At 54.2% G+C, this 115343-nt stretch carries 110 protein-coding genes, 3 tRNA genes and 4 pseudogenes (2 of these 117 running past the window's edge); 54 read left to right on the top strand and 63 right to left on the bottom strand.

Annotation, left to right across the window (positions count from 1 at the left end):
• A protein-coding gene (gene dadX, locus PYR66_09305) for a catabolic alanine racemase DadX (protein WEF29872.1) crosses the window boundary here: on the bottom strand, window positions 1-808 show its 5' portion. It extends 263 nt beyond the left edge of the window; 808 of the gene's 1071 nt are visible here — the first part of the coding sequence; the start codon lies at window positions 806-808; its stop codon lies beyond the left edge, outside the window.
• 9 nt (window positions 809-817) lie between these two features.
• Entirely contained in the window at window positions 818-2116 is a 1299-nt protein-coding gene (locus PYR66_09300; GenBank protein WEF29871.1) for a D-amino acid dehydrogenase, read from the bottom strand.
• A 321-nt stretch (window positions 2117-2437) separates the two neighbouring features.
• On the opposite strand from PYR66_09300, the gene PYR66_09295 reads away from it, so the two are divergent.
• Window positions 2438-3970, top strand: a complete 1533-nt coding sequence (locus PYR66_09295; GenBank protein WEF29870.1) for a SpoVR family protein — start codon at window positions 2438-2440, stop codon at window positions 3968-3970.
• A 66-nt stretch (window positions 3971-4036) separates the two neighbouring features.
• Here the strand turns inward: PYR66_09295 and fadR are convergent, their stop codons facing one another.
• Complete coding sequence (gene fadR, locus PYR66_09290) at window positions 4037-4756, bottom strand: fatty acid metabolism transcriptional regulator FadR (GenBank protein WEF29869.1); 720 nt, start codon at window positions 4754-4756, stop codon at window positions 4037-4039.
• Window positions 4757-4991: 235 nt separating this feature from the next.
• On the opposite strand from fadR, the gene nhaB reads away from it, so the two are divergent.
• From nhaB to PYR66_09250, 8 genes and pseudogenes are all read left to right on the top strand, one after another.
• Window positions 4992-6542, top strand: a complete 1551-nt coding sequence (nhaB, locus tag PYR66_09285) for a sodium/proton antiporter NhaB (GenBank protein WEF29868.1) — start codon at window positions 4992-4994, stop codon at window positions 6540-6542.
• A 132-nt stretch (window positions 6543-6674) separates the two neighbouring features.
• Window positions 6675-7205, top strand: coding sequence for a disulfide bond formation protein DsbB (gene dsbB / locus PYR66_09280; protein ID WEF29867.1), 531 nt, complete (start codon window positions 6675-6677; stop codon window positions 7203-7205).
• Window positions 7206-7325: 120 nt separating this feature from the next.
• Window positions 7326-7670 carry a DUF1971 domain-containing protein gene (locus tag PYR66_09275; protein ID WEF29866.1) on the top strand — a complete coding sequence of 115 codons (345 nt, stop codon included), beginning with the start codon at window positions 7326-7328 and terminating at the stop codon, window positions 7668-7670.
• 539 nt (window positions 7671-8209) lie between these two features.
• Window positions 8210-8314, top strand: a pseudogene (locus PYR66_09270) (disulfide bond formation protein B).
• Window positions 8315-8785: 471 nt separating this feature from the next.
• Window positions 8786-9361: a fimbrial-like protein gene (locus tag PYR66_09265; protein WEF29865.1), complete on the top strand. Its 576-nt coding sequence runs from the start codon at window positions 8786-8788 to the stop codon at window positions 9359-9361.
• Window positions 9362-9571: 210 nt separating this feature from the next.
• Window positions 9572-11971 carry a fimbrial biogenesis outer membrane usher protein gene (locus PYR66_09260; protein WEF30396.1) on the top strand — a complete coding sequence of 800 codons (2400 nt, stop codon included), beginning with the start codon at window positions 9572-9574 and terminating at the stop codon, window positions 11969-11971.
• Between the two features lie 6 nt (window positions 11972-11977).
• Window positions 11978-12721 (top strand): molecular chaperone, encoded by a 744-nt coding sequence (locus tag PYR66_09255; GenBank protein WEF29864.1) that lies wholly within the window; start codon window positions 11978-11980, stop codon window positions 12719-12721.
• Between the two features lie 3 nt (window positions 12722-12724).
• Complete coding sequence (locus PYR66_09250; GenBank protein WEF29863.1) at window positions 12725-13771, top strand: pilus assembly protein; 1047 nt, start codon at window positions 12725-12727, stop codon at window positions 13769-13771.
• A gap of 95 nt (window positions 13772-13866) precedes the next feature.
• Here PYR66_09250 and PYR66_09245 read toward each other — a convergent pair whose 3' ends face one another.
• The 3 genes from PYR66_09245 to PYR66_09235 all read right to left on the bottom strand — a co-directional run bounded on the left by PYR66_09245 (window position 13867) and on the right by PYR66_09235 (window position 15364).
• Window positions 13867-14313 carry a YcgN family cysteine cluster protein gene (locus PYR66_09245; protein WEF29862.1) on the bottom strand — a complete coding sequence of 149 codons (447 nt, stop codon included), beginning with the start codon at window positions 14311-14313 and terminating at the stop codon, window positions 13867-13869.
• 92 nt (window positions 14314-14405) lie between these two features.
• The gene (locus tag PYR66_09240; protein ID WEF29861.1) at window positions 14406-15065 is read right to left on the bottom strand and encodes a fumarylacetoacetate hydrolase family protein; all 660 of its coding nucleotides are present in this window, start codon (window positions 15063-15065) and stop codon (window positions 14406-14408) included.
• A gap of 17 nt (window positions 15066-15082) precedes the next feature.
• Entirely contained in the window at window positions 15083-15364 is a 282-nt protein-coding gene (locus PYR66_09235) for a YcgL domain-containing protein (GenBank protein WEF30395.1), read from the bottom strand.
• 126 nt (window positions 15365-15490) lie between these two features.
• Here PYR66_09235 and minC point away from each other — a divergent pair, with 126 nt between their 5' ends.
• Genes minC through minE form a run of 3 tightly spaced genes read left to right on the top strand, consistent with a single transcriptional unit; the run spans window position 15491 to window position 17301 of the window.
• Window positions 15491-16192, top strand: a complete 702-nt coding sequence (gene minC / locus PYR66_09230; protein WEF30394.1) for a septum site-determining protein MinC — start codon at window positions 15491-15493, stop codon at window positions 16190-16192.
• 23 nt (window positions 16193-16215) lie between these two features.
• Window positions 16216-17028, top strand: a complete 813-nt coding sequence (gene minD / locus PYR66_09225; protein ID WEF29860.1) for a septum site-determining protein MinD — start codon at window positions 16216-16218, stop codon at window positions 17026-17028.
• 3 nt (window positions 17029-17031) lie between these two features.
• On the top strand, window positions 17032-17301 hold the full coding sequence (gene minE / locus PYR66_09220) for a cell division topological specificity factor MinE (GenBank protein WEF29859.1): 270 nt from the start codon (window positions 17032-17034) through the stop codon (window positions 17299-17301).
• A 94-nt stretch (window positions 17302-17395) separates the two neighbouring features.
• Here minE and rnd read toward each other — a convergent pair whose 3' ends face one another.
• The 5 genes from rnd to PYR66_09195 form a co-directional block, all read right to left on the bottom strand.
• Window positions 17396-18511 (bottom strand): ribonuclease D, encoded by a 1116-nt coding sequence (gene rnd, locus PYR66_09215; GenBank protein ID WEF30393.1) that lies wholly within the window; start codon window positions 18509-18511, stop codon window positions 17396-17398.
• Window positions 18512-18592: 81 nt separating this feature from the next.
• On the bottom strand, window positions 18593-20278 hold the full coding sequence (gene fadD, locus PYR66_09210; GenBank protein WEF30392.1) for a long-chain-fatty-acid--CoA ligase FadD: 1686 nt from the start codon (window positions 20276-20278) through the stop codon (window positions 18593-18595).
• Between the two features lie 208 nt (window positions 20279-20486).
• Window positions 20487-21068 (bottom strand): Slp family lipoprotein, encoded by a 582-nt coding sequence (locus PYR66_09205; GenBank protein ID WEF29858.1) that lies wholly within the window; start codon window positions 21066-21068, stop codon window positions 20487-20489.
• Between the two features lie 38 nt (window positions 21069-21106).
• Window positions 21107-21802 (bottom strand): tRNA (adenosine(37)-N6)-threonylcarbamoyltransferase complex dimerization subunit type 1 TsaB, encoded by a 696-nt coding sequence (gene tsaB, locus PYR66_09200; GenBank protein WEF29857.1) that lies wholly within the window; start codon window positions 21800-21802, stop codon window positions 21107-21109.
• A 146-nt stretch (window positions 21803-21948) separates the two neighbouring features.
• On the bottom strand, window positions 21949-23859 hold the full coding sequence (locus tag PYR66_09195; protein ID WEF29856.1) for an ATP-dependent DNA helicase: 1911 nt from the start codon (window positions 23857-23859) through the stop codon (window positions 21949-21951).
• A 131-nt stretch (window positions 23860-23990) separates the two neighbouring features.
• On the opposite strand from PYR66_09195, the gene PYR66_09190 reads away from it, so the two are divergent.
• Complete coding sequence (locus tag PYR66_09190) at window positions 23991-24335, top strand: RidA family protein (GenBank protein WEF29855.1); 345 nt, start codon at window positions 23991-23993, stop codon at window positions 24333-24335.
• Here the strand turns inward: PYR66_09190 and PYR66_09185 are convergent, their stop codons facing one another.
• Window positions 24336-24521 carry a YoaH family protein gene (locus tag PYR66_09185; protein WEF29854.1) on the bottom strand — a complete coding sequence of 62 codons (186 nt, stop codon included), beginning with the start codon at window positions 24519-24521 and terminating at the stop codon, window positions 24336-24338.
• A gap of 85 nt (window positions 24522-24606) precedes the next feature.
• Here PYR66_09185 and pabB point away from each other — a divergent pair, with 85 nt between their 5' ends.
• The 4 genes from pabB to PYR66_09165 all read left to right on the top strand — a co-directional run bounded on the left by pabB (window position 24607) and on the right by PYR66_09165 (window position 29780).
• Window positions 24607-25962 carry an aminodeoxychorismate synthase component 1 gene (pabB, locus tag PYR66_09180; GenBank protein ID WEF29853.1) on the top strand — a complete coding sequence of 452 codons (1356 nt, stop codon included), beginning with the start codon at window positions 24607-24609 and terminating at the stop codon, window positions 25960-25962.
• A 3-nt stretch (window positions 25963-25965) separates the two neighbouring features.
• Window positions 25966-26544 (top strand): CoA pyrophosphatase, encoded by a 579-nt coding sequence (locus tag PYR66_09175; protein ID WEF29852.1) that lies wholly within the window; start codon window positions 25966-25968, stop codon window positions 26542-26544.
• 163 nt (window positions 26545-26707) lie between these two features.
• Entirely contained in the window at window positions 26708-28072 is a 1365-nt protein-coding gene (sdaA, locus tag PYR66_09170) for an L-serine ammonia-lyase (protein ID WEF29851.1), read from the top strand.
• A 130-nt stretch (window positions 28073-28202) separates the two neighbouring features.
• A complete protein-coding gene (locus PYR66_09165; GenBank protein WEF29850.1) occupies window positions 28203-29780 on the top strand; it encodes an EAL domain-containing protein in 1578 nt (525 codons plus the stop codon).
• Window positions 29781-29805: 25 nt separating this feature from the next.
• Here PYR66_09165 and yoaE read toward each other — a convergent pair whose 3' ends face one another.
• On the bottom strand, window positions 29806-31365 hold the full coding sequence (gene yoaE, locus PYR66_09160; protein ID WEF29849.1) for a CNNM family cation transport protein YoaE: 1560 nt from the start codon (window positions 31363-31365) through the stop codon (window positions 29806-29808).
• Between the two features lie 446 nt (window positions 31366-31811).
• Here yoaE and manX point away from each other — a divergent pair, with 446 nt between their 5' ends.
• The 5 genes from manX (at window position 31812) to mntP (ending at window position 36044) form a co-directional block, all read left to right on the top strand.
• Window positions 31812-32783 (top strand): PTS mannose transporter subunit IIAB, encoded by a 972-nt coding sequence (gene manX / locus PYR66_09155; GenBank protein ID WEF29848.1) that lies wholly within the window; start codon window positions 31812-31814, stop codon window positions 32781-32783.
• A gap of 55 nt (window positions 32784-32838) precedes the next feature.
• A complete protein-coding gene (manY, locus tag PYR66_09150) occupies window positions 32839-33639 on the top strand; it encodes a PTS mannose transporter subunit IIC (GenBank protein ID WEF29847.1) in 801 nt (266 codons plus the stop codon).
• Window positions 33640-33651: 12 nt separating this feature from the next.
• Window positions 33652-34503 carry a PTS mannose transporter subunit IID gene (locus tag PYR66_09145; protein WEF29846.1) on the top strand — a complete coding sequence of 284 codons (852 nt, stop codon included), beginning with the start codon at window positions 33652-33654 and terminating at the stop codon, window positions 34501-34503.
• A gap of 103 nt (window positions 34504-34606) precedes the next feature.
• The gene (locus PYR66_09140) at window positions 34607-35065 is read left to right on the top strand and encodes a DUF986 family protein (GenBank protein WEF29845.1); all 459 of its coding nucleotides are present in this window, start codon (window positions 34607-34609) and stop codon (window positions 35063-35065) included.
• A gap of 412 nt (window positions 35066-35477) precedes the next feature.
• A complete protein-coding gene (gene mntP, locus PYR66_09135; protein ID WEF29844.1) occupies window positions 35478-36044 on the top strand; it encodes a manganese efflux pump MntP in 567 nt (188 codons plus the stop codon).
• Between the two features lie 3 nt (window positions 36045-36047).
• Here mntP and rlmA read toward each other — a convergent pair whose 3' ends face one another.
• From rlmA to mgrB, 6 genes are all read right to left on the bottom strand, one after another.
• A complete protein-coding gene (gene rlmA, locus PYR66_09130; protein ID WEF29843.1) occupies window positions 36048-36842 on the bottom strand; it encodes a 23S rRNA (guanine(745)-N(1))-methyltransferase in 795 nt (264 codons plus the stop codon).
• Window positions 36843-36932: 90 nt separating this feature from the next.
• Window positions 36933-38651 carry a peptidoglycan glycosyltransferase FtsI gene (ftsI, locus tag PYR66_09125; GenBank protein WEF29842.1) on the bottom strand — a complete coding sequence of 573 codons (1719 nt, stop codon included), beginning with the start codon at window positions 38649-38651 and terminating at the stop codon, window positions 36933-36935.
• A gap of 190 nt (window positions 38652-38841) precedes the next feature.
• The gene (cspE, locus tag PYR66_09120) at window positions 38842-39051 is read right to left on the bottom strand and encodes a transcription antiterminator/RNA stability regulator CspE (GenBank protein ID WEF29841.1); all 210 of its coding nucleotides are present in this window, start codon (window positions 39049-39051) and stop codon (window positions 38842-38844) included.
• Window positions 39052-39091: 40 nt separating this feature from the next.
• Window positions 39092-39208, bottom strand: coding sequence for a DUF2627 domain-containing protein (locus PYR66_09115; protein ID WEF29840.1), 117 nt, complete (start codon window positions 39206-39208; stop codon window positions 39092-39094).
• 643 nt (window positions 39209-39851) lie between these two features.
• Window positions 39852-40142 carry a YebO family protein gene (locus PYR66_09110; GenBank protein ID WEF29839.1) on the bottom strand — a complete coding sequence of 97 codons (291 nt, stop codon included), beginning with the start codon at window positions 40140-40142 and terminating at the stop codon, window positions 39852-39854.
• Window positions 40143-40216: 74 nt separating this feature from the next.
• A complete protein-coding gene (mgrB, locus tag PYR66_09105) occupies window positions 40217-40360 on the bottom strand; it encodes a PhoP/PhoQ regulator MgrB (GenBank protein WEF29838.1) in 144 nt (47 codons plus the stop codon).
• Window positions 40361-40519: 159 nt separating this feature from the next.
• Between mgrB and PYR66_09100 the strand changes: the two genes are divergently transcribed.
• On the top strand, window positions 40520-40759 hold the full coding sequence (locus tag PYR66_09100; protein ID WEF29837.1) for a YobH family protein: 240 nt from the start codon (window positions 40520-40522) through the stop codon (window positions 40757-40759).
• A 58-nt stretch (window positions 40760-40817) separates the two neighbouring features.
• Here PYR66_09100 and kdgR read toward each other — a convergent pair whose 3' ends face one another.
• Window positions 40818-41609, bottom strand: a complete 792-nt coding sequence (gene kdgR / locus PYR66_09095) for a DNA-binding transcriptional regulator KdgR (protein WEF29836.1) — start codon at window positions 41607-41609, stop codon at window positions 40818-40820.
• A 178-nt stretch (window positions 41610-41787) separates the two neighbouring features.
• Between kdgR and PYR66_09090 the strand changes: the two genes are divergently transcribed.
• Entirely contained in the window at window positions 41788-43158 is a 1371-nt protein-coding gene (locus tag PYR66_09090; protein ID WEF29835.1) for an MFS transporter, read from the top strand.
• Window positions 43159-43223: 65 nt separating this feature from the next.
• On the opposite strand, the gene htpX is transcribed toward PYR66_09090, so the two are convergent.
• From htpX to PYR66_09070, 4 genes and pseudogenes are all read right to left on the bottom strand, one after another.
• Entirely contained in the window at window positions 43224-44108 is an 885-nt protein-coding gene (gene htpX, locus PYR66_09085) for a protease HtpX (GenBank protein ID WEF29834.1), read from the bottom strand.
• Window positions 44109-44344: 236 nt separating this feature from the next.
• Window positions 44345-46392: pseudogene (gene prc, locus PYR66_09080) on the bottom strand (carboxy terminal-processing peptidase).
• A 19-nt stretch (window positions 46393-46411) separates the two neighbouring features.
• Window positions 46412-47095: an RNA chaperone ProQ gene (gene proQ / locus PYR66_09075; protein ID WEF29833.1), complete on the bottom strand. Its 684-nt coding sequence runs from the start codon at window positions 47093-47095 to the stop codon at window positions 46412-46414.
• Window positions 47096-47176: 81 nt separating this feature from the next.
• Window positions 47177-47690: pseudogene (locus PYR66_09070) on the bottom strand (GAF domain-containing protein).
• A gap of 132 nt (window positions 47691-47822) precedes the next feature.
• On the opposite strand from PYR66_09070, the gene yebS reads away from it, so the two are divergent.
• The 5 genes from yebS (at window position 47823) to PYR66_09045 (ending at window position 53874) form a co-directional block, all read left to right on the top strand.
• The gene (gene yebS, locus PYR66_09065) at window positions 47823-49106 is read left to right on the top strand and encodes a membrane integrity lipid transport subunit YebS (GenBank protein WEF29832.1); all 1284 of its coding nucleotides are present in this window, start codon (window positions 47823-47825) and stop codon (window positions 49104-49106) included.
• Window positions 49075-51708, top strand: coding sequence for an MlaD family protein (locus tag PYR66_09060; GenBank protein ID WEF29831.1), 2634 nt, complete (start codon window positions 49075-49077; stop codon window positions 51706-51708). The genes yebS and PYR66_09060 overlap by 32 nt, the downstream gene beginning before the upstream one ends.
• Before the next feature lie 85 nt (window positions 51709-51793).
• Window positions 51794-53227, top strand: a complete 1434-nt coding sequence (rsmF, locus tag PYR66_09055; protein ID WEF29830.1) for a 16S rRNA (cytosine(1407)-C(5))-methyltransferase RsmF — start codon at window positions 51794-51796, stop codon at window positions 53225-53227.
• A 113-nt stretch (window positions 53228-53340) separates the two neighbouring features.
• A complete protein-coding gene (locus tag PYR66_09050) occupies window positions 53341-53580 on the top strand; it encodes a YebV family protein (GenBank protein ID WEF30391.1) in 240 nt (79 codons plus the stop codon).
• Between the two features lie 102 nt (window positions 53581-53682).
• On the top strand, window positions 53683-53874 hold the full coding sequence (locus PYR66_09045; GenBank protein WEF29829.1) for a YebW family protein: 192 nt from the start codon (window positions 53683-53685) through the stop codon (window positions 53872-53874).
• Here PYR66_09045 and pphA read toward each other — a convergent pair.
• Window positions 53871-54524, bottom strand: coding sequence for a protein-serine/threonine phosphatase (gene pphA, locus PYR66_09040; protein ID WEF29828.1), 654 nt, complete (start codon window positions 54522-54524; stop codon window positions 53871-53873). The two genes, PYR66_09045 and pphA, sit on opposite strands and share 4 nt — an antisense overlap.
• A 144-nt stretch (window positions 54525-54668) precedes the next feature.
• Between pphA and PYR66_09035 the strand changes: the two genes are divergently transcribed.
• The 7 genes from PYR66_09035 to PYR66_09005 all read left to right on the top strand — a co-directional run bounded on the left by PYR66_09035 (window position 54669) and on the right by PYR66_09005 (window position 61605).
• Window positions 54669-55640 carry a VirK/YbjX family protein gene (locus PYR66_09035; protein ID WEF30390.1) on the top strand — a complete coding sequence of 324 codons (972 nt, stop codon included), beginning with the start codon at window positions 54669-54671 and terminating at the stop codon, window positions 55638-55640.
• Between the two features lie 117 nt (window positions 55641-55757).
• Window positions 55758-55901 carry an Ecr family regulatory small membrane protein gene (locus PYR66_09030; GenBank protein WEF29827.1) on the top strand — a complete coding sequence of 48 codons (144 nt, stop codon included), beginning with the start codon at window positions 55758-55760 and terminating at the stop codon, window positions 55899-55901.
• Between the two features lie 529 nt (window positions 55902-56430).
• Window positions 56431-57003, top strand: coding sequence for a spore coat protein U domain-containing protein (locus tag PYR66_09025; GenBank protein WEF29826.1), 573 nt, complete (start codon window positions 56431-56433; stop codon window positions 57001-57003).
• A 21-nt stretch (window positions 57004-57024) separates the two neighbouring features.
• Window positions 57025-57543 carry a spore coat U domain-containing protein gene (locus tag PYR66_09020; protein ID WEF29825.1) on the top strand — a complete coding sequence of 173 codons (519 nt, stop codon included), beginning with the start codon at window positions 57025-57027 and terminating at the stop codon, window positions 57541-57543.
• Between the two features lie 17 nt (window positions 57544-57560).
• Complete coding sequence (locus PYR66_09015; GenBank protein WEF29824.1) at window positions 57561-58313, top strand: molecular chaperone; 753 nt, start codon at window positions 57561-57563, stop codon at window positions 58311-58313.
• Between the two features lie 2 nt (window positions 58314-58315).
• Window positions 58316-60640 (top strand): fimbria/pilus outer membrane usher protein, encoded by a 2325-nt coding sequence (locus tag PYR66_09010; protein ID WEF29823.1) that lies wholly within the window; start codon window positions 58316-58318, stop codon window positions 60638-60640.
• A 77-nt stretch (window positions 60641-60717) separates the two neighbouring features.
• On the top strand, window positions 60718-61605 hold the full coding sequence (locus PYR66_09005) for a spore coat protein U domain-containing protein (protein ID WEF29822.1): 888 nt from the start codon (window positions 60718-60720) through the stop codon (window positions 61603-61605).
• Between the two features lie 387 nt (window positions 61606-61992).
• Here the strand turns inward: PYR66_09005 and PYR66_09000 are convergent, their stop codons facing one another.
• Genes PYR66_09000 through yobA form a run of 3 tightly spaced genes read right to left on the bottom strand, consistent with a single transcriptional unit; the run spans window position 61993 to window position 63592 of the window.
• On the bottom strand, window positions 61993-62331 hold the full coding sequence (locus PYR66_09000) for a YebY family protein (GenBank protein ID WEF29821.1): 339 nt from the start codon (window positions 62329-62331) through the stop codon (window positions 61993-61995).
• 13 nt (window positions 62332-62344) lie between these two features.
• The gene (gene copD / locus PYR66_08995; GenBank protein WEF29820.1) at window positions 62345-63214 is read right to left on the bottom strand and encodes a copper homeostasis membrane protein CopD; all 870 of its coding nucleotides are present in this window, start codon (window positions 63212-63214) and stop codon (window positions 62345-62347) included.
• Window positions 63215-63217: 3 nt separating this feature from the next.
• A complete protein-coding gene (gene yobA, locus PYR66_08990) occupies window positions 63218-63592 on the bottom strand; it encodes a CopC domain-containing protein YobA (protein WEF29819.1) in 375 nt (124 codons plus the stop codon).
• Between the two features lie 134 nt (window positions 63593-63726).
• Here yobA and PYR66_08985 point away from each other — a divergent pair, with 134 nt between their 5' ends.
• Together PYR66_08985 and exoX are read left to right on the top strand one after the other, a co-directional pair.
• Window positions 63727-63957, top strand: coding sequence for a DNA polymerase III subunit theta (locus tag PYR66_08985; GenBank protein WEF29818.1), 231 nt, complete (start codon window positions 63727-63729; stop codon window positions 63955-63957).
• A 79-nt stretch (window positions 63958-64036) separates the two neighbouring features.
• A complete protein-coding gene (exoX, locus tag PYR66_08980) occupies window positions 64037-64696 on the top strand; it encodes an exodeoxyribonuclease X (protein WEF29817.1) in 660 nt (219 codons plus the stop codon).
• A 2-nt stretch (window positions 64697-64698) separates the two neighbouring features.
• Here the strand turns inward: exoX and ptrB are convergent, their stop codons facing one another.
• From ptrB to PYR66_08965, 3 genes are all read right to left on the bottom strand, one after another.
• A complete protein-coding gene (ptrB, locus tag PYR66_08975; protein WEF29816.1) occupies window positions 64699-66759 on the bottom strand; it encodes an oligopeptidase B in 2061 nt (686 codons plus the stop codon).
• A gap of 120 nt (window positions 66760-66879) precedes the next feature.
• Entirely contained in the window at window positions 66880-67548 is a 669-nt protein-coding gene (locus PYR66_08970) for a DUF533 domain-containing protein (protein WEF29815.1), read from the bottom strand.
• 105 nt (window positions 67549-67653) lie between these two features.
• Window positions 67654-68007, bottom strand: a complete 354-nt coding sequence (locus PYR66_08965; GenBank protein ID WEF29814.1) for a YebG family protein — start codon at window positions 68005-68007, stop codon at window positions 67654-67656.
• 134 nt (window positions 68008-68141) lie between these two features.
• Here PYR66_08965 and purT point away from each other — a divergent pair, with 134 nt between their 5' ends.
• Complete coding sequence (gene purT / locus PYR66_08960; protein WEF29813.1) at window positions 68142-69320, top strand: formate-dependent phosphoribosylglycinamide formyltransferase; 1179 nt, start codon at window positions 68142-68144, stop codon at window positions 69318-69320.
• A gap of 53 nt (window positions 69321-69373) precedes the next feature.
• Here the strand turns inward: purT and PYR66_08955 are convergent, their stop codons facing one another.
• The 3 genes from PYR66_08955 to zwf all read right to left on the bottom strand — a co-directional run bounded on the left by PYR66_08955 (window position 69374) and on the right by zwf (window position 73564).
• A complete protein-coding gene (locus PYR66_08955; GenBank protein WEF29812.1) occupies window positions 69374-70015 on the bottom strand; it encodes a bifunctional 4-hydroxy-2-oxoglutarate aldolase/2-dehydro-3-deoxy-phosphogluconate aldolase in 642 nt (213 codons plus the stop codon).
• 39 nt (window positions 70016-70054) lie between these two features.
• Window positions 70055-71866 carry a phosphogluconate dehydratase gene (edd, locus tag PYR66_08950; GenBank protein WEF29811.1) on the bottom strand — a complete coding sequence of 604 codons (1812 nt, stop codon included), beginning with the start codon at window positions 71864-71866 and terminating at the stop codon, window positions 70055-70057.
• A 222-nt stretch (window positions 71867-72088) separates the two neighbouring features.
• Complete coding sequence (gene zwf / locus PYR66_08945; protein WEF29810.1) at window positions 72089-73564, bottom strand: glucose-6-phosphate dehydrogenase; 1476 nt, start codon at window positions 73562-73564, stop codon at window positions 72089-72091.
• A gap of 319 nt (window positions 73565-73883) precedes the next feature.
• Between zwf and PYR66_08940 the strand changes: the two are divergent.
• Both PYR66_08940 and pyk read left to right on the top strand, forming a co-directional pair.
• Window positions 73884-74788, top strand: a pseudogene (locus PYR66_08940) (MurR/RpiR family transcriptional regulator).
• A gap of 125 nt (window positions 74789-74913) precedes the next feature.
• On the top strand, window positions 74914-76356 hold the full coding sequence (gene pyk, locus PYR66_08935; GenBank protein ID WEF29809.1) for a pyruvate kinase: 1443 nt from the start codon (window positions 74914-74916) through the stop codon (window positions 76354-76356).
• 560 nt (window positions 76357-76916) lie between these two features.
• Here pyk and lpxM read toward each other — a convergent pair.
• The 3 genes from lpxM to znuA form a co-directional block, all read right to left on the bottom strand.
• Window positions 76917-77888 carry a lauroyl-Kdo(2)-lipid IV(A) myristoyltransferase gene (lpxM, locus tag PYR66_08930; protein ID WEF29808.1) on the bottom strand — a complete coding sequence of 324 codons (972 nt, stop codon included), beginning with the start codon at window positions 77886-77888 and terminating at the stop codon, window positions 76917-76919.
• A 123-nt stretch (window positions 77889-78011) separates the two neighbouring features.
• Window positions 78012-79331 (bottom strand): murein DD-endopeptidase MepM, encoded by a 1320-nt coding sequence (mepM, locus tag PYR66_08925; protein WEF29807.1) that lies wholly within the window; start codon window positions 79329-79331, stop codon window positions 78012-78014.
• A 15-nt stretch (window positions 79332-79346) separates the two neighbouring features.
• A complete protein-coding gene (gene znuA, locus PYR66_08920) occupies window positions 79347-80291 on the bottom strand; it encodes a zinc ABC transporter substrate-binding protein ZnuA (protein ID WEF29806.1) in 945 nt (314 codons plus the stop codon).
• Between the two features lie 78 nt (window positions 80292-80369).
• Between znuA and znuC the strand changes: the two genes are divergently transcribed.
• Both znuC and znuB read left to right on the top strand, forming a co-directional pair.
• Window positions 80370-81122 carry a zinc ABC transporter ATP-binding protein ZnuC gene (znuC, locus tag PYR66_08915; GenBank protein WEF29805.1) on the top strand — a complete coding sequence of 251 codons (753 nt, stop codon included), beginning with the start codon at window positions 80370-80372 and terminating at the stop codon, window positions 81120-81122.
• Window positions 81122-81907, top strand: a complete 786-nt coding sequence (gene znuB / locus PYR66_08910) for a zinc ABC transporter permease subunit ZnuB (GenBank protein WEF29804.1) — start codon at window positions 81122-81124, stop codon at window positions 81905-81907. Before znuC ends, znuB begins: the two co-directional genes overlap by 1 nt.
• Window positions 81908-81953: 46 nt before the next feature.
• Here the strand turns inward: znuB and ruvB are convergent, their stop codons facing one another.
• From ruvB to aspS, 6 genes are all read right to left on the bottom strand, one after another.
• Window positions 81954-82964: a Holliday junction branch migration DNA helicase RuvB gene (gene ruvB, locus PYR66_08905; protein ID WEF29803.1), complete on the bottom strand. Its 1011-nt coding sequence runs from the start codon at window positions 82962-82964 to the stop codon at window positions 81954-81956.
• Window positions 82965-82972: 8 nt separating this feature from the next.
• On the bottom strand, window positions 82973-83584 hold the full coding sequence (gene ruvA, locus PYR66_08900; GenBank protein WEF29802.1) for a Holliday junction branch migration protein RuvA: 612 nt from the start codon (window positions 83582-83584) through the stop codon (window positions 82973-82975).
• Between the two features lie 81 nt (window positions 83585-83665).
• Window positions 83666-84187 (bottom strand): crossover junction endodeoxyribonuclease RuvC, encoded by a 522-nt coding sequence (ruvC, locus tag PYR66_08895; protein WEF29801.1) that lies wholly within the window; start codon window positions 84185-84187, stop codon window positions 83666-83668.
• 45 nt (window positions 84188-84232) lie between these two features.
• Window positions 84233-84973, bottom strand: a complete 741-nt coding sequence (locus tag PYR66_08890; GenBank protein WEF29800.1) for a YebC/PmpR family DNA-binding transcriptional regulator — start codon at window positions 84971-84973, stop codon at window positions 84233-84235.
• A 49-nt stretch (window positions 84974-85022) separates the two neighbouring features.
• Window positions 85023-85466 carry a dihydroneopterin triphosphate diphosphatase gene (gene nudB, locus PYR66_08885; GenBank protein ID WEF29799.1) on the bottom strand — a complete coding sequence of 148 codons (444 nt, stop codon included), beginning with the start codon at window positions 85464-85466 and terminating at the stop codon, window positions 85023-85025.
• Window position 85467: 1 nt separating this feature from the next.
• Window positions 85468-87255 carry an aspartate--tRNA ligase gene (gene aspS / locus PYR66_08880; GenBank protein WEF29798.1) on the bottom strand — a complete coding sequence of 596 codons (1788 nt, stop codon included), beginning with the start codon at window positions 87253-87255 and terminating at the stop codon, window positions 85468-85470.
• 266 nt (window positions 87256-87521) lie between these two features.
• Between aspS and PYR66_08875 the strand changes: the two genes are divergently transcribed.
• The 5 genes from PYR66_08875 to cmoB are packed head-to-tail and all read left to right on the top strand — an operon-like array spanning window position 87522 to window position 91148.
• Window positions 87522-88088 carry a hydrolase gene (locus PYR66_08875; protein ID WEF29797.1) on the top strand — a complete coding sequence of 189 codons (567 nt, stop codon included), beginning with the start codon at window positions 87522-87524 and terminating at the stop codon, window positions 88086-88088.
• Window positions 88085-88903: a DUF72 domain-containing protein gene (locus PYR66_08870; GenBank protein ID WEF29796.1), complete on the top strand. Its 819-nt coding sequence runs from the start codon at window positions 88085-88087 to the stop codon at window positions 88901-88903. The genes PYR66_08875 and PYR66_08870 overlap by 4 nt, the downstream gene beginning before the upstream one ends.
• Before the next feature lie 53 nt (window positions 88904-88956).
• The gene (locus PYR66_08865; protein WEF29795.1) at window positions 88957-89352 is read left to right on the top strand and encodes an MAPEG family protein; all 396 of its coding nucleotides are present in this window, start codon (window positions 88957-88959) and stop codon (window positions 89350-89352) included.
• 39 nt (window positions 89353-89391) lie between these two features.
• Window positions 89392-90135 (top strand): carboxy-S-adenosyl-L-methionine synthase CmoA, encoded by a 744-nt coding sequence (gene cmoA, locus PYR66_08860; GenBank protein WEF29794.1) that lies wholly within the window; start codon window positions 89392-89394, stop codon window positions 90133-90135.
• Window positions 90132-91148, top strand: coding sequence for a tRNA 5-methoxyuridine(34)/uridine 5-oxyacetic acid(34) synthase CmoB (gene cmoB / locus PYR66_08855; GenBank protein WEF29793.1), 1017 nt, complete (start codon window positions 90132-90134; stop codon window positions 91146-91148). The genes cmoA and cmoB overlap by 4 nt, the downstream gene beginning before the upstream one ends.
• A 128-nt stretch (window positions 91149-91276) precedes the next feature.
• On the opposite strand, the gene cutC is transcribed toward cmoB, so the two are convergent.
• A complete protein-coding gene (gene cutC, locus PYR66_08850; GenBank protein ID WEF29792.1) occupies window positions 91277-92020 on the bottom strand; it encodes a copper homeostasis protein CutC in 744 nt (247 codons plus the stop codon).
• A gap of 76 nt (window positions 92021-92096) precedes the next feature.
• Window positions 92097-92666, bottom strand: a complete 570-nt coding sequence (locus PYR66_08845) for a VOC family protein (GenBank protein ID WEF29791.1) — start codon at window positions 92664-92666, stop codon at window positions 92097-92099.
• Between the two features lie 229 nt (window positions 92667-92895).
• Between PYR66_08845 and argS the strand changes: the two genes are divergently transcribed.
• Complete coding sequence (gene argS / locus PYR66_08840; protein ID WEF29790.1) at window positions 92896-94629, top strand: arginine--tRNA ligase; 1734 nt, start codon at window positions 92896-92898, stop codon at window positions 94627-94629.
• Between the two features lie 79 nt (window positions 94630-94708).
• Here argS and PYR66_08835 read toward each other — a convergent pair whose 3' ends face one another.
• Entirely contained in the window at window positions 94709-95848 is a 1140-nt protein-coding gene (locus PYR66_08835; protein WEF29789.1) for a glycoside hydrolase family 105 protein, read from the bottom strand.
• Window positions 95849-95852: 4 nt separating this feature from the next.
• Window positions 95853-97436: an MFS transporter gene (locus tag PYR66_08830; GenBank protein WEF29788.1), complete on the bottom strand. Its 1584-nt coding sequence runs from the start codon at window positions 97434-97436 to the stop codon at window positions 95853-95855.
• A 358-nt stretch (window positions 97437-97794) separates the two neighbouring features.
• Between PYR66_08830 and uspC the strand changes: the two genes are divergently transcribed.
• On the top strand, window positions 97795-98217 hold the full coding sequence (gene uspC / locus PYR66_08825; protein WEF29787.1) for a universal stress protein UspC: 423 nt from the start codon (window positions 97795-97797) through the stop codon (window positions 98215-98217).
• Window positions 98218-98245: 28 nt separating this feature from the next.
• Here the strand turns inward: uspC and otsA are convergent, their stop codons facing one another.
• From otsA to PYR66_08800, 5 genes are all read right to left on the bottom strand, one after another.
• Window positions 98246-99661: an alpha,alpha-trehalose-phosphate synthase gene (gene otsA, locus PYR66_08820; protein ID WEF29786.1), complete on the bottom strand. Its 1416-nt coding sequence runs from the start codon at window positions 99659-99661 to the stop codon at window positions 98246-98248.
• The gene (otsB, locus tag PYR66_08815; GenBank protein WEF29785.1) at window positions 99636-100439 is read right to left on the bottom strand and encodes a trehalose-phosphatase; all 804 of its coding nucleotides are present in this window, start codon (window positions 100437-100439) and stop codon (window positions 99636-99638) included. Before otsB ends, otsA begins: the two co-directional genes overlap by 26 nt.
• 162 nt (window positions 100440-100601) lie before the next feature.
• Window positions 100602-101582: an L-arabinose ABC transporter permease AraH gene (araH, locus tag PYR66_08810; GenBank protein ID WEF29784.1), complete on the bottom strand. Its 981-nt coding sequence runs from the start codon at window positions 101580-101582 to the stop codon at window positions 100602-100604.
• A 14-nt stretch (window positions 101583-101596) separates the two neighbouring features.
• Complete coding sequence (araG, locus tag PYR66_08805) at window positions 101597-103111, bottom strand: L-arabinose ABC transporter ATP-binding protein AraG (GenBank protein ID WEF29783.1); 1515 nt, start codon at window positions 103109-103111, stop codon at window positions 101597-101599.
• A gap of 61 nt (window positions 103112-103172) precedes the next feature.
• Window positions 103173-104153: an arabinose ABC transporter substrate-binding protein gene (locus PYR66_08800; protein ID WEF29782.1), complete on the bottom strand. Its 981-nt coding sequence runs from the start codon at window positions 104151-104153 to the stop codon at window positions 103173-103175.
• A gap of 861 nt (window positions 104154-105014) precedes the next feature.
• Between PYR66_08800 and PYR66_08795 the strand changes: the two genes are divergently transcribed.
• On the top strand, window positions 105015-105518 hold the full coding sequence (locus PYR66_08795) for a non-heme ferritin-like protein (protein WEF29781.1): 504 nt from the start codon (window positions 105015-105017) through the stop codon (window positions 105516-105518).
• 73 nt (window positions 105519-105591) lie between these two features.
• On the opposite strand, the gene PYR66_08790 is transcribed toward PYR66_08795, so the two are convergent.
• Entirely contained in the window at window positions 105592-105843 is a 252-nt protein-coding gene (locus tag PYR66_08790; GenBank protein WEF29780.1) for a DUF2766 family protein, read from the bottom strand.
• Window positions 105844-105970: 127 nt separating this feature from the next.
• On the opposite strand from PYR66_08790, the gene PYR66_08785 reads away from it, so the two are divergent.
• Window positions 105971-107392, top strand: coding sequence for an MFS transporter (locus tag PYR66_08785; protein WEF29779.1), 1422 nt, complete (start codon window positions 105971-105973; stop codon window positions 107390-107392).
• Between the two features lie 47 nt (window positions 107393-107439).
• Here PYR66_08785 and PYR66_08780 read toward each other — a convergent pair whose 3' ends face one another.
• A complete protein-coding gene (locus PYR66_08780) occupies window positions 107440-108078 on the bottom strand; it encodes an RpiB/LacA/LacB family sugar-phosphate isomerase (GenBank protein ID WEF29778.1) in 639 nt (212 codons plus the stop codon).
• A gap of 398 nt (window positions 108079-108476) precedes the next feature.
• Between PYR66_08780 and ftnA the strand changes: the two genes are divergently transcribed.
• Window positions 108477-108974 carry a non-heme ferritin gene (gene ftnA / locus PYR66_08775; protein ID WEF29777.1) on the top strand — a complete coding sequence of 166 codons (498 nt, stop codon included), beginning with the start codon at window positions 108477-108479 and terminating at the stop codon, window positions 108972-108974.
• A gap of 36 nt (window positions 108975-109010) precedes the next feature.
• Here the strand turns inward: ftnA and PYR66_08770 are convergent, their stop codons facing one another.
• Window positions 109011-109250 carry a YecH family protein gene (locus PYR66_08770; protein WEF29776.1) on the bottom strand — a complete coding sequence of 80 codons (240 nt, stop codon included), beginning with the start codon at window positions 109248-109250 and terminating at the stop codon, window positions 109011-109013.
• Between the two features lie 192 nt (window positions 109251-109442).
• On the opposite strand from PYR66_08770, the gene tyrP reads away from it, so the two are divergent.
• Window positions 109443-110654 (top strand): tyrosine transporter TyrP, encoded by a 1212-nt coding sequence (tyrP, locus tag PYR66_08765; protein WEF29775.1) that lies wholly within the window; start codon window positions 109443-109445, stop codon window positions 110652-110654.
• A 25-nt stretch (window positions 110655-110679) separates the two neighbouring features.
• Here tyrP and PYR66_08760 read toward each other — a convergent pair whose 3' ends face one another.
• From PYR66_08760 to uvrY, 8 genes are all read right to left on the bottom strand, one after another.
• Complete coding sequence (locus PYR66_08760) at window positions 110680-111348, bottom strand: YecA family protein (GenBank protein WEF29774.1); 669 nt, start codon at window positions 111346-111348, stop codon at window positions 110680-110682.
• 121 nt (window positions 111349-111469) lie between these two features.
• Window positions 111470-112051, bottom strand: a complete 582-nt coding sequence (locus PYR66_08755; GenBank protein WEF29773.1) for a DUF805 domain-containing protein — start codon at window positions 112049-112051, stop codon at window positions 111470-111472.
• Window positions 112052-112332: 281 nt separating this feature from the next.
• Window positions 112333-112419, bottom strand: a tRNA-Leu gene (locus PYR66_08750).
• A 13-nt stretch (window positions 112420-112432) separates the two neighbouring features.
• Window positions 112433-112506 (bottom strand) — tRNA-Cys (locus tag PYR66_08745).
• A 40-nt stretch (window positions 112507-112546) separates the two neighbouring features.
• Window positions 112547-112622, bottom strand: a tRNA-Gly gene (locus tag PYR66_08740).
• Window positions 112623-112772: 150 nt separating this feature from the next.
• Window positions 112773-113321 carry a CDP-diacylglycerol--glycerol-3-phosphate 3-phosphatidyltransferase gene (pgsA, locus tag PYR66_08735; protein ID WEF29772.1) on the bottom strand — a complete coding sequence of 183 codons (549 nt, stop codon included), beginning with the start codon at window positions 113319-113321 and terminating at the stop codon, window positions 112773-112775.
• Window positions 113322-113378: 57 nt separating this feature from the next.
• The gene (uvrC, locus tag PYR66_08730) at window positions 113379-115211 is read right to left on the bottom strand and encodes an excinuclease ABC subunit UvrC (GenBank protein WEF29771.1); all 1833 of its coding nucleotides are present in this window, start codon (window positions 115209-115211) and stop codon (window positions 113379-113381) included.
• A protein-coding gene (uvrY, locus tag PYR66_08725; protein WEF29770.1) for a UvrY/SirA/GacA family response regulator transcription factor crosses the window boundary here: on the bottom strand, window positions 115208-115343 show its final stretch. 521 nt of this gene lie beyond the right edge of the window; 136 of the gene's 657 nt are visible here — the last part of the coding sequence; its start codon lies beyond the right edge, outside the window; it ends in the stop codon at window positions 115208-115210. Before uvrY ends, uvrC begins: the two co-directional genes overlap by 4 nt.

Below are 115343 nucleotides of genomic sequence, written 5' to 3'. Positions count from 1 at the left end.
AGGCGACAATGCCGATACGCTGCTCGCCGGAGGCCTGATACAGCCCGCCATAGCCCACCCGCTCGCCGTTTTTCAGCGTCTGTACGGCAATCACTTCACTGCTGAGCGTCATCGTAGGTTTCAGGCCGCTATTGGCGATATCCTGCCATTGCCCCGACGGCGACGCGCCGTAGAGCACAATCCCCGGACGAACCCAGTCAAAATGCGCTTCCGGATGCCACAGCGTAGCCGCTGAGTTTGACAGCGAACGCGGGCAATCAAGCCCTTCCGCCGCCTGCTCGATGCGGCGCATCGGCTCGACGATACCCTGCGGATCCTCCGCTTGCGCAAAGTGCGACATCAACGTCATTTCTCCGACGTTGGCAAGCGATCGCAGCTGTTGCCAGACGGTATGCACCCGCTCAGGCATGAAGCCCAACCGGTTCATGCCGCTATTCACCTTCAGATAAATATCCAGCGGCGCGTGCAGTTTAGCCTGCTGCAACGCTTTAATTTGCCAGTTGCTGTGCACGCTGGTGGTCAGGCGATACTTATCGAGCAACGCCAGTTCATCGGCGTGGAAGAAGCCCTCCAACAGCAGAATCGGCCCTTTCCAGCCATTCTCCCGCAGCAGAATCGCCTCTTCGAGGTTGAGCAGCGCGTAGCCATCTGCGGCGCTCAAGGCCTGCCACATCCGTGCCAGACCGTGACCGTAAGCATTGGCCTTCACCACCGCCCAAACGCGCGAGCCAGGGGCCGCGCGACGGACAATCTGTAAATTTTGTCGTAAAGCCGACAAATCAATGCTGGCTTTTACCGGACGAGACATGAGGACTCCTTAGTTATGCACGCCGTGCAGATGCTGGGCGCGAGCCGGAGTAAAGCCAGGGCTGTAGCGCGCCACCGCCAGATCGTCATACGGGATCGCCGGCGTACGCCCGGAGATCAGGTCGCTCAACAGCTGGCCGGAACCGCAGGCCATGGTCCAGCCCAACGTACCGTGTCCGGTGTTCAACCACAGGTTTTTGTAGGGCGTACGGCCAACCACCGGCGTACCATCCGGCGTCATCGGCCGCAGGCCGGTCCAGAAGGTGGCCTGCTCGACGTAGCCGCCGCGCGGGAACAGATCGCGCACGACCATTTCCAGCGTCTCGCGGCGCGGTTGCAGCAGTTCTTTATTAAAGCCGACGATTTCCGCCATACCGCCGACGCGAATACGCTGGTCAAAGCGGGTAATGGCGATTTTGTAGGTCTCATCAAGGATCGTCGACACCGGTGCGCCGCTCTCTTCGGCAATCGGAATCGTTAACGAGTAGCCCTTCAGCGGATAAACCGGGATATCCACCAGCCCTTTTAGCATCGCCGTCGAGTATGAGCCAAACGCCATCACATAGGCGTCGCCCTTGATAATCTCGTCGCCGCATTTCACGCCAGCGATCTGCTCGCCTTCATACAGCAGCGCATCAACAGACGTATTAAAGCGGAAAGTCACACCCGCCGCCTCAGCCATCGCCGCCAGGCGGGTGGTGAACAGCTGGCAGTCGCCGGTTTCATCATTGGGCAAGCGCAGACCGCCGGTCAATTTATGGCTGACTTCCGCCAGCGCCGGTTCCACTTCCAGCAGGCGGTTGGCTTCCAGTAGCTGATACGGTACGCCGGCATCTTCCAGCACAGCGATGTCGCGGGTGGCGTTTTCATACTGTTTTTCGGTACGGAAGAGCTGCAGGGTACCGCCCTGACGGCCTTCATACTGAATGCCGGTGGTTTCACGCAGCGCCTTCAGACAATCACGGCTGTATTCCGCCAGACGCACCATCCGGCCTTTGTTCTCCATGTAGTGGCGGGTATCGCAGTTACGTAGCATTTGCCACATCCACTTCAGCTGGAATTGCGTGCCATCAAGACCGATGGCCAGCGGCGCATGGCGCTGGAACATCCATTTGATCGCCTTCAGCGGCACGCCCGGCGCCGCCCACGGCGCAGCGTAGCCAGGGGAGATCTGTCCGGCATTGGCGGCACTGGTTTCTTCAGCGGGCCCTGGCTGGCGGTCAATGACCGTCACCTCATGCCCCGCCTGACTCAAATACCAGGCACTCGCTACCCCAACCACCCCACTTCCCAGTATGACGACTCGCATAGCCACTCCGTAATAGTTAAAGAACAATCATCTGATTACAAATTGATAACCCAGATGAAAATATTATTCAACATACGCTTTATTTATGGTGACTTATCTCACATCAAACCGCACCAGCGCTGACCCCAGAGATTTACTATCTCGTGCTACGCTTTATTTTTACTCAGCATAAAATGCTGCAACAATGTTAAATTAAGGCCTTTAGGATTGTGAAATCGCGAAGAAAAGAAATTACCCGCAGACGCAGTTTGTAATGGCGTGTTCTATGCTTGTTTAGAGGTTCTCCGCACAGAGAGAACCACCAACAACGAGGGCGCGCTAATGGCTACGATTGATTCCATGAACAGGGACACCACCCGTTTAAGCGATGGACCCGACTGGACTTTTGAACTGCTGGAAACCTATCTGGCCGAGGTCGATCGGGTGGCGAAGCTATACCGTCTCGACACCTACCCGCACCAAATCGAGGTGATCACCTCCGAACAGATGATGGACGCGTATTCCAGTGTCGGGATGCCCATTAACTACCCGCACTGGTCGTTCGGTAAAAAATTTATCGAAACTGAGCAGGCCTATAAGCACGGCCAACAGGGGCTGGCCTATGAAATCGTGATTAACTCCAACCCCTGTATCGCCTATTTAATGGAGGAGAACACCATTACCATGCAGGCGCTGGTGATGGCGCACGCCTGCTATGGACACAACTCCTTCTTTAAAAACAACTATCTGTTCCGCAGCTGGACTGATGCCAGTTCCATTATCGACTACCTGATCTTCGCGCGTAAATACATCACCGAGTGCGAAGAGCGCTACGGCGTCGATGAAGTCGAAAAGCTGTTGGACTCCTGCCACGCGCTGATGAACTACGGTGTCGACCGCTATAAGCGTCCGCAGAAAATCTCGCTGCAAGAGGAGAAAGCGCGGCAGAAAAGCCGCGAAGAGTATCTGCAAAGCCAGGTGAACATGCTGTGGCGTACCCTGCCGAAGCGAGAAGAAGAAAAAGCGATTGAGGCGACCCGCCGCTACCCTTCTGAGCCGCAGGAGAATCTGCTGTACTTTATGGAGAAAAACGCGCCGCTGCTCGAATCCTGGCAGCGCGAGATCCTGCGTATCGTGCGCAAGGTCAGCCAGTATTTTTATCCGCAGAAGCAGACTCAGGTAATGAACGAGGGCTGGGCGACATTCTGGCACTACACCATCCTCAATCATCTGTATGACGAAGGCAAAGTGACCGAGCGCTTTATGCTGGAGTTTCTGCACAGCCACACCAACGTGGTGTTCCAGCCGCCCTACAATAGTCCGTGGTACAGCGGTATTAACCCCTATGCGCTGGGTTTTGCCATGTACCAGGATATTAAACGCATCTGTCAATCGCCGACCGAAGAGGATCGTTACTGGTTCCCGGACATCGCTGGCTCCGACTGGCTGGAGACGCTGCATTTCGCCATGCGCGACTTTAAAGACGAGAGCTTTATCAGCCAGTTCCTGTCGCCGAAGGTCATGCGCGATTTCCGTTTATTCACCGTACTCGACGACGACCACAATAACTACCTGGAGATTTCCGCCATCCATAATGAGGAAGGTTACCGGGAAATCCGCTCGAAACTGTCGGCGCAGTACAACCTCAGCAACCTTGAGCCGAATATCCAGGTGTGGAATGTTGATTTACGTGGCGATCGTTCGCTGACGCTGCGCTACGTGCCGCATAACCGCGTGCCGCTGGATAAGAGCCGCCGTGAGGTGCTCAAACACGTCCACCGCCTGTGGGGCTTTGACGTTATTCTCGAACAGCAAAACGCTGATGGCAGCGTTGAGTTGCTGGAGCGCACACCGCCGCGACAGAACGCCTTGTAGCGTTGATTGATGCCAGAAAGCAAAACGCCCGGATTATCCGGGCGTTTTTGATTTATCGAGCCACGCTTAGCGTATATTCATCGCTAAATCGCCCGGCAGCGTTTTCTGCATCCGATGCCAGATCTCGCCACTGTTGTGACCATAGGCGCGAACGATTTCATACACTTTATCGTGCTGATTCTCTTCGCACACTTTCGCCAACTGGTGGTAGAAACCCAGCGCCAGGCTACGCGCTTCCGGATTGGCAAAGTAGTGACGACCGATACGGGTATACAGCCCCTTCATGCCGTTGAGGATCAGACCGTAGATCGGGTTGCCGGAGGCAAATGCCAGACCGCGGAAGATGTTGTAATCCAGATCGGCGAAGGCATCGGCGTGATCTTCAACTTCACGCGCTCTTGCCAGTACTTCCAGCGCTTTGTCCGGATGCTGACGGAAGGCAGTGCGAATAAAGATCGTCGAAATATTGGTACGAACCGAGAGCAAATTATCAATGAGCTGCGGTACGCTATCGTGGTCGAGACGCGCCAGTGTCTCAAGGATATTCAGCCCGGAAGTTTCCCAGAAGTTGTTGACCTTTGTCGGTTTACCATGCTGGATGGTTAACCAACCGTCGCGTGCCAGACGTTGCAACACTTCGCGCAGAGTGGTACGGGTTACACCAATCAGTTCAGAAAGTTCACGTTCAGCAGGGAGAATTGATCCAGGCGGGAAACGGTTATTCCAGATACTTTCAATGATGTACTCTTCCGCGAAACCCGCAGGGCTTTGCGCCTTAATGACCATAGTAAGATTTCCATTACACAGCGTTGCAAATTGCACTCATCATACCAGAGCAGCCATACGCCAGATAGCGTCTACAAGTAATTAAAAGGGGATCGCCGTTTCATTTTCAGCTTTTGCTTAGCGCATTCTATTACCTGCACCGCACCGCGAAGAAAGTTGCTTCCCATTTTGCTCAACTGGTAATCTTGCCAGCCTTACGCATAAAATCACGTTGTTTGACGGAAGGACCTCTGTCGTGGAAATGTCTTATGGCCGCGCCCTGTGGCGCAACTTTCTCGGCCAGTCGCCAGACTGGTACAAGCTCATCCTGCTTGTTTTCTTAGTCGTTAACCCGCTGGCGTTTTATCTTCATCCCTTTGTCGCCGGTTGGCTGCTGGTGGTGGAGTTTATCTTTACGCTGGCGATGGCGCTGAAGTGCTATCCCCTGCTGCCGGGTGGTTTGCTGGCGATTGAAGCGGTGCTGATCGGTATGACCAGCCCCGAACATGTGCGCGAAGAGATCGCCAATAACCTCGAAGTCCTGCTGCTGCTGATGTTTATGGTGGCCGGGATCTACTTTATGAAGCAGCTGTTGCTGTTTATTTTTACCCGCCTGCTGCTGGGGATCCGCAGCAAGATGCTGTTGTCGCTGGCCTTCTGCCTGGCCGCCGCTTTCCTCTCCGCCTTCCTTGACGCATTGACCGTCGTGGCGGTGGTCATTAGCGTGGCGGTTGGTTTCTACGGCATCTACCATCGTGTCGCCTCCGCGCGGCCTGATGATAACGACATGCTCGATGACAGCCATATCGACCAGCACTATCGCGATGTCCTCGAACAGTTCCGCAGCTTCTTGCGCAGCCTGATGATGCACGCGGGGGTCGGTACCGCCCTCGGCGGTGTAATGACGATGGTTGGCGAACCGCAAAACCTGATTATTGCCAAAGCCGCGGGCTGGCACTTCGGTGAATTCTTCATCCGCATGTCGCCGGTGACGCTGCCGGTGCTGATATGCGGACTCATCACCTGCCTGCTGCTGGAGAAATTCCGCCTGTTCGGTTACGGCGAACCGCTGCCGGAGGCGGTGCGTAACGTGCTGCAGGATTTCGATGACCGTAGCCGCCGGAGCCGCAGCCGTCAGGATCGGCTGCGTCTTATCGCCCAGGGCATTATCGGCGTCTGGTTGATTGCCGCCCTCGCCCTGCATCTGGCGGAAGTCGGCCTGATTGGCCTCTCCGTCATCGTGCTGGCCACCACGTTCTCCGGCGTGACCGACGAGCACGCAATCGGCAAAGCCTTCACCGAGGCGCTGCCGTTTACCGCCCTGCTGACGGTCTTTTTCGCTATCGTGGCGGTGATCATCGATCAACACCTTTTCGCGCCGATAATCGAGTTCGTCCTGCAGGCGTCGCCGCACGCTCAGCTGTCGCTGTTCTATCTGTTCAACGGTCTGCTTTCGTCTATTTCCGATAACGTCTTCGTCGGCACGGTGTACATCAACGAGGCGAAAACCGCGCTGGAGCATGGCGCTATCAGTCTGCAGCAGTTTGAAATGCTGGCGGTGGCCATCAACACCGGTACCAACCTGCCTTCCGTCGCCACCCCCAACGGGCAAGCAGCGTTCCTGTTCCTGTTGACCTCCGCGCTGGCGCCGCTCATTCGTCTCTCCTACGGGAGAATGGTGTGGATGGCGCTGCCGTATACTATCGTGCTGACGCTGGTCGGCCTGCTGTGCGTCGAGTCTCTGTTGATGCCGGCGACCCAATGGATGCTCAGCCACGGCTGGCTGGTTACGCCGTCGTTGTCATAGTCATCCGTTCCATGGCCCGGGTGCGTCCCGGGCTGTGAATATTCATTTACGTAATATTTTCCGACTAGCTGCTGGCGTCGCTTCGGTTTTCGTTTACACTGCCATGATTTAGCATGTTCCAGGGAAATGATAATGTTGCAATTCTTAAACCAGTGCTCAAGGGGACGCGGCGCCTGGCTCCTGATGGCGTTAACCGCTTTTATACTTGAATTAGTTGCGCTGTGGTTCCAGCACGTCATGCTGCTGCAACCCTGCGTATTATGCATTTACGAACGCTGCGCCCTGTTCGGTATTATGGGCGCGGGTCTGGTGGGCGCTATCGCGCCGAAAACCCCGTTGCGCTATGTCGCGCTGCTAATCTGGCTGTACAGCGCCCTGCGAGGTTTACAGCTGGCATGGGAACATACCATGATCCAGTTGCACCCTTCCCCGTTCCAGACCTGTGATTTCGCCGCCCGTTTCCCGACGTGGCTGCCGCTGGATAAATGGTTGCCGCAGGTGTTCGTGGCAACCGGCGACTGCGCGGCTCGTCAGTGGGAATTCCTGACGCTTGAAATGCCGCAATGGCTGGTGGGTATTTTTGCCGCTTACCTGGTCATTGGTCTGCTGGTGCTGATCGCCCAGCCGTTCAAAGCGAAGAAACGCGATCTGTTCGGTCGTTAAGCTATCTTGCCAGAATGCCAACGCTCCTTCGGGGGCGTTTTTTTATGCCGGTGAGTTGACGATGCCGCCTTAAAGTTGCATATTAAATGCAACTTATTCGCATCCACTAAGGAGCACATCATGTCTCACCTGCGTATTCCTGCTAACTGGAAAGTCAAACGCTCCACCCCATTCTTTACCAAAGAAAATGTCCCACCAGCGCTACTGACCCATCACAACACCGCAGCCAACGTTTTCGGCCAACTGTGCGTCATGGAAGGCACGGTAACGTACTATGGTTTTCATGATGAGCAGGCCACAGAGCCAGAAGTCAAAGTGGTGATTAACGCCGGGCAGTTCGCCACCAGCCCGCCGCAGTACTGGCATCGTATCGAACTGAGCGATGACGCCCAGTTCAACATCAACTTCTGGGTTGAAGACGATGCGCACGGCGAAGATGGCCTGTTCCACGCGAAGAAAGGCTAAAGTCCTCACCGCCTGCACGGTTGAAAATCCCTGCCAGGATGATTAAAGTCCTCGCCCGTAAAGGCTCGTCTACGTTGAGCCGGTAATGGGATAAACACCGTGAGCATAGTCTGGTATATGACGCTAGTCTGCATTGTCGTGGCGTACTTAATGATGCGTTTTCTACCCATCTGATCGCCTGAAGCAGCCATTGCGCCGGAGAGATCTGGCCGCTCGTCAACTCCGCACCACCCGGCCACCGCGCCGGGTTGATTTTTCCATACTCTCTGAGCAAATTTATCTAAAGTTCTCCACTCCCGCGCCGATGATGAATTGCCAAACGCGCCTGGTAATGATGACGTAAATGTGGGGTTCTGATGAGTAGAAACGGCTGGCGTTCTCTTAGTGTTGTTATTTTTCCATGTACTTTATTGTGGGCAGGAATTATCTGGCTGGCATTAAGAATGCTCGGGTATTGAAAGAGGCAGGGGAACCGCGCAAATGCACACAGGCATGCACGGTTCTGATTAGCATTTGCTGTGATCAGTAAAGATCGACATCCGCAATGGCTGGCGGGTATTTTTGCCGCTTACCTGGTCATTAGTCTGCTGGTACTGATTGCCCAACCATTTAAACCAAAAAGACGCGACCTGTTCAGCCGTTAATTGCCCTTCTACCCGCTGCGGCAGCTCCGCAGCTGGTCTATTTTTGCTCCCCTTCCCAGTTACCAATGCGCTTATCTGCCGTCATCGATAATTATCCCTCCCTTAAATTCAGCTAATTTTTTATTACGCACAATCAAAGAGTGTCACAATAATTTTATTTGTTTTATATAAGGTATAATTACCTATTATGCCCGATTTTAAATAAAACTGACAGGAAATTAATCGCCAATTATCAATTTTAAGAATTCATTCATCACTATCGCCATAATTCATACATACGGCACATCACTCAAATTAAAAACATAAAATTACGAAACATTTTAAACATCATTAAGTTTGGTAACTTGATGCATTAAGTAATTCTAATGAACACTACTCATGAAATGTGTTAATGTTTCGCCGCTGTAGTTAATTAATATTATTAATGCTACACATGTTTTTTCATATCAATATTGTAAAGGATTATATTCCATGTTTAAAAAAACATTATTTGCAGTGGTAACGGCCTCCTTATTCTCAGGCGCAGCATTCAATGCCAGCGCTGACGACCAGGGTCACGGTACCGTTAATTTCACGGGTACTGTGATCACCGCGCCATGTTCTGTGGCACCGGAAAGCAGCAATATCGACGTTTGGTTAGGTCAGGTAGCCGACAGCGTGTTGAATGGCAGCAGCGACGCTACCGCAGCTGACTTCTCTATCCATTTGATCGACTGTACTTTGGTAAAAGATGACGGTACTGGTAACCCCGTAACGACCAGTAAAGTCGACGTCACCTTTAGCGCCACCAATGTTGATGCCACCGATACCAGCCTTATCAACAATACCAAAGAAAATAACTACGGTGGTGCCAAGAATGTTGGCGTACGTATTCTTGACGCTAACTATAACAAGATCACGCTGGGCCAGCCTTTAGCGGTTAATTTTACCGACGTAAATAGCCCAACTCAGAATCTTGATTTCCATGCTCGTATGGAATCCCCGACCCACACGGCGAGTGAAGGCGATGTTGCAGCTCAAGCCACTTACGTTCTGACTTATCAGTAACAGAACACGGTTATTACAAACTCAAGCCGATGGGAAAACCATCGGCTTTTATGGTATCGTTTATTGACAGGGATGTTTTTTATGTGGACTTTAACGTTTTCTTGTTTTACATCCCTGAATTCATCTCTTTTCGTTAAACGGGTTTTACTTTCCGTCTGTATTTCCGCTGTATTATCTCCGGTGACCTTAGCCGTTGAGTTTAACACCGATATGATCGATGCAGAGGATCGCCAGAATATTGATTTATCGCAATTTGAAAAAAAAGGATATATCCCCGCCGGGACTTATCAAGTTCGCGTACAGATTAATAACAATATCTTGCCGCCAACCTATAACCTTGAATGGATGGAATCAAATAACGAAAATGGCTCCTTTCCCTGTTTCAGCCCGGCGCGCCTAACAGAATTTGGCTTTGCCGATGAGTTTATTCATTCACTGCCTCCCACTGGAGAAAATGGATGTGTTGATCTTAGCCATAAACCAGAACTGAAGGCTCAGCTCAACAGATCGTCGATGGTCCTGATGCTGACCGTACCGCAGGCATGGTTAAAGTATCATGCTAAAAACTGGACGCCGCCGGAGTATTGGGATAATGGCATTGCGGGTTTACTGCTCGATTACAACCTGTATACCAGCACGTACAACCCGAATCACGGCGATAGCACACAAAGTTTCAGCAGTTACGGTACGCTCGGTTTTAACCTCGGGGCATGGCGATTACGCAGTGATTATCAGTACAGCCAGTCCTTTATCAAAAATGAATCGACGGGTGTCACTCGCAGCCTGCCGCAGACCTACCTGTTCCGGCCGATGCCCTCTCTGGCAGCAAAATTTACCACGGGGCAGTATGACCTGCGTTCCGATCTCTACGATACATTCCACTTCACGGGCGCCTCGCTGGAAAGCGACGATCAGATGCTGCCGCCGGATTTACGCGGCTATGCGCCACAGATAAGCGGCATCGCCCAAACCAATGCTAAGGTCACCGTGGCGCAAAATGGGCGCACGCTCTATCAAACTACCGTTCCTCCTGGGCCATTCACCATTAGCGATCTGGGTTCAGCACTACAGGGGCAGTTAGATGTGACGGTAGAAGAGGAAGACGGGCGGAAAAGTTCGTTCCAGGTGGGCTCAGCTTCACTTCCCTTCCTCACACGGAAAGGGCTCGCCCGGTACAAAACCTCAGTCGGGAAACCGACTTCCAGCACGCATAACGATATCAATAACCCAACGTTTTGGACCGGGGAAGTCTCCTGGGGATGGTTGAACGATGTTTCATTGTATGGCGGCGCTATTCTGACCGCTGATGACTATCAAGCGCTAACCGGCGGCGTGGGTTTTAACCTGAATCAATTCGGCTCGCTATCTTTTGATGTTACCGGAGCCAAGGCTAATCTGCACAATCAGGACGGGAATCAGCAGCGCGGCTTCAGCTATCGAGCCAATTATTCCAAACGCTTTGAAGAAACCAATAGTCAGATCACCTTCGCAGGCTACCGTTTTTCTGACAAAGACTACGTCACCATGAACGAATTTATCAATTCACGCGATGGAGACAACAACTATGAGAATGAAAAGGAGAGTTATGTTCTCTCTTTTAACCAGTTTATCGATCAGATGAAGCTGAACACCTATTTCAACATCACGCGCAACACATATTGGGACAGCACGGCAAATACCAACTACTCACTTTCCATCAGCCACAGCTTTGATATTGGCGACTTCAAGGATATTTCCGCTTCGTTATCCATAGGTCGCGTACGCGCTGACGATTATGACGAGAATCAGTTCTATTTCTCCTTCACGCTTCCTTTGGAACACAGTCGCAATGTTACCTATAGCCTGCAGCGCTATGGTGATGACGCAGCCACGCAAACCGCCACCTACTACGACGGTTCCGACAGAAACAACAACTGGAACCTCTCCGTCACCGGTACCGATCATGAATTAACCACCGCAAAATCTGCGGTCCGCAGCTATTACCAACACTACTCACCCTACGGGCGTTTCAACGTTAACGGATCCGTGCAACCAAGCAACTATCGATCGTTTGGCGCAGGCTGGAGCGGCTCGCTCACCGCCACGCGATACGGCGCAGCACTCCACGACTATAGCCCAGGCAATACATCCCGCGTGATGGTTGATGCCGATGGTGTTTCCGGCATTGAAGTGAATAACAACCGTAGCGTGACAAATATATTTGGCATTTCCGTCGTGCCTTCTGTCGGTAATTACACCACGGCCACGGTAGCCGTCAACAGTAACAACCTGCCTGAAGGTGTCGATGTCAACAACTCGATCATTCGCACCACGCTAACCGAAGGCGCTATTGGCTATATGCCGTTGAAGGCGATAAAAGGCTATCAGATTGTTGGCGTTATTCGCCTTCCTGACGGCCAATATCCACCTTTGGGCGTCAGCATTACCGATAAAGACACCGGGCGCGACATGGGGCTCGTCGCCGATGACGGGTTTGTATATCTCAGCGGCGTCCATGAAAACAGCACTCTTACGCTGCAATGGAATAATAAAACGTGTGAAATTACGCCGCCGAACCACAGCAATCTTGACGGACAGGCGGTGATTATACCGTGCAAATATCAACATTAATTCAGGATGATAATAATGAAAGTTATGCTACTCAATAAAGGATTATTGTGTTTACTTAGCGCCTGCTTTGTCGCCAACGCCGCTGTATCTCCCGACAGAACACGCATTATATTTAATCAATCGGATAAAAGTGTCTCCGTACGTCTGACTAACCAAAGCCCCACCGTTCCCTATCTCGCCCAGTCGTGGATTGAAGATAAAGCGGGGAAAAAGTCGCGCAACTATATTACCGCTATCCCGCCACTATTGCGCCTGGAGGGAGGAGAGCAAGCGCAGATTCGACTCATGCCGCAACCCACGCTGGCGCAGTTGCCAGCTGACCGTGAAACGCTGTTTTACTATAATATTCGCGAAGTTCCTCCTCGCTCGGAAAAGAAAAACACCATGCAGATTGCTATGCAGAGTCGCCTTAAGGTGTTCTGGCGACCAAAGGCTATTCAAGTTGCCGAAGGTCAGCTTAATCTGATTGGTCAATTCGATATTAGCCGCTCCGCAACTGGGCTGACCATAAAAAATAAATCAGCTTATTTTATTACCGTTGGCTATATCGGCACCAACGGAAAAACGCTGCTGCCCAATACAGAGGGCATGATGGTGGAACCGTTTAGCGAAACCTCACAGACGATTAAAAATTTACCGGCTAATTTTCAGATCGGGCTAATCGGTGATTACGGTGGATTAAATATGTTTAAAGTGAGTTGCAATTCCGTACAGCTTGTCTGTCACAACGAATCAGTGAAAAAGGTCTAAGTAATGAATACGTTATTTCGGCTCTGCTGTTTGCTGCTGGCTCTTTTCATCGCCCCTGCATGGGCGGTTGAATGTTATCAAAACAACGCGGGAGGCCTTACCAGCGTCACGGCCACGCTTCCCGCCTTTACGATCCCAAACGATGCCCAGATCGGTAAGAAAATATGGGAAAGTCCCGATATTAATATTACCGTTTATTGCCAAAATGCCTCGGGCTGGAGAATAATAGAGACGACAGAAGAGGTTTATGCCTGGGTTAAATTACCCGAGCTTAATGGATCGGATGTGTTGAATAATCCCTATTTTACCTTTGGGGTTACCTACAATGGCGCCGACCACGAAGGGATACGCGAGGGCATTCCAACTCATACGTGTATGGACAGATACAGTGATAGCAGCAAGGCGTACCACGCTCCTGACTGTAACGGCACCACGCTACAAAAAAACATCACCTTCCCCGCCCGCTTTCGTTTATACGCCAAACTCAAGGCTTTTCCACCGGATGACAAGACAATCTACGATTTCGGGCCAATCAACGTATTGCAGTTTGATGGACAGGGTCAGGTGGATACATCATCGACCCATAACCTCCGGTACTATATTGATGGCCTCGACAATATCCACTTTCTCGATTGCAGCGTGGATATAAGGATTGATCCCGAGAGTCAGAACGTTGATTTTGGGCAGGTAATCTCCACTCTGGTCGCAACAAGTCCACCGAGACAGCCCTTCAGCGTTTCAACCGTTAAAGATCAGGCTGCAGGCTGTACGGAACAGTTTGACGTAACAACCAGTTTTTATACCGATGATACGCTCTATGACGCTACGCATTTGGATATGGGGAACGGACTGCTGATGCGTATATTGGACACTACCACCCACCGCGATGTGGAATATAACCAGTACGCCGCCTTTGCGACCTATGTTCCGGGCGAGTCAACAACCGTGGTTACCCATGACTATATCGCTGAATTAACGAAAAATCCGACGAAAGATATCGAGGACGGACCATTTAGCAAAAGTCTTATTATTAAGATTAACTATCAGTAAAACGCTTGAAACAGCAGCGGGCGCACAACGATTACCACGCCACGCGCCCGCCGCTTTATAGCCGTATGGCACTTTCTTATTTCATGGCACGGGGCTCAATCAGCCCATTCCGGTTTATTTAAAATGTGGTCCTGCCAGTCCCTTACCTCAGATTCTTTCACCGCAATATGGCGCACCGAAATACGCTCGCCGTGCATGGCCGCTTTGGAACCGGTAATCAGCGGGTGCCAGTGCGGCAGCGGCTTGCCCTCCGCCAGCAGGCGATAGGCGCAGGTGTGCGGTAGCCACTCAAAGGTCGGCAGGTTGTCACGCGTTAGCTTGATACAGTCTGGTTCATATTCGAAGCGGCGTTCATAGTTACGACACTGGCAGGTTTTGATATTGAGCTGCTTACAGGCAACGTTGGTGAAGTAAATTTCATCGGTGTCTTCATCCATCAGCTTGTGCAGGCAGCACTGCCCGCAGCCGTCGCACAACGACTCCCATTCGGCGTCGGTCATTTCATCAAGGGTTTTACTTTGCCAGAAAGGTAATTCGCTCATCGGGATGTCCACATCAAAAATCAGGTTGCACCTTATAACCAGTCTGGCACGCCGATGCAAGTTTTGCCGCCTCAAAAGGCGGCAAGCGGACGTTACAGCACGCGGGTAGACAACGTCAGGCCATTGAAACCGACTTCCAGCTCATCGCCGCTACTCAGCGGGCCAACCCCTTCCGGCGTTCCGGTCAGGATAATATCGCCGGCTTTGAGAGTGAAGAAGCGCGACATGTAGGCAATCAACGGCACGATTTTATGAATCATATCGGCGGTCGTCCCCTGCTGGCGGACGTCGCCATTAATCTTCAGGCTTAACGGCGTATTTTGCGGGTCGCCGTGAAACTCGGCGGCAGGAATAAAGCCGGAAATCGGGCAGGCATTATCGAAGCCTTTCGCCTTCTCCCACGGTTGCCCCGCCTTTTTCATCTTGCCCTGAATATCACGCAGCGTCAGATCCAGCGCCACGCCGTAGCCGGCAATCGCCTTCTGCACATGCTCTTCGGTCGCCTGGCGCAGGGTGCTGCCAATCAGTACCGCCAGTTCAACCTCATGGTGCACCGACCCTAATCCTTCAGGAAGCACCAACGGCTGGCGGATATCGCATAGCGCCGTTTCAGGTTTAATAAACAGCACCGGCTCTTCCGGCGTCGCGCTGCCCATCTCCTTAATATGTTTTGCGTAATTACTGCCGACGCAAACCACTTTGCTCACTGGAAAGTCCAGTAACTCACCCTGCCAGTTGTGATGTTGGTACATTCGTGTCCCTCAATGGGTTAATCGGATTTATTCCCCTGTTCCGCGAGGTGTTTCTTAAGTAAATTCTCAGGAGGGGGAGGAAGCTGAAGATAATAGCCCTGCTCGGTGAGCGCTTGTTTTACTTTATCGAGGTCAGCGTTAGCCAGCGTCTTCCGCCCGTCGAGCGGCAGCAGCATGGTCATCTGCGGCGTGCCGAAACTGGACATGAGCTCTGGCGGAACGCGCGAGAAATCGTCCTTTTTTTCGACATATAAATAGGTTTGTTCACGTTTAGTACTTCGATAGATCACACAAAACATAGTTTTACTCGGAATTAGACCCGTGGTCACTTGCCTCAATATATGAGTGACTATAACATGCCTTTTAGTCTTCGGAATATCACCGCACTTCGGCGGATGATAAACAGCAAATTGAGTAAGGCCAGGATGTCAAATACGCCAATCGAACTTAAGGGCAGTAGCTTCACTTTATCTGTCGTTCATATGCACGATGCAAATCCCGAGGTTATTCGTCAGGCGTTAGAAGACAAAATCGCCCAGGCTCCCGCTTTTTTACGTCACGCGCCGGTCGTGGTCAATGTCAGCAGCATCGAAGAAAGCGTCGACTGGCGCCCGATGCATGAGGCCATCGTCGCCACCGGTTTACGCATCATGGGCGTGAGCGGTTGTAAAATCTCCCGTCTGAAAACGGAAATTGACCGCGCCGGGATCCCGCTACTGACGGAAGGAAAAGAGAAAACCGCCCGTCAGGCGCCGCCGCCGGAACCCGTTGTACCGCCGCCAGTTGCCACACCGATCACAAAAACGCGTTTGATTGACCTGCCGGTACGTTCCGGTCAGCGCATTTATGCGCCACACTGTGATCTAATTGTTACAAACCATGTGAGCGCCGGGGCGGAACTTATCGCCGATGGTAACATCCATGTGTATGGCATGATGCGGGGACGCGCACTCGCGGGCGCAAGCGGCGACAGAGATGCCCAAATATTTTGTACTAACCTCTCGGCGGAACTGGTGTCCATCGCAGGGGAATATTGGCTGAGCGATAACATCCCAGCTGAATTTTATGGCAAAGCGGCGCGTCTGCGTTTGGGCGACGGCGCTTTGACAATTCAACCGTTCAATTGATCCCTTTTTAACAAGGAATTTCTATGGCACGCATTATTGTTGTGACTTCGGGTAAAGGGGGCGTTGGTAAGACCACCTCCAGCGCGGCCATCGCTACTGGTTTGGCCCAGAAGGGAAAGAAAACTGTCGTTATCGACTTCGATATTGGCTTGCGTAACCTCGACCTGATTATGGGTTGCGAACGTCGGGTGGTTTACGACTTCGTCAACGTAATCCAGGGCGATGCCACCCTCAATCAGGCGCTGATCAAAGATAAGCGCACTGAAAATCTCTATATCCTTCCGGCTTCTCAGACGCGTGATAAAGACGCCCTGACCCGCGAAGGCGTAGATAAAGTTCTTGAAGAACTGAAAAAGATGGATTTTGATTTTATCGTCTGCGACTCCCCGGCAGGCATCGAAACCGGTGCGCTGATGGCGCTGTATTTCGCTGACGAAGCCATCATCACCACTAACCCGGAAGTCTCCTCCGTACGCGACTCCGACCGTATCCTTGGCATTCTGGCGTCCAAATCCCGCCGCGCGGAAAATGGCGACGAGCCGATCAAAGAGCATCTGCTGCTGACGCGTTACAACCCTGGCCGCGTGAACAAAGGCGACATGCTGAGCATGGAAGACGTGCTGGAAATTCTGCGCATCAATCTGGTGGGCGTGATTCCGGAAGATCAGTCTGTGCTGCGTGCATCGAACCAGGGCGAGCCGGTGATTCTGGATACCATCTCAGATGCCGGTAAAGCCTATGCGGATACCGTGGAACGTCTGCTCGGAGAAGAACGTCCTTTCCGCTTCATTGAAGAAGAGAAGAAAGGTTTCCTCAAACGCCTGTTCGGAGGATAAATTATGGCATTACTCGACTTTTTTCTCTCGCGAAAAAAGAACACGGCTAACATTGCGAAAGAACGCCTGCAAATCATCGTCGCGGAGCGCCGCCGCGGCGACGCGGAACCGCATTACCTGCCGCAGCTGCGCAAAGATATCCTGGATGTGATTTGTAAATACGTACAGATCGACCCGGAGATGGTCAGCGTGCAGTTGGAACAACGCGATGGTGATATTTCGATTCTGGAGCTGAACGTGACCCTACCGGAAGCTGAAGAGTCGAAATCCTGACCCTATTGTCCCTTAACGGCGCTTAACCGCACCGTTAAAAAAACCGGCAGCGCAGTGCGTGGCCGGTTTTTTATTGACTGAATTCCACCAGGAATTAACGCGGATAGTCGTTCAACAGCGTTTTCAGACGATCGGCCATCAATTCGCCGCGCCAGCCGGACACCAGCTCCGGATCGCCATTTTTGGTTTTCAGCTGCCAGTGCCAGTTCAGCAACTGGTTAATCTGTCGGCGCGAAGCCAGCAGTTCGGCGCTAACGCCCTTCTCGACGCTAACGTCCTGCACCAGCGCCTTGATATCTTTAAAGGCTTTGCGGTAGCCCGGCATATCGATCAGATTCTGTAGCGGCTCGGGCAACGCCGACTCCGGCAGGGCCTGCGCCTTTTCAACCAGGCTAATCAGCGTTTTACCATGGAAGCGAATTTCGCTACCGGATAAACCGAGGCTATCGAGCTCGCCAAGGCTGCCCGGCATATAACGCGCCACGCTCCACAGATGCTCTTCGCGTACCACGAAGTTGACCGCCAGGTTACGTTCACGCGCCTTGCGCAGACGCCACTCCGCCAGCAGCTGTAGGCAGCCCAGCTGGCGCGTACGCAACTGCCAGGCATTGCCGATTTCACGCCAGGCTTCCGCCGGGTCAAGGATTTCCTGGCGGCGCTGCTGCATCAGATGGCACTCATTCAATGCCGCCGGTAGCCAGCCCGCGCTGTCAGTTTCCGCCATCAACTTGCTGGCGATCGGCAGCAGATACCAGACATCCGCAGCGGCGTATTCGCACTGACGTTCGGTCAGCGGACGCGCCAACCAGTCGGTGCGTGATTCGCTTTTATCCAACGCGACGCCGGTATACTCTTCAACCATCGAGGCAAAGCCCCATGACATCGGACGCCCACAGAAGGCCGCCAGGATCTGGGTGTCGATCAGCGGTTGCGGCATCAGGTTAAACGCGTTCAGGAAGACTTCTAAATCTTCGCTGCCAGCATGCAGATATTTGGTCACATCCTGGTTGAGCAACAGCTCGCGCATCGGCGCCCAGTCGTTGATGGTCAACGGATCGATCAGAGAAACCTGTTTGCCGTCGAACAGTTGTAGCAAACCGAGCTGCGGATAATAGGTGCGGGTACGGACAAACTCGGTATCCAGCGCAACCGCGGGCGCCGCGCTTGCCGCTTCACAGATAGCGCGCAGGCCATCGTCGGTGGTGATCATCTGATAGTTCAAATCTTACTCTCTTAACTTGCGCCCATAAAAAACGCCGGCTTAGCCGGCGTCAGGCGACTCACTCGTTGCTTAGGCTTTATTGTCTACTTTAGCACGGGCTTCGTCACGAAGTTCTCGTCGTAAAATTTTACCGACGTTGGATTTCGGCAACTCATCGCGGAACTCCACCAGCTTCGGTACCTTATAACCCGTAAGGTGACGACGGCAAAACGTCACCAACGCCTCCTCGGTTAATGTGGCGTCTTTCTTCACCACGAAGATCTTCACCGCTTCTCCGCTGCTGCCGGACGGTACGCCAACGGCGGCCACTTCCTGCACGCCGGAGTGCTGCATCACCACATCTTCGATTTCGTTCGGGTAGACGTTGAAACCGGAAACCAGAATCATATCTTTTTTGCGATCGACAATGCGCAGGAAACCTTCATCATCCATCACCGCAATATCGCCGGTATGCAGCCAGCCGTCTTTGATGATTTCATCGGTGGCATCCGGGCGTTGCCAGTAACCCAGCATCACCTGCGGTCCTTTGATGCACAGTTCGCCCGGTTCGCCCGGCGCGACTTCGTTATCATCGTCATCCACCAGCTTAGCTTCGGTTGAGGGTACTGGCAGGCCAATGCTGCCGCTATGATAGTCGATATCATGCGGATTGACGCTTACCAACGGCGAGCACTCGGTCAGGCCGTAGCCTTCCAGCAGATACTGCCCGGTCAGTTTCACCCAACGCTCCGCCACCACCTGCTGCACCGGCATGCCGCCGCCAGCGGAAAGGTGCAACGACGAGAAATCAAGCTGCTGGAACTCTTTGTTATTCAACAACGCGTTAAACAGGGTGTTTACCCCGGTCATCGCGGTGAAGGGATATTTCGCCAGCTCTTTCACCAACCCAGGAATATCGCGCGGGTTGGTAATCAGCAGATTCTGCCCGCCCAGTTCGATAAACAGCAGGCAGTTCATAGTCAGCGCGAAGATGTGGTACAACGGCAGCGCGGTCACCACCAGCTCTTTGCCGCGGTGCAACAGCGGGCCGTAGGTGGCGTTAACCTGCTCAAGATTCGCCAGCATGTTGCGGTGGGTCAGCATCGCCCCTTTCGCCACGCCGGTGGTGCCGCCGGTGTACTGCAGGAAGGCCAGGTCTTCAGCGACGATTTCCGGCTTCACATACTGCATGCGATAGCCCTGCTGCAAGGCGCTACGAAACGAGATGGCGTCCGGCAGGTGGTATTTTGGCACCAGTCGCTTGATGTACTTCACCACGAAGTTGACCAGCGTTCCCTTGGCGGTGGAGAGCTGATCGCCCATCCGCGTCAGGATAACGTGCTTAACCTGGGTTTTCTCAACCACTTTTTCCAGGGTATGCGCAAAGTTGGAGACGATCACAATCGCCGCCGCGCCGCTGTCATTGAGCTGGTGTTCCAACTCGCGCGGGGTATACAGCGGATTCACGTTAACGGCAATCATCCCGGCGCGCAGAACACCAAACAGCGCTACCGGGTATTGTAGTAGGTTAGGCATCATCAGCGCGACGCGGTCGCCCTTCTGCAGCCCTAATCCCTGCTGGAGATAAGCGGCGAAAGCGCGGCTGCGCTCTTCCAGCTTACGATAGGTCATCACCTCGCCCATGTTGATGAATGCCGGTTGATCGGCATAGCGCGTGGTGGCGTGTTCAAACAATTCAACCAGGGATTGATAGCGGTCAGGATTTATCTCCGCCGGAACATCGGCGGGATAACGGTTTAGCCAAACCTTTTTCACTGCATCACCTCTGAAATAGTTATTCGTCGTCATCACAGCCCCTGATCAACAAACATTCTGTTAACATTATATTAACTCAGCGTACCAGTTTATTAATTAGGCGTTTTTCAGGTTGCGAAGCGCGTCACTATTTATTTTTCTTATGAGACTAAAAAACACGAAACAGCGGGCTAGCCGCTGTTTCTATTCCATTATAAAAACAACAAAATCATTCCGTTACGACATTTCTTACTTCAGCCGGGCCCGGATTATACCACCCCCAGCCGCCGTATCCGTAACCCCAGGGACGCGGCCCCAGCATCCACGGATCGATGGGCTGCGGCGGCATCACCACCTGCTGCACCACGTTCCAGCGCTTATATCCGGTGGCATTCATCAGCATGAATTTATATGATGTGGCGCCGATTTTACCGTCGACAACGCCGCTAATCGGCCCGACCACCGTCACCAGTTGACCGCGGAAATCGACCGGATCAAGGAAACCATTCACATCAGCGAAGATGCGCCCGCGCGACGGTTCACCCAATTCCGGGCGCGCCCCGCTATCCAACGGTACGGTGGCGATTTCTAAGCGGGTTTTCCCTTGTTGGTTCTGCACGTTGACGACCTTGCCGCCAAAACGCGCTTCCTGGCCGATATACAGCTGCGGCGCGTTCATTACCCGCACTAAATCTTGCTGCGGCGTTGGGCTGGTGCCTTTAATAGCGTCCGGCACCGACACGCAGCCGCTTAGCGCAACGGCAACCGCCGCGGCTAACAGCCAACGGACACCCTGTTTTTGACTCGCCATGATGCGACTCCTTCTCTCAGTCTTCTCTGTACTGAGATTCACTCACGGCCTGGAAGTTTCTTCCACGCCACTTCGTTTCGCAAATAAACAGGTTCCGCGTTTTCAACGGCCACCGTTTTCCCTGCCGCCAGTAGCTGCGTTGCCAGTGGCAGCATGTCTTCCGCCGTCGGTAGCTCAATCTCGCCGCTGCTCAGGGTTAGCCCACTCCCTTTCGCCAGCTCGGGCCACGCCTGCCAGCCGGTACCGACGGTTGCCCACGCGCCAGAAAGCTGCGCCAGACGCTCGGCAACCGCTTCCGGCTTAAGCACGGCTTCCGTTTCTTCACCGTGCCAGATACCCTGTTCGTCGCGCTGGTACTCGGCCCAGTAGACTTCGCCCATACGCGCGTCGATGGCCGCCAGCACGCGAGTCGCACCGGTTTTACGCCACGCGCCCTGCGCCATGGTCGCCAGCGTAGAGACACCAATCATCGGCAGCTCAGCGCCCAGCGCCAGACCCTGAGCGATGCCAATACCAATACGTACGCCGGTAAAGCTGCCCGGGCCGCGGCCAAAGGCCAGCGCGTCCAGCTCGCTCAGCGTCGTGCCGCTTTCATTGAGGACTTCCTGCACCAATGGCAGGATGCGTTGGGTGTGTTCGCGGGGACAGATTTCAAAATGAGCACTAAGGGTGCCATCATTCCACAGCGCCGCGGAGCACGCCTCCGTGGCGGTATCGATAGCCAAAATTCGCATGGGTGGTCACGCTCTCGTTACATAACCCAGGCCTCGCAGGCGGCATATTGACAGGCAGACGGATAAACCGTCGCTATGCGGCCCGAAGTCCAGTGGGGATAGCAGATTGACAAAATGGCGCGCAGCTTACCACATTTTGCCGCGGATTACCTCGCTGGCGGTACGGCGAGGAATCGTACCGCCCGGCGGATATCGCGGGTTCGCGGCGCAGGCGGCAGGCTGGCGAGGAACACCGCGCCATAGGGACGCATGACCAGCCGGTTATCGCAAATCACCAGTACGCCGCGATCGTCGATATCGCGGATCAAGCGGCCAACGCCCTGCTTCAGGGTGATCACCGCGTCCGGTAGCTGGACTTCATCGAACGGATCGCCGCCGCGCATGCGGCAGTCTTCCATTCGCGCTTTCAACAACGGATCGTCCGGCGAGGTAAATGGCAGTTTATCGATGATCACCAACGACAGCGCGTCGCCGCGTACGTCAACACCCTCCCAGAAGCTGCTGGTCGCCACCAACAACGCGTTGCCTGCACTGACGAACTGCTGCAGTAATTGGCCTTTGCTGGTCTCCCCCTGCAGTAGCACCGGTAGCGTCATGGTGGCGCGGAACTGTTCCGCCAGGTCGCGCATCATGGCGTGCGAGGTACACAACATAAAGCAGCGCCCGTCGTTAGCTTCGATCAACGGTTTGAGCATCGCCGCCAGGTGACGCGCGGCGCCGGGCTGGTTCGGCAGCGGTAAATTCCGCGGCACGCAGAGCAACGCCTGATGCTGGTAATCAAATGGGCTTGGCAGCAGCAGCGTCTGCGCCTCATCAATGCCCAATCGGGCGGTGAAGTGGTGTAAATCGTCGTTGACCGACAGCGTCGCCGAAGTAAAGATCCAGCTCCCTGATTTTTGCGCCATCACCTCTTTAAACTTTTCGGCGACGGTTAACGGCGTTAACGCGAGAGTAAAGTGGCGTGAGGTGCATTCATACCAGTAGCTATACCCTGGCTGGTTAATCTCTTTGAGCCGCTTTAAGCGACCACGGTAGATTGTCGCTCGTTCAAAGGCGGCGTCGAGCAGCGCAGAGCGGCCAAGCGACAGTTTGGCTACGTCGTAACACAGCTCAAGGGCATCATCGAGCAGCAGCAGCGCGCGTTGAATATGGCTATCTGCCAGCAGCTCGCGCAGGTTACCGCGATAGCCAGGATCGCCCAGCTGCAGGCGAAAATCCTGCGCGCTTTGCGCCAGGCGGTCAGCACATTTTTGCAGCTGCTGGGTATCCTTCAGTTCCGTGCGATAGGCAATCGTGATGTCTTTCGCCAAATCCAGAAGCTGGCGGCTGGAAAGCGACTGGCCGAAGTACTGGCTGGCGATATCCGGCAATTGATGGGCTTCATCGAAGATCATCACTTCCGCCTCAGGAATAAGCTCGGCAAAGCCGCTCTCTTTTACCACCATATCGGCAAGGAACAGGTGATGGTTGACCACCACCACATCGGCATCCATCGCTTTTTTACGCGCTTTCACCACAAAGCAATCTTTGTACAGCGGGCAATCGCTGCCAAGGCAGTTATCGTTGGTACTGGTGACCAGCGGCCAGGCCTGTGAATCTTCGGCGACGCTGGCGCAGGTACTGATATCGCCATCGAGCGTTTGGTTGGACCAGGAGCGTAACAGAATGACGTCGCTCAGCGTTTGCACCGGCAAATCGCCACCGGCCAGCGCCTGCTGTTCAAGGCGTTCGAGGCACAGGTAGTTGGAGCGCCCTTTCAATAGCGCCAGTTTACCGGTGAATTTGAGGGCTTTGGCAACAGTCGGCAGATCGCGGCTATACAGCTGATCCTGCAACGCTTTCGAACCGGTGGAGATAATCACCTTTTTATTAGCCCGCAGCGCTGGCGCCAGGTAAGCATAGGTCTTCCCGGTTCCGGTACCGGCTTCCACCACCAGCGGCCGGGAGGCTTCGATCGCCTCGCTGACCGCTATCGCCATCTGGCGCTGCGGTTCGCGCGGTTTAAATCCCGGTATCGCCATGGCCAGTTGGCCGTCTGCTGCAAAATCGTCGATCACATTGCCCCCTGGTTATTTGGACAGTGATTATGTCAGGGAGAACGGCGTTTCGCCAGTCCGGGTAGTGACGCGGACGGAACATTATGGCAGTCTTGCCGCAGCCGAATGGATAGAACAAAGAGGAAAGATAAATGACAATTACGCGTATTGATGCTGAAGCCCGCTGGTCTGATGTCGTGATCCACAACCAGACTATCTATTATACCGGAGTGCCGGAAAACCTCGACGCCGATGCGTTTGAACAAACCGCCAACACTCTGGCGCAAATTGACGCCGTGCTGGAAAAACAGGGCAGCAACAAGTCGCGTATCCTTGATGCCACCATTTTTCTCGCCAACAAAGACGATTTTGCGGCGATGAACAAAGCCTGGGATGCCTGGGTTGTCGCCGGTCACGCGCCGGTGCGCTGCACCGTACAGGCGACCCTGATGAAGCCACAGTATAAAGTTGAGATCAAAATTATCGCCGCGGCGTAATTACTCGTCTTCGTCTTCATCTTCGAAGCGCGCTACGATCCGGTCGCCGGTATGCGTGGCGCGCAGTTCATCGGCCACCAGGGCGATAGCCTGGCCGCTGCTCATGCCTTGCGCCATCAGTTCCTGAATACGTTCGACCGCTTTTTGCTGTTGCTCATGGCTCAGCGAAGGTAAACCTGCAAACATCACTCACTCCTGCTACATTGTGGGGCGTAATTATTTCACGCCGTCCGCAAATTCGCCAGTGGGCGGTACATTAGGATCGAGGTTGATGTTGTCCCCCGCTATTATTACCCTGCCCTGGCGCCCGGATGCCGCCGAACATTATTTCGCGCCATTAAGCGCGACGCCGTGGGCGATGCTGCTGCACTCCGGCTTTGCCGACCACCCGCATAACCGTTTTGATATTATCGTCGCGACACCGCGCGCCACGCTGGTCACCCACGGCGAGCAAACCTGGGTCAACGACGGCAAAAGCGCTGACGTTTCGCTGGACGATCCGCTGCTTCTGCTGCAACAGCAACTGGATCGCTGTCAGTTCGCCCCACAGGCGCATGAAGACCTGCCGTTTCTCGGTGGCGCGCTGGGGTTATTCGGCTACGATCTTGGCCGCCGCTTTGAGCGGCTTCCCCGCCGGGCGCAGGCCGATATCGCACTGCCGGACATGGCGGTCGGGATTTATGACTGGGCGCTGATTGTCGATCATCAGCGCCAGCAGGTGTCGTTGCTCAGCTACGAGGATCCGCAACAGCGCCTGCAGTGGCTGGAAGCGCAAACGCGCCAGCAGGTTGACCCCTTCGCCCTCACCTCGCCCTGGCGGTCGAATATGAACCGCCAGCAATATGGCGAAAAATTCCGTCAGGTGCAGGCGTATTTGCACAGTGGCGACTGCTACCAGGTCAATCTGGCGCAGCGTTTTCAGGCCAGCTATCGTGGTGATGAATGGCAAGCGTTCCGTCAGCTTAACGCCGCCAACCGCGCCCCATTCAGCGCCTTTATCCGCCTGGAGGAAGGGGCGATTCTAAGCCTGTCGCCGGAGCGTTTTATCCAACTGCATCAGGGCGAGATCCAGACGCGCCCGATTAAAGGTACCCTGCCGCGGCTCGATTCCCCGCAGGAAGATGCACTGCAGGCCGCAAAGTTGGCAAACTCGCCGAAAGACCGCGCCGAGAACCTGATGATTGTCGACCTGATGCGTAACGACATCGGTCGCGTCGCCGAACCGGGCAGCGTTCGCGTTCCCGAGCTATTCGTGGTCGAACCGTTCCCGGCGGTGCATCACCTGGTGAGCACTATCACCGCCCGATTGCCTGCTACGCTTGATGCCAGCGATCTGCTGCGCGCGGCCTTCCCCGGCGGCTCCATCACTGGCGCGCCGAAAGTTCGCGCCATGGAGATCATCGACGAACTGGAACCACAGCGGCGCAACGCCTGGTGCGGCAGCATCGGCTATCTCAGCCTGTGCGGCAATATGGATACCAGCATTACCATCCGCACTCTGACCGCCTGGCAGGGGCAGCTGTACTGCTCCGCCGGCGGCGGTATTGTGGCGGACAGCGAAGAAGCGGCGGAATATCAGGAAACTTTTGATAAAGTTAACCGTATCCTGCACCAACTGGAGAGCTAGAACATGGCGGCTAACGCCCTCGAACTGGACGACTTTCTTTCCCGTTTTCAACTGTTGCGCCCACAGCCTTCGCCACAGGCGCTGAACCAACGTCAGGCGGCGGTACTGGTGCCGATCGTGCGCCGAGCGCAGCCCGGTCTGCTGTTGACCCAGCGTTCGCCGCTGCTGCGCAAGCACGCCGGCCAGGTCGCCTTTCCCGGCGGGGCGGTGGATAACACCGACGCGACATTAATTGCCGCCGCGCTGCGCGAAGCTCAGGAAGAAGTGGCGATCCCGCCGGAGGTCGTTGAGGTGATTGGCGTGCTGCCGCCGGTCGACAGCGTCACCGGCTTTCAGGTGACCCCGGTCGTTGGCATTATCCCGCCGGATCTGCATTATCACGCCAGCCAGGATGAAGTCTCGGCGGTATTTGAAATGCCGCTGGAAGAGGCGCTGCGTCTGGGGCGCTACCACCCGCTGGACATCCACCGCCGCGGCAATTCTCATCGCGTCTGGTTATCGTGGTACCAGCATTATTTTGTCTGGGGAATGACCGCCGGTATTATTCGCGAGCTGGCGCTGCAAATCGGCACCCGCCCTTAGCTATAATTGGTAGTGAGAAGGCGCTCTCACTATTAGTAAAACCAAGGTTATCCATTAGTTTAATTCATGTGAATAGTTAAGCTGACAACCCGGTTCCCTCTTACACTATGCGCAGTTATTACATCGTTACCGCAATCGCGGTAACCCTGTCAGGAGTGTTATCGTGATTAGTATATTCGACATGTTCAAGGTGGGGATTGGTCCCTCATCTTCCCATACTGTAGGGCCGATGAAGGCCGGTAAACAGTTCGTCGATGACCTGGTCGAAAAGGGATTGCTTAATGAAGTGACGCGCGTCGCGGTTGACGTCTACGGGTCGCTTTCATTAACCGGCAAAGGCCACCACACGGACATCGCTATTATCATGGGACTGGCGGGCAATCTGCCTGCTACAGTCGACATTGACGCGATCCCGGCATTTATCCGCGACGTTGAAACGCGCGGCCGTCTGCTGCTGGCAAACGGGCAGCACGAAGTCGACTTCCCGGCGGATGACGGCATGCGTTTTCGTAGCGACAACCTGCCGCTGCATGAAAACGGCATGACGCTCCATGCCTGGGCGGGCGAAAAAGAAATCTACAGCAAGACTTACTATTCTATCGGCGGCGGTTTTATCGTCGACGAAGAGCATTTCGGCAAAGAAGACGCGAACGAACTACAGGTTCCGTATCCGTTTAAATCGGCGCAGGAAATGTTGGGTTACTGTAAGGAGACCGGGCTGTCGCTCTCCGGCATGGTCATGCAGAACGAACTGGCGCTGCACAGCAAGAAAGAGATCGAAGCGTATTTCGATAACGTCTGGCAAACCATGCGTGCGTGTATCGATCGCGGCATGAATACCGAAGGCGTACTGCCAGGTCCGCTGCGCGTGCCGCGTCGCGCCTCGGCGCTGCGTCGTTTGCTGGTGGCCAGCGATAAGCTGTCTAACGACCCGATGAACGTTGTCGACTGGGTGAACATGTTCGCCCTGGCGGTCAATGAAGAGAACGCCGCCGGCGGACGCGTTGTTACCGCGCCAACCAATGGCGCGTGCGGGATCGTCCCGGCGGTGCTCGCCTACTACGATCACTTTATCGAGTCCGTTAGCCCGGATATCTATATTCGCTACTTTATGGCTTCCGGCGCGATTGGCGCGCTATACAAGATGAATGCGTCTATTTCCGGCGCAGAAGTCGGCTGCCAGGGCGAAGTCGGCGTGGCCTGTTCGATGGCGGCGGCGGGTCTGGCCGAGCTACTCGGCGCCAGCCCGGAACAGGTATGCGTGGCGGCGGAAATCGGCATGGAGCACAACCTCGGTCTGACCTGCGACCCGGTCGCCGGACAGGTTCAGGTACCGTGTATCGAGCGTAACGCTATTGCGTCAGTGAAGGCGATTAACGCCGCGCGGATGGCGATGCGCCGCACCAGCGAGCCGCGCGTCTCCCTCGATAAAGTTATCGAGACCATGTACGAAACGGGTAAAGATATGAACGCCAAGTACCGCGAAACGTCTCGCGGAGGACTGGCAATCAAAGTCCAGTGTGACTAAAACCCACGTTAAAATGCGCTCTTGATGGGCGCATTTTTCTTTTTCTCCCACCAACTTATCCGAACCCACTACACTTGCTCTAAGCCGGCTGTTACTCTTGTTCATACATTTAGCCGACAGGGCGTCGCGCATGCAAAATGCACAGAAGGTCATTTCGACATACCGCCGCAAGCGCATCCTGGTGTGCCTGGCTGTCGCATTTTTAACGCTAACCCTTACCCTGGCGATTCGATTTATTTCGCAGCGTAGCCAAAATCAGCAGCGCATCCAGGCGGTGGCCGATAATAGGGTGCGCGCGATGGATAATATCCTGCGGCCACTGGCCGCCAGGCACGCAACACTACTGAGTATGGTCGGTAAGCCGTGTCAGGATGTGCATCTCGACCTACGCAAAACGGCGGCCTCGCTGCAAACGGTGCGTTCCATCATCCTGGTGCAGTCAAACATCGCCTACTGTTCGAGTATTTTTGGCTCACGTCATGTGGCCATTCATCAGCTCCAGCCAACACTACCGGCGGTGAATCCGCTATTGGCCTTCTCCATCGACAACTCATTGCTCAAAGGCACGCCGGTGCTAATGCAGTGGTATCCCTCTTCACTGAGCGGCGCAGATGGCGTGGTATTAATCATTAATATCGAACTGCTGGGCGAGTTAATTCTCAAAGAAAAATCATCACTGATTAGTAACATCAGCCTGGCGGTCGGCAACAAAAGTTTTCCTGGCAATATCGACGTGGTTGATACCGACAAGTTGCCTGGCCCGCCAATCATTTATCGGCAAAGCTCCAGACAGTTCCCGTTTACCATCAACATCAGCGGTCCGGGGGCCTCGGCGGTGGCGCTGGATGAGTTGCCCGGCGAGCTACCGCTGGCCCTGATGTTCAGCCTGTTAATGACCGGCATCGCCTGGCTGGCGACGGCAGGCAGAATGACATTCTCGCGCGAAATTAGTCTCGGCATCACCGCTCGCGAGTTTGAAGTGTGGTGCCAACCGCTACAGGATTTGCGCAGCCAGGAGTGCTGCGGCGTGGAAATATTGCTGCGCTGGAATAATCCGCGCCGCGGCAATATTTCACCAGATGTGTTTATCCCGATTGCCGAGGGCTACAATCTCATCGTCCCCCTCACCCGTTACGTGATTGCCGAAACCGCCCGCCGACTCGATCATTTCCCACAGGATGCCCATTTTCATATCGGTATTAACGTCGCCGCCCGTCACTTCAGCAACGGCGAACTGTTGCGTGACCTGCATACCTACTGGTTCAGCGTCAATCCAGTTCAGCAACTGGTGGTTGAACTTACCGAACGCGATGTCCTGCGCGAGGGCGATCACCATATGGCCGAACATCTGCATTTTAAAGGCGTGCAGCTCGCCATTGATGATTTTGGCACCGGCAACAGCTCGCTATCGTGGCTGGAAAAGCTACGCCCGGATGTGCTGAAAATCGATAAGTCTTATACCGACGCGATTGGTATTGACGGCGTTAACGCCACGGTAACCGACATTATTATCGCCCTCGCGCATCGGCTTAAAATCGTCACCATTGCCGAAGGCGTCGAAACCCGGGAACAGAAGGCCTACATGCGCAGCCACGGCGTTGATTTACTACAGGGATACTATTACGCCCGCCCGCTGCCGGTGGATGATTTTCCGCGCTGGCTGGCGGAAGAGAAGCGCCGTCTGGCGGCGGAGAGGGATAAAAAATAACCCGCCGACCGGCGGGTTTATCAGGTTACTCTTCTTCGTCGTTATCGTACTGGGTTTTAATCACCCGTACCAGGTCGACGCGGTAATCGTTAGCGTCAACGATGGTAAACTGCAGCGGCGGCAGTTCAACGACATCGCCAACCCGCGGGATATGGCCGTTAGCCGAGATAACCAGACCGGCAACGGTGGCGATATCGTCATCTTCATTGACCGGATCGTCCAGCCCCAGCGCCTGCTGCAGTGCATGTAGATCGGTTGAGCCTTTTATCAGCCAGCCGTCGCCATCGAGGACAATCTCCGGCGTCTCATCCGCGTCCGGGAACTCACCGGCGATCGCTTCCAGCACGTCCAGCGGCGTCACCAACCCCTGTACCACGCCAAATTCATTGGTGACGATAACAAAGCTGCCGCGCGCCCGACGCAACACGCCCAGCAGGTTAATCGGATCCAGCGTCTCCGGCACCACAATCGCCGGGGAAGCCGAGGCCAACGCGGCAACATTCTCTCCCGCCTCCAGCGCGACCAGCATCTCCTTGGCTCGCACGATACCGATGATTTCATCCAGCTCGCCGCGGCAAACCGGGAACAAGCTATGCGGTGACGAGAGCAACTGACGACGAATTTCATCTTCACTCTGCTCGGCATCAACCCAGCTGATTTCGCCGCGCGGCGTCATGATGCTGCGCAACGAGCGCTGCGCCAGAGTCAGCACGCCGTTAATCATGTAGCGTTCTTCTTCCGCAAATGCGCCTTCCGGCACCGGTACCGCCGCCGGGCTATCGCCGTCGTGCGCAACGGACGCCTGCTTGCGGCCGCCCATCAGACGCAAAATCGCATCAGCGGTACGCGCGCGCAACGGCAGCGTAGACTGGTGGCGAATAAAGTTGCGTCGCGCCACCTGGTTGAAGAATTCAATGGTGATGGAGAAGCCGATCGCCGCGTACAGATAGCCTTTCGGAATATGGAAGCCAAAGCCTTCCGCCACCAGACTCAAACCAATCATCAGCAGGAAGCTCAGACAGAGTACCACTACCGTTGGATGCTGGTTAACGAAGCGGGTTAACGGCTTCGAGGCTAATAGCATCAGGATCATCGCAATCACCACCGCCGCCATCATAACCGGCAGATGGTTCACCATGCCGACAGCGGTAATCACCGCATCGAGCGAGAAGACGGCATCCAGTACCACGATTTGCAGCACCACTACCCAGAAGCTCGCATATCCCTTACCGTGACCAGCATCATGCTGACGGTTTTCCAGCCGCTCGTGCAGTTCGGTCGTCGCCTTAAACAGTAAGAAAATACCACCGAGAAGCATGATCATATCGCGCCCGGAGAACGAGAAATCGCCTATGCTTATCAAAGGTTTGGTTAAGGTGACCATCCACGAGATAACCGACAACAGCCCCAGACGCATAACCAGCGCCAGCGACAGGCCGATCAAACGCGCTTTATCTCGCTGTTTTGGCGGCAGTTTATCGGCAAGGATGGCGATAAAGACCAGGTTGTCGATACCCAACACGATTTCGAGGACTACCAGCGTCAGCAGGCCAGCCCAAATAGAGGGATCCATTAAGAATTCCATGAGCGGCTCCCGTTAACGGCAGTTGTAGTCATCGCGATGTCATGCACCGGCGAAACAATCGTTGCTGGTAAAAAAGCGTGTGAGGTGGGTACGGCAAACAAGCGCCAGAGGGTGAAAAGACGTCGATGACGGTCCATACAGCGGGCTATGCCCTATACTCCTGAGTAATTAAACGGAACGTAAACATAGCAAAATATAGAGCAAAATTGGAAAAAATTTACCAGTCTTTGCAATAGGTAAGGCTATTTTTTGCGCTGCGAAATTATTGCTTATCGAAGCGTGATTTACGGAGGTTCATCACATTAATTATTTTTTCACTATCTAAAATAATTCGCGGTAGTAATTAATTTAGATCTTACACCCTTACTGAATCGATTTTGTCCACAAGAGTGATTCAGGATGTATCAAACCAGATGATGCATTCACCATAATAACGGAGGTAGCAAGTGACGATTGCTATTGTAATAGGCACACATGGTTGGGCTGCAGAACAACTGCTGAAAACAGCGGAAATGCTGCTGGGCGAGCAGGAAAACGTTGGCTGGATCGATTTCGTCCCCGGTGAAAACGCCGAAACGTTGATCGAAAAGTACAATGCACAGCTGGCAAAACTGGATACCACAAAAGGCGTGCTGTTCCTCGTCGATACGTGGGGCGGCAGTCCATTCAACGCGGCAAGCCGCATTGTTGTAGATAAAGAGCACTATGAAGTGATCGCTGGCGTCAACATTCCGATGCTGGTCGAAACCTTTATGGCTCGCGATGACGATCCGTCATTCGATGAACTGGTGGCGCTAGCGGTGGAAACCGGTAGCGAAGGCGTGAAAGCGCTGAAGGCCAAACCGGTAGAGAAAGCGGCTCCGGCGCCTGTTCAGGCCGCTGCACCGAAAGCGGCTGCACCAGCTAAACCGATGGGTCCGAAGGATTACATGGTCATTGGCCTGGCGCGTATCGATGACCGACTGATCCACGGCCAGGTCGCGACCCGCTGGACTAAGGAGACCAACGTCACCCGCATTATCGTCGTCAGCGATGAAGTCGCCGCCGACACGGTGCGTAAAACGCTGCTGACGCAGGTTGCTCCTCCGGGCGTAACCGCTCACGTTGTTGACGTCGCCAAGATGATTCGCGTTTACAACAACCCGAAATACGCTGGCGAGCGCGTCATGCTGCTGTTTACTAACCCAACAGACGTTGAACGTATTGTTGAGGGCGGCGTGAAAATTACCACCGTTAACATCGGCGGTATGGCTTTCCGTCAGGGTAAAACACAGGTGAATAACGCTATTTCGGTCGATGCGAAAGATATCGAAGCATTTAATAAACTGAATGCCCGCGGTATCGAGCTGGAAGCGCGTAAAGTTTCCACTGACCAGAGACTGAAAATGATGGATTTGATCGCCAAGGTGGGTAAATAACCCGGCGCTCGCGAGCCAATTTTCACTTTAAGACTTAATCAACAGGAGAAGTACAATGGAGATTACCCTTCTTCAAATTGTGCTGGTGTTCATCGTCGCGTGTATTGCGGGTATGGAGTCGGTACTTGATGAATTTCAGTTCCACCGTCCTCTGATCGCCTGTACGCTGATCGGCGCCGTCCTCGGCGATATGAAAACCGGTATCATCATCGGTGGTACGCTAGAAATGATCGCCCTGGGCTGGATGAACATCGGTGCGGCGGTTGCCCCTGATGCTGCGCTGGCTTCCATTATATCTACCGTTCTGGTTATCGCCGGCCATCAAAGCATCGGCGCCGGTATCGCTCTGGCCATTCCGCTGGCGGCGGCAGGTCAGGTGCTGACGATTATCGTCCGTACCATCACCGTTGCCTTCCAGCACGCGGCGGATAAAGCCGCAGAGAACGGTAACCTGACGGCCATTTCCTGGCTGCACGTCTCTTCTCTGTTCCTGCAGGCGATGCGTATTGCTATCCCAGCGGTTATCGTCGCGATCTCCGTCGGCACCAGTGAAGTTCAGGGCATGCTGAATGCGATTCCGGAAGTCGTTACCGGCGGTCTGAACATCGCAGGCGGCATGATCGTCGTCGTCGGTTACGCGATGGTCATCAACATGATGCGCGCAGGCTACCTGATGCCGTTCTTCTACCTCGGTTTCGTCACCGCCGCATTCACCAACTTCAACCTGGTTGCTCTGGGTGTCATTGGTACTGTAATGGCTATCCTTTACATCCAGCTGAGCCCGAAATATAACCGCGTAGCGGGCACGCCGGCTCAGGCGGCTGGTAACAACGATCTCGATAACGAACTGGACTAACAGGTGAGCGAAATGGTTGATATGACTAAAAATACCACCGAGAAAAAACTCACTCAGAGTGATATTCGTGGCGTGTTCATTCGTTCTAACCTGTTCCAGGGTTCATGGAACTTCGAACGTATGCAGGCGCTGGGCTTCTGCTTCTCTATGGTTCCGGCGATTCGTCGTCTGTATCCGGAGAACAATGATGCGCGTAAGCAGGCGATTAAACGTCACCTTGAGTTCTTCAACACTCACCCATACGTAGCGGCGCCGGTACTCGGCGTTACGCTGGCGATGGAAGAGCAGCGTGCTAACGGCGCGGAAATCGACGATGGCGCGATCAACGGTATCAAAGTTGGTCTGATGGGGCCGTTGGCAGGCGTTGGCGACCCGATCTTCTGGGGTACAGTGCGTCCGGTATTCGCTGCGCTTGGCGCCGGTATCGCGATGAGCGGCAGCCTGCTGGGCCCACTGCTGTTCTTCATCCTGTTCAACGCCGTTCGTCTGCTAACCCGCTACTATGGCGTGGCATACGGCTACCGTAAAGGCGTGGATATCGTTAAGGATATGGGCGGCGGCTTCCTGCAGAAACTCACTGAGGGGGCGTCAATCCTCGGCCTGTTTGTCATGGGGGCGTTGGTTAACAAATGGACGCACGTGAACATTCCGATGGTGGTTTCCAAAATCACCGGATCCGACGGACAGGTTCACGTGACCACCGTGCAGACCATCCTTGACCAGTTGATGCCAGGTCTGGTGCCGCTGCTGCTTACCTTTGCCTGTATGTGGCTGCTGCGTAAGAAAGTTAACCCGCTGTGGATCATCGTTGGCTTCTTCATCATCGGTATCGCCGGTTACGCGGTCGGCCTGCTGGGTCAGTAATTATCACGTCGTACGCCGGGGGCAGCTTTGCTCCCGGCTTTTTTTTAGCGCAAAATCGTGTACCTGACATCAGGTCAACGCTGGCGCGCTGGCTGGAGGATCAATGACAATCACGGAGCTGGTGCTCATCCTGTTTATCGTCGCCCTGGTAGCCTTCGCTATCTACGACCAATTCATCATGCCGCGCCGCAATGGCCCCACCCTACTGTCGATCCCCCTGCTGCGTCGTGGGCGCGTCGACGGGATGATTTTTGTCGGTCTGACGGCAATTCTTATCTACAACAATATCGCCAACCACGGCGAGATCATCATCACCTGGTTATTATCTGCGCTGGCATTAATGGGGCTATATCTGTTCTGGATCCGCACGCCGCGAATTTTGTTCAAAAAAAGCGGTTTTTTCTTCGCCAATGTGTGGATTGAATATCAGCGAATTAAAGAAATGAATTTATCCGAGGACGGCGTACTGGTCATGCAGTTAGAGCAACGACGCCTGCTTATCCGCGTACGAAATATCGACGATCTGGAAAGGATATACAAATTACTCGTTTCAACTCAATAAGTTAACAATATAGCCTGCGCTATATTCTCATCGTTTCTCGGCGACAGAATATATAGCCATGGCTATATTAACCAACCACGCTCCGTTATATTATTTAACCAATCTTTCACTTAACCATTCAAATGAAAATCGTTATCATTTGGTTGCGATAATATTATTCCCCTGTCATTGTTTTATCTTCTCAAAATATGTTAAGGTTGCGCCCGTCGTTGGGGAGTAGCCGATTTTCTGCCAGGCAGAAAATGTACGTGTCAACATACTCGTTGCAAAACGTGGCACATACGGGTTGAAGCAGTCGTTCAATCAGGCGAGACCATAGATACATCACTGCTGTACGTTTTGCTCATGCTCCGCGTATGTTTACTGGGGGCAGCGATGTGTCATATGGATATTCCCCGGTCAGGACACGCTCATGAATTTATCTGCCACCCTCCTTCTTGCCTTTGGCATGTCCATGGATGCGTTTGCCGCTTCTATTGGTAAAGGCGCCACCCTGCATAAACCTAAATTCTCAGAAGCGCTGCGTACCGGTCTTATCTTTGGCGCGATTGAAACCCTGACGCCGCTGGTCGGTTGGGGGCTGGGTATGCTGGCCAGCCAGTTTGTGCTGGAGTGGAACCACTGGATTGCCTTCGTTCTGCTGGTGTTTCTCGGCGGGCGTATGGTGATTGAAGGTTTGCGCGGCAGCGATGACAATGAATGCGATGCGCCACGTCGCCACGGTTTCTGGCTGCTGGTGACCACCGCTTTCGCCACCAGCCTTGATGCGATGGCGGTCGGCGTCGGTCTCGCCTTCCTGCAGGTCAACATTATCGCCACCGCGCTGGCGATCGGTTGCGCCACCTTTACCATGTCGACGCTGGGAATTATGCTTGGTCGCTATATCGGCCCGCTACTCGGCAAACGGGCCGAAATCCTCGGCGGTATCGTGTTAATCGGCATTGGCGCACAGATTCTGTGGGGCCATTTCGCCGGTTAGCGCTTACGCCTCACGCTGCCAGCAATGGATCATAAAATCGGTCTGGCAGCTAAACGTTTCCTGCTGACGCAACGACTCGCGCACTTCCGGCTTCGCCCGCCAGGCAAATGGCGTCATCTGCAGTAATGCTTCCGCTTGCGTGCCGGTCAACGCCATCGGATAAGCCAGCTGCTGCTCGTGACGCAGCGTAAAGCCCGGCATCGCTTCCCGGTTCTGTTCATGCAGACGGACTTCATCATAAATCAGTCCTTTCAGTTCCATCAGATGGCGCGGGCCCGGCGTCGCGGTAATCACCCAGCCGCCAGCTCTGACCACGCGCGCCAGCTCTTCAGCATTACAGGGGGCATAAATGCGCACCACCGCATCCAGCGATTGATCGGCAAACGGCAGACGCTGGCTGGAAGCCACGCAGAATTCAACCTGCGGATAACGTTTGGCAGCCGCGCGGATCGCCGACTTAGACACATCCAGGCCAAAGCTGCGTGTGGCGACGGCAGCGAAAGCATGCGTGTAGTAGCCCTCTCCGCAGCCGATATCCAGCAAATCACCCGGCGCGAAAGTCTGCAAATAGTCGCCAATCGTCTCGCGTAGCGGCTGATAATACCCGGCATCGAGGAAGGCGCGACGCGCCTGCATCATCTCCGCGCTATCGCCCGGATCGCGTGAACGCTTGAATTGCACCGGCAGTAGATTGACATACCCTTCCTTTGCCAGATCGAACTGGTGCCGCTGTGGGCAAATATAGCTATTTACACTGCGGCTAAGCGGCGCATGGCATAGTGGGCAGGTATAAGACATGATGACTCCGGTGTCGCTGAAAGGGCGAAAGTGTAGCGCTATTCGCCCTTTCAGACCACTGCTACAACGCCGGAAGCCGTCTCCTCGTGGTTACCGCATGACGATAAGATTTTCAGATCCTTGCGGCATACCATCGGGCATCACGTTTTCCAGACGCAGTACGTCGCCCATAATCTGGCTGAACACCGGCGCCGATACCGCCCCACCGTAGTATTTACCGTTGCTGGGGTCGTTTATCACGACGGCCAGCGCATACTTCGGATGGCTGGCTGGTGCCACGCCAGCGGTATAAGCAACATATTTGTCGATATATTTGCCGTCCGGGCCAATCTTCTTCGCCGTACCGGTTTTCACCGCAATACGATAATCACGTACTGCTGCTTTGGTGCCGCCACCGCCTGGCAAGGCCACGCTCTCCATCATATGTTCAACTTCATGAACGATCGCCTCCGGCATCACCCGCGAGCCAATAACCGGCGGATCGATGCGGGTTATCGACAACGGACGCTCTATTCCGTAACCGCCGATGGTCGCATAGACATGCGCCAGTTGCAGCGGCGTCACCATCAGACCATAGCCAAAAGCGAAAGTTGCGCGATCCAGCTCGCCCCAGTAGCGACGATGCGGCATCAGGCCGGAGCTTTCGCCAGTCAGTCCCAGTCCGGTCGGGTCGCCAAAACCAAAAGCTTTGTAAGTATCGATAAGATGCTGTACCGGCATCGCCAGCGAGAGATGCGAAACTCCGGTATCGCTCGACTTCTGCAATATCCCCGTCAAAGTCAGTTCAGGGTAAAAGCCGACATCGCGAATGCGGTGGCCATCAAGCGTGAAAGGATGGGTATCGACCACGCTGTCCGGCTGCACGATACCCTGCTGCAACGCCGTCATAATCACCAGCGGTTTTACCGTCGAGCCCGGCTCAAAGGTATCGCTGATGGCGCGATTACGAAAATCATCAAGTTTGGCGCTGTCGCGGTTATTCGGGTTGAAATCCGGGTAGCTGGCCATCGACAGGATCTCGCCGGTATCGATCTTGATTAATACCGCTGCGCCAGACTCCGCTTTGTTCCAGCGTACGGCGTTATCCAACGCATCTTCCGTCACCGTTTGCAGGCGCTCATCAATGCTGAGCAGCAAGTTGTGCGCCGGAACCGCAGCCTGCTCGGTAATATTCTCAATAACATGTCCGTGACGGTCTTTACGCACCAGTCGGCGGCCCGGCGTTCCCATCAGTTGCTTGTTAAAGCTCTTCTCAACGCCTTCAATACCCTGATTATCAACGTTGGTAAACCCCAGCAGATTCGCAGCCACATGACCGGCGGGATAAAAGCGACGGGACTCATCACGAAGATAAACGCCGGGCAAATGCAGTTTATCGATCCAATCCGCCTGTTCCGGGTTAACCTGGCGCGCCAGGTAGAGGAAGCGAGCGTGCGGATGCGCCTGTACCCGATGAGAAAGTTCGATAAGGTCGATATGCAACGCTTCTGCCATGGCCTGCCAGCGCGGACCATAGCCGACGCCCCCCTTTTCCAGCATGGTTTGCGGATCGACCCAGATGGCGCTCACGGGGACGCTCACCGCCAGCGGTCGGCCTTCGCGATCGCTTATCGTTCCGCGCATCACATCGATAGGTTCTTCGCGCAGCGAGCGCATATCCTCTTGTTTAACCAGATTATCCGGGGAAACAATTTGCAGCCACCCCACCCTCGCCAATAAAAATCCGAGACATCCCAAAATCACCACACATAGCAATCCAAAACGGATAGGGAGAAAATTCGTGGCTGACTTACTTTTGTTCTTTTGCACCGTAGCTCCAGCATTATTTTGCAACCTTCTGATTTAACAGAAAAACAGCAAAACAGACTGCTAAACAGTGCTAATAAGGATGTTGTTTTGCAACAAAGCGCGACGGAAGGGAAAGATCGGAAACACTTTGCAACAGATGCTAAAAAGCCCCGCTATTGCGAGGCTTTCTTACAAGATGAGTGGTCTTGAATCAGATAGCAGTAACGTTAACTGCAGCCGGACCTTTCTGGCCGTCCTGAATTTCGAACTCAACGTTCTGGCCTTCAGCCAGAGTTTTGAAACCGTTACCCTGGATAGCGGAGAAGTGTACGAACACGTCTTTGCTGCCATCAGCCGGAGTAATGAAACCAAAACCTTTAGACTCGTTGAACCACTTAACTTGACCTTTAATCTTTGCCATTTGCAAAATTCCTTAAACTGTTTTCTTCACCCGCAGGTGCTTACATAGATAAAACTGACACATAACTGCATGAGGCACTAATATAAGGTTCGGCAGAGAAGCGGTATTCAACGACAACGTGTTTACTCAGGACTTCTTTACTGAAAATGCCACACATAAACAGAACTGTACCTCGTTTAACCCGAAACGTGTTATCACATACAACGTAAATAATGGCAAGCCATTTTTAAACGTGTCACGATCGTTCGCACAAATCATCAGGAAATCATTTGATCGCCTGCACATTTATGCGTCTTTGCCGCCCCTGGCTTATCTTTGCAAAGTTACCAAACAAACAATAATGTATGCCTGATAAATGCAACTTTTTTACCATAGCTCAACAACTTCTGTTCGTCCAGGTACGTACGTATACGAACTGCCATATTTAAGGGGGGATAGTGCCTGGATATGCATAATGATGCGTGCAGGCATCAGCGAAACGAGAAGAAAAAACGCCTCGCCCGTGCACGGTTGCGTTAATTAAACCACTTACCGACTACGGTATAAATATAGGCAAGAATACATGTTAATAATGAAACATTAATGACAAAAATGACCAATCGGCAATAGAAACGTTTCGTTATTACTTTTTTTGATTAGCTCAACAGATTATTCAATATGCGACATAAAATGAGCGCGATTAATTCATTAAACGCCGGGGGAGATAAGTCCGGTTGAAGGTCAGTATGTATAAGAATAAGTTATAGTGAAATCCGCGTGGCCGACAGGCGCGCACATAACGTGCACACCTGTTCATCAACTTAACGTTCCGCAACGAGACGGATAAAATCGTCGTCGCTTTTCTCCTTCTCAGCCGCTGAAGGCTCAACAACGTCTTCCTGCTCCGGTTCGTTCGCTTCGCAGAGACGACGCAGCAGCGCATTCTGCCGCTTTTGCTGATCCAGCAGCGCCTGCAGCAGCTCAATTTGCTCATTGGCACGCGAACTGGCGCGATTCACGAAGAACCACAGCAACAGGCCGACGAGCAGCAGTACGATGGAAAGCGCCAGAGACGCCAGGTTTACGATCCCAGGATTTAATAACTCACTCATTTCACCACCTCAAAGAGAAGGCGTTCATTCTACCACCCGCGCGGCGGAAGAGAATCGGTCAGCCTAAAAATGTCTTACCAGGGAATGAATTTGTTGATAGCGCAAATACCGCTGAAAAATTGCACATCCTGATCGCACATTACGTTAAGCATCTGAGTCCACAGCAATAAACAGCCTGCTATGACAACAATCAGCAAAACCCAGCGTAATTTTTTCACTCCACTCTCCGTACCATGATCAGATGTTGCCAGGATAACACGGCCTTCTTAAACCGCGGCTAACTGTAATACGAAAGGCAAGTTTAGGAATCATAGACTTGTATCAAATAATGTTCATGCCAGAATAAACGTCAGGATCATACAAATAACGAGGCAACAATGCGATTGATTATTCGCTCTATTGTCATACTGGCGATCGTCTGGATTGGCGTTTTATTAAGCGGTTATGGCGTATTAATTGGCAGCAATCAAAATGCCGGCGGGTTGGGACTGCAGTGCAAATACCTGACGGCGCAGGGTATCAGTACCGCACAGTATGTGCATTCCGATAGCGGGATCATCGGCATCACCAACTGTCCTATTCTGCGCAAAAGCCTGACGGTTATCGATAAGGGTTAAACCGTTTGAGCGACAGCGCTCGACTGCGCTGTCGCCCCGCAAACGTGACGTTCGATGATCAGAACGGGTAGTGGTTATAGCCCATTTGTTCGGAAATCTTACGCGCCGCGGCGTGCAGCATCGCGACATACTCGTGCAGACGCTCTTCAGAGAAGCGCAGCGTCGGGAAAGAGATGCTCAGGCCGGCGATCACCACACCAAAACGATCGAACACCGGCACCGCGATGCAGCGCAAACCTTCTTCTTGTTCTTCGTTATCTTCGCCGTAGCCCTGCTCACGCACCTGCTCCAACACGCTCAACAACGCACCAGTATCGGTAATGGTTCGTTCCGTGCTGCGCTGATACTCCACCCCTTCCATAATTTGCTCAACTTCAGCCCGATCGCGCCACGCCAGCAGCACTTTACCAATCGCGGTGCTGTATAGCGGATTACGGCGACCGATGCGCGAGTACATACGCAGGTTGTACATGGAGTCAATTTTGTGGATATAAACGATACTGTCTTCATCCAGCGCGCCCAGGTGAATCGTCTCTTTGGTCAGGCGCGAAATTTCACGCATCTGAATATCGGCACTGCGGATCAGGTCGACATTTTGCAGCGCACGCGCGCCAAGCTCGAACAGCTTCAGCGTCAGCGAATATTTCTCTGACTCGCCTTCCTGTGCGACATAGCCCAGTGACTTCATGGTCTGTAAAAAGCGATAAACCGTACTTTTCGACATCATCACGCGCTGTGACAGCTCGGTAATGCCGATTTCGCGCTCTTCGCCCAATGCCTGCAGGATGCCAAAAACTTTCAATACTGAAGAAACAGAATCTGGCTGTTTGTCCATATCTGCAGCTGCCATTGATCACCTCATCGTAACTGTTTTATAAAATTCAGAACCGTTTTTTATTATAAATTCACATTATGAGCGTCGCAATCGTTGTTCTGCGACTTGGTTACAAATCTGCGACATACGGCTGAATAATCAATGCTAAAATCATTAATCAGAAAATAGTTTCCCTCAAAGACATCAATTTCACATGGATAAAAAGCTTTTCGATGGCCTGCCGGCACCGCAGCGCTATGGTGCCATTCTGACAATTGTTTTAGGCCTGACGATGGCCGTTCTCGACGGCGCGATCGCCAATGTCGCCCTGCCGACTATTGCCACCGACCTTAATGCCTCGCCGGCGTCTTCAATCTGGATAGTTAACGCCTATCAAATCGCTATTGTGATAGCCCTGCTGCCGCTGTCGTTTCTTGGTGATATGGTTGGCTATCGACGGATCTATAAAATCGGTTTGGTGGTATTTACCATCACGTCGCTGATTTGCGCGCTCTCCCGCAGCCTGGAGATGCTGACGCTGGCGCGCGTCGCACAGGGGTTGGGCGGTGCGGCGCTGATGAGCGTGAACACCGCGCTAATCCGCCTTATCTATCCGAAAAGACAGCTAGGCCGCGGGATGGGTATCAACTCGTTCGTTGTTGCCGTTTCTTCCGCTGCGGGGCCGACCATAGCCGCCGCCATCCTTTCACTCGCTTCCTGGCAGTGGTTGTTTTTGATTAACATACCGCTGGGTATCATTTCCATTTTCCTCGCCATGCGCTTTTTGCCGCCGAACAACACCGCGAGCAAAATTACCCGCTTCGATCTGCCAAGCGCCATCATGAACGCCTTAACCTTCGGGCTACTGATCACCGCCCTCGGCGGTTTTGCTCAAGGGCAATCCGGCTATCTGGTGCTGACGGAAATCATCGCCATGCTGATCATCGGCTTTTTCTTTGTTCGCCGACAACTGAGCATGCCGGTTCCGTTGCTGCCGGTTGATTTGCTGCGCATTCCGCTGTTTTCGCTCTCCATCTGCACTTCAATTTGCTCTTTTTGCGCGCAAATGCTGGCGATGGTTTCCCTCCCCTTCTTCCTGCAAACCGTCATCGGGCGCAGTGAAGTAGAAACCGGGTTGCTGTTAACGCCGTGGCCGTTGGCCACCATGGTGATGGCGCCGTTGGCGGGCTATCTGATTGAAAAGGTTCACGCGGGTCTGCTGGGGGCAATGGGGCTGCTGATTATGGCTTGCGGTCTGTTTGGTCTCGCGCTATTGCCATCCTCGCCTTCCGATCTCGATATCATCTGGCGTATGGCGCTGTGCGGTGCAGGTTTCGGGTTGTTCCAGTCACCGAATAACCACACCATCGTCTCTTCCGCCCCCGGACATCGCAGCGGCGGCGCCAGCGGTATGCTGGGCACAGCGCGACTGCTTGGACAAAGCACCGGCGCGGCGCTGGTCGCCCTGCTGTTTAACCTGTTGGGCGATAGCGGCACCCATACTTCACTACTGTTGGCCGGCACCCTGGCGGTTGTCGCCGCCGCCATCAGCGGGCTGCGGGTAACCCAACCGCGCGCCGCCTGATAAACGGCAAAAAAAATCCGCGGCGCAAAAGCCGCGGATTTTTATTTTCAGCATCTGACGCCAGCTTACTTCAGGTACTCTCCGCTGCGCAGCGCCTCAATACGTTTATCCAACGGCGGGTGAGTCATGAACAGTTCACTCATAGACTTCGCTTTACCGTTGATGCAAAACGCCATCATGCTGCTGGCTTCCTGCGGCTCGTAGCTGGTTTTCAAACGCTGCAGCGCGGCGATCATTTTTTCGCGGCCAACCAGTTTGGCGGAACCGGCATCAGCGTGGAATTCACGGTAGCGCGAGAACCACATGGTAATGATGCTGGCCAGAATACCGAACACCAATTCCAGCACGGTAGCGACGGCAAAGTAAATCAGCGGATTACCGTTGCTGCTTTCACCTTCATCTTCACGGTTGCCGCCGAGGAAACCGGCAGCAATCTGCGCGATAACGCGGGAAATGAAGATCACGAACGTGTTCACTACCCCCTGAATCAGCGTCATGGTCACCATATCGCCGTTGGCGATGTGACTGATTTCGTGGGCAATAACCGCTTCCGCTTCGTCGCGGCTCATATTCTGCAGCAGACCGGTACTGACGGCGACCAGTGAAGCATCACGGCGCGCGCCAGTGGCGAAGGCGTTAATATCAGGGGCGTGATAAATCGCCACCTGCGGCATGCCAATACCCGCCTGTTGCGCTTGCTGCGCGACGGTATTCATCAGCCAGCGTTCCGTTTCGTTACGCGGCTGTTCGATAACTTCCCCGCCAACTGACTTCAGCGCCATCCATTTCGACATCAATAGCGAAACGATCGAGCCACCGAAACCAAACAACAGCGCCATGATCAGCAGGCCAGTCATACTACTTGACTGGATCCCCGTCAGGCTTAGCACCAGCCCGAACACCACCATGACTGCCAGGTTAGTCAGCAGAAAAAGCGCGATTCGCATCATAATATTCTTTTTACCTCGATTTAACAAAACGCACTATGCGATACCCCATATCGTATGGGTCAGATGCTGATTTTCAACTATCAGCCCCCGCTAAGTCACGAGAAAGACACAACTTTACATTTTGTAGCATATCGCTGACACCCTAAACGGGCGCTGACATTTTTGTTGAATAACGTCGACAGAACGTCGAAAAGGAGAAAGTGAAACGGGCACAATCACTTGTGCCCGTTGAGGAGTTATTTGCTCACCGGTGGCTCAACCGCGGTTGATTTTTTTCCTGCTGAGCCAGGTCGATCGCAATATGCACAGTTTCATCAAGATACGGATCCGGCTCCTGATAATCCTTCGGCAGATCGTCGATCTTCTTCAGCAACGGTTTACCTTCGCGTTTCAGGCGATCGTTCACTCGCGCCAGACGAATAGCATCGTCTTCCTCGTTCTCTTTTTCACGCTGCGCGTAGTTGAGAGAAACGATGTTGCGCTTGTCTTTCATCGCGTTAAAGCGGGCGATATCCTTCATGATGTACTGGAATTCCGGATCTTTAGCGATACGGTCTTCATGGCGCTTGAGCAGTTCAGGTTCGAACGGTTTCAGATCGCCGGACTTCACGTAGGTCGCCGGGTCGATGCTATCCCACGGCAGTGCGTTATCTTCATACTTCTCACCAGTATCACGATCTTCTTTACCGGTCGGCATCATGATATCCGGCGTAACGCCTTTACGCTGGGTACTGCCGCCATTAATGCGGTAGAACTTCTGAATGGTGTACTGTACGGAGCCCAACGCTGGCCACTCTGGACGTAGCATCTGATCGTAGATGCGGTTCAACGAACGATACTGCTGGACCGTGCCTTTGCCGAAGGTCGGTTCACCGACGATCAGCGCACGACCATAATCCTGCATCGCAGCGGCAAAGATTTCCGATGCCGAGGCGCTGAAGCGATCGACTAAGACCACCAGCGGGCCTTTGTAGTAGACCACGCCATCGGTGTCGCTGTCTTCGCGGACCTTACCGTTGTTATCACGCACCTGCACGACCGGACCGGATGGGATAAACAGACCGGAGAGCGAAACCGCCTCGGTCAGCGCCCCGCCGCCGTTGCTACGCAGATCGATAACAATGCTGCTGACGTTTTGTTTTTCCAACTTCTGCAACTGAACCTTGACGTCATCGGTCAGGCCAACGTAGAAGCCAGGGATATCCAGCACACCGACTTTGTCTTTACCGACGGTTTTCACCGACATCTTCACCGCGCGGTCTTCAAGACGAATACGCTCGCGGGTCAGCGTGACAATTCGGGTCTTCGCCCCTTTGCCTGCGGGCAGAACTTCAAGGCGCACTTTACTGCCCTTCGGTCCTTTAATCAGCGCGACGACATCATCCAGTCGCCAGCCGATCACATCCACCATGCTCTTACCCGGCTGGCCGACGCCGACAATACGGTCGCCGACGGCAATCGCTTTGCTCTTCGCCGCCGGACCGCCGGCAACCAGTGAATTGATCACCGTATAGTCGTCGTCCATCTGCAGCACCGCGCCGATACCTTCCAGAGACAAGCTCATTTCGGTATTGAACTGTTCGGTGTTGCGCGGAGAGAGATAGTTGGTATGCGGGTCGATTTCGCGCGCGAAGGAGGTCATCGCCAGTGAGAAGACGTCTTCACTGTTGGTTTGGGCCAGGCGACGAATCGCGAACTTGTAGCGACGAGTCAGGGTGTCGCGAATGTCTTTATCGTCTTTACCCGCCAGCTTCAGGCTGAGCTGATCGAACTTCACCTTCGCATCCCACAGGGCGTTAAGCTCGGCTTCGTCCTTCGGCCACGGCGCTTTACTGCGATCGAGGTTGAAGTTATCGTTGCCGGTAAAGTTCATCGGACGATCCAGTACCTTGAGAGCATACTGGTAACGCTCAAAGCGACGCTTTTGCGCAAGGTTGTACAGGTCGTAGAAAACGTCCAGCTTACCGCTGCGCAGCTCATCGCCGATTTTATTCTTTTGCGCCGCAAACTGAGCGACATCGCTGGCCAACAGCACGTTATGGCTGTAGTCCAGCAGATTCAGATAGCGGTCGAAAATTTTTGCCGAAAAGGCGTTGTCGAGATCAAACTGCCGATAATGGGAACGGGTAAAGCGCGAAGTAACGCGCTCGCTCACCGTCGCCTGCTGCGGCTCTTCTTTCAGCACGGGAATTTGATCGACTCGGGTGATATCGTCCACGGCGAACGCGTGGCCTGCTATTGCTAGCAGGCCCGCAAGCGCGGTGAGCTTAAAAAGTTTGTTCATGCCTGGCCCGGCCTCCGTTTCAGAACACCAGGTGTTCTGCGCGTACAATCATTGACATACCAGAAGTCAGCTGTACACGAACGCCATCTTTGGTGATTTCCACAACGGTGGCGTCCATTGCGTTGTTGCCTGCTTTCACTTTCAGGGCCTGACCGACGCTTAATACAGAGACGTCAGACACCGGAGTGAGACGCTGCTCTTCACGCGGTGCTTTGTTGGCGGCGGCAGGACGCGGCTTACGCTGTTCAGTACCTTCTTTACGGCGAGCCTGCGGCTGAGGACGCGGTTTACGCTCACGGCGTGCCCCTTCTTCCTGCTGGCCTGCTGCTGCGGCTTCGCGCTTCTTAGCCTGCTGGCTGGCGCGCTGCGCCTGAACGCGAGCTTTGGCTTCTTCGAGCTGCTGACGGGCGTGAGCAACGTGTTGCTCTTCCAGTTCGCCGCACGGGTTGCCGTCGAGGTCAACGCGAATCGCCCCCGCTTTCACGCCGTACAGATAACGCCAGCTCGAAGTATAAAGACGTAAGGCAGCGCGAAGTTGGGTTTTGCTGAGATTCATCTCACCACCCACTCGCTCTACAAGATCCTGAAAAATACCGATTTTCAGGGGGCGCGCTTCGCCTTCAGCGCTGAAACACTGAGGAAAACGTTCGGCCAGAAACGCGATTACTTCTTTACTGCTATTCAACTTAGGTTGATTTTCCATGAAATTTCCTGATTACAACGGACGTAGCCAACAAGCCGCAGGCATGAACAGGCGTCATTATAATGACGTCATCGCTAAATGCTACGTTATCCGTTGATTATCCTGCGACGCGGGTAAAGATTTTTTGATAATCGGTCGCCGCGATAAGCGTTTCAAGGCGCGCGACAAGCTCTGCCAGCCCCTGTTCATCTTCCGCCGTGAAGCGGGAAAACGCCGTGCTGTCGATATCAAGAACGCCGATAATCTGATTATTCACCTGCAATGGAAAGACGATTTCCGAATTGCTGGCGGCATCACAGGCAATATGGCCGTCAAACGCATGCACATCTTCCACGCGCTGGGCGCGATTCTGCGCCACAGCGGAGCCGCAAACGCCTCGCCCCACCGGAATACGCACGCAAGCCAGCTTGCCCTGGAACGGCCCCAGCACCAGCGTGTCGCCTTCCAGCAGATAAAAACCGGCCCAGTTGACTTCCTCCAGGCGCTCAAACAGCAACGCGCTGGTATTCGAGATCATTGCCAGAAAACTGGTTTCGCCTGCCATTAGCGCCTGAAAATCGCGGTTCAGATCCGCGTAGAATTCTGTCTTGTTCATTTTTTAATCACTTAGTTGTCTTACTATCTCATCTGCAGAGTCTACTAAAATAAGCATTAAATGCGCTCGGGCTCAAGATGAATTCATTCCTGGGTTAATATAGTGGGATACATTCATTCCTGTACGTAATAAATGCTGATAAAAACACCACAAATTACGCCGACAAAGAAGATTACCGTTCATTCGGTCAGTTCGCCAACGCCGCATGCGCACTATCAGCGCTGCGCGCAGTGTGACATGCTTTTCCGTATACCGGTTGTGAAAAGAGATCAGTGCGCCTGGTGTCCCCGCTGCAACGCGAAGGTTCGCGATGGCCGCGACTGGTCTCTTTCCCGACTCGCCAGTATGGCGTTTACGATGATGCTGCTGATGCCGTTCGCCTGGAGCGAGCCGCTGCTGCGTTTGCATCTGCTGGGTGTGCGCATCGACGCTAATGTCCTGCAGGGGATCTGGCAGATGACGAACCAGGGCGACCCGATTACCGCCGCCATGGTGCTCTTCTGCGCGGTCGTCGCGCCGGTGCTATTAGTGGTCTCAATCGCCTACCTCTGGCTTGGCAACGTGCTGGGAATGAACCTGCGCCCGGTTCTGCTGATGCTCGGCAAACTTAAAGAGTGGGTCATGCTGGATATCTACCTGGTCGGTATCGGCGTCGCCTCGATTAAAGTCCAGGATTACGCTTTCCTGCAACCCGGTATCGGTCTGATCGCTTTTATCTCCCTGACGCTGTTGAGCATCCTGACGCTAATTCATATGAACGTCGAAGAACTGTGGGAGCGTTTTTACCCCGAACGCCCGGCGATGCGCTACGATAACAACCTTCAGGTCTGCACCGGCTGCCACTATACCGGCTATCGCGATCCCCGCGGCCGCTGCCGCCGTTGCCACTCTCCCCTGCATCATCGACGGCCGCAAAGCCTGCAGCGCAGTTGGGCGGCCTTGCTGGCGTCAATTGTTTTTCTGCTTCCAGCCAACCTGCTGCCGATCTCGATAATCTACGTCAACGGCGCGCGTCAGGACGATACTATTTTGTCAGGGATCATTTCACTGGCTAACAGTAATGTCGCCATCGCCGGCGTGGTGTTTATCGCCAGTATTTTGGTACCATTCACCAAAGTTATAGTGTTATTTACCCTACTGGTCAGCATACAATTCAAGTGCGAACAGGGGTTGCGTACCCGCATCCTGCTGCTGCGGCTGATTACCTGGATCGGCCGCTGGTCGATGTTGGATCTTTTTGTTATCTCATTAACTATGTCGCTGATAAACCGCGATCAGCTCCTCGCCTTTACCATGGGGCCAGCGGCGGTTTATTTCGGTGGCGCGGTAATTTTAACTATCCTTGCAGTTGAATGGCTGGACAGCCGCTTACTTTGGGACGCTCATGAGTCAGGAAACGCCCGCTTCGCCGACTGAAGCCAAAATAAAAACGAAACGTCGCATCTCGCCTTTTTGGCTGCTGCCGGTCATTGCGCTAATGATTGCCGCATGGCTCATCTGGACCAGCTTCGAAGGCCGGGGAACGACCATCACCATCGATTTCCAGTCCGCGAACGGCATTGTTCCGGGGCGCACGCCTATCCGCTATCAGGGGGTGGAAGTCGGCACGGTACAAGATATCTCGCTGAGTAAAGATCTGAACAAGATCGAGGTGTCCGCCAGCGTGAAGAGCGATATGAAAGACGCCCTGCGCAAGGATACTCAATTCTGGCTGGTCACGCCTAAAGCGTCTCTGGCCGGGGTTTCCGGGTTGGATGCGCTGGTCGGCGGCAACTATATCGGCATGATGCCGGGTAAAGGCGAACCGGAAGATCATTTCGTCGCCCTTGATACTCAGCCGAAATACCGCATCAACAATGGCGAACTGATGATTCACCTGCAGGCTCCCGACCTCGGTTCACTGAGTAGCGGGTCGCTGGTCTATTTCCGCAAGATCCCAGTGGGTCGGGTGTATGACTATACCCTTAACGCCAACAACCAGGGGGTGACGATCGATGTCTTAATCGAACGTCGTTTCACCAATCTGGTGAAAAAAGGCAGCCGTTTCTGGAACGTCTCCGGTATCAAAGCGGACGTCAGCCTCAGCGGCGCGAAAGTGCAATTAGAAAATCTTTCTGCCCTGGTTAACGGCGCCATCGCCTTTGACTCGCCGGATGACTCAAAAACGGCGACGCAAAATGACGAGTACAATTTGTACGAGGATTTAGCGCACAGCCAGCGCGGCGTGCTGGTGACACTGGACCTGCCCGACGGTGACGGGTTGAAAGCAGGCTCTACGCCGCTGATGTATCAGGGGCTGGAAGTCGGTCAGTTAACCCGGTTGAATCTCAACCCTGGCGGCAACGTCACCGGCGAGATGACCGTCGATCCGAGCGTGGTCACGCTGCTGCGTGATAAGACGCTGATTCAAATGAAAAAGCCGAAAATCTCGCTGGATAATCCGAGCGTGAGCGCCCTACTCACCGGCAATACCTTTGAACTGGTGCCTGGCGAAGGCGAACCGCGTAACCACTTCACGGTCATGCCGGCCGATAAAGCGCTGCTGGAGGAGCCAAACGTCGCCACCGTCACACTCTCGGCGCCGGAGAGTTACGGTATCGATGCCGGCCAACCGCTGGTGCTGCATGGGGTAAAAGTCGGCCAGGTACTGGAGCGTAAGTTGACGGCGCAAGGCGTCACCTTCCAGGTCGCTATTTCGCCGGAGTATCGTAATCTGGTTCGCGGCGACAGCAAATTCGTCGTCAACAGCCGCCTTGATGTCAAAGTCGGGCTGGATGGCGTGCAGGTGCTGGGCGCCAGCGCCAGCGAATGGGTAGATGGCGGGATCCGCATACTGCCGGGTGAAAAAGGTGAAATTCAGAGCCGCTATCCACTGTATGCCAATCTTGAGAAAGCCGAGGAAAATAGTCTCAGCGATGTCCCAACCACCACGCTCAGCCTCACCGCGGAGACCCTGCCAGACGTACAGGCCGGTTCTGTGGTGCTGTATCGGAAATTCGCCGTCGGCGAGATTATTTCCGTGAAGCCGCGCAGCAATGCTTTCGATATTGACCTGCATATCAAGCCGGAGTACCGCCACCTGCTAACCAACAATAGCGTCTTCTGGGCGGAAGGCGGGGCGAAAGTACAGCTCGACGGCAACGGTTTAACCGTACAGGCTTCACCGCTGGCCCGCGCCCTGAAAGGCGCTATCAGTTTTGACAATCTCACCAGCAGCAGCGCCAACACGCGCCTGAACAATAAACGTATCCTGTACGCCTCCGAAACCGCCGCTCGCGCAGTTGGCGGTCAAATCACGCTGCACGCTTTCGACGCCGGTAAAATGGCAGCGGGAATGCCCATCCGCTATCTCGGCATTACCATCGGCCAGATCCAGTCGTTGGAGCTGATGACGGCGAAGAACGAAGTACAGGCGAAAGCAGTGCTCTATCCGGAGTATGTCGGCACCTTCGCCCGCGGCGGTACCCGTTTCTCCGTCATTACGCCGCAGATATCCGCCGCTGGCGTCGAGCACCTGGATACCATTTTCCAGCCGTATATCAACGTCGAACCCGGCCGCGGCTCGCCGCGTCGCGACTTTGAGATTCAGGAGACGACGATCAGCGATTCGCGCTACATCGATGGCCTGAGCATTATCGTCGAGGTACCAGAAGCCGGTTCGCTGGGTATTGGTACACCGGTACTCTTCCGCGGCCTGGAAGTTGGCACGGTGACCGGACTGACGCTCGGTTCGATGTCCGATCGCGTGATGGTTAAGCTGCGCATTAGTAAGCGTTACCAATACCTGGTACGTAATAACTCGGTGTTCTGGCTGGCTTCCGGCTATAGTCTCGACTTCGGCCTGATTGGCGGGGTAGTGAAAACCGGTACCTTCAATCAGTTCATTCGTGGCGGTATCGCCTTCGCTACGCCGCCAGGAACGCCGCTGGCGCCGAAAGCGCAGGATGGTAAACACTTCCTGCTGCTGGAAAGCGAGCCAAAAGAGTGGCGCGATTGGGGTACCGCGTTGCCGAATTAACCCCCTGACAACACATAACGCCCCGGTGTCCCGCACCGGGGCGTTATGCTAAACTGCGCACCCTTTTTTCTTGTGGTGCGCTCCCGTGGCTCAAAACGCTGTCTATCTTCCAGAACCCTTCCTCGCTCAAATGCGCGCGGCCATGCCGACGCATCTCTCCTTCGATGACTTTATCGCCGCCTGCCAGCGCCCGCTGCGCCGCAGCATCCGCGTCAATACATTGAAGATAACGGTTGCTGATTTTCTGCAACGGGTCGCGCCATATGGTTGGCAGCTAACGCCGGTGCCGTGGTGCGCCGAGGGCTTCTGGATTGAGCGTGATGATGAAGACACCCTGCCACTGGGCAGTACGGCAGAACACCTGAGCGGGCTATTTTATATTCAGGAAGCCAGTTCAATGCTGCCGGTAGCCGCACTGTTCGCCGATGGCGAAATGCCTGAGCGGGTGATGGATGTCGCCGCCGCGCCGGGCTCCAAAACCACGCAGATTGCCGCCCGCATGGGGAATCGGGGCGGGATCCTGGCCAATGAATTTTCCGCCAGCCGCGTCAAAGTGCTCCATGCCAATATCAGCCGCTGCGGCATCAGCAACGTCGCTCTCACCCACTTCGACGGACGCGTGTTCGGCGCGGCGCTGCCGGAGTGTTTTGGCGCGATTTTACTCGACGCCCCCTGCTCCGGCGAAGGTGTTGTGCGTAAAGATCCCGACGCGCTAAAAAACTGGTCGCCGGAAAGTAATCTGGAGATTGCCGCCACCCAACGCGAGCTGATTGACAGCGCTTTCCACGCTCTGCGTCCCGGCGGAACTCTGGTCTACTCTACCTGTACGCTTAACCGCGAAGAAAACGAAGAGGTCGTCAACTGGCTGCGGCAAACCTACCCGCATGCGGTGGAAGTACAGCCATTGGGGTCGCTATTCCCTCAGGCGCAAGAGGCCCTTACCGACGAAGGCTTTCTGCATGTGTTCCCGCAGATTTTTGACTGTGAAGGCTTCTTCGTCGCCCGCCTGCGTAAAACGGCCGCTATCGATCCGCTGCCAACACCGGGTTACAAAGTGGGCAAGTTCCCGTTCGCGCCGATGAAGGGGCGTGAAGCTGCCGCAGCGACCGCCGCCGCTAACGCCGTCGGCCTACAGTGGGGAGAACATCTCCACCTCTGGCAGCGCGATAAAGAGATCTGGCTGTTCCCGCAAGCCCTGGAAGCGCTGATCGGCCAGGTGCGGTTCTCCCGTATTGGCATTCGTCTCGCCGAAACACATAACAAAGGCTACCGCTGGCAACATGAAGCAGTGATCGCGCTGGCCGCACCGCAGACGCCCTTTGAGCTCACCCTGGCGGAAGCGGAAGAGTGGTATCGCGGGCGCGATGTCTATCCGGACGCGCCGCCGCAGCAGGATGATGCTATCGTCACCTTCCAGGGCATTCCGCTCGGTCTCGCCAAACGCGTGGGTTCCCGTCTGAAAAACAGCTACCCCCGCGAACTGGTGCGTGACGGTAAACTTTTTGCTGGCAAGGCGTGACGGCAGGCAGAAAAAGCGCACTTTTTGATTGGCGATTTGCTCCCCGTTGTCTACGCTGAAAAATGACGGCCTAACTGGTCGTACCACAACTCAGCAGACAAACGGGGTGAATGATGAGTAAGACTAACGTACGAATCGGCGCGTTTGAAATAGACGACGCCGAGCTGCACGGCGAATCACAAGGTGAGCGAACGTTAAGCATTCCTTGTAAATCCGATCCTGACTTATGTATGCAGCTGGATGGTTGGGATGCCGAAACCAGCGTTCCCGCCATCCTCAATGGTGAACATTCCGTCCTCTACCGCAAACACTACGACCGCCACACTGATGCCTGGGTCATGCGCCTTGCCTGACTCAAATGAACCCGTCGCCTGAGACGGGTTATTTATATCCCTCCCTCGCTGCGCTAACTTCCCCTACACTTAACGCTATGTTCATTCGCTAATGAGGGCAGGATGTTCGCCTTAGTGTTATTCATTTGCTATCTGGACGGCGGTTGCGAAGACATCGTAGTGGATATCTACGATAACGAACGGCAATGCCTGGTCGCCATGGACGATCAACGCATTCGCCAGGGCGGCTGTTTTCCGGTGGAAGATTTTATCGATGGATTTTGGCGTCCGGCGACTGAATATAGCGATTTTTAAGCCGCCGACTGTAACTGCACCAACGTCAGTTCGCCGCCAAATACCGCGCCGGTATCAATGTAGTGCTGGTTGTCACTGTCGTAACGACGTTTAAGCGGCGTATGCCCAAACCAGAAATGATCCGCTCCGGTTATCGCGCCGTGTCTCCCCGCCAGATGATCGGTCAGACGCTGACGACGCCACAGCACCTGATGTTCATCCACCGGCAACTGCCAGCGATAAGCATTAGCTGGATAATCGGCATGGGCAATCACGTGGGTAACCTCCCCACAATGGAGTTCAATAATCAGCGGCAGTTCAGCACAACGGACAAACAGCGCATCCGCCAGCCGTTTCCGCTCACGCGAGCTGCTCTGATACCAGTCGCCGCCGTTCATCATCCACAGCGCCATCTCCCCGCCCGCCAGCGCATCCAACGCCATCTGTTCGTGGTTGCCGCGCACCGCGTTGAACCAGCGGCAGCGTAGCAGACCCAGACAATCCACACTCTGCGGCCCGCGATCGATCAAATCGCCGACTGAAATAAGCAGATCCTGCCATGGGTCAAATTTCAACTGCCGCAATTGCGACATTAATAAACCAAAACAACCATGTAGATCGCCCACCAGCCAGATATTACGCCAGACGCTACCTTCCATTCGCTGATACATATTTCACCTCACAGGTTAATTATAGAAAATATTACTGGCGGTGAAGGGACTTAAATTCACACCTCAATCAACGCTAAACAAGGCGGAAATATAGTCTGGCGAACCATTAAGCTTGTCCCGCGAGATCCTTAAAATAGAGATCAAATAACGACGAGGTATTACATCGTGACGGACAATAGCCTGCAATCACCCTGCACACTTCAGCAACGTTCAAATCTCATAGCCGATCTGGTTACGGGGCGCATCACACCTGCGCCTATCTGGCAAAAGCGCAGCTATCGGCTCAAATTCCTGCTGCGTACGGCGCTGTTCTATAAGCCAACGCGCGATATGCTGGATAGCCTCTCCGCACGCGCTGATTTCCGCCAGTTGCTGGCGGCGCAGGTCACACTGCCAGGCAAGGCCCATCGCCAGTATCTGACGCGCGATCTCAACGCTCGCCAACGTTCGCAGGCCATCATCAGCCATTATCAGTACATCGACACGTTGGCGGGCAATCGCCTGGCGGCGGCGATGGTATCAGCCACGGAACTGCCGCTGCTGACGCTACATGGCAAAGATGACGCGGCCTTCACGCTTTCGGCATCATCCGCAGGAAAAGCCGAACGAGAAGGTGAAACCACCCTATGGCTACGCGATGCCGATCGCCAGCTGCTGGCTAGCGTGACGTTTAGCGTTGTCCGTCATCAGGATCAGTGGCAAGTCGTCATCGGAGGGTTGCAGGGACCGCGGCGTCATGTCTCACACGACGTGATTAAACAAGCGACTCGCGCCTGTTATGGCCTGTTCCCCAAACGTCTGCTGCTTGAATTCATCTGGCTACTAGCCGCACAAAGCCCTATTCAGGCGGTTTACGGCGTCAGTGATAATGGCCATGTGTTCCGCGCCCTGCGCTACCGGTTAAGCAAAGGCCGTCATTTCCACGCCAGTTATGATGAATTCTGGCAGTCTATCGAAGGCGTTCCGGACAGCCTCTATCGCTGGCGATTGCCGCTACGTCTGGAAAGAAAATCGATTGGCAGTATCGCCAGTAAAAAACGCGCGGAATACCGCCGTCGTTTTCAATTAATGGATGATATGGCCGTACAGGTGGCCAATCTGATGACTCCAGCGTAAATATTAACGTCTTATTACTAAAAAAAGCGCTGTTTTATATAACGGCGTTTGCATCTGCTCGTGCTTTGGTTAATATCGTGGCCTGTTGATAATTGGTTTAAGTTGGCCATTGACATTATGAGCAAAACTGAAATTTTTTTACTACTGGTTATTCTGCTTATTTTAAGTAGTGCCCTGTGGTTTATTTTCAGCGACGAGATATGGGTACTGGTCAGCTACCTGGAATCGTTGCTGTATCCGACGCTTATCGTCCCGGAATAATTCCTTGTGATGTCTCAGCCTACCGATTCAGTTCAATATTTAACAATTAGCTGAATAACCTCATCAACCAGCCACAAAACCGCATTAATTGTATAACATTTGAGAATTGCTTTGTTTTATTTGTCATACAAATATGTATACTGACGACTTCCGATGTAGACCCACCTTTCACCTGCACTGTGGGTCTGGTTACGTGCAGGTGCATTTTTTTGCTCTCCCCCCTACTAACATCTTCCCTGGCATTTCGCCAAAAATATGCATGACCGCGCATTTGCAAAAAATGTGCTGGCCTGCGACTCTCCCGCTTCGTTTTTTTTAGCATCTAACTCGACAAAAAAACGAAAAAATCAAAATAAAATCCAAAAATAAAACAAATTGCAAAATAAAAAACCATAAAAGCAACAAAGAAAAGACCAATATAAAAAATAAGCATTTTTTCTTTGTAGCGATTATATATTGATTAATGAGACTAATCTCATAGTCAAAAGAACAGAATCTTACACAGCGACTTTCAATCCAGAGGTTCATCATGAACGTCAAAACCATTTCGCGTAGTCTGCTTGGCGGTCTTATCACATCGACACTTCTCATTCAGGCATCATCGGTCAATGCGGCTGGGTTAACCACCGGTACATTAACGGGGCAGATCGGCGTACAGCTTACGATTGGCTCCGGCTGTACCGTCACCAATGGCGCAAGCGCAAACGGCGTTAACAGCTGGGGCACCATTGATTTCGGAACCTATAGCGATCTGGCTAACGCCATCGATAGCAATCTGATTGGCAGCGGCGGCGCCAGCGCCGTTTCAATCATCTGTAGCAATAATCTTCCTGCTACGCTGACGCTGAATGACGGCGAACATGTGGGGTCAAGCGGACTTCGCCAAATGGAAACCGCCGATGGCGATCGGATTGTGTATCGCCTCTATTCAAATAGTACTCGCCAGGCAGAATTTACCAGCGCCGGAATTGGCATTACGGGTACTGGCCTCGCCCAGGACATTCCGATTTATGCACGCGTATTACCGGCCGATCAGAGCAACGTCGTCGCCCCAACCGCCGGTTTTTACCAGGACATGGTGACCGCGACATTAACCTGGTAACAGTCTGGAGAAACGGAGGTCATGTTGCGCGCAATTTGGCTGTTATGTTTACTTTTCTCAACCGCAGGCAGTTGGGCCGACACCGTACAGAAAAGCTTTAAAGTCACAGCACAGATCACCACCGGTTGCCTGCTTGGTAGCGGGACAGGTACGCCGAGCGCCGATTTTGGCACCTTAGACTTTGGCTCCATGTCGTCGCTCTACAGCAACGTTGATGTCGCCAGCTCCGCCGGAGCTGGCTCTATCGTGGTGGCCTGTACACCGGGTATGGCGGTCACCGTGGCCCTCGACTATGGCGTCAACGGCGGCTCAGTCTCCCAGCGCTATATGTCCAACGGCAGCGGTAATACGCTGGCTTACCAACTTTTTCAGGATTCTAACCGCTCGACCGTTTGGGGAACTGGCGCTCAGGCTTACAGCATCGCCTCATTCCCCGGCACAACACAAACTTATACGGTTTATGGCCGCCTTTTTGCCACGAATGGCTTCCCGGCGCAGGGTTCATATACCGACACTGTTACGGTCACGCTGACCTATTAAAATAAGACAGGATGAATATGATTCGTCGTAGCATTGTACTCATTTTACTTAGCTCATCGATCTGCTCTACCGCCTGGTCCGCCAGCTCCGTGCTGGTCTGGCCCATTTTTCAAACTATCAGCGCCAGCGAAAAAGGCTCTGAGCTGTGGCTTGAAAACCGCGGCACCACCACGGTAAATTTACAGCTACGTATATTCGGCTGGGACCAAAAAGAATCCAAAGATGTTTACGCTGACCAAAGCGATGTGGTCTCCAGCCCGCCTTTTGCCAGTGTGCAACCTGGGCAACGCCAACTGATCAGGCTGATGCGCGTATCGCCCGTCGCCAGCGGCATGGAAAAATCCTACCGGATTGTTATTGATGAAATCCCTTCGGCTCAATCGACAAAACAGACCGGCAAAAGCTCCGCTGGGCTCAATATGCGCATGCGCTATGTGTTACCTCTGTTTACCTACGGACAGGGTTCCGAGCCGCTGAAGATGGAAAGCAGCGCCGAGCCGATCAGAACCGCGCTAAGCTGGTCTCTTGCTGGTCAGAATCTGTGCATTAACAATGCCGGGAATCAACATGCCAGACTGAGTCATGTCTACTGGGCAGTGTCAGCAGGGAAACCGCAGCTCGAACAAACTCAGGGGCTATTAGGCTATGTCCTGGCAAAACGTCGTGTCTGTTTCCCGACGTCAAGCCGCTCGGGGAACGCGTCCGGCATGCGCCTGTTTGCGAAATTGACCGACAATAGCCAGGCGGTGGAAATTCCGGCTGCACGTTAACCATGAGGCTTCTCACTGGAACCAGTGGTCTGCTGGCGATGGCTTCGGCAACGGTCTGGTCGGCTACCTATGATTCATTACCCGCACCTGCGACTGTACTCAGCCAGCAGCAGGAATATGTGCTGTATTTGGGGATTTCCGTCAATGGTAATGCCCCGGAGGGAACGGTGCCGGTTAAAGTGGTAGGTGAGCACTACTGGGTTTCTGCCGCCGTACTGAAACAGCTCAGGATCCCGCTAACCAGCCGCGAAACCCTGGTTGACGTCAGCCAAATCGCTGATGTCAAAGTGAACTACGATCGGCCCAACCAGCTGTTGAAATTGACCGTCCCGGATAGCTGGCTGCCGGAACAGCGTATCGGCACTAGCAGCGAGCGAGACTATTTGCAGGCCATCAGCACTCCGGGACTGCTGTTTAACTACGATTCCTATAGTCTGGCGGCCTCTACCGGCGATCGGACCACCAGCACATCCGCGGAATTCCGCTTCTTCGGCCCGGCGGGCGTCTTTTCTAATAATGCCGTTGTCAGGCAGAACTGGTCCTCCCATCACGATGATAGCCAGCAGGGCTATATCCGCTACGATTCGCTATGGAAGTATAGCGACCCGGAAAGCATGCTCAGTTATCAGGCTGGCGACGTGGTCAGCAATGCCTTAACCTGGAGCAGTTCCGTACGTGTTGGCGGCATTCGTCTTAGCCGCAACTTCTCGGTACGCCCGGACCTGATCACCTACCCGTTACTGAATCTTTCCGGTAGCGCGGCGGTCCCCTCCAGCGTCGATCTCTTTATCAACGGCTACAAAGCCAGTTCAACGCAAATCAACGGCGGCCCGTACACCCTGACTAACGTGCCCTATATCAGCGGAGCCGGCGAAGCCACCATTGTCACGACCGATGCGCTAGGTCGCCAGGTCTCCACCAGTGTGCCCTTCTACGTCTCCAACATCCTTCTGCGTCAGGGACTGAGCGATTTCGATTTCACGCTCGGCGCGTTGCGGAATAATTATGGCATTAAAAACGCCGATTATGGCGCAGGCGCCGTCAGCGCTATCTATCGCTACGGATTGACCAACTGGCTGACCGTATCGACGCATACTGAAGATCGGCAAGGATTAACCAATGCCGGCGTCGGTAGCGATATCGGTATTGGCACGCTGGGCACACTGAGTCTGTCCACCAGCGCCAGCCAGGGTGATGAACAAGGCCGCCAGTATTCCGCAGGTTATTCGTATTACGGCAATATCTGGGGGATCAACTACCAGCATATTCAGCGCAGCGAGAATTTCGCCAATCTCAGCAGTTACCGTTCGACGGCAACGCTCAGCCGCCAGTCAGACCAGGCGACGTTAAGTCTCAACCCGTGGGGAAGAGTACTTGGCTCATTTAGCCTTGGTTATTTCGATATTCAGGCTCACGACAGCAGCCGCACCCGGCTGATGAACTTTTCGTGGAGTCGCAGCCTGTGGCGTAACAGCAGCTTCAACGTCAGCATTAACCGGGACCTGCAGGCAAACACCTACTCCAGCATGATGCAGATAACGATTCCCTTCGATAGTTTCGGTTCGCTGCAGTTAAGCGGCCAACGCGCCAGTTCCGGCCAATGGGGGCAAAACGTCTCGTACAATCGTTCCGCGCCCGCGGAAGGCGGATTCGGCTGGAATCTGGCTCACTCCATCAGCGGAGATCGCTACAGCCAAGCTGATATGACCTGGGTGAACGATGTTTCCACCTTAAGCGGCGGCTATTACGGTTCACAGCATAGTCATCAGAGTTGGTTCGAAGCGGCAGGATCAGTGGTGCTGATGGACAACAGCTTATTCGCTGCTCGCCGAATTAGCGATGCCTTTATCGTTGTCTCGACAGCAGGCTACCCGGATGTTGCGGTCAATTACGAAAATCGTAAAGTCGGCACGACTGACAATAGTGGCCACCTGCTGATCCCGTGGGCAACGGCCTGGTATCCGGGAAAAGTGACTCTCGACACCCTACCGCTGCCAACAGACGTTGAGGCACAGGTAGTGGAAAAGCACATTGCGGTGCGGGAAGCCAGCGGCGCGTTAGTTGATTTCCCGGTAACCCGCGTCCGTTCAGCCTCTATTACTCTGGTCGATAAAACGGGCCAGCCCCTGCCGCTGGGCACGCCAGTTGAGGAGACCAGCAGCCAGCAGGCAGGTCTCGTGGGCTATGACGGGCTAGTATGGTTCAGTCATCTGGGTAGACATAACAGGCTAGTTATTCATGCCGCGGACGGCGAGTGTACTGCGCAATTCGATCTCCCTGAATCGACGCCGGTACCACAGCGCATTGGTCCGATTAGCTGCCATTGAGAATTACGGAGACAACGTTGAAATCGATTATCTTGTTATGTTCATTGCTGTTTTCTCTTTTCCAGATCGAGCCCGCCATGGCGAGCTGCCAAATAAAAGCAAGTTCACCTAACTTTGGCTCAGTGAAGTCTTTTGATGTCGCCTCTACTCCACAAGGCATTATCGCTGGCGCGGGCTTCAGTTGTACCAACCTACTATCGCTTTTCTCTACCAGCACCGTCACAGCGACCATTAAAAACTCGGCAAATAAAAACGGCAGCACGCCGAGGTTGTACAGTAGCGCCAACAATGCCTGGATCCCCTACCAAGTGTGTAAAGACTCTACCTGCTCTCCGGCCTATCAGGTTGATGGCGCCATGACCTGGACTATCAATGCCCTACTTGACCTATTAGGTTTATTTAATACAAGCGATGGGACTATTCCACTCTATTTCCAGACAATAACCGGTAGCAACATCCCCGCGGGCACCTACACCGATACCCTGACCGTAGAATGGAAATACCATTTCTGTCTGGTAGGCGTACTGGGCATATGTGTTGCAGATGATGGTACGTTGACCACACAGGTTAATCTGACCATGACGGTGACCAATTATTGCTACATCGATAACGCGCCAGACGTTGCCTTTTCCCCTGCCGCGCTGGTCGCCAGTTTCAGTGAGGTCAGCGGTCAACTGGCCATCCGCTGCACCCAAAATGCGGCTTACACCATCAATCTCGCCAGTACCAATGCGCTGAACGGCAGTTGGCGGCAAATGAGTCAAATCCTCAATTCAACCACCTATTATCTGCAATACCAGATCTACCAGACTGACGGCAGCGCCTGGACGCCGACAATCAACATCAGCCAGATCGGCAATGGCAGCGCGCAACAAACTAACTTTACGGCCCGCGTGAATACGTCGCAAAGCAACCAACCGGCTGGGGTCTATAGCGATACCGTGCTGGTGACCGTGACTTATTGAGCATTATTGCCCGTTTTTTTGTAAAAGGAATGTTAAGGATAATTTTGTTGTGATATAAGGAAAAAAGCTCGGGATTCAGCAGACCGGGTATGATGAAATGGACTTTGTGACGTGCTGAATAATAGATAAAAAGAGACCGAACACGATTCCTGTATTCGGTCCAGGGAAATGGCTCTTGGGAGAGAGCCGTGCGCTAAAAGTTGGCATTAATGCAGGCTAAGTCGCCTTGCCTTATAAGAATAGTTGACCGTGACAGGTTTTCCAGTCCGCGACAAAAGTGGTTGAAAAATTGCTGGCTAAATCGCACGCGCCAACAAAAAACCGCCGCGCTTCTTAAGCAAACGCTGGCGGTTTTTTATTTTTAAAACAATAAGATACACATGGTTGTTAGCACAATTTTTGCGCACGCTCGATAAACGGCGCAAGACTCATTTTTTGTCCCGGATGCTGCGGATCGTCAGCCTGAATGAGAGATATCGGTTGAGCGGCGGTCTTCCCGGCCTTCACTTCCTGCTCGGCAACATCATTTAGCGGATACTGCACCAGTGTGCTCGGGTTAATCGCATACAGCGCATTACCCGGGCGGCAGGTTAACATCACTTCTTCCCGGGTAAACGCCCAGTTGTCCTTACCTACCTCAAAGCGGCTCACGGTAATGATCTGCGCCGCCAGTGCAGCGCTTGAGCTTGCCAGTAACAACATTGTCAGAACGATTTTTTTCATCATTTAGCCAGTTAATTCAATTAGGTTGCCAGGTCGCAAACAGGCTGACGGCGAAGATCGCCAGCGCCGCGAGCGCCATTTCCAGCTGCGTCGTACGCAAAATAGTCCGTTCAGCCCACGCGCCCTCGCCCGTCATTCGCGGTACCAGAACATACCTGTTCACCAGAGCAATTGCTACCATCCCAGCGACCAGCGCACATTTGAACAACAACATCTCTCCCCACGGAGAGTCGCTAATCAACTGACCCTGTATCAACAGCGTATTACCGATACCGCTGGCAATAGCGCCCGCCACCGCCAGATGACCATAACGGGAAAAACGCATCATGGTCGTTATCGCCGGCTGCCGCCAGCGCCCGTAGGCCAGCCGCAGGCAGTAGATAAACGGCAGCAGCCCGCCGACCCAGGCCGCAACGCAGAATAGATGCACCGCGTGATTAGTCCGCTGCAGCGCGCCGCGCCACCCCTCGTTCATCGCCGCATGCCCGACGCCAGCCAATAACAGCAGTTGCGCGCAGAAAAGCAGTAATAACAATCGCGCCGGACGACGCGGTTTGATCCATACCGTCGCCAGCGCAATCCACGCCAGTACGATCTGCCATAACCAGACGCCGCCGAACTGCGTCCCGCCGACGGCCTGCCAGGTTGCAGGCCGCCAGACATCATTCCAGCCATCGCCCATCAGCCCGCCCTGCGCCATCAGCATCAGAGTGGCTGAGAGAGCGCTTATCAGGAGCAGATGGCGCATCAGCGGGTAAAACCGCTGCATCAGCAGGCGTCGTAGCGTGTCTGGCGCCCACCATGCACCGTACAGCGCACAACCGAAGGCCGCCATCAATGAGATGAAATGGACAAACCGCAGGCCAATATACAGTGCCGTCAGCATGGTTTACTTCACGCTGAAATGGTATTGCCCTTTGGTTTTGTGGCCGTCAACGGAGACCACATGCCAGTCGACGGTGTAGTCGCCAGCAGCCAGCGGTTGCGTCAATGGCAACGTCAACTGCGCCTTATTGCTGTCGCTGCGCACCAGTTTGCCTGTGGCGATGGTGTTTTGCTGCGCGCCGCTGAGGGTCACGCCGCTAAAGGCGGTTTCGACCCCTTCGCTAAAGGTTAAGGTCAATGCCTGCGGTGACGCGGATACCGTCGAATCGGCGGCAGGCGTTTGCTGTTGCAAGTGTGCGTGGGCAAAGGCGCTGGTAGTGGTAAGCGCGGCGCTAAGAAACACAGCGGCGTACAGCGCACGTCCGGCGATGGTTCGCATAATCGTCATTCCTTTTTGTTATGTATGTAGCACAGAGAATAACCCTGTATAATGGCAGAGTCGAGCTAAGCATCCGGGACTTGCCTTTCAGCGTCACGCTTAGTAACTTTTGCGCCGTGATGAAGGAGGAAGCGATGGAAAAAAATCTGGCAAAAATTTCACAAGATGAAATGGACAAGATCAACGTTGACCTGGCAGCTGCTGGCGTCGCCTTTAAGGAACGCTACAATATGCCCGTCGTCGCGGATCTGGTCGAAAGAGAACAGCCAGCGCATTTACGCGACTGGTTCCGTGAACGATTGATCGCACACCGTCTGGCGTCGGTTTCACTCTCTCGCCTGCCTTATGAACCAAAACAGAAATGATCGCCCGTTCCTTAAGGTTCCCCCCATTGGCAAGAGCCGCGCATTCTATTACGCTGGTTTCTTTGGCGAGGAGTAAGCCATGCTGCGCGTAATCGATACAGAAACCTGCGGATTGCAGGGCGGCATCGTAGAAATTGCCTCCGTCGATATCGTCGACGGTCATATCACCAATCCCATGAGCCATCTGGTGCGCCCTGACCGCCCTATCAGCCCGCAGGCAATGGCTATCCACCGCATCACCGAAGAGATGGTGGCCGATAAACCGTGGATCGAAGAGATTGTGCCGCAATACCAGGGCAGCCCGTGGTACGTCGCGCACAATGCCAGTTTTGACCGCCGGGTGCTGCCGGAAATGAACGGCGAATGGATCTGTACCATGAAACTGGCGCGCCGCCTGTGGCCCGGCATTAAGTACAGCAATATGGGATTGTATAAATCGCGCAAGCTGAGCGTCGCCACGCCGCCGGGTTTGCATCAGCACCGGGCCTTATACGACTGCTATATCACCGCGGCGCTGCTGCTGGATATTATGCAAGTGTCAGGATGGTCGCCGGATGACATGGCAAACATCACCGGCCGCCCGGCGCTGTTAACCACATTTACCTTCGGCAAATACCGCGGTAAGGCAGTGTCGGAAGTGGCGGAAAACGATCCAGGCTATCTGCGTTGGTTGTTCAATAACCTGGACCGAATGAGCCCCGAGCTGCGCTTAACCCTGAAGCACTATCTCGGCGAGTAAACCTACACCTCTGCTTTACCAGGCAAGGTTCCCTGCGCGAGGGCGATCAAGAAGGCGTATTCCAGCGCCACGCCCTCGTAGCTTTTAAAACGCCCTGACTTGCCGCCGTGTCCGGAATCCATATCGGTACACAGCAGCAGCAGGTTATCGTCGGTTTTCAGTTCACGCAGCTTCGCCACCCACTTCGCCGGTTCCCAGTATTGTACTTGCGAATCATGCAGTCCGGTGGTCACCAGCATGTGCGGGTAAGCCTGGGCGGTGACGCCGTCGTAGGGACTATAGCTTTTCATATAGCGATAGTAGGTTTCATCCTGCGGATTTCCCCACTCTTCAAACTCACCCGTGGTCAGCGGAATAGATTCATCCAGCATGGTGGTCAACACGTCAACGAACGGCACTTGCGCCACCACGCCGTGGAACCGTTCAGGACGTTGGTTTATCGCCACCCCCATCAGCATGCCGCCTGCGCTGCCCCCCATGCCGTAACACAGTCGCGGATTGCCGTATTGCTGCGCCAGCAGCGCATCGCACACGTCGAGATAGTCGTTAAAGGTGTTCTTTTTACAGAGAAACTTACCGTCTTCATACCACTGTTGACCAAGCTCGCCGCCGCCGCGAATATGGGCGATAGCAAAGACAAAACCACGGTCAAGCAGGCTGAGGCGGCTGGCGCTAAAATCCGCATCCATGCTGGCGCCGTAAGAGCCATAGCCGTAGACCAGTAGCGGGTTACTCCCTTTGCGAAAATGCTCGCGGTGGTAAACCAGCGATACCGGCACCTCAACGCCGTCTCTCGCTTTCACCCACAGGTGCTCGCTGCGATAACGAGCGGCATCAAAACCTTTCACCTCCTGCTGTTTGATAACCCTCCGCTCGCCGGTATCCATATCCAGTTCAAAGAGCGTATCCGGCGTGGTCATCGACGAATAGCCATAGCGCAGGCGCGAGGTTTCCGGCTCCGGATTATAGGCAAGCCAGGTAACGTAGGCTGGATCGTCAAAGGCGATGCCAACCACTTCCCGCGTTTTGCGGTTGATTTGCCGCAGGCTAGTCAAACCTCGCTGGCGTTCTTCAACCACCAGCCAATCAGTAAACAGGGTAAAGCCTTCGAGCATCACGTCGGGACGTGCGGGGATCAGCGTTTGCCACTGCAGCTCATCACGCAGCACGGTACGATAGAGGCCGAAGTTTTTGCCTTCGCGGTTCGAGCGAAGATAAAACGCATGTTGGTAGTGATCGAGACTGTACTCATGATCCTTGCGCCGCGGCAGGAAGCACACCGGTGCGGCATCCGGCAGTTCGGGATTGAGTAGCAGAACTTCACTGGTCGTCGCGCTGGAAAGAGAGATAACCACAAACTGTTGCGAGGTAGTTTTATGCACGCTGACGTAGAAAGTGTCGTCTTTTTCTTCGTACACCAGAACATCGCTGGCGGCGGGCGTACCGATCGCATGCCGCCAGACCTGATACGGCAGCAGCGTCGTCGGGTGCTTACGCACATACCACAGAAAGCGCGAGTCGTTGCTCCAGGCAAACTCCGGCGTGACGTTTTCCAGCGCCTCCGTGGACCATTCGCCGCTGTTCAGATCATGGAAACGCAGGCTGTACTGGCGCCGGGAGAGGTAGTCTTCCGCAACCGCCATCAGCCGGTTATTCGGCGCAACGCCTAAGCCGCCCAGGGTATAGAACTCGCTCTTCGCCGCCCGCTGGTTAGCGTCAAGCAAGACCTCCCAGGCATCCCACTCCTCTTTGAGCACCGACTGGCGTTGGTAAATGGCGTATTCACAGCCCGGTTCATAGACCTGGCGATAACGGTAACCATTCTTGCTGTAAGGGGCGGACACTTCACGCGGCGGGATGCGGTCGATTATCTCCTTCAGTACCCGCTCCTGCAGATGACTTTGCGAGGCCATCACCTTTTTGCCGTAATCATTTTCCTGATGGAGATAATCCAGTACTTCCGGCCGCGCGCGATCGTCGTCGCGCAACCAGTAGTAATTATCGATGCGAGTATCGCCATGAAGCGTCATGGTGTGGGGGATCCGTTTGGCTTTTGGTAGCATGCGTTATTCTTCTGCGTCTTATTATGGAAGCACGACATCGTTCGGCCATCACGCGCGAGAACGATGTCGTGTCTATAAGGTTGGCAAAAGTCACCAGCGATGCAAGCGAAACGTGGTGATTTACGCGGTTAGCGCCTGCTTTTGTGCCTGAATATCGCGTTCCATCTCTTCGCGGACATCCTGCGGCAGTTTGAGCGCTTCACCCAGCGCATCCAGGTAACTGCGCTCCATAAAGTGGTCGATATCAATCACCGCGCAGCTAAGATAATAAATCTCCAGCGCTTCTTGTCCATCGCGCACGCTCTGCGCCAGACGCTGCGGATCAAGAGGCTGGGTTAATACCCGGTCGATCAATACCCTGCCCTGTACGTCGATGTCCGCCGCCCGCAATTGTTCTTCAATATGCTGGCGTTCGCGCTCATCAATATGGCCGTCGCTTTTGGCGGCAAAGACCAGCGCAGTAATAAGTCGCTCGCTGCGCGCATCGAGCGCGACCGGCTCTGGAACCCTCTCCCCCTCCGGCGAGGCACCGGTCTGCTGACCACGCATTTTTTGCTGGTACTTATTCCACAGCACGCTGCCCGCTACTGCGCCGCCGCCGACCAGTAACGCACCGGCGCCGTATTTCGCCAACAGTTTTCGCGATGACTTACTGGCGACTAATAACCCGGCAAGCCCGCCCAGCGCCCCCGGAAGCAGCAGATTTTTACCGGATGATGATTTTTCAGACGAAGCGGAACTACCCTGCTGACCCAGCAGGGTCTGAAGCTGATTAAGCCAGTTAGCCATAACATTCCTCATAGCGTGATAGGCGACATCATCAGCCTAAACGACGAGACGTCAGGAAATGTTATGGATGGCTAAAGATGCGAAAATTTCCGTTTCGCCCGTTTATCAGGCGGCTTTTGCTTTGCGCGGTTTCTTCACGGCGCCTTCCTCAATGGCAGAAGGCTCATCGGCTACCTGCTCTGGCTCTGGTATCTGCGCCGCCGAATCGGCCTGATCTTCCGCTTCCGGCAGTTTCCCTGACTTCAGAATATGATGTAAGGCATCTTTGCGCTCAGCCAACCACATCGACATGTTGTCGCGCTGGGCTTCATCCAGTTCCAGCGGGCACCCTACCAGCCAGTCATTGAGCACCTCAGCCAGATCGAGCATTTTGTCGTAAGCATCGGCCTCTTTCTTGCTGGCAAAAGACATTTTTTCCTCACCCTCACGGATCACGACGTATTTAATTTCAACCGCCATTGTGCAGCCCCTTTATACTGTATTTATATACAGTATATCAAATTTCGCTGTTATTCTCAACTTACACGCATAAAGACAGACGCAAACGTTTTCGTTTATAATGCGCGGCATCTTTTTTACGCTGAGAGTAGGTTATGACTTTATTAGGCACTGCGCTGCGCCCTGCGGCCACAAAGGTAATGTTGTTAGGTTCCGGCGAGCTCGGCAAAGAAGTCGCCATTGAGTGCCAGCGGCTGGGCATTGAAACGATCGCCGTCGACCGTTATCCCGATGCGCCGGCAATGCAGGTCGCCCACCGTTCACACGTCATTAACATGCTGCACGGCGAAGCGTTACGTGAACTGATCGCTAAGGAACAACCTGATTATATTGTGCCGGAGATCGAAGCGATTGCTACCGACACCCTGGTCGAACTGGAACATGCCGGGCAGAAAGTGGTGCCGACCGCGCGAGCCGCGAAGCTGACCATGAACCGGGAAGGCATTCGCCGCCTGGCGGCCGAAGATCTGCAGCTCCCAACCTCTGCCTATCGCTTTGCCGATAGCGAAGAGGGATTTCGCTCCGCCGTCGCGGAAATCGGTCTGCCCTGCATCGTCAAGCCGGTCATGAGCTCCTCCGGCAAAGGCCAGAGCTTTATCCGCTCAGCCGACCAGCTTAACGTTGCCTGGCAATACGCCCAGCAAGGCGGGCGCGCAGGCGCCGGACGCGTCATCGTCGAAGGCGTGGTTAACTTTGATTTTGAAATCACCCTACTGACCGTCAGCGCCGTCGACGGCGTACATTTCTGCGCGCCGGTTGGCCATCGTCAGGAAGATGGCGACTACCGCGAATCCTGGCAACCGCAGCACATGAGTGAGCTCGCCCTGGAGCGCGCACAGGAGATCGCCCGCAAGGTCGTGCTGGCGCTGGGCGGCTACGGTTTGTTCGGCGTTGAACTGTTCGTTTGCGGCGATGAGGTTATCTTCAGCGAGGTCTCCCCTCGCCCGCACGATACCGGCATGGTTACCCTGATCTCGCAGGATCTGTCGGAATTCGCTTTGCACGTTCGCGCCTTCCTCGGCCTGCCGATCGGCGCGATCCGCCAGTATGGTCCGGCGGCATCGGCGGTGATTTTACCGCAGCTCACCAGCGAGAACGTCACCTTCGGCAACCTGCAGGCTGCCGTCGGCTCAGGGCTGCAGCTACGTCTGTTCGGCAAGCCGGAAATCGCCGGCGCGCGTCGTCTTGGCGTCACCCTGGCCGTCGCCGACAACGTCGATGACGCCATCACCCGCGCCAAAACCGCCGCCGCCGCGGTCGTCATTCAGGGATAAAAAAAGCCCGGTCGCTTGCGCGTACCGGGCTTCTGTTCTTTAAGGTGCGTAAATTATTTCGCGCCTTCTACCGCTTCGCGAGCAAGCTTAGTGATACGGTCATAGTCACCCGCTTCCAGCGCGTCGGCCGGAACCAACCAGGAACCCCCGATGCACAGTACGCTGTTCAGCGCCAGGTAATCGCGATAGTTCGCCGGAGAGATGCCGCCAGTCGGGCAAAAACGGATATGGCCGAACGGGCCAGCAATCGCCTGCAGCGCCTTCACGCCACCGTTAGCTTCCGCCGGGAAGAACTTGAACTCTTTCAGACCATACTGCATACCCAGCATCAGCTCGGATACCGTGCTGATACCAGGGATCAGCGGGATGGTGCCTTCTTCAGTCGCCGCCTGCAGCAGGGACTCGGTCAGGCCCGGGCTGATAGCAAACTGCGCTCCTGCATCAGTAACGGCTTTCAGTTGCTCAACGTTAGTCACGGTACCGGCGCCGACGATGGCGTCCGGCACTTCTTTCGCGATGGCGCGAATAGCGTCCAGCGCGCACTCGGTGCGCAGAGTCACTTCCAGAACGCGTACGCCGCCTGCTACCAGCGCTTTTGCCATCGGCACAGCGTGTTCCAGCTTTTTCACCACGATGACCGGGACTACCGGGCCGTTAGTGAGGATTGCTTCTGCAGTTGTTTTCCAGTTTTTCATCAGAGTTTTTCTCTCGCCAGATCTACAAATCGAATCGTCTTAAAAAGTGATGCAGGTTGCGCCCTGCTCGGCTCCGGAGAGCTTCTCGCGCAGCGCGCCGAACATCTCGCGGCCGGTACCGACCCGGGAACCGCTCAGGTCAGGAATATGCGGCTGACGCGCGGCCAGCTCGGCGTCATCCACCAGCAGGGTGAGTTCGCCGGTCTGCCCGTTAACGCGAATCATGTCGCCATCGCGCACTTTCGCCAGCAGTCCGCCATCATACGCTTCAGGCGTTACATGGATGGCTGACGGTACCTTGCCGGATGCGCCGGAGAGTCGACCATCGGTCACCAGCGCAATTTTGAAACGGCGGTCCAATAATACACCAAGTGGCGGCATAAGTTTATGTAATTCTGGCATGCCGTTCGCTTTTGGCCCCTGATGGCGCACGACCACAACGCAATCTTTGTCGAGCAGCCCCGCTTCAAACGCCGGCAGAACATCATGCTGGCTTTCAAAAACAATCGCAGGCGCTTCAATAATCTGGTTTTCTACCGGCACGGCGGACGTCTTCATCACCGCGCGCCCCAGGTTGCCACTCAGCACTTTGGTACCGCCGTGGCGGGAGAACGGTTTGTCGAAGGTTGCGATGACCTGATCGTCAAGCGGCGCGCTCGCCCCTTCACGCCAGTCCAGCTCGCCGTTGTTCAGCCATGGCTCCATGGTGTAGCGCGACAGGCCGAAGCCAGCGACGGTGTTAACGTCTTCATGCAGCAGTCCGCCTTTCAGTAGTTCGCGCACCAGCACCGGTACGCCGCCCGCCGCCTGGAAGTGGTTGATATCCGCCGGGCCGTTCGGGTAGAGGCGCGCCAGCAGCGGCACGACGTCGGAAAGGTCGGAGAAGTCATCCCAGTTGATGATAATGCCCGCCGCGCGCGCCATCGCCACCAGGTGCATGGTGTGGTTAGTGGAGCCGCCGGTCGCCAGCAGCGCGACGATGCCGTTGACCACCACTTTTTCGTCAATCATTTTACCAAGCGGCATCCATTCGTTGCCATTGCCGGTCATCCGCGTCACCTGGCGGGCAGCGGCGCAGGTCAGCGCTTCACGCAGCGGTGCGTCCGGGTGAACAAACGAGGAGCCCGGTAGCTGCATGCCCATAAATTCAACCACCATCTGGTTGGTGTTGGCAGTTCCGTAGAACGTACAGGTGCCCGGCGCATGGTAAGAAGCGGCTTCGGATTCGAGCAGCGCCATGCGATCGACTTTACCTTCAGCATACAGCTGGCGAATACGCACTTTTTCTTTATTCGGCAGGCCGCTGGCCATCGGGCCGGAGGGGATGAACACCGACGGCAAATGGCCGAACGACAGCGCCGCCATGGTCAGACCGGGGACAATTTTATCGCACACGCCAAGATACAGCGCACCATCGAACATGTTGTGCGACAGGCCAATAGCGGCGGACATCGCGATCACTTCACGACTCAGCAACGACAGTTCCATACCGTCCTGGCCCTGGGTAACGCCGTCACACATCGCCGGTACACCGCCCGCGACCTGCCCTACGGCGTTGGCAGAGTGCAGCGCTTTGCGGATGATCTCCGGGTAGTGTTCATACGGCTGGTGAGCGGACAACATATCGTTGTAGGAGGTGATAATGGCGATATTATTGCGCAACATGCTTTTCAGCGACGCTTTATCATCGGACTGACAGGCGGCAAAACCGTGTGCCAGATTACCGCAGGCCAACTGCGAGCGATGAACCGTATCGCTTTTGGCTTGATTAATCCGGGCGAGGTAGGCAGAGCGGGTTTCGCGTGACCGTTCGATAATGCGATTTGTTACCCGTAACATTGTCGAGTTCATAAAGGCTCCTCAAAATTTATCTGTCCGCCCACAGCACGATGACGACGTTCAATGGTGTAAATGGCACCACTGCTGGGGCTCAGGGGCAAAATGTCTGAAGGCAGTGTAATAAAAAAAGCCCCGGGGGTGAATCCTCCCGGGGCTTAAAAGATTAAAAATTATGCGCCTGACTGCGCCAGATCATGTTACCGGTAAAATAACTCTCCCGGATTAGAGCTGCGCTTACTCGAATTCGTTCCAGGAACGCCCATCGCGAGTGATCATCGCAACCGATGCCACCGGCCCCCAGGTACCCGCCTGGTAAGGTTTCGGCGCATCGCCGTCTGCCGCCCACGCGCCGGTAATGGAGTCAACCCATTTCCAGGCTTCTTCAACTTCATCACGACGCACGAACAGCGCCTGGATACCACGCATGGTTTCCAGCAGCAGGCGTTCATAGGCATCCGCCAGGTGAGTCTGATTGAAGGTCTCGGAGTAGCTCAGATCCAGCTTAGTGATCTGCAGGTTATGTTTATGGTCGAGGCCTGGTACTTTGTTCAGCACCTGAATATCCACGCCCTCATCCGGCTGCAGACGAATGGTTAACTTGTTCTGCGGCAGTTCCTGCCAGGTCTCTTTAAACAGGTTCAGTTCCGGCGTTTTGAAGTAAACCACCACTTCGGAACATTTGGTCGGTAAACGTTTACCGGTACGCAGGTAAAACGGTACGCCAGCCCAGCGCCAGTTATCGATATCCACGCGGATGGCCACGAAGGTCTCGGTATTGCTGGATTTGTTGGCGCCCTCTTCTTCCAGATAGCCCGGCACTTTTTTACCTTGCGCAAATCCGGCGGTGTACTGACCACGGACGGTTTTTTCACGCACGTTCGAGCGATCGATGCGGCGCAATGATTTCAGCACTTTGACTTTTTCATCACGGATGCTGTCGGCACTGAGATCAGACGGCGGCGACATCGCGATCATGCACAGGATCTGCAGCAGGTGGTTTTGGATCATGTCGCGCATCTGCCCGGCCTGATCGAAGTAGCCCCAGCGGCCCTCGATACCCACTTCTTCCGCCACAGTGATTTCAACGTGGTCGATGGTGCGGCAATCCCAGTTATTAACGAACAGGGAGTTAGCAAAGCGCAACGCCAGCAGGTTCAGTACCGTTTCTTTGCCCAGATAGTGGTCGATGCGGTAAACCTGGCACTCTTCGAAGTATTCGCCAACCTGGTCGTTGATCTCACGGGAGGTTTCCAGCGAAGTTCCCAGCGGTTTTTCCATCACTACCCGCGCTGGCTTAGCGTTCAGTTTCGCTTCGCCCAACCCCTTGCAGATAGCGCCGAAGGTGCTTGGCGGCATTGCGAAGTAGTTGATGGTGACGCGGTTTTCCTGGTCTAGCATTTCACCCAGCCGGGCGAAGCCGCTGGTATCGTTAACATCAAGATTACAGAAATCCAGACGACCACTCAGGGTATCCCACAAACCTTCGTCGATTTTCTCTTTCATGAAGGTTTCTAACGCTTCACGCACCACTTTGGTATAAGCGTCTTTATCCCAGTCAGCACGACCTACGCCGATGATTCGGGTATCAGAGCTAATCTGGCCAGCTTTTTCAAGCTGATACAGGGAAGGCAACAGTTTACGGCGCGCGAGGTCACCCTTCGCGCCGAAAATGACCAGATCGCATGCCTGGGCCGTTTGCGTTACCGCCATGTCATTCTCCTCAGTTGATAGTCTGGTGCTTATGCCAGGCTAAATTTGTAATTTTCTTACGTTGCACTGTACTGTGTTTACGAATTTCCTGAAACCCTTGGCGGTGCTTTCCCGAGGTTACCGCACATAGAGGAAAAGCGTGTGCCGACAATTTGGGCATCAGGCTGATAATGTTCGTTGTTTCGACTGGTTTTCAGTTAGTAAAATACGACTCTGATCATGTAATGAAAAAAAACGACATTTTTTCTCGTCATTCCTCACCGCTTCTGATGGCGGAGGGGTATATTCTTGCTAAAACGCCCAATGATTTCACCCATTAATGAAATCGTTTCCATTGATGAGCGCCTGTTAACAATGAACATGCTGGAAAAAATCCAGTCCCGACTGGAAAACCTTAGCAAATCTGAACGCAAAGTGGCGGAAGTCATTCTTGCCGCCCCCGCGCAGGCCATTCACTCAAGCATTGCGGCACTGGCGCTGGAAGCCTGCGTCAGCGAGCCGACCGTTAACCGATTCTGCCGCAGTCTGGAAACCCGGGGCTTCCCTGATTTTAAACTGCATTTAGCACAAAGTCTGGCACACGGTACGCTGTATGTTAACCGTAATGTTGACGAAGACGACAGCGTCGAATCCTATACGGCGAAAATTTTCGAATCGGCGATGGCCAGCCTCGACCAGGTACATCACGCGCTGGACATGTCGGCGATCAACCGGGCGGTTGATCTGCTCACTCAGGCGAAGAAAATCTCCTTTTTCGGCCTGGGTTCCTCGGCTGCGGTCGCCCACGACGCCATGAACAAATTTTTCCGGTTTAACGTCCCGGTCATCTACTCCGACGATATTGTCCTACAGCGTATGAGCTGTATGAACTGTAACGATGATGACGTGGTGGTCATCATCTCGCATACCGGGCGCACGAAGAGCCTCGTCGAACTGGCGCAACTGGCGCGTGAAAACGATGCCATGGTGATTGCCATCACTTCTGCCGGCACGCCGCTGGCGCGCGAGGCGACGCTGGCGATTACGCTTGATGTCCCGGAAGACACCGATATTTATATGCCGATGGTGTCTCGCCTGGCTCAACTCACGGTCCTTGATGTGCTGGCCACCGGTTTTACTCTCCGGCGGGGAACAAAATTCAGAGATAACTTGAAGAGGGTCAAAGAAGCGCTCAAGGAATCGCGCTTTGATAAAGAACTGCTCATTAGTAGCGATAAACAATAACAGTAATTATAAGTCAGTAACGCATTATGCCTCGGCAGCGTAACGGCACCGCCCATTAGCGGGTTTGGCGCTACCGAATCCATGTTCACGCAACACCAAAGTTGTTTCAGTCAACGGAGTATTACATGTCCAGAAGGCTTCGCAGAACCAAAATCGTAACGACCTTAGGCCCAGCAACTGACCGCGATAACAACCTTGAAAAGGTTATCGCCGCAGGCGCCAACGTCGTGCGTATGAACTTCTCTCACGGTACCCCGGAAGATCACCAGATTCGTGCGGATAAAGTCCGTGAGATTGCGGCAAAACTGGGACGTCACGTCGCGATTCTCGGCGACCTGCAGGGTCCGAAAATCCGCGTATCGACCTTCAAAGAAGGGAAAATTTTCCTCAATATTGGCGACAAATTCCTGCTCGATGCCAACCTGGGTAAAGGTGAAGGCGATAAAGAAAGAGTCGGTATCGACTACAAAGGCCTGCCGGCAGACGTCGTACCAGGCGACATCCTGTTGCTTGATGATGGTCGCGTGCAGTTGAAAGTCCTCGAAGTGCAGGGCATGAAAGTCTTCACTGAGGTGACCGTCGGCGGCCCGCTGTCTAACAATAAAGGCATCAACAAACTGGGCGGCGGTCTGTCTGCAGAAGCCCTGACCGATAAAGACAAAGCCGACATCATTACCGCGGCAAAAATCGGCGTTGATTACCTGGCGGTTTCCTTCCCGCGTTGCGGCGAAGACCTGAACTACGCCCGCCGTCTGGCCCGCGACGCTGGCTGTGATGCGAAAATCGTCGCTAAAGTTGAACGTGCGGAAGCCGTATGCGATCAGGATGCGATGGATGATGTGATCCTCGCCTCCGACGTGGTGATGGTTGCCCGCGGCGACCTCGGCGTAGAAATTGGCGATCCGGAGCTGGTCGGTATTCAGAAAGCGCTAATCCGCCGCGCTCGTCAGCTGAATCGCTCGGTCATTACCGCGACCCAGATGATGGAATCGATGATCACCAACCCAATGCCGACCCGCGCTGAAGTGATGGACGTGGCGAACGCCGTGCTGGACGGTACCGATGCGGTGATGCTGTCTGCGGAAACCGCTGCCGGTCAGTACCCGTCAGAAACCGTCGCCGCGATGGCCCGCGTGTGCCTGGGTGCAGAGAAGATCCCAACCCTCAATGTGTCTAAACACCGCCTGGACGTGCAGTTCGACAACGTTGAAGAGGCCATCGCCATGTCGGCGATGTATGCGGCAAACCACCTGAAAGGTATTACCGCCATCATCACCATGACCGAGTCCGGCCGCACCGCGCTGATGACCTCACGTATTAGCTCCGGTCTGCCCATTTTCGCCCTCTCCCGCCATGAGCGTACGCTGAACCTGACGGCTCTCTACCGCGGCGTGACGCCGGTGCATTTCGACAGCCACAACGACGGCGTTGCCGCCGCGCATGATGCGGTTAACCTGCTGCGTGATAAAGGCTACCTGGTTTCCGGCGACCTGGTGGTGGTGACCCAGGGCGACGTGATGAGTACCATTGGCAGCACTAACACCACCCGTATCCTGACCGTCGAGTAATCGCCGTCCGTAATAAAAAAGCCTCCTTGCGGAGGCTTTTTTATACCGTTCGACAGCGCAGGAACTGTAGCTCTGGGCAAACCGGGAAAATCCCGGGTTACGGCTTACGCCTCGCCCGGGCTACAACCACTTATCCGACCTAACGTTCGACCTGCACCCCGTAGTCCCGCGTAAGCGCCGGAATCGTAGCCCTGCTAAGCGCAGCGCAAACCGGGAAAATCCCGGGTTACGGCTCACGCCTCGCCCGGGCTACAACCACTTATCCGACCTAACGTTCGACCTGCACCCCGTAGGCCCGCGTAAGCGCCGGAATCGTAGCCCTGCTAAGCGCAGCGCAAGCAGGGAAAATCCCGGGTTACGGGTTACGGCTTACGCCTCGCCCGGGCTACAACCACTTATCCGACCTAACGCTCGACCTGCACCCCGTAGTCCCGCGTAAGCGCCGGAATCGTAGCCCTGCTAAGCGCAGCGCAAGCAGGGAAAATCCCAGCCTACCGTTCGACCTGCGCCCCGTAGGCCCGCGCAAGCGCAGCGCCGCCGGGCAATGCTTCAGGTACAGCTTACTTCTTCGGAAATAATTCCTTGCGTTTGTACGGCTCGGTCTCACCCGGTTTGCGCGTCTTCAGTAATTTCAGGATCCAGGTGTACTGCTCGGTATGCGGTTTGACGAAAATCTCAACCTCTTCGTTCATGCGTCGCGCAATCGTCGTATCGTCAGCGTCCAGCAGATCGTCCATCGGCGGGCGCACCAGCACCGTCAGGCGATGAGTCTTGCCATCATACACTGGAAACAGCGGCACCACGCGAGCGCGACAGACTTTCATCAGACGGCCGATCGCCGGTAACGTCGCTTTGTAAGTGGCAAAGAAATCGACAAATTCGCTGTGCTCAGCGCCATGATCCTGATCGGGAAGATAGTAGCCCCAGTAGCCCTGACGCACCGATTGAATAAAGGGTTTAATGCCGTCGTTACGCGCGTGCATCCGACCGCCAAAACGACGACGCACGGTGTTCCAGACGTAATCAAACACCGGGTTGCCCTGGTTATGGAACATCGCCGCCATTTTTTGCCCGCCCGAGGCCATTAACATCGCCGGGATATCCACGCCCCAGGCGTGCGGCACCAGGAAGATGACCTTTTCATTGTTGCGCTGCATCTCTTCGATGATCTCTTTCCCTTGCCAGTCGACACGGGACAAAATACGCGCAGGATCGCGCATCCCGAGTTCAGCCATCATCACCATTGCCTGCGGCGCCGATGCGTACATGGCATCAATAATGGCTTCACGCTCCTGCTCGCTTTTTTCCGGGAAACAGTACAGCAGGTTAATCTGCGCGCGGCGACGCGAGCTTTTCGCCAGGCGGCCAACAAAACGTCCCAGTTTTCCCAGAATTGGGTCACGGAAAGACGGTGGCGTCAGTGCAATACCGGCGAAGGCGAAAACACCCAGCCATGCGCCCCAGTAGCGCGGCAGTAAAAAAGATTTCTCAAATTTGGGGATAAACTCAATATTATTTTTTTTCGTTTCCATGCCCGGTCCGCAAAAGCTCTGCTCAATAAAGATAATGGCTTAGTGTAGCGACACGTCAGTCATCGCACAAAAGAAAAAGCCGGCGCATAACTGACGCCGGCTTTTCGTGAAGGTGATTCGCGACTAATCAAAACGCAACTGCGGGATAACCTCTTTAGCCTGCGCCAGATAATCGGTACGATCGGAACCGGACAGCCCTTCAGTGCGCGGCAGTTTCGCCGTCAGCGGGTTTACTGCCTGCTGGTTAATCCATACTTCATAGTGCAGGTGCGGGCCAGTAGAACGCCCGGTATTGCCCGACAGCGCGATACGATCGCCGCGTTTCACTTTCTGCCCTGGTTTCACCAACAGTTTACGCAGGTGCATATAGCGGGTGGTATAGGTACGTCCATGGCGCACGGCAACGTAATAACCTGCCGCGCCGCTGCGTTTTGCCACCACCACTTCGCCGTCGCCGACGGAGAGTACCGGCGTGCCTTGCGGCATCGCGAAGTCAACGCCGCGGTGCGGCGCGACGCGACCGGTTACCGGATTCAGACGACGCGGGTTGAAGTTCGACGACACGCGGAACTGACGCGAAGTCGGGAAGCGCAGGAAGCCCTTCGCCAACCCGGTGCCGTTGCGGTCGTAAAATTTGCCGTCTTCGGCGCGAATCGCATAATAATCTTTGCCATCGGAACGTAAGCGCACGCCTAAGAGCTGGCTCTGCTCGCGTCTGCCATCAAGCATCTCACGCGACATCAGTACCGAGAATTCATCGCCTTTTTTCAGCTTGCGGAAGTCCATCTGCCACTGCATCGCTTTGATGACCGCACTGATTTCCGTGCTGGTGAGACCGGCATCGCGCGCGCTGGATACAAAGCTGGCGCCAACAGTCCCCTTCAGTACGTTGTTAACCCAATCCCCTTTCTGCAGTTCGCTGCTCATCTTGAAGCCGTTAGCAACACGGTCATAGGTACGCGTCTCACGACGCGACATCTCCCATGTCAGGCTTTGCAGATCGCCATCTGCCGTCAGGGTCCAGGAAAGTTGTTGGCCAATCTTCAGGTTCCGCAGTTCTTTATCAGCAGATGAGAGTTGGGCGATATCGCCCATATCAATACCGTACTGATTGAGAATACTGCTCAGCGTATCACCGGTGGACACCACATATTCATGGCCGCCGGAGTCACCATCGGATTTATCATCGAGCTCATCCTGCGGAATTGCTTCTTCTTCCTGCGGCGCCTGATCGATCGGTTCAGAGGCCTCTGGCAGCAGGGAGCGGATCTCGCTTTTTTCCAGCTCGATCGTTCTGACGATGGGGGCGGATTCCGGGTGGTAGATGTAGGGTCGCCAGACGGCGACCGCTAAAGTTAGAACGCTCAGCGACCCCAGCATAACGCGATGAGGCCGTGGCAGATTGTTAAATGCCTGAGTGACAGCGCGGGCTATCTGTTGCACGTATTCACTTCCTCGTTAATCTCCTTTCAGGCAGCTTGAATACTGATGTCCCAACTGGCTCAGGAACTGCGGGTAACTGTCTTTACCCAGCTTAATTCCGATTCCAAGTGGATCCAGGGTTCCCATGCGCACGGAAGTTCCCCTGGCAACAGCTTCGATGACCGCTGGCCTGAATTGTGGCTCAGCAAAAACGCAGGTCGCTTTTTGCTCAACCAACTGTGTTCTTATTTCGTGTAAACGCTGCGCACCAGGCTGGATTTCAGGGTTGACGGTGAAGTGACCCAACGAGGTCAAACCGTAATGTTTTTCGTAGTAGCCATAAGCATCATGAAAAACGAAATAACCCTTCCCTTTCAGCGGCGCCAGCTCGTTACCCACCTGTTTGTCGGTTGCGGCTAATTTTGCCTCAAAATCCTTCAGGTTGGCGTCAAGTTTGGCTCGACTCTGCGGCATAAGTTCCAATAATTTATCGTGGATTGCAACCGCTGAGAGCCGCGCTATCTCTGGGGAGAGCCACAGATGCATATTGTAAATGCCGTGATGGTGATCGCCGTCACTTTTTTCACCATTAGCATGTTCGTGACCGTGTTCGTCATCATCATCATCGGCCCCTTTCATGAGCAACGGTTTCACCCCATCCAACTGGGCAATAGTGACCTTTTTCTGCTCCGCAATGCTTTGCGTTGACTTGTCCATAAAAGCTTCCATTTCTGGACCAATCCAGACAACTAAGTCTGCGTTCTGTAAGCGTTTTACATCCGATGGGCGGAGTGAATAATCATGTTCGGAAGCGCCGTCCGGCAGCAAAACCTGAGTATCCGTCACACCATCAGCGATAGCGGAAGCGATAAAGCCAAGGGGTTTCATCGAGGCGACAACAGCGGCGTTAGCCAACGGGGCATGAGCGAACAAAAAAGCGGCGCTAAGTCCAGCGCAAAGAAGCGTATTTTTATGTAACATAATGCGACTAATCATCGTAATGAGCGAAAGTGATGTGATATTATAACATTCAATCGCTAGTGCAACCCCTAATTTGACATGACGAATCTTGTAACGCTGGAAAAAGTCGCGGTCGTCTACGGCCAGCGGCGCATACTGTCTGACATTTCGCTCACGCTAAGACCAGGCAAAATTCTAACGCTTCTTGGCCCGAACGGCGCCGGGAAATCAACGCTGGTACGCGTGGTGCTCGGTCTGGTTACCCCGACCGAAGGTTTAATCCATCGCGAGAAAAACCTACGCATCGGTTATGTACCGCAAAAACTGCATCTTGATGCCACCATGCCGCTGACGGTCAGCCGCTTTATGCGCCTGCGTCCGGGAACGCGTAAACAGGATATTATGCCGGCGCTACAACGCGTGCAGGCCGGACACCTGATCGAGGCGCCGATGCAAAAACTCTCCGGCGGCGAGACCCAGCGTGTGCTACTGGCGCGCGCCCTACTCAATCAACCACAGCTGCTGGTACTGGACGAACCGACGCAGGGCGTCGACGTCAACGGTCAGGTGGCGCTGTACGACCTGATCAACCAACTGCGTCAGGAGCTAAACTGTGCCGTATTAATGGTCTCCCACGATCTCCACCTGGTGATGGCGAAAACCGACGAAGTCCTGTGTTTGAATCAGCATATTTGCTGCTCCGGCACGCCGGAAGTGGTCTCGATGCACCCGGAATTTATCTCCATGTTCGGCCCGCGCGGCGCGGAACAGCTGGGGATCTATCGTCACCAACATAATCACCGCCACGACCTGCAGGGGCGGATTGTACTGCGTCGGGGAAATGGCCGCTGATGATTGAATTACTGTTGCCCGGTTGGTTAGCCGGAATGATGCTCGCCTGTGCGGCGGGTCCGCTGGGTTCGTTTGTGGTCTGGCGGAGAATGTCCTACTTTGGCGATACGCTGGCTCATGCCTCGCTGCTTGGTGTGGCATTCGGTTTGTTGCTTAACGTCAATCCGTTTTACGCGGTTATCGTGGTCACTCTGCTACTGGCTGGCGGCCTGGTGTGGCTGGAAAAGCGCCCTCACCTGGCGGTCGATACGCTGTTGGGTATTATGGCGCACAGCGCGCTGTCGCTGGGCCTGGTGGTCGTTAGCCTGATGTCGAATGTTCGCGTTGACCTGATGGCCTATCTTTTTGGCGACCTGTTAGCCGTGACGCCGGAGGATCTCATTTCCATCGCCATCGGCGTAGTGATTGTGGTGGCGATCCTACTCTGGCAGTGGCGCAACCTGTTAGCAATGACCATCAGCCCGGATTTAGCCTTTGTCGATGGTGTGAAACTACAACGGGTTAAGCTGCTACTGATGCTGGTCACTGCACTGACTATCGGCGTGGCAATGAAATTCGTCGGCGCACTGATCATCACCTCATTACTGATCATCCCGGCGGCTACTGCACGCCGTTTTGCTCGCACCCCGGAACAGATGGCTGCTGTCGCCGTTGGCGTAGGCATGCTGGCGGTGACCGGCGGGTTGACCTTTTCGGCGTTCTACGACACACCAGCGGGGCCATCGGTGGTGTTGTGCGCGGCGGCGCTGTTTATTCTCAGTATGACGAAGAAAGCGGCGAGCTGATTCAGGGTATAGAGATGACCCGGTAGCGCAACGCTACCGGGTTTAATTAAGGCATTTCCGGCGGCGTGATGCCGAAGTGATTCCAGGCGCGTACCGTCGCCATCCTGCCACGCGGCGTCCGCTGCAAGAACCCCTGCTGAATTAAGTACGGCTCCAGCACATCCTCAATTGTTTCCCGCTCTTCGCCGATAGCCGCCGCGAGGTTATCAAGGCCAACCGGCCCGCCGAAGAATTTGTCGATTACCGCCAGCAGCAGCTTGCGGTCCATATAGTCAAACCCTTCCGCATCAACATTGAGCATATCCAACGCCTGAGCGGCGATTTCCGCGGAGATGGTGCCATCGTGGCGCACTTCCGCGAAGTCTCGAACCCGACGCAGCAAGCGATTGGCGATACGCGGTGTACCGCGCGCGCGACGCGCCACTTCCAGCGCCCCTTCATCGCTCATCTCCAGCCCCATATGGCGGGCGCTGCGACCGACAATGTGCTGCAGATCGGGTACCTGATAGAACTCAAGGCGCTGCACAATACCAAAACGGTCGCGCAGCGGCGACGTCAGCGATCCGGCGCGGGTCGTGGCGCCGATCAGGGTAAACGGCGGTAAATCGATTTTAATCGAGCGCGCGGCCGGGCCTTCGCCGATCATAATATCCAGCTGATAATCTTCCATCGCCGGATACAGCACCTCTTCCACAACCGGTGAAAGGCGGTGGATTTCATCGATAAACAGGACATCGTGGGGCTCAAGATTGGTCAGCATCGCCGCCAGATCGCCGGCTTTTTCCAGCACCGGGCCAGAAGTCGTGCGCAGATTGACGCCCATTTCGTTGGCAACGATATTCGCCAGCGTGGTTTTCCCCAACCCTGGCGGACCAAAAATCAACAGGTGATCGAGCGCATCGCCGCGCAGTTTTGCCGCCTGGATAAAAATCTCCATCTGCGAACGCACCTGCGGCTGGCCGACGTACTCTGCGAGTAATTTAGGGCGGATAGCGCGGTCAGCGGCCTCTTCAAAACCGACGCTGTCGCCTGATACCAGCCGATCTGCTTCAATCATCCCTTACCTCACAACGCCGCGCGCAGCGCTTCGCGGATTAGCGTTTCACTGTTGGCGTCCGGACGGGCGATTTTGCTCACCATCCGGCTGGCCTCTTGCGGTTTATAACCCAGAGCCACCAGCGCGGCAACGGCTTCTTGTTCCGCATCGTCGGCGGCCGGACCCGCTGGCGAGGTCAACACCAGATCGGCCGCAGGGGTGAACAGGTCTCCGTGGAGGCCTTTAAAGCGGTCTTTCATCTCGACGATTAAACGCTCGGCGGTTTTCTTACCAATGCCCGGCAGTTTCACCAGTGACGCGACTTCTTCGCGTTCAACCGCATTCACGAACTGCTGTGCCGACATGCCGGAAAGGATCGCCAGCGCCAGTTTCGGCCCAACGCCGTTGGTTTTAATCAGCTCTTTAAACAGCGTGCGCTCCTGCTTGTTATTAAAACCATACAGCAGCTGCGCATCTTCGCGCACCACGAAGTGGGTAAAGACAATGGCTTCCTGCCCGGCTTCCGGTAGCTCATAGAAGCACGTCATCGGCATATGGACTTCATAACCTACGCCTCCGGTTTCCAGTAATACCAGCGGGGGTTGCTTTTCGAGAATGATGCCTCTGAGTCTGCCTATCACGTAGCGCTCCTGAATAAAGGGCCGAAAGTCTAATGCGTTATCATAAAAAAAGGCTGGATGAATATCCAGCCTGATTTATTATTATCGTAACCGCCCGCGCGCCAGATTGAGCCGACTCTCACTAATCTGAGCCGCATTCTGGCTGACGTGGCAGTGGGTGATGGCAATAGCCAGCGCATCCGCCGCATCCGCCTGCGGATTCGCAGGGAGCTTCAGCAAGGTACGCACCATATGCTGCACCTGGCTTTTTTCCGCGCTCCCTATCCCGACGACGGTCTGCTTTACCTGGCGGGCGGCGTACTCAAAGACCGGTAGGTCCTGGTTCGTCGCCGCGACAATCGCCACTCCGCGCGCCTGCCCAAGCTTCAATGCCGAATCGGCATTTTTCGCCATAAAGACCTGCTCAATGGCGAAATAGTCAGGCTGGAACTGGGTGATAATTTCGGTGACGCCAGCGTAAATCAGCTTCAGCCGCGACGGCAGATCGTCTACTTTGGTGCGGATACATCCGCTGCCGAGGTAGCTCAACTGCCGCCCGACCTGGCGAATCACGCCATAACCGGTCACGCGCGACCCCGGGTCAATGCCGAGAATAATAGCCATCACGCGCCTCCAGTAACAACTCACCAATGATACCGATTACCGGTATCACAGCGTAGCGGCAACCTCATCAGAGATTTCGCCGTTATGATAAACTTCCTGGACGTCGTCGCAGTCTTCCAGCATATCGATCAGACGCAGCAGCTTCGGCGCGGTTTCCGCATCCATATCCGCTTTAGTCGACGGGATCATCGATACTTCAGCGGCGTCGGCTTTCAGACCAGCCGCTTCCAACGCATCACGCACCGCGCCCATCTCTTCCCAGGCGGTGTACACGTCGATTGCGCCATCGTCATAGGTCACCACGTCTTCAGCGCCCGCTTCCAGCGCCGCTTCCATGATAGTGTCTTCATCGCCAGCTTCGAAGGAGATAACGCCTTTTTTGCTGAACAGATAAGAAACCGAACCATCGGTACCGAGGTTGCCGCCGGTTTTGGTAAAGGCGTGGCGCACTTCAGCAACGGTACGGTTACGGTTGTCGCTCAGACACTCAACCATGACCGCAGTACCGCCCGGGCCGTAACCTTCATAAATGATGGTTTCCATGTTCGCGTCATCGTCGCCGCCGACGCCGCGCGCGATAGCGCGGTTCAGGGTGTCGCGAGTCATGTTGTTGGACAGCGCTTTATCTACCGCCGCGCGCAGACGCGGGTTAGAGCCGATGTCGCCGCCACCCAGACGCGCTGCGGTAACCAGCTCGCGGATGATTTTAGTAAAGATCTTACCGCGCTTGGCATCTTGTGCCGCTTTGCGGTGCTTGGTGTTGGCCCATTTACTATGACCTGCCATAAAAAACTCTCCAAAAAAGCCGTTTTTCCGCGACAAACGCCGCAGGAAGTTACCCGGCGTTAATTACAAATTCTTCAATCGCCTGCCGGTTGCTCCACGATTTGGTTAACGCGGCGGCGTCCGACGCGCTAACCCAGCGGTAATCCAGATGTTCGGTAAAAACAATCTGGCGCTCATGGGGCAGCGCAAGACGGAACCAAAACTCCGTATTGCGCTCGACGCCCGGCGCATAGCGATGACGTAAGTGAGAAAAAATCTCGAACTCCACCGTACGCTGACAGTCAATTAAGGCCAGTTGCTCGCAAGCAACATCAATGGCGACCTCTTCCTTTACTTCGCGCGCGGCGGCCTGCAACGCGGTTTCCCCCGCTTCCAGACTGCCGGTAACCGACTGCCAGAAAGTGGGGTCATCGCGTCGCTGCAACATCAGCACCCGCTTCGTATCCTCGGCGTAAATCACCACCAGAACGGAGACAGGCAGCTTGAATGACATCTTAGTTGTTCTCCGGAGACTCTTTTGTCTCTTTCGCCACAACCTGAATACCCAGTTCGCCTAACGCGGTCGGATTAGCGAAGCTTGGCGCTTCGGTCATCAGGCACGCGGCAGCGGTGGTTTTCGGGAATGCGATAACGTCACGGATGTTATCGGTGCCGGTCAGCAGCATGGTCAGACGATCCAGACCAAATGCCAGGCCAGCGTGCGGCGGTGTACCGTACTTCAGCGCATCCAGCAGGAAGCCGAATTTTTCACGCTGTTCTTGTTCGTTAATCCCCAGAATGCCAAACACGGTTTGCTGCATTTCACCACTGTGGATACGCACCGAACCACCGCCGACTTCGTAACCGTTGATAACCATATCGTAGGCATTCGCAACCGCGTCTTCCGGCGCCGCTTTCAGGTCTGCCGCCGTCATATCTTTCGGCGAGGTGAACGGGTGGTGCATTGCGGTCAGGCCGCCTTCGCCGTCGTCTTCAAACATCGGGAAGTCGATAACCCACAGCGGCGCCCATTTGTTCTCGTCGGTCAGGTTCAGGTCTTTACCCAGTTTCAGACGCAGCGCGCCCAGCGCATCGGCAACCACTTTTTTGTTGTCGGCGCCGAAGAAGATCATGTCGCCATCCTGTGCGCCAGTGCGCTCAAGGATCGCTTCCACGATTTCGGCGTTAAGGAATTTAGCCACCGGGCTGTTGATGCCTTCCAGGCCTTTCGCACGCTCGGTCACTTTAATATAAGCCAGCCCTTTCGCGCCGTAGATCTGCACGAATTTGCCGTATTCATCAATCTGCTTACGGGTCAGCGCGGCGCCGCCCGGTACGCGCAGTGCGGCAACGCGGCCTTTGGCATCGTTAGCCGGGCCGGAGAAGACAGCGAATTCCACCGCTTTCACCAGGTCAGCCACATCGACCAACTCCATCGGGTTACGCAGATCCGGTTTATCAGAACCGTAACGGCGTTCGGCTTCGGCAAAGGTCATAACCGGGAATTGACCGAGGTCGACGCCCTTCACGTCCAGCCACAGCTTGTGCACCAGCTCTTCCATCACTTCACGCACCTGCGGCGCGGTCATGAAGGAGGTTTCGACATCGATCTGCGTGAATTCAGGCTGACGGTCGGCACGCAGGTCTTCGTCGCGGAAGCATTTGACGATCTGATAGTAGCGATCGAAACCGGACATCATCAGCAACTGTTTGAACAGCTGCGGAGACTGCGGCAGCGCGTAGAATTTACCTTTATGCACGCGCGATGGCACCAGGTAGTCACGCGCGCCTTCCGGCGTGGCTTTGGTCAGCATCGGGGTTTCGATATCGAGGAAACCGTGGTCATCCATAAAGCGACGTACGAAGCTGGTGATCTTCGCGCGAGTTTTCAGACGCTGGGCCATTTCCGGACGACGCAGATCCAGATAACGATATTTCAGACGCGCTTCTTCGGTGTTGACGTGGTTGGAGTCCAGCGGCAGCGCTTCAGCGCGGTTGATGATGGTCAGGTCTGACGCCAGCACTTCAATTTCGCCAGTGGCCATCTCGCGGTTGACGTTGCGCTCTTCACGCGCACGTACGGTACCGGTGATTTGGATGCAGAACTCATTACGCAGTTCGGAAGCCAGTTTTAACGCCTCCGCGCGATCCGGGTCGAAAAACACCTGCACGATGCCTTCACGGTCGCGCATATCAATGAAGATAAGGCTGCCGAGATCACGACGACGGTTGACCCAACCACACAAGGTCACTTGCTGCCCCACGTGGGACTGACGTAGCTGTCCGCAATATTCTGTACGCATGAGATATCCCTTAACTTAGCCGCAGGCGGATGTTGCCTGCCTTGCAGGCGACGAGGTCGCAGCTTTGCTGAATGTCACTACTGAATGAAAAAAGGCGGCTATTATACTGGAAATTCTTTCTGGCGATAAGCCCGACGCAGTTTGTACGCTGTTTTGCTGTGCGCTTATTGCCTGTACTCACAAAAATTAACAAAATTTGTTACCCTGGAGCCGAATTAGCAACGGTATTGTAGCGGCCTGACAACAGAACAAGATACGGGGATACCATGTTAGAACTCAATGCGAAAAAAACCGCGCTGGTCATTATTGACCTGCAAGATGGCATTTTACCTTTCGCCGGCGGCCCGCACCGCGCCGACGATGTGGTCGCGCGCGCGGCAAAACTGGCGCAAAAATGCCGCCAACAAGGTTCGCCCGTGGTCATGGTTCGCGTCGGCTGGTCTGCTGATTTCGCCGAAGCGTTAAAACAGCCGGTTGACGCGCAAGCGGGCGCGGCAAAGCTGCCGGACAACTGGTGGACCTATCCGGCTGCACTTGGCAAGCAGGATAGCGATATCGAAGTCACCAAACGCCAGTGGGGCGCGTTTTACGGCACCGACCTTGAGCTGCAGCTGCGCCGCCGCGGTATCGACACCATTATTCTGTGCGGCATTTCGACCAATATCGGCGTTGAGTCCACCGCGCGTAACGCCTGGGAGCTCGGCTTCAATCTGGTGGTCGCCGAGGACGCCTGCAGCGCCGCATCCGCTGAACAGCATCAGGGCAGCATGACGCACATCTTCCCGCGTCTCTCCCGCGTACGCAGCACCGAGGACATTATCGCCGCCTTATGATGTATATCGGGCTCCCGCAATGGTCGCATCCTAAATGGGTGCGCCTTGGCATCACCGGCCTTGAAGAGTATGCCCGCCACTTTAACTGCGTGGAGGGCAATACGACGCTATATGCTTTACCCAAGGCTGAGATCGTCGATCGTTGGTACCAGCAAACCCACGATGATTTTCGTTTCTGCTTCAAATTCCCGGCGACGATTTCTCATCAGGCGGCATTACGCGACTGCGACGATTTAAGCCGCGAGTTTTTCGCCCGCCTGGCGCCGCTGGAATCACGCATTGGCCAGTACTGGCTACAGCTGCCCGCCACTTTCGGCCCACGCGATCTCCCTGCCCTGTGGCATTTCCTCGATTCGCTGCCCAAAGGTTTCAGTTACGGCGTTGAAGTGCGTCACCCGGAGTTTTTCGCCAAAGGCGATGCCGAACAGCAGCTTAATCGCGGCCTGCACCAGCGCAACGCGAACCGCGTGATCCTCGATAGCCGACCAGTGCACAGCGCTATCGCGCGCAACCCGGCGATGATCGACGCCCAAAAAAAGAAACCGAAGGTTCCGGTACATGCGGTCATGACCGGGCAGCAGCCGATGGTGCGTTTTATCGGCAGCGACGATATGGCGCAGAACCGCGAGCTGTTTCGCGTTTGGCTGCAAACACTGCCGAAGTGGCGTCAGTCGGCCACGCCGTGGCTATTTCTGCATACGCCGGATATCGCCCAGGCGCCGGAGTTGGTCGATACTTTGTGGGAAGACCTGCGCGCCGTGCTGCCGGATGTCGGCGCCGCGCCGTCAATTCCGCAGCAATCCTCGCTTTTCTGATATCCTGCTATGATAGTCGGAGCCACCTGACATAATTAAAGGGAGTTTTGGGTATGGTCAGCGCGCTGTATGCGGTTTTGGGTGCGTTATTGTTAATCAAGTTTTCCTTCGATGTGGTACGTCTGCGCACACAATATCGCGTCGGTTACGGCGACGGCGGTTTTAGCGAACTGCAGGTCGCCATTCGTGTTCACGGTAACGCCGTGGAATACGTCCCCATTGGGCTTATTTTACTGCTGTTCATGGAAATGAACGGCGCGCTCACCTGGATGGTGCATCTCTGCGGTATTTTGCTGATTGCCGGACGCCTGATGCACTCCTACGGTTTTCATCATCGTCTGTACCGCTGGCGGCGCTCGGGAATGAGCGCCACCTGGTGCTCATTGTTGCTGATGGTGCTGGCTAACCTGTGGTATATGCCCTGGGAGTTGGTTTTCTCCCTGCGTTAGCGCACAATACGCCGTTTTCGTTTTTTCGGGTTTAACGTTATGTCTCACCGCGATACGCTTTTTTCCGCGCCGATTGCCAGCCTCGGCGACTGGACCTTTGATGAACGGGTAGCCGAAGTCTTCCCGGATATGATCCAGCGCTCTGTTCCTGGATATTCCAATATTATTTCTATGATCGGCATGCTGGCTGAGCGTTTTGTTCAGCCCAACACTCAGGTTTACGACCTCGGTTGCTCGCTGGGCGCTGCGACGCTTTCCGTACGTCGCAACATTGCGCATCCGGGATGCAAAATTATCGCTATCGATAATTCCCCGGCCATGGTGGAGCGCTGTCGTCGCCATATCGATGCCTACAAAGCGCCGACACCGGTTGAGGTTATCGAGGGCGACATTCGTCATATCGCTATTGAAAACGCCTCAATGGTGGTGCTGAATTTTACTATTCAATTCCTGGAGCCGAGCGAACGTCAGGCGATCCTCGATAAAGTCTATCAAGGGCTGAATCCGGGCGGCGCGCTGGTGCTTTCTGAGAAATTCAGTTTTGAAGACGCTAACGTCGGCGAACTGCTATTTAACATGCACCACGATTTCAAACGCGCCAACGGCTACAGCGAACTGGAAATCAGCCAGAAACGCAGCATGCTGGAAAATGTAATGCTGACCGACTCGGTAGAAACCCATAAGGCGCGCCTGCGTCAGGCCGGTTTTGAACATGCCGAACTGTGGTTCCAGTGCTTTAACTTTGGCTCGCTGGTAGCGGTGAAATCAGAGGGTCAGTCATGATCGACTTCAGTAACTTTTATCAGTTGATCGCGAAAGGGCCGCTTTCCCACTGGCTGGAAACCCTGCCTGCTCAGGTCGCAGCCTGGCAGCGCGATGCGTTACACGGCAAGTTTCGCGAGTGGTCGCGCGCCGTTGAGTTTCTGCCGGAACTCGCGCCATGGCGTCTGGACCTGCTGCACAGCGTTACCGCAGAAAGCGAAACGCCGCTCAGCGAAGGTCACCAGCTGCGAATTGAAAACCTGCTGAAAAACCTGATGCCGTGGCGCAAAGGCCCCTATTCGCTGTACGGTATCGACATCGATACCGAATGGCGTTCCGATTTGAAATGGGATCGCGTGCTGCCGCATCTGTCCGATCTCACCGGGCGGACGATCCTCGATGTTGGTTGCGGTAGCGGTTATCACATGTGGCGGATGATCGGCGCTGGCGCGCATCTGGCCGTCGGCATCGATCCAACACAGTTATTCCTATGCCAGTTTGAAGCGGTACGTAAACTGATTGGCAACGATCAGCGCGCGCACCTGCTTCCTCTCGGCATCGAACAACTGCCGGCGCTGGAAGCTTTTGATACCGTTTTTTCGATGGGCGTGCTGTATCATCGTCGTTCCCCGCTTGACCATCTGTGGCAACTCAAAGATCAGTTAGCCCCTGGCGGCGAGTTGGTACTGGAGACGCTGGTGGTTGAAGGCGATGAAAATACCGTGCTGGTCCCCGGCGATCGCTACGCGCAAATGCGTAATGTCTACTTCATTCCTTCCGCCGCCGCATTGAAACAGTGGCTTGAGAAGTGCGGGTTTATCGATGTACGCATCGTGGATACCTGTGTGACTACCCCCGAAGAACAGCGCCGTACCGAGTGGATGACGACTGAATCACTCGCCGACTTCCTCGATCCACATGACAGCGGTAAAACGGTGGAAGGTTATCCAGCGCCGCTGCGCGCGGTGATCATCGCCAGCAAACCGGAAACGCAGCAGTCGCTGGCGAAAAAAGCGGCCGCTGCGCAGGCATAGCCGTCCTCTTCCTGATGTCAGCGCACGCTGGATAAAAAAAGGCCCCTGTTGAAATTGCAGGGGCCTGGTACGGGCAATCATCATATTGGGCGACATGATGTGCAGCAAAAAACAGTTGGCTGCGCGGCTTACCCACGCGCGGCAGAAATAATCTGCTTCATTTCCGCCACCGCTTCGCCGTTAACGGCGTAGCGGGAATATTCATCGGCATCGGCGTCGGTAGACATCGACAACCCCGGATTACGAAAGCGCATCGGCGACGGCAACCATTGCCCCGCTGAGCTGTGTACTTCTTTGACTCCCGCCTGCAAAAATTGTTGCAGATTGGCAGCCCGCACTCCTGCTCCGGCCATAATGATTGGAGTATCGCCAAGCGCAATTAGTTCCATAATTTTTGCAAGACCTTGTTCGGCCGTCGGCTGCTGGCCGGAAGTCAGGATCCGCGCAACGCCCAATTCAGCGAGCGTATACCAGGCCTGGCGCGGGTCGGCGCACATATCAAAGGCCCGATGGAAGGTCACCGCCAGCGAGCCTGCCGCTGTCATAATTTTCTGCATACGCGCGATATCAACCTGGCCTTCGCTATTGAGTACGCCAATAACCAACCCCGGGAAACCCAAATCCCTGACCGTCGCTACATCATCCAGCATGGCGGCAAACTCGCCTTCGGTGTAGCAAAAATCACCGCCGCGCGGACGGATAATCGGGTGTACCGGGATCGAAACGATTTCACGCACTGAACGCAGCACGCCCAGCGACGGCGTTAACCCGCCCTCCTGCGGCGCTGCGCACAATTCTACGCGATCGGCGCCGCGACGCTGCGCCTCCAGCGCGCACTCCATGCTATAGCAGCAGACTTCCAGCAACATCATTCCCTTCTCCATTCTCATTATGGGCAACACAGCATGTCACGATTTATATTCACAGACGCCGCGCCGCTTCACACTGTTAAGCATCGGATTGCTCGCTGGCGACGATTTGTTCGATCGACCAGGGATGGAATTTGATGGTCACTTTACCGTCAGTTACCGCCAGCGTCGGATTCGGCAGGCGCTCGCGTTCTCCTTTCGGCGAACTGGTCTTCACGAATATCCCCGGCTGGCTTAGCCCCTCATCGCTGAGTAGCGCCAGCGCGCGCGCGTTTAACGTTTCCGGGTCGCCCGGCAAAACAATTTCGATATGCTCCCAACCTTCGTGCGGATAGCGCTTTTCACCCGGCCAGGGTAACTCCACCACCGTGAAACGCCAGTGAGCGACGCAGATAGGTTCAGCCAGCTTAAACAAGCAAATGGGGCGACCATTAATAATATTTTCCGAGAGCAGCGCACCGCAGCGTTCCAGCCCCTGACGCCAACGTTCCGCTGTCGCATTCTGATGACAGCGCAGCGAAATATGGTCGGCCTCCAGCGGCGCCATCTCCAACCCCAGACGATCGGCCAACGCCCGTAGAGCATCGCTAAAACGCGGTAGGTCCGCGGAAATATCATTCAGTTCGTCAATGTGCTGCCAGTTTGCCATCTTGCGCCTCGGTCATCGCCAAAAGGGCTAATTTATCCTGTTTCGCAGCCCTGACCAACCAGCAATCTGCCTGACGGGACGGCGAATGGTTATTCATTAAGCGTGCTGCTTTACAACTCACGCGCAGTGCTGACGGCTGGGCGCAAATGCAGTATACTCCCGCCTTAATTTGTCCATGTTCCGGCGCCGCCCCACAGGGGTTATCGCGCCTTAAAAGTAAGGTATTCCGGTGAATATTCAGGCTCTTCTCTCAGAAAAAGTCAGCCAGGCCCTGATCGCGGCAGGCGCGCCTGCCGATTGCGAACCTCAGGTCCGCCAGTCAGCAAAAGTTCAGTTCGGCGACTATCAGGCCAATGGCGTGATGGCTGTTGCTAAAAAACTGGGCATGGCGCCGCGACAACTTGCAGAGCAGGTACTGTCTCATCTCGATCTGAACGGCATTGCCAACAAGGTTGAAATCGCCGGGCCTGGCTTTATCAATATTTTCCTCGATCCGGCCTTCCTGGCGGACAACGTCAATCGCGCGCTGCAGTCCGAGCGCCTGGGCGTGGCTAAGCCCCAAGCGCAGACCATCGTCGTCGATTACTCCGCGCCGAACGTGGCGAAAGAAATGCACGTCGGCCACCTGCGTTCGACCATCATTGGCGATGCATCGGTGCGCACCCTGGAGTTCCTCGGCCACAACGTTATCCGTGCCAACCACGTCGGTGACTGGGGTACTCAGTTCGGCATGCTGATCGCGTATCTGGAAAAGCAGCAGCAGGAAAACGCTGGCGAGATGGCGCTGGCCGATCTCGAAGGTTTCTATCGCGAAGCGAAAAAACACTACGATGAAGATGAAGCTTTCGCCGAGCGCGCACGTAGCTACGTCGTTAAGCTGCAGGGCGGCGATGAATACTTCCTGCAGATGTGGCGTAAGCTGGTCGACATCACCATGTCGCAAAACCAGATCACCTACGATCGTCTGAACGTGACCCTGACTCGCGATGACGTGATGGGCGAAAGCCTGTACAACCCCATGCTGCCGGGGATCGTCGCCGACCTGAAAGCGAAAGGCATGGCCGTTGAAAGCGAAGGCGCGACCGTGGTCTTCCTTGATGAGTACAAAAACAAAGAAGGCGAACCGATGGGCGTCATCATCCAGAAAAAGGATGGCGGCTACCTCTATACCACGACCGATATCGCCTGCGCGAAATACCGTTACGAAACGCTGCATGCCGACCGCGTGCTCTACTACATCGACTCCCGTCAGCACCAGCACCTGATGCAGGCGTGGACCATCGTGCGTAAAGCCGGTTATGTGCCGGAATCCGTACCGCTGGAACACCACATGTTCGGCATGATGTTGGGTAAAGACGGCAAGCCGTTCAAAACCCGCGCCGGCGGCACCGTCAAACTGGCCGATCTGCTGGACGAAGCGCTGGAACGCGCACGCCGCCTGATAGCCGAGAAGAACCCGGATATGTCAGCCGATGAGCTGGAAAAGCTGGCGAATGCTGTCGGTATCGGCGCGGTGAAATATGCCGACCTGTCGAAAAACCGGACGACCGATTACGTCTTCGACTGGGACAACATGCTGGCGTTCGAAGGCAATACCGCGCCATACATGCAGTATGCCTACACCCGCGTGCTGTCCGTGTTCCGTAAAGCCGGTATTGACGAAAGCGCGCTGACGGCGGCGCCAGTGGTCATTAGCGAAGATCGCGAAGCGCAGCTGGCCGCGCGCCTGCTGCAGTTCGAAGAAACCTTGTCCGTCGTCGCCCGTGAAGGTACCCCGCACGTAATGTGCGCCTACCTGTACGACCTGGCGGGCCTGTTCTCTGGTTTCTACGAGCATTGCCCGATCCTGAGCGCTGAAAGCGAAGCGACCCGTAACAGCCGCCTGAAGCTGGCGCTGCTGACGGCGAAAACGTTGAAGCTGGGCCTTGATACCCTGGGTATTGAAACCGTCGAGCGTATGTAAAAACAAACCCGGCTGTTGCCGGGTTTGTTTTATTTGTCGCCCCGGTAAGCGCAGCGCCACCGGGGTCTATTTGCCCTTCTCAGAAATACTTGCGCAGATACTCCGTCAGGCAAAGAATCGCCATCGCCTGGCCATACGGCATCGACGTTAGCGGAATCTGACGATAAAAATCGAGGTCGGATCCCATACCGGTACCGAACGAGGTTTGCAGCAGTTCCCCTGCAGGAGAAATATTTTGCACGATGCCGCGAATCGCTTTTTCCGCGATTTCCGCATACTCCCGTCCGACATAACGTTTACGCACCGCTTTCAGGATACCGTAGGCGAAACCCGCTGTTGCTGAAGCCTCAAGATAGGAATGAGGGTCATCAAGCAGAGTATGCCACAAGCCGCTGTCATCCTGGCATTTCGCCAATGCGGCAATTTGCGCATTCAGCACCTGCACCAGATAGCGATGGATGGCGCTGCTTTCCGGTAAATCCACCAGCTCCAGGAAATCTGGAATCACCATCGTGAGCCAACTGTTGCCGCGCGCCCAGCGCGCACGGGCAAAGTTGTGCTGACCTTCATTATTCCAGCCGTGGAACCACAGGCCAGTCTCCCTGTCCATCAGGTTCTGTACATGCAGCAAGAACTGATAGGTCGCTTCTTCAATATACTGCGGGCGGTTAAGCAGCTTGCCGATTTTCGCCAGCGGCAACACCGTCATCATCAGTGTGTCATCCCACATCTGCTGATGGTTTTCCTCCGCCAGAGTAATATGCTGCATGCCACCCTGCTCGGTGCGCGGCATCTCATACATCGCCCATTCGGCCCAGCTATCGAGCCACGGCAGATACTCCTGTCGCCCGGTCTCTTCAAAACGATAGGCCAGCGTCAGGAACGGCGCCATCGTATTAACGTTTTTCGTGGTCGCCCCTTCGGCAAAGCGTTCAGCAAACCAGCTGTCGATGATATCGCGCATCGCCACCTCACCGGTTTGTTGGTAATACTGGTAGATACCGTACAATCCGACGCCGTGAGTCCACTCCCAGCCAGCCCATCCTTTGGTATCGATAACTCTCCCATCGTCAAGCCGTAGTAAAAATTGCCCGCTTTCATCCTTAATATTCACCAGATTTTGCGTCACGTTACGGATCAGCGCCTGCAGTTCACTGCGATCGATAAAGCGTTCAGGCTGACACAGTAATGGGCTATGTTTAACCGGCCAAACTTTCATGTTCTTAACCTCTGGTATATGTCGAATTCAAAGCACCACCCTGATTCAGAGCCGGGGCGGCAGGTTTATTGCGATTCAGGTAGCCAATGTTGTTATTACCCCACAGGCAGGCGTAAGGCATACCCGCCAGCATCTCTACCACCGCACGGTTTTCCGCAGAGGTAAGTTCCGGCTGGGCGTGGCCGGCCTCACGCATTTTGAGTGTTTCGGCGCGTAGTACGCTGTGGGTATGCAAATTGAGCTTAAAGCGCAGGGAAACCAGGAAGCCGCAGGCCAACACCAGTAAGGTACCGATGCTGAGGATCAACAGAATGGTATGGCTGACACCTTCTGGCTGAATTTTTTGCCCGGAGACAAAGCCAGACAACTGCATGATGATGCCAACCAGCATCACTGCCCCCGCCTGCGATGCTTTGCGGGTGAGCGTCATGATGCCGGCAAAAATGCCCTCACGGCGCTGGCCGGTGATCACTTCGTCGACGTCGGCAATATAGGTGTAGGTATTCCACGGCACGTAGTTAATGCCGCCGCGCCCCAGACCGGCAATCGCGGAAACCAGCAGTAATAATGCATAAACGTCGCTCATCCCCGCGTAGTACAGCATCGCATAAGAGAGCGAACTCAGGCCAAACAACACCACCACCATACGATAAGAAGGTGCGGGACCAAACCGGATGCACAGCGGAATCATGGCAATGACGGCAATAAACTGGAAAACGGCCATCGTACCGAGCAAGTTAGAAGCGACGGAAACTTCCTGCATCAGCACAAAGACCACGTAATAGGTAAACACGGCGTTGAAAACATCCTGCGCGATATAGCCCCCCAGATACATGCCAAGATGCTGGCGGAAGATCTTAATCCGCAGCGTGGAACTGAGTTCGATGAACAGGCGGTTAAGGCTTTGCACGAGGGTTAAGCTATGCTTTTCCTCTTCTGCGCGCAGCGCCGCTTCACTCCACGCTTCCCGTGGGCGTTCCCAGGTGAAAAACCAGACGAATGTGAGCATTAAGGCGCACAGCACGGAAAAGACCAGGCTTGCGTAAAAGAACGAACTGGCGTTGTCTTTACCCAGTTGAGTGAGCAAGATACCTGGCAAGAATGAGGCTAAAATCGCCGACATTTGCGCCATTGAGATACGCGCGCCGGAGAATTTGGTTTTCTGTTTAAAGTCATCAGTCATCTCCGGCACCAGCGTCTCGTAAGGTACCAGAATCATGGTATAGACAATATCAAACAGCAGATAAGTGGCGAGGTAGTACCAGAATCCCATCCCGCCCACCCACATCATCGAATAACTAAAGACGCATGGAATACCGAGTAAAATAAAGAATTTACGTCTTCCAAAGCGTTTACCCAACCAGGTTGAGCCAAAATTATCGGTCAAAAAACCCATCAGGGGACTGACGACCGCGTCGAGCACGCGCGCGGTGGCAAAAATCAGCGTCGCTTCAATCGGCGATAGGCCGCAGAAGGTGGTGTAAAAATAGAGTAGCCATGCTGCGGTAAGCGCGGTGGTTCCTGCGCCGAGGAAGTCGCCGGAACCGTAGGCGAGATAGTTAGCCAAACCGATTTTACGTGTTTTCATCACCGTAAATCCTGTGTCTTTTTTATTAGAGAACTTCGGCTTTACCGCGGGTTATGCCGAAATTTTGCGGATACATGACTACAGTAAAAGTATGGAAACCGGCTTACCTTGGCATTTTTGCCAGGTCGAACCGTTGAGTGGCAAAAAAACAAAGGGTCGACCACCGTGCGTCACCGATTTATAAAACAGCGTTTCTTTTAAAGCAAAAGCGATGCTCATTTTTGCGAGAATGCTGCCAAAATCTGACTTTACGAGCCTGGCGACAGATGTTTTTCAGTCGGGTGAATAACCCTTGTAGAGAAGTGGAATTAGGAGTAAAGAAAGTAGAAAGGTCCGTTGCGTATCTCAAGGAGGCTAGATGCCCTACTCACATCTGTTGGTCGCCGTCGCCCCGACGCCGGAAAGCCGCATGCTGGTTAAGAAAGCGGTGTCCATTGCCCGTCCGCTCAGTGCCAAAGTCAGCCTGATCACGCTGGCCACGGATCCAGAAATGTACAATCAGTTTGCCGCGCCGATGCTGGAAAATCTGCGTGAAATCATGCACGAGGAAACACGTGGTTTTCTCAATGAACTGGCTGCGCAAGCGGATTACCCTATCAACAAAATGACCATCGCCAGCGGCGAACTTTGCCATCACGTGAAGGATTTTTGCCGCCAGCATCACGTTGATCTGGTCATCTGCGGCAATCATAACCAGAGCCTGTTTTCCCGCGCGACCTGTTCGGCGAAGCATATTGTCGGCAGCAGCGGTGTCGATGTGCTGTTGGTTTCCCTGGAGTAGGCTGATGCCGAAGCATCAGCCGGATCGGCTAGGTAGACGGCGTCACCATAGGCGGCCGCTGGCAGCTATCTTCGCGCCGCTTTACACGCGTTAGATCGGCAACGAATCGCGCCTGCCAGTTATTGATGTCATTGTTTTCGATAACGTTAAGCATGTTGCCGTGGCGGATAATTCGCTCGGCAAGCGGCATGGTCAGAGCGCGATCCAACGCCGCCGCGACCTCATCGCGATCGTAGGGGTTGATGATAAGCGCCGATGTCAGTTCGTTGGCGGCCCCCGCAAACTGCGATAACACCAGTACCCCAGGATTTTGCGGATCCTGGGCGGCGACGAATTCTTTCGCCACCAGGTTCATACCATCGCGCAGCGGCGTCACCAGGCCGACATCGGAATACCGAAATACCTTCATTAACAACTTGCGATCAAAGTGCTGATTCAGGTAATAAAGCGGCGTCCACCCCAACTGACCATAATGACCGTTAATTCGCCCGGCAGCCATTTCAAGCTGATGGCGAATATCCTGATAGGCCGGGACATCACCACGCGAGGTTGGCGCTATTTGGGTGTAGCGAATTTTCCCCCGATGCTGCGGATAGTTTTCCAATAAGGCTTCATAAGCCTGGAAACGCTCCGGTAGCCCTTTGGAATAGTCGAGGCGTTCAACGGAAAAAATATTCTTCACGCTTTTGAGTTCCGCCTTCAACTGCGCCAGCTTAGGCGGCAACGGTCCGCTGGCGCAGCGCGCCACCTCCTGCGGCTCGATGCTAATTGGATAGACGGCGGTACGAAACGTTTTGCCCCATGCGCTATGACGCTGACTATCTCTCTCGATAAGCGTGGTCTGCTGGGCGACGCAATCAATAAACGCCTGCCGGTCGCTTTCGCTCTGGAAACCTAACAAATCATAATCACAGAGCTGCCTCAGGAGTTCCGCATGCGGTGGTAACGCATTAAAAATTTCGGCTGTCGGAAATGGGATATGCAGGAAGAAACCAACGCGATTCTTTACGCCATTTTTGCGCAGTTCACTGGCGAACGGCAGCAAATGATAATCATGAACCCAAATCATATCGTCATCGGCAAGCAGCGGCAGCAGTTTCTGCGCCACCGCGGCGTTAACGCGTTGATAACCTTCCCAGGCCGTTCGTTGAAAATCGACTAAGTCGAGACGATAGTGAAAAGCTGGCCATAGCACGGCGTTAGAAAACTGGTTGTAGTACTGCTCGTGATCTTCTGCATTGAGGTTAAAAGAGACCCACGAAATGTCCCCTTTGCTCACTTTCTTCAGCGGTTGGCGATCATCGCCAATCTCGCCGCTCCAGCCAAACCACAGACCGCCGCTGGCCTTCAGCGCGCCTAAGATGCCGACCGTCAGGCCGCCAGCGCTGTTTTTTTTATCATCAGGCGAGGCTATACGGTTAGATACTACGACTAAACGACTCATGGTCATCCCTCCCGCTCGTTAATACCTCCAGGCTCCGCGTATGATCGACGATATGGCGTAACCATTGATGGACGGCTGCCACGTTGGGTAGCCGCCAATGCGCCAGGGTATCGCCGCCGCCGACTTTGATCGAGACGCCCTCCAGTTGATTAACGACGGTAAACCCGGCCTCATCGGTTAAATCATCGCCGATAAATACCGGTTTTCGTCCCGCAAATGGCGCTTCGCGCATAAATGCCGCAATAGCTTCGCCTTTGTTAATCCCACGTGGCTTAATCTCCACCACACACTTACCCTGTTGTATCGCCAGAATCGGATAGCGCTGCACAATTTGCTGAGCCAGCGCCAACACAGCGCTCTGGTGCTGCGGCGCTTGCCGATAATGCAGGGCAAAGGCGATGCCTTTGTCTTCCAGTTCGCTACCGGGTAGCGACTGCAACGCAGACGTTAGCGCCTCGCCGACTTCACGGCTCAGCGCCGACGGCAGTGATACATCGTGTCTTTTACCATTGATATCACGGCGTTCAGCCCCGTGGACGCCGGCAAGCGGTAGCCGCCAGTGACGGGTCAGTTCATCAAGCTCGGATAATGAGCGCCCTGAAATCAATGCCACAGCGTCATGTTGCTGCTGTGCCAGTACTCGCAACGTCTGAAGGACGTTTTCGGGGATAACAACCTGATCGGGATGAGGTTTGATATCGGCAAGCGTGCCGTCAAGATCCAGGAAAAATGCGTAGTTTCCGATTAGCTCAGGCGGTACAGATATCTGGTCAGCCACCCTGTCTTCCTCCTTATCATGGCCAGCGTTACGCTGGTTGTTAACGAATTGTTAGCCATGTAAGTATAGACAGTGTGACCAGCCTCGCCATTTTTGATAGTTGTCGCCAGCGCAGCGAGCGTTGGCGACATATTGCGAGTAGACTTTAAAGTTTGTGACAAATTAAATCGAGCGTTTCGCTTTTTGCTTATAGCGATCGAAAATGACCGCCGCCAGCAGAATCACCCCGCGAACCACATACTGTGAGAACGGCGATATATTCAGCAGGTTCATCGCATTTTCTACCGTACCGAGGATCAGGATCCCCGCCACAACATACGAAATCTTGCCGATCCCGCCTTTTAGCGATACGCCGCCCAGTACGCACGCCGAGATAACAATCAACTCATAGCCAATTGAGGTCATCGGCTGGCCGCTGGTCATGCGCGAGGCCAAAATAATCCCCGCCGCGGCCGAGACCAATCCGGAAAGCACAAAGATGATGATCTTGGTGCGAACAACCGGCACTCCCGCCAGACGGGCCGCTTCTTCATTCCCCCCGATTGCCAGCGTGTTGCGACCAAAGGTGGTTTTATTCAGCAACAGGCCAAAGATGATCAGACAGGCGACCGTCAGCCAGATAGGCGCGGGTAGACCGAACCAGTTGGCATAACCCAGGGTAAAGAAACGCTCATCTTCAATCCCAACCGCCTTACCATCGGAAATAATATAGGCCAGCCCGCGAACTATCTGCATCGTGGCAAGGGTGGTAATCAGGGCATTAATCTTCAGACGAGCAATAACAAATCCGTTCACCAACCCGCTGACAGCGCCCAGTAAAAGCCCGGCGGCGATCCCTATCCACAGGCTTTCGCTGAGGTTAATCACCACCGCCGTCGTCACGCCGGCGCAGGCGATCACTGAAGCAACCGACAGATCAAAATCACCAGAAGCCAGACAGAATAACATTCCACAGGCAACCATCCCCGACATTGAAATTGCCAGCCCCAACCCTTTCATATTGACGAAAGAGGCAAAGTTAGGCACAAAAATCATGCAGCCGATAAACAGCACCGCGAACACTACCAGCATGCCGAACTGATCCCAGATTCTGCCGAAGCTGAAGGAGGACCGTGCGGTACCTGGCGTAGTAACAGATGACATCGTTGACTCCTTACTCAGGCCACAGCCTGGCTAACTTTAGGCATCGCAAGGCTCAATGCCTGCTGTTCATTTGCATCTTCATGGCGTAGCTCGCCGGCGATTTCGCCTTCGCGCATCACCACGATACGGTCGGCGACGCCAAGCACTTCCGGCAGGTCGCTGGAGGCGAAGACGACCGCCACGCCAGAGGCCGCCAGAGCATAGATAACGTTGTAGATTTCATGCTTCGCACCAACGTCAATACCGCGGGTCGGCTCATCAAGCAGGATCACTTTCATCTCTTCCGACAACCAACGGCCGAGGATTGCCTTTTGCTGATTGCCGCCAGAGAGATTCATAATGAGCTGACCGGCGCCAGGGGTTTTGATATTCAGCGATTGGATATGCTGGTCGGCATTGCGCGCCTCCCAGGCGTTATTGATCACGCAGCCAGCATGAATATGTTTGCGCCGCGCGCTGATGTTGATGTTATCGCGCACCGAGTGCACCGGAATAATACCTTCCGCTTTGCGATCCTCCGGGCATAACATCATTCCCGCCTGAATTGCCTGCGCCGGTTTACGGATAGCGATCGCCTGGCCGTCGATATAGACCTGACCACCGGTAATTTTGCTCCCGCCAAACAACCCCTTCATGAGTTCGCTACGCCCGGCGCCAACCAGGCCGAATAAGCCGACGATTTCACCGCTGCGCACCGATAAACTCACCGGCATCCTGACGCCCGGCGCTTTTACCTCCTCCAGCCGCAGCCGCTCGCGGCCATATTCACGAGGTTTCCAGCCGTAGATATCGCCGAGGTTACGGCCAACCATCGCCTGGACTAACGTATCCTGGTTCACCTGCTGCATATCACTGAAGGTGCACACATAGCGACCATCTTTGAACACGGTAATGGCATCGCTAAGCGCGAAAATCTCCTCCATGCGGTGAGAAACATAAATAATCACTCGCCCTTCTTCACGAAGTTCACGAATCACGCGGAAAAGGTTGTCGATTTCCCGCGCAGAAAGTGAACTGGTGGGTTCATCAAAGGCAATAACCTTGGCATTGCGCGCCAGCGCCTTAGCAATTTCAACCATCTGCCACTGACCTATCGACAAATACTTCAGCGGCGTCTGCGGATCGATATCCAATCCCAGATGTTCCAGCTGCAGCCGTGCTTCATAATTCAGCAATGAGCGATTCACAATGCCGCCTTTATGCGGCAGTTGACCGAGATAAATGTTCTCAGCAACGGTCATCTCCGGGATAAGATGCAGCTCCTGGTAGATAATCGCCACGCCCGCATTCAACGCTTCGGTGGTATTGCTGAAGGTCTTCTCCTGCCCGGCAATCTGTAGATTGCCAGCAGTCGGAATGTAGTTGCCGCTGAGAATTTTTAAGAGGGTGGACTTCCCGGCGCCGTTTTCGCCCATCAGCGCGTGGATCTGCCCGCTATAGCAGTCAAAGCTAATATCAGACAACGCCTTAACGCCCGGGAACGTCATGGTGATGCCGCGAAATGAGAGATAAGGGGTAGATTGTTGCATAACGACTCCACTCTACTACGCATAGCCTCCCGCCGGGGCAGGAGGCAGATTCAGCCAGGCCTTACAGCCCTTTTTTCGCCAGCTCTTGCTTAAAGTTGTCGCGAGTGATCAACACGACATCGGTCACCGCGGTAAATTTCGGCGGTTCGGTGCCTTTAGTGACCCAGTTGTAAAGCATTTCGCTCGTTTTATAGCCGTGGATATCCGGGCTTGGCAGCAGAGAACCATAGAACCCCGTCGGCTGCGCTTTGGACAGTTCGTTCACCGCATCGACGCCATTAATGCCGATACCGATGACATCTGGCGCTTTAAAGCCCTGACCTTCGGTGGCGCGGACGCCGCCCAGTACGGTGTTATCGTTCATCCCGACAATTAACCAGTGTTTGACCTGTGGGTGCTGAACCAGCATCGAGTTACCGGCATCGAATGCGCCAGGGATATCGTTAGATTTGGTCGGTACGCGATAAATCTGTTTTTCCGGGAAACCGGCCGCTTTCAGCGCGTCAATGGAGCCAGTAGTACGGCGGCGCGCTGTATCCAGTTCATCGGCAGTAATCGCCATCACGCCGGTATCTTTCACATCCCAACCGCGCTTTTGCATCTCTTTATACAGCTCTTGCCCCTGACGGGCGCCGATTTCGCTGGCAGCCATCATCACCAACGGCACGCTCTCCATCGGCTTGCCTTTGGCATTAACAAACTGATCGTCAACAGTGATAACTTTCATATCATAGCCGCGAGCTTTCGCGACAATCGCCGCGCCCAGCTTGGGATCCGGAGTACAGATGACAAATCCCTTGGCGCCGCTGGCCGCCAGGCTGTCGATCGCATTGAGGGTCTTCTCGCCGTCCGGCACCGCGATTTTAATAACATCAAAACCCAAATCCTTCCCGGCTTTATCCGCGAATTTCCACTCCGTCTGGAACCACGGCTCTTCCGGTTGTTTCACTAGGAAACCGAGCTTGAGGGTTTCCGCCATAGCTGATTGTGACATAACCGCTGCGAGACCAATGGCCGCTAGCGCCTTAGTAAATTTGTGCATGGTAAACTCCAGCTTTCATTCGCTTTTATGTAGGGAAAAATCGAACTTAAAATTTTTATCAGTCTTAAAACAAGGCATTAGAAATAACGCAATCAACTTTGCCGTTGTTGAATTAGTTTTAACTGGAAATTATTTATCCATACGAGAGCGTCATCACACCGCAGAATTACAGTAATTGCGTACATAAATTCAGCAAAAAATGACATAAAAAAAGCGCCAATTGTCAGACAATTAGCAAATGATATAGCTAAATAATCCATATCATCAGCAGACTTATCCTTGTGGTCAGGCTGGGGTGAGGGTTGAAAACCGCCAGTACACGTTAAGCTGCTCAGATCCGATCAGTTATTTTAATTAATATTCATACACTTTTTAGCGCTTTCTATCAGTCACAAGCATTTCCCCGGCATATCCACCGCCATATTAATTAGCGTTCAGCTATTAACAAAAAATGATCTACAACAAATTTTTCAGTTGCTCATCATTCCCGAATAATGAACAAGCTATGAACGAAATATGAAATTAAAGTTAAAAAACCCTCATAATATAAATCAATGAGCTCTACGACAAACAACAGAAAAACAAAGTTATTAGAAATCAATTAATTAAAAAACATTAATACCCAATCAAAACAAGCAATAAAGATGATGTTGTAACAAAGCGTAAATTAGCGGCCTTGAGAGTTTTCTTATTCTCTACATGGATGTATTCTTATTTTATTGGTAGCGATAAATTAATGACCGAGCGCATATGGAAAGCGCATAATTTATTTTTCTGCCAATCATGTTGCGCCTGCACAATCCGTCTTTGCAAGATAGTCACGGGCGTCATCCCCCCTTCCAGGTAAATAAGGATATTGTTATGGCAGTCCCAGGAATGGTTCAGAAATTGAATACCCAGATGAATCTTGAGTTTCATGCGTCAAATGTTTATCTGCATTTGGGTGAATGGTGTGCTCAGCAGCGCCTCAACGGCACCGCAACTTTCTTACGAACTCGTGCGCAATCGAGCGTGACGCTAATGATGCGGGTTTTTGACTATATGAAAAAAGCGGGCGCCTGGCCGATTGTGAAAGCCGACGAAAGCTATGCTCCGGAGTGTACTTCCCTTGAAGAGGTGTTTACCAAAACCCTTGAAGAGTACCAGCAGCGCAGTAGCATGTTGTCAGGCCTGGCGCAGGAAGCAAAAGCGCAGAGCGATGACACCACATGGCGTTTTTTAACCCTACTCGAAAAAGAACAGCAGCAAGACGGGTTGTTACTGCAAACCGTACTTGAAGAAATTCGCACTGCTGATAAGGCCGGACTCTGCCTGGAACAGACCGACCGCCGACTACTCAATCTCATCGCTTCGCAGCAGCACTAATTTTACTGGCCGTTCCAGTTCGTGATGACAGGAACGGCCATTTCACATCGCCACTGGCTTCGCCACAACGAAATTAGTGCGCCTCACCCTGCGGGGTAAACTTCAGTTCAATCAACGCAATCGCCTTTTGCACCGCACGCAGCGTCACCGGGTCGGCGGAAGCCGGATGACTGGCGAAATCAATTGCTTTTAGCTGCGACGCCATCTTTTCACGCACCTCGACCGGGGCAATAACGTCAATGACATCGAGGATCTGTTTGATAACCAGCTGGCAGGCGACGACGTCGGAAACCAGTTCATCTTGTTCAGTAAAAGGTTGAGACATTTTTTACTCCTATTTTCAGGGGCGTAATAGTACCCTAAAACGCATTAGATAAAAAAACATGTGCTGAGCGGCAGGAAGAAAATCACGCCGCAAAGGTACTAATTCACTTTGCTATGGCTGCGACTCAATGCGTACAACAGCTCTTATGCCGAAAGCACGCGCTTTCTCCGCCCCGGCTTTACTGGTGGCTGGCGCTTTCTTTATGGAGTTCCTCGATGGCACGGTCATCGCCACTGCGCTACCCGATATGGCGAAGGATTTTGGCGTCACGGCGGTCGATCTCAATATCGGTATCAGCGCTTACCTGATCACCCTCGCAGTGCTGATCCCCGCCAGCGGCTGGATTGCCGATCGTTTTGGCGCACGCAAGGTGTTTACTCTGGCGCTAGCCATTTTTACCCTCGCTTCCATTTTCTGCGGCTTATCGCGCAACGTTGAAAGCTTCGTCGCTATGCGTATCCTACAGGGCGTCGGCGGCGCGTTGATGGTCCCCGTCGGGCGGCTGGCGGTACTGCGCACCACGCCCAAGGATCAGCTCATCAAGGCTATCGCCACATTAACCTGGCCGGCGCTGGTCGCGCCAATAATCGGTCCGCCGCTCGGAGGGTTCATAACCCGTTACGCCAGCTGGCACTGGATCTTTTTTATCAACGTTCCGCTAGGGCTACTGGCGATGGCGCTCTCGTTACGCATTATTCCCAATATCCGGGAAGAAGAGCGCCGTCCCTTTGACCTTCCCGGCTTTCTTGCGACATCGCTGGCGATGATAAGTCTGGTGGCCGCGATGGAACTTGTCGGCGACCGGCAGCCGCAAAGCTGGCATACGTTGGCGCTACTGGCGGTGGGGGTAGGTTGTATGGTTTTTGCGCTACGTCATTTCCGCCGCGCCGCCTGGCCAATGGTGCGCCTGGATGCCCTGCAGGTTCCGACCTTTCGGGTAACGATGTATGGCGGTTCACTGTTTCGTTCCTCGATAAGCACCGTTCCTTTCCTGCTACCGCTGTTGTTCCAGGTTGGTTTCGGCATGGATCCGTTCCATTCTGGCCTACTGGTATTGGCTGTTTTCGTAGGCAATCTGACCATCAAGCCTGCCACCACGCCGCTTATCCGCTGGCTGGGTTTCCGTCGCTTATTGCTGATTAATGGTGCGTTGAACGTTGCCTCGCTGCTTGCCTGCGCGCTGTTAACACCACACACGCCGATATGGCTGACGATGCTGATTCTCTATCTTGGCGGGGTTTTCCGTTCCATCCAATTTACCGGCATCAGTACCCTCGCCTTTGCCGATGTTCCTTCCGCACAGATGAGTTATGCCAATACGCTGTTCAGCACCGCCTCACAGTTGGCGGTGGGGCTCGGGATCACCCTCGGTGCTATTGGTATCCGGATCGGAGAACAGCTAAGTGAGTGGCTTAACTTAACGGCGTTGCCAGGAATCGATTTTCGTCTGGCGTTCGTCTTTATCGCGCTGATTTGCCTGGTGGGGATGATTGATACACTACATCTTACGCGGGATGCGGGCAGCACGGTTTCCAGTAAAGACAAGTAATAACGAACGGGCCTGCGCATTCGCGCAGGCCCGTGTAAAAAATCCGATTAACCGACTATCTGGCGCACAAAAGCTTCAATTTCTTTATCCTGGCAGTTTTCGAAGAAGCACTGCTGGAAACGAGGGCCTGAAACCGCAGTTTTTACCAGTTCTGGATCGATCGCCCGCAGGGTATCAAGATAGTTTTCTTTCACCACCGCCGCTTTCACTGTGTTGAGGATCCCGGCATTGCGTACCTGCGGCTCTTTGCGTTCCGGCGGATAACCTTCGCCGTTGCGGCCGGTGAATGCCTTCTCGAAAATAAAGCGTACGTTCAGCTCCGCCCCCCAACCAAAACCTTTGGCAAAAGGCAGCGACAACGCGTTACCGTTGTTGATCTGAGCAAACAGGAAGGCGTCTGCAGGATCAATACAGTAACCGCATACCACCCCCGGGTGAATATTCAGCGACATCAACGCTCCCTGGCCGGTGCCGCAACCGGTCACCACGAAATCAACCGCTTTGGAATTCAGCAGGATGCTGGCCATAATCCCCAGATGGATATAGGTCAGATGATGATCGTTCTCATCACTCATCCCTACGTTGTAAACCGGAAAGCCTTTATCCTCGGCAACGTTCTTCAATTCATTGAGGATGATGGCGTTTTTACTCGCCTGGCTGTTTTCCATCATCAGTGCGATTTTCATGCTTAACTCTCCTGAATGCTGTACGGGCACTGCCCGATAGTTCGTTAGCGTTATCAGGACTCTACTACTTCATAAATGCAATTTCAAACTTTATGAAAAGCCGTTTTATAAACTACGTGATGCTTCACATTTTACCGGCACACACCGTTCCGGCTCGGTTTACGGCCTCATCCCACTCGCGTCGCCCACTCGATATTCGCCTTTTCATTGCCTGGGGTAATATTCGGTTCAAATATCGAATTAAAACCATTCGCATTAATTATTATATTGCCAATGCGTTTTATTCCCATTTGCATTTTTAATAATTAAATTTTTTAATTTACTTTTTGCAAATAAATAACTAACAAATTATAGTGGCGGCACACGATGTTTTATTCTTTATTTCCGGAGTGGACGCCATGCTGAAAGCAGAAATGATCGAAAAACTTAATGAGCAAATGAATCTTGAGCTTTATTCCTCTTTGCTTTATCAGCAGATGAGCGCCTGGTGCAGCTACCATAGTTTTGAAGGCGCCGCGGCGTTTTTACGCCGTCACGCGCAAGAAGAAATGACGCATATGCAGCGTCTGTTCGACTATTTAACCGATACCGGCAGCCTGCCTCGCATTAACGCGATTAGTTCGCCGTTTGCCGAATATGCCTCTCTGGATGAGCTGTTCCGCCAGACCTATGAACACGAGCAGTTAATTACGCAAAAAATTAATGAACTGGCGCATGCCGCAATGACCAATCAGGATTACCCGACCTTTAACTTCCTGCAATGGTACGTTGCTGAACAGCATGAAGAAGAGAAATTATTCAAATCTGTTATTGATAAACTGACCCTCGCCGGTAAGAGCGGCGAAGGCTTGTACTTTATCGATAAAGAGCTGGCAACGCTCGATACGCAAAATTAATCCCCGCTGCGGCGGCCGTTTCTGGTCGCCGCGCGTTTAGTGACGGCAAATTTTACTTTCGCTAGTATTGAAGCCCTCTTCCGCTGCAATAAACTTACCTTTCTTCTGCAAAAAAGCCACCAGCTGTGCCGCATCTAAATCCTGCGCTGAACAGGTATGAAAGCGTGCCTGCATACCAAATCGCGCCTTAATTGCCGCCTCAAGGCTGGCTACTGTGTATGACTTGCCCGACGCGATCATCATCTGCAGTACTTCATGGCCGTGAATAGATTGCATAACTCCTCCTGTAAAGCGTGCAGCATATATGAGCTTGCCTTTACCGACTTTGCGCCAGCGCAGTCTTTGCTACCGGTAAATATCGTAAAGATATGATTACATGGCATGTAACCATCATTTGACGAAATCACGCATTTCACATACTCTGCGCGACATAATTATTTGTTCATTCCTTCATAGATAGAGAAAAGCGTGAAGAACCGCACTCTGGGTAGTATTTTAATCGTTGCCGGCACCACAATTGGCGCCGGTATGTTGGCGATGCCTCTCGCCTCAGCGGGAGTCGGCTTTGGCGTCACTCTGGTATTACTGATCTCGCTGTGGGCGCTGATGTGTTATACCGCCCTGTTGCTACTGGAAGTTTATCAACACGTTCCGGCGGATATGGGATTAGGCTCGTTGGCCGCACGCTATCTTGGCCGCTATGGCCAGTGGGTCACAGGCTTCTGTATGTTGTTCTTGATGTATGCCCTGACGGCGGCCTATATCAGCGGCGCCGGAGAGCTTCTGGCCTCCAGCCTGAATCAGTGGCTTAACTGGAGTTTGCCACCTTCTGCCGGGGTGTTGCTGTTTACCGGTATCGGCGGCGCGGTGGTGTGTATCGGTACCTCGTTGGTCGATCTGTTCAACCGCTTTTTATTCAGCGCCAAAATTATCTTCCTCGCAGTCATGCTCGTTCTGCTGCTGCCGCATATACACAAGATAAATCTGCTGACGCTACCGCTGCAGCAGGGGCTGGCGCTATCGGCGATTCCGGTTATTTTCACCTCATTTGGTTTTCACGGCAGCATCCCAAGCATCGTTAGCTACCTGAATGGCGATATCCGCAAACTGCGCCGCGTCTTCATCATCGGTAGCTTTATTCCGCTGGTCGCCTATATTTTCTGGCAGCTTGCGACGCTTGGCAGCATCGACTCCCCGGCCTTTACCGCCGTGCTGGCTAAAAATTCCGGTCTGAACGGCCTGCTGGCAGCAATTCGCGACGTCGTCGCCTCGCCACATGTGGAAGTGGCTGTACATCTGTTCGCCGACTTCGCATTGGCCACCTCTTTCCTCGGCGTCGCATTGGGTTTATTCGATTACCTGGCGGATTTGTTCCAACGTAGAAATACACCTGCCGGGCGTATCCAAAGCGGCGCCATCACCTTCCTGCCGCCGCTGGCCTTCGCCCTGTTCTATCCGCGTGGCTTCGTTATGGCGCTGGGCTACGCCGGGGTGGCGCTCGCTGTACTGGCGCTGATATTGCCATCAATGCTGGTCATGAAGAGCCGTAAACAGCACCCGCAAGCAACCTGGCGAGTACCGGGCGGCTCAGCTGCGTTGTGGTTGGTACTGTGTTGCGGAGTGGCGGTTGTGGTGATTCAGTTCTGTATTGTCGCAGGGTTATTACCCGCTGTCGGATAAGGAAAAGGGGCCTGGGGCCCCTTTTTTATTTCACTAAGCAACACTGCTTATATTTCTTGCCGCTACCGCAAGGGCAAGGGTCGTTACGCCCGACCTTGACCTCATTTCTTACCGGCTGCTGCACGGCCGTCGGCTGAGCATGTTCCATCCAGTAATCGTATAAAGCAAGCGCCGCAGGCTTAATGCTATCGACGCTGTCGACAAATTCATCCGCAGTCAGCGCATCGAGCGCTTCAAAGCGTTCTTCCGTTCCGTGCAGGGCGATGACATCAAGCTGCGGCTGCAGATCCACAGGCAATGTCGACCAATCGCAGAGCGCAACGCCACGCATGTAGCCAAAGCACCACTCTTCAACAATGGTCAGCTCCTGGCCTTCAAATTCACGGGTACCGAACAGCGGCTCAAACTGCTCCGGATAGTCAGCCAGACGTTCGGCGATATCGCTCATATGCTGCAGCGTCAGATTGACGAAACGGTCACGTTCGCGATCGTTAGCCCAGCGCGGCACGTTATCCGCTCCGCCCCAAATAGACAGCAGCCATTGCGCAGGTTCGATTTCCGTCGGCCCGGATAAGATAGCCGTCAGCAGGCCATCAAGTTCAGAGACATCAAGGATGGCGCCCTCAGTGGCATATTTTGACAGGATTTCGTCCAGCCACTCGAGTTCGCTTTCGTTCAGGGGTCCGGTTTTCATAAACAGGCTCGTGATGAGAGAAAAATGGCGCTTACAGTAGCGAAAATGGCGGGAGAAAACCACCCGCACTCACTAACGTAGGGGAATTTATTAACGCCGGGCAAGCCCGGCGGCAAATCAATTACATATCTTTAATAATATTAGAACGCATGACGTCGTATTCGCTTTCGCTAATCACGCCCTCATCAAGCATTTTTTTTGCCTGCGCCAGGCGATCTCTGACGCCATCCGCAGTGGAACGCTGACCAGCCATACCGGCCCCGGGGGCATTGTTACTGCTATTATCGTCGTTCTGTTCATCGCCAAAGCGGTTGCTGCCAACGGTACCACGGGTAAAAATCATCCAAATCGACATGACCAGCGCGGCCACGCCGCCCAGGACAATCACCCATACCCATAACGCTGCTCTGCCCTCTTCAACGGTGGCGGCAATACCAATCAGGCCGATCAGCATAATGCCGTACGGCGCCAGCAACCACCAACCCGATTTATTCAGATCGTGCAGTCGGCGAACCGCGACCGCCAGCCCAGGTAGAATAATAATTAAGCCAAATATTCCGCCGACAACCGGGATCAGCCCCAGGATCGCCGATAAGATAAAGTTAGCAATAGTAAAGACCACATATTCCTGACGCGCGGAGCGGCCGCGAAAAGTGGCGTATTTACGAAAACAGTTCCCGTAGCTTTCAAGCAACGTGGCCATAAGGTCCCTCATATATAATTATCATTGCCATAAAGGCGGCACATACCCAAAGGATAGCCATCCTGCGCCATCATTAACGCCGGTAATATATTACCCGAAATGGCTTGCAAATTTCCTGATAAAAACAGGTGGGGAAAATTCTCAATGTATTGGCCAGAGCATATCGAGAGATGCTCAGTCAGTAGCGCTGATGATGTGGGAGGGGAAATAGAAATGAAAAAACCACCCGGAGGTGGTTTCACGACACTGCTTATTGCTTTGATTATTCTACTTTATCCCAATGGTACCCGGAGTGGGACTTGAACCCACACAGCGCGAACGCCGAGGGATTTTAAATCCCTTGTGTCTACCGATTCCACCATCCGGGCTCGGGATATAAAGTGGAGGCGCGTTCCGGAGTCGAACCGGACTAGACGGATTTGCAATCCGCTACATAACCGCTTTGCTAACGCGCCTTTAATACTTAAACACCCGCAACTGCCGATGCTTTTAATTTGGAGCGGGAAACGAGACTCGAACTCGCGACCCCGACCTTGGCAAGGTCGTGCTCTACCAACTGAGCTATTCCCGCATCATCAAGTTAATTGCTAATCACTTGATTTTGTTATCGTCTGGAAGACTGTGCCGCCGTTCGATGCGTTGCATTCTACTTATCTGGCGCGGTGAGTCAACGGTATTTTTCGCAACTTTGCATCGTTTGCTGAAATTTACGCCGAAACGATCACTGTTCAAGCAAATCGCCGCGCGCTGCGTTCAAATATTGCAGCATTGACCACAAAGTGAGTACCGCAGCAACCATAAACAGAACGATACCGGCCCACTCAACCCACATATTTGGACGCCACAGCATCCACACCAGCGCTGCCATCTGTGCCGTGGTTTTCACTTTACCGATCCACGATACCGCCACGCTGCTGCGCTTACCCAGCTCCGCCATCCACTCACGCAACGCGGAGATAATAATTTCACGCGCGATCATCGTCGCTGCCGGTAGCGTCACCCACCAGGTATGATAGTGCTCGGCAACCAATACCATCGCGATGGCCACCATCACTTTATCCGCAACCGGATCCAGGAAGGCGCCGAAACGAGTGCTTTGATTCCAGCGACGCGCCAAAAAACCATCGAACCAGTCGGTGACGGCAGCGACAAAGAAAATCAACGCGCAGACGAATGGCGCCCAGCTAAAGGGCAAGTAGAACGCCAATACGAAGAATGGGATCAGGATGACGCGAAACAGAGTAAGCAACGTAGGGATATTAAATTGCATAGTAACGGGTAACTATCTGTTGTAAGTGTAAATTAGCCCTATGTTGCTACAGAGCCCCTAATGTTTCAACGAGTAGAAGATCTTTTCTGCCAGTCCGTGAGATATCCCCGGTACTTGCGCAATTTCTTCCACACTGGCTTTCTGCAAACCTTGCAGACCGCCCATGTACTTCAACAGCATTTGCCGACGCTTTGGCCCCACCCCTTCTATCGTCTCCAGGGTACTGGTGCTCTTCACCTTCGCCCGTTTTTTCCGATGTCCGGAAATGGCGTGATCGTGTGACTCATCGCGAATGTGCTGGATAACGTGTAAAGCAGGAGAATCCGGCGGCAGACTAAAACCCTCGCCCTCCGGTTCAAAGAATAACGTTTCCAGTCCGGCTTTGCGATCGCTCCCTTTCGCCACCCCCAATAATAGAGGATGATTTTTATCCCATGGCACATCCAGCTCGGCAAACACCGCTTTCGCCTGGCCGAGCTGACCTTTTCCGCCGTCGATCAGGATAACGTCGGGGATCTTGTTCTCTTCTATCGCTTTACCATAGCGGCGGCGTAAAACCTGATTCATTGCCGCATAGTCATCGCCCGGCGTGATACCGGTAATGTTGTAGCGTCGGTACTCCGCCCGCAGCGGGCCATTGCTATCGAACACCACGCAGGATGCCACGGTTTGCTCACCCATCGTATGGCTGATATCAAAGCATTCCATGCGCGTCACCGCCGGAAGCTTCAGTAACGTAGCCAGCGCCTGCAAACGCTGGCTCACCGTCGATTGCTGAGACAGTTTGGTGGTGAGCGCCACCGCAGCGTTAGTGCGCGCCAGTTTGAGATAACGCGCGCGATCGCCGCGAGGTTTTGTTTGTACGTGCACCCGCCGTCCTGCCAACTCGGACAGAGAATCGGCGAGCAGGGTTTTATCGCCAAGGTTGAAATCGAGTAGAATTTCCCCCGGCAGAGTACGCATCTGGCTGCCCTGCAGGTAGAACTGCCCCACGAAAGTCTCGACCACTTCGCCAAGTTCGGTACCGCCTGGAACCTTCGGAAAATAGCTGCGGCTACCCAGCACTTTGCCCTGACGAATAAACAGAACATGCACGCAGGCCATGCCAGCATCAAAGGCCACGCCGATAACATCCAAATCGTCACCATTATTGGAAACGAACTGTTTCTCCGTCACCCGGCGTACCGCCTGAATTTGATCGCGAATGCGAGCAGCCTCTTCGAATTCGAGCGCCTGACTCGCCTTTTCCATACGGGCAATAAGTTGCGTCAGTACCTGATCGTCTTTGCCGGCCAGGAATAACCGCACATATTCAACCTGCTGCTCATACTCTTCCTCGCTCACCAATCCGGCGACGCACGGGCCAAGGCAGCGGCCGATTTGATACTGCAAACAGGGACGCGAACGGTTGCGATAAACACTATTCTCGCATTGACGAATCGGGAAGATTTTTTGCAACAGCGCGAGCGTTTCGCGTACCGCATAGCCGTTGGGGAACGGACCGAAATATTCCCCTTTCGCGTGTTTAGCGCCACGATGCATGGCCAACCGAGGATGGGTATCGCCGCTGAGGAATATAAAGGGGTAGGATTTATCGTCCCGCAGCAGCACGTTATAACGCGGCTGGTACAACTTGATATAGTTGTGTTCAAGCAGCAGCGCTTCCGTTTCGGTATGCGTTACGGTCACGTCAATTTGCGCGATCAGCGCGACCAGAGCCTCGGTTTTACGCGAAGCCAGGTTGCTGCGAAAATAGCTGCTCAGGCGCTTTTTCAGATCTTTCGCTTTCCCGACATAAATGACGGTACCGCCGGCATCGTACATACGATAGACGCCCGGTTGGCTGGTAACCGTCTTGAGGAAGGCTTTTGCGTCAAAAACATCACTCACTGACTTGCTAACGACTCCGCATTGCACAGGCCATGGCGAATTGCCAGGTGAGTTAGCTCCACATCACCATGAATGTTCAATTTGCTGAACATGCGATAGCGATAGCTATTCACCGTCTTAGGACTCAGATTT

The sequence above is a fragment of the Klebsiella aerogenes genome (assembly GCA_029027985.1).
Taxonomy (GTDB): Bacteria; Pseudomonadota; Gammaproteobacteria; order Enterobacterales; family Enterobacteriaceae; genus Klebsiella; species Klebsiella aerogenes_A.
The sequence above is the reverse complement of the archived record's forward strand: the minus strand, read 5'-3'. Positions and strand labels throughout refer to the sequence as shown.

Bases quoted from the DNA above. Each gene is read 5' to 3' on its own strand.
- uspC (WEF29787.1), top strand. From the start codon at position 97,795: ATGCCCTACTCACATCTGTTGGTCGCCGTCGCCCCGACGCCGGAAAGC.
- PYR66_08965 (WEF29814.1), bottom strand. From the start codon at position 68,007: ATGGCGGTTGAAATTAAATACGTCGTGATCCGTGAGGGTGAGGAAAAA.
- PYR66_09090 (WEF29835.1), top strand. From the start codon at position 41,788: ATGGATAAAAAGCTTTTCGATGGCCTGCCGGCACCGCAGCGCTATGGT.
- exoX (WEF29817.1), top strand. From the start codon at position 64,037: ATGCTGCGCGTAATCGATACAGAAACCTGCGGATTGCAGGGCGGCATC.
- araG (WEF29783.1), bottom strand. From the start codon at position 103,111: ATGCAACAATCTACCCCTTATCTCTCATTTCGCGGCATCACCATGACG.
- PYR66_08970 (WEF29815.1), bottom strand. From the start codon at position 67,548: ATGGCTAACTGGCTTAATCAGCTTCAGACCCTGCTGGGTCAGCAGGGT.
- PYR66_08890 (WEF29800.1), bottom strand. From the start codon at position 84,973: ATGGCAGGTCATAGTAAATGGGCCAACACCAAGCACCGCAAAGCGGCA.
- PYR66_09110 (WEF29839.1), bottom strand. From the start codon at position 40,142: ATGAGTGAGTTATTAAATCCTGGGATCGTAAACCTGGCGTCTCTGGCG.
- PYR66_08835 (WEF29789.1), bottom strand. From the start codon at position 95,848: ATGAAAGTTTGGCCGGTTAAACATAGCCCATTACTGTGTCAGCCTGAA.
- kdgR (WEF29836.1), bottom strand. From the start codon at position 41,609: ATGGCAGCTGCAGATATGGACAAACAGCCAGATTCTGTTTCTTCAGTA.
- ruvB (WEF29803.1), bottom strand. From the start codon at position 82,964: ATGATTGAAGCAGATCGGCTGGTATCAGGCGACAGCGTCGGTTTTGAA.
- PYR66_08875 (WEF29797.1), top strand. From the start codon at position 87,522: ATGTTAGAACTCAATGCGAAAAAAACCGCGCTGGTCATTATTGACCTG.
- pphA (WEF29828.1), bottom strand. From the start codon at position 54,524: ATGTATCAGCGAATGGAAGGTAGCGTCTGGCGTAATATCTGGCTGGTG.
- rlmA (WEF29843.1), bottom strand. From the start codon at position 36,842: ATGTCTTATACCTGCCCACTATGCCATGCGCCGCTTAGCCGCAGTGTA.
- minD (WEF29860.1), top strand. From the start codon at position 16,216: ATGGCACGCATTATTGTTGTGACTTCGGGTAAAGGGGGCGTTGGTAAG.
- ptrB (WEF29816.1), bottom strand. From the start codon at position 66,759: ATGCTACCAAAAGCCAAACGGATCCCCCACACCATGACGCTTCATGGC.
- PYR66_08800 (WEF29782.1), bottom strand. From the start codon at position 104,153: ATGCACAAATTTACTAAGGCGCTAGCGGCCATTGGTCTCGCAGCGGTT.
- aspS (WEF29798.1), bottom strand. From the start codon at position 87,255: ATGCGTACAGAATATTGCGGACAGCTACGTCAGTCCCACGTGGGGCAG.
- znuB (WEF29804.1), top strand. From the start codon at position 81,122: ATGATTGAATTACTGTTGCCCGGTTGGTTAGCCGGAATGATGCTCGCC.
- proQ (WEF29833.1), bottom strand. From the start codon at position 47,095: ATGGAAAATCAACCTAAGTTGAATAGCAGTAAAGAAGTAATCGCGTTT.
- copD (WEF29820.1), bottom strand. From the start codon at position 63,214: ATGCTGACGGCACTGTATATTGGCCTGCGGTTTGTCCATTTCATCTCA.
- PYR66_09100 (WEF29837.1), top strand. From the start codon at position 40,520: ATGCGATTGATTATTCGCTCTATTGTCATACTGGCGATCGTCTGGATT.
- purT (WEF29813.1), top strand. From the start codon at position 68,142: ATGACTTTATTAGGCACTGCGCTGCGCCCTGCGGCCACAAAGGTAATG.
- PYR66_09050 (WEF30391.1), top strand. From the start codon at position 53,341: ATGAGTAAGACTAACGTACGAATCGGCGCGTTTGAAATAGACGACGCC.
- PYR66_09240 (WEF29861.1), bottom strand. From the start codon at position 15,065: ATGTACCAACATCACAACTGGCAGGGTGAGTTACTGGACTTTCCAGTG.
- PYR66_09060 (WEF29831.1), top strand. From the start codon at position 49,075: ATGAGTCAGGAAACGCCCGCTTCGCCGACTGAAGCCAAAATAAAAACG.
- PYR66_09115 (WEF29840.1), bottom strand. From the start codon at position 39,208: ATGTGTGGCATTTTCAGTAAAGAAGTCCTGAGTAAACACGTTGTCGTT.
- PYR66_08865 (WEF29795.1), top strand. From the start codon at position 88,957: ATGGTCAGCGCGCTGTATGCGGTTTTGGGTGCGTTATTGTTAATCAAG.
- PYR66_09185 (WEF29854.1), bottom strand. From the start codon at position 24,521: ATGTTTGCAGGTTTACCTTCGCTGAGCCATGAGCAACAGCAAAAAGCG.
- PYR66_09255 (WEF29864.1), top strand. From the start codon at position 11,978: ATGATAATAATGAAAGTTATGCTACTCAATAAAGGATTATTGTGTTTA.
- PYR66_08870 (WEF29796.1), top strand. From the start codon at position 88,085: ATGATGTATATCGGGCTCCCGCAATGGTCGCATCCTAAATGGGTGCGC.
- fadR (WEF29869.1), bottom strand. From the start codon at position 4,756: ATGGTCATTAAGGCGCAAAGCCCTGCGGGTTTCGCGGAAGAGTACATC.
- pyk (WEF29809.1), top strand. From the start codon at position 74,914: ATGTCCAGAAGGCTTCGCAGAACCAAAATCGTAACGACCTTAGGCCCA.
- cutC (WEF29792.1), bottom strand. From the start codon at position 92,020: ATGATGTTGCTGGAAGTCTGCTGCTATAGCATGGAGTGCGCGCTGGAG.
- rnd (WEF30393.1), bottom strand. From the start codon at position 18,511: ATGATCACCACCGACGATGGCCTGCGCGCTATCTGTGAAGCGGCAAGC.
- PYR66_08770 (WEF29776.1), bottom strand. From the start codon at position 109,250: ATGCAATCTATTCACGGCCATGAAGTACTGCAGATGATGATCGCGTCG.
- PYR66_09045 (WEF29829.1), top strand. From the start codon at position 53,683: ATGTTCGCCTTAGTGTTATTCATTTGCTATCTGGACGGCGGTTGCGAA.
- PYR66_09265 (WEF29865.1), top strand. From the start codon at position 8,786: ATGTTTAAAAAAACATTATTTGCAGTGGTAACGGCCTCCTTATTCTCA.
- cmoB (WEF29793.1), top strand. From the start codon at position 90,132: ATGATCGACTTCAGTAACTTTTATCAGTTGATCGCGAAAGGGCCGCTT.
- znuA (WEF29806.1), bottom strand. From the start codon at position 80,291: ATGTTACATAAAAATACGCTTCTTTGCGCTGGACTTAGCGCCGCTTTT.
- PYR66_09295 (WEF29870.1), top strand. From the start codon at position 2,438: ATGGCTACGATTGATTCCATGAACAGGGACACCACCCGTTTAAGCGAT.
- cmoA (WEF29794.1), top strand. From the start codon at position 89,392: ATGTCTCACCGCGATACGCTTTTTTCCGCGCCGATTGCCAGCCTCGGC.
- PYR66_08755 (WEF29773.1), bottom strand. From the start codon at position 112,051: ATGGCCACGTTGCTTGAAAGCTACGGGAACTGTTTTCGTAAATACGCC.
- yobA (WEF29819.1), bottom strand. From the start codon at position 63,592: ATGCGAACCATCGCCGGACGTGCGCTGTACGCCGCTGTGTTTCTTAGC.
- PYR66_08795 (WEF29781.1), top strand. From the start codon at position 105,015: ATGGCAGTCCCAGGAATGGTTCAGAAATTGAATACCCAGATGAATCTT.
- htpX (WEF29834.1), bottom strand. From the start codon at position 44,108: ATGATGCGAATCGCGCTTTTTCTGCTGACTAACCTGGCAGTCATGGTG.
- otsA (WEF29786.1), bottom strand. From the start codon at position 99,661: ATGAGTCGTTTAGTCGTAGTATCTAACCGTATAGCCTCGCCTGATGAT.
- PYR66_08955 (WEF29812.1), bottom strand. From the start codon at position 70,015: ATGAAAAACTGGAAAACAACTGCAGAAGCAATCCTCACTAACGGCCCG.
- PYR66_09165 (WEF29850.1), top strand. From the start codon at position 28,203: ATGCAAAATGCACAGAAGGTCATTTCGACATACCGCCGCAAGCGCATC.
- PYR66_08985 (WEF29818.1), top strand. From the start codon at position 63,727: ATGGAAAAAAATCTGGCAAAAATTTCACAAGATGAAATGGACAAGATC.
- minC (WEF30394.1), top strand. From the start codon at position 15,491: ATGTCAAATACGCCAATCGAACTTAAGGGCAGTAGCTTCACTTTATCT.
- mntP (WEF29844.1), top strand. From the start codon at position 35,478: ATGAATTTATCTGCCACCCTCCTTCTTGCCTTTGGCATGTCCATGGAT.
- PYR66_09030 (WEF29827.1), top strand. From the start codon at position 55,758: ATGAGCAAAACTGAAATTTTTTTACTACTGGTTATTCTGCTTATTTTA.
- PYR66_08780 (WEF29778.1), bottom strand. From the start codon at position 108,078: ATGAAAATCGCACTGATGATGGAAAACAGCCAGGCGAGTAAAAACGCC.
- pgsA (WEF29772.1), bottom strand. From the start codon at position 113,321: ATGCAATTTAATATCCCTACGTTGCTTACTCTGTTTCGCGTCATCCTG.
- araH (WEF29784.1), bottom strand. From the start codon at position 101,582: ATGTCATCTGTTACTACGCCAGGTACCGCACGGTCCTCCTTCAGCTTC.
- PYR66_08830 (WEF29788.1), bottom strand. From the start codon at position 97,436: ATGAAAACACGTAAAATCGGTTTGGCTAACTATCTCGCCTACGGTTCC.
- minE (WEF29859.1), top strand. From the start codon at position 17,032: ATGGCATTACTCGACTTTTTTCTCTCGCGAAAAAAGAACACGGCTAAC.
- PYR66_09175 (WEF29852.1), top strand. From the start codon at position 25,966: ATGGCGGCTAACGCCCTCGAACTGGACGACTTTCTTTCCCGTTTTCAA.
- znuC (WEF29805.1), top strand. From the start codon at position 80,370: ATGACGAATCTTGTAACGCTGGAAAAAGTCGCGGTCGTCTACGGCCAG.
- PYR66_09260 (WEF30396.1), top strand. From the start codon at position 9,572: ATGATCGATGCAGAGGATCGCCAGAATATTGATTTATCGCAATTTGAA.
- PYR66_09145 (WEF29846.1), top strand. From the start codon at position 33,652: ATGGTTGATATGACTAAAAATACCACCGAGAAAAAACTCACTCAGAGT.
- PYR66_08790 (WEF29780.1), bottom strand. From the start codon at position 105,843: ATGTCTCAACCTTTTACTGAACAAGATGAACTGGTTTCCGACGTCGTC.
- zwf (WEF29810.1), bottom strand. From the start codon at position 73,564: ATGGCGGTAACGCAAACGGCCCAGGCATGCGATCTGGTCATTTTCGGC.
- PYR66_09300 (WEF29871.1), bottom strand. From the start codon at position 2,116: ATGCGAGTCGTCATACTGGGAAGTGGGGTGGTTGGGGTAGCGAGTGCC.
- dsbB (WEF29867.1), top strand. From the start codon at position 6,675: ATGTTGCAATTCTTAAACCAGTGCTCAAGGGGACGCGGCGCCTGGCTC.
- lpxM (WEF29808.1), bottom strand. From the start codon at position 77,888: ATGGAAACGAAAAAAAATAATATTGAGTTTATCCCCAAATTTGAGAAA.
- yoaE (WEF29849.1), bottom strand. From the start codon at position 31,365: ATGGAATTCTTAATGGATCCCTCTATTTGGGCTGGCCTGCTGACGCTG.
- manY (WEF29847.1), top strand. From the start codon at position 32,839: ATGGAGATTACCCTTCTTCAAATTGTGCTGGTGTTCATCGTCGCGTGT.
- cspE (WEF29841.1), bottom strand. From the start codon at position 39,051: ATGGCAAAGATTAAAGGTCAAGTTAAGTGGTTCAACGAGTCTAAAGGT.
- PYR66_08760 (WEF29774.1), bottom strand. From the start codon at position 111,348: ATGAAAACCGGACCCCTGAACGAAAGCGAACTCGAGTGGCTGGACGAA.
- tsaB (WEF29857.1), bottom strand. From the start codon at position 21,802: ATGCGAATTTTGGCTATCGATACCGCCACGGAGGCGTGCTCCGCGGCG.
- PYR66_09020 (WEF29825.1), top strand. From the start codon at position 57,025: ATGTTGCGCGCAATTTGGCTGTTATGTTTACTTTTCTCAACCGCAGGC.
- yebS (WEF29832.1), top strand. From the start codon at position 47,823: ATGCTGATAAAAACACCACAAATTACGCCGACAAAGAAGATTACCGTT.
- PYR66_09015 (WEF29824.1), top strand. From the start codon at position 57,561: ATGATTCGTCGTAGCATTGTACTCATTTTACTTAGCTCATCGATCTGC.
- PYR66_09235 (WEF30395.1), bottom strand. From the start codon at position 15,364: ATGTTTTGTGTGATCTATCGAAGTACTAAACGTGAACAAACCTATTTA.
- PYR66_09005 (WEF29822.1), top strand. From the start codon at position 60,718: ATGGCGAGCTGCCAAATAAAAGCAAGTTCACCTAACTTTGGCTCAGTG.
- PYR66_09190 (WEF29855.1), top strand. From the start codon at position 23,991: ATGACAATTACGCGTATTGATGCTGAAGCCCGCTGGTCTGATGTCGTG.
- ruvC (WEF29801.1), bottom strand. From the start codon at position 84,187: ATGGCTATTATTCTCGGCATTGACCCGGGGTCGCGCGTGACCGGTTAT.
- ftnA (WEF29777.1), top strand. From the start codon at position 108,477: ATGCTGAAAGCAGAAATGATCGAAAAACTTAATGAGCAAATGAATCTT.
- PYR66_09250 (WEF29863.1), top strand. From the start codon at position 12,725: ATGAATACGTTATTTCGGCTCTGCTGTTTGCTGCTGGCTCTTTTCATC.
- pabB (WEF29853.1), top strand. From the start codon at position 24,607: ATGTTGTCCCCCGCTATTATTACCCTGCCCTGGCGCCCGGATGCCGCC.
- PYR66_09245 (WEF29862.1), bottom strand. From the start codon at position 14,313: ATGAGCGAATTACCTTTCTGGCAAAGTAAAACCCTTGATGAAATGACC.
- PYR66_09025 (WEF29826.1), top strand. From the start codon at position 56,431: ATGAACGTCAAAACCATTTCGCGTAGTCTGCTTGGCGGTCTTATCACA.
- PYR66_09205 (WEF29858.1), bottom strand. From the start codon at position 21,068: ATGGCGAGTCAAAAACAGGGTGTCCGTTGGCTGTTAGCCGCGGCGGTT.
- PYR66_09275 (WEF29866.1), top strand. From the start codon at position 7,326: ATGTCTCACCTGCGTATTCCTGCTAACTGGAAAGTCAAACGCTCCACC.
- PYR66_08845 (WEF29791.1), bottom strand. From the start codon at position 92,666: ATGGCAAACTGGCAGCACATTGACGAACTGAATGATATTTCCGCGGAC.
- edd (WEF29811.1), bottom strand. From the start codon at position 71,866: ATGAACTCGACAATGTTACGGGTAACAAATCGCATTATCGAACGGTCA.
- nudB (WEF29799.1), bottom strand. From the start codon at position 85,466: ATGTCATTCAAGCTGCCTGTCTCCGTTCTGGTGGTGATTTACGCCGAG.
- PYR66_09010 (WEF29823.1), top strand. From the start codon at position 58,316: ATGAGGCTTCTCACTGGAACCAGTGGTCTGCTGGCGATGGCTTCGGCA.
- PYR66_09140 (WEF29845.1), top strand. From the start codon at position 34,607: ATGACAATCACGGAGCTGGTGCTCATCCTGTTTATCGTCGCCCTGGTA.
- PYR66_09000 (WEF29821.1), bottom strand. From the start codon at position 62,331: ATGATGAAAAAAATCGTTCTGACAATGTTGTTACTGGCAAGCTCAAGC.
- PYR66_08785 (WEF29779.1), top strand. From the start codon at position 105,971: ATGCGTACAACAGCTCTTATGCCGAAAGCACGCGCTTTCTCCGCCCCG.